Source organism: Streptomyces sp. NPDC045846 (genome assembly GCF_056431605.1).
The window spans coordinates 1-115,343 of the sequence record NZ_JBWKKJ010000011.1 but is presented as its reverse complement, the minus strand read 5'-3'; the positions used below and the strand labels follow the sequence as shown (position 1 = coordinate 115,343).

Annotated in this window: 90 protein-coding genes, 1 tRNA gene and 1 riboswitch (1 of these 92 running past the window's edge); of the genes, 58 read left to right on the top strand and 33 right to left on the bottom strand. The window is 72.5% G+C overall.

The features are described 5' to 3' along the window. Window positions 1-1,144: the 3' portion of a serine/threonine-protein kinase gene (locus AC07F3_RS29515; protein WP_479117459.1), read on the top strand. Its footprint begins 380 nt before the window's first position; the window shows 1,144 of its 1,524 coding nt (coding positions 381-1,524); its start codon lies beyond the left edge, outside the window; it ends in the stop codon at window positions 1,142-1,144. A gap of 320 nt (window positions 1,145-1,464) precedes the next feature. Here the strand turns inward: AC07F3_RS29515 and AC07F3_RS29510 are convergent, their stop codons facing one another. Further along, window positions 1,465-3,948, bottom strand: coding sequence for a YfhO family protein (locus AC07F3_RS29510; RefSeq protein ID WP_479117458.1), 2,484 nt, complete (start codon window positions 3,946-3,948; stop codon window positions 1,465-1,467). Between the two features lie 248 nt (window positions 3,949-4,196). On the opposite strand from AC07F3_RS29510, the gene AC07F3_RS29505 reads away from it, so the two are divergent. From AC07F3_RS29505 to AC07F3_RS29455, 11 genes are all read left to right on the top strand, one after another. Then, entirely contained in the window at window positions 4,197-4,874 is a 678-nt protein-coding gene (locus tag AC07F3_RS29505) for a SurA N-terminal domain-containing protein (RefSeq protein WP_479117457.1), read from the top strand. Between the two features lie 21 nt (window positions 4,875-4,895). Continuing rightward, window positions 4,896-5,870, top strand: a complete 975-nt coding sequence (locus tag AC07F3_RS29500; protein WP_479117456.1) for a nucleoside triphosphate pyrophosphohydrolase — start codon at window positions 4,896-4,898, stop codon at window positions 5,868-5,870. Window positions 5,871-6,332: 462 nt separating this feature from the next. Beyond that, the gene (locus AC07F3_RS29495) at window positions 6,333-7,592 is read left to right on the top strand and encodes a cytochrome P450 family protein (RefSeq protein ID WP_479117455.1); all 1,260 of its coding nucleotides are present in this window, start codon (window positions 6,333-6,335) and stop codon (window positions 7,590-7,592) included. Window positions 7,593-7,735: 143 nt separating this feature from the next. Next, window positions 7,736-8,719, top strand: a complete 984-nt coding sequence (locus tag AC07F3_RS29490) for a transglycosylase family protein (RefSeq protein ID WP_479117454.1) — start codon at window positions 7,736-7,738, stop codon at window positions 8,717-8,719. 257 nt (window positions 8,720-8,976) lie between these two features. Next, window positions 8,977-9,146: riboswitch (cyclic di-AMP (ydaO/yuaA leader) on the top strand. A gap of 3 nt (window positions 9,147-9,149) precedes the next feature. Further along, on the top strand, window positions 9,150-9,845 hold the full coding sequence (locus AC07F3_RS29485; protein WP_479117453.1) for a transglycosylase family protein: 696 nt from the start codon (window positions 9,150-9,152) through the stop codon (window positions 9,843-9,845). 255 nt (window positions 9,846-10,100) lie between these two features. After that, on the top strand, window positions 10,101-11,387 hold the full coding sequence (eno, locus tag AC07F3_RS29480; protein ID WP_114039304.1) for a phosphopyruvate hydratase: 1,287 nt from the start codon (window positions 10,101-10,103) through the stop codon (window positions 11,385-11,387). Between the two features lie 103 nt (window positions 11,388-11,490). Continuing rightward, window positions 11,491-11,979, top strand: coding sequence for an FtsB family cell division protein (locus AC07F3_RS29475; RefSeq protein ID WP_479117452.1), 489 nt, complete (start codon window positions 11,491-11,493; stop codon window positions 11,977-11,979). 30 nt (window positions 11,980-12,009) lie between these two features. Next, entirely contained in the window at window positions 12,010-12,543 is a 534-nt protein-coding gene (locus tag AC07F3_RS29470; protein ID WP_114039306.1) for a DUF501 domain-containing protein, read from the top strand. Next, a complete protein-coding gene (locus tag AC07F3_RS29465; protein WP_479117451.1) occupies window positions 12,540-13,454 on the top strand; it encodes a Ppx/GppA phosphatase family protein in 915 nt (304 codons plus the stop codon). Before AC07F3_RS29470 ends, AC07F3_RS29465 begins: the two co-directional genes overlap by 4 nt. A 369-nt stretch (window positions 13,455-13,823) precedes the next feature. Next, window positions 13,824-15,221: an NAD(P)/FAD-dependent oxidoreductase gene (locus tag AC07F3_RS29460; protein WP_479117450.1), complete on the top strand. Its 1,398-nt coding sequence runs from the start codon at window positions 13,824-13,826 to the stop codon at window positions 15,219-15,221. 224 nt (window positions 15,222-15,445) lie between these two features. Continuing rightward, entirely contained in the window at window positions 15,446-16,738 is a 1,293-nt protein-coding gene (locus AC07F3_RS29455) for a class I SAM-dependent methyltransferase (RefSeq protein ID WP_479117449.1), read from the top strand. A gap of 82 nt (window positions 16,739-16,820) precedes the next feature. Here the strand turns inward: AC07F3_RS29455 and AC07F3_RS29450 are convergent, their stop codons facing one another. Further along, window positions 16,821-19,352, bottom strand: coding sequence for an ABC transporter permease (locus tag AC07F3_RS29450; RefSeq protein WP_479117448.1), 2,532 nt, complete (start codon window positions 19,350-19,352; stop codon window positions 16,821-16,823). Between the two features lie 174 nt (window positions 19,353-19,526). Beyond that, window positions 19,527-20,297 (bottom strand): ABC transporter ATP-binding protein, encoded by a 771-nt coding sequence (locus tag AC07F3_RS29445; RefSeq protein ID WP_114039311.1) that lies wholly within the window; start codon window positions 20,295-20,297, stop codon window positions 19,527-19,529. A 445-nt stretch (window positions 20,298-20,742) separates the two neighbouring features. Between AC07F3_RS29445 and AC07F3_RS29440 the strand changes: the two genes are divergently transcribed. Next, a tRNA-Leu gene (locus AC07F3_RS29440) sits at window positions 20,743-20,824 on the top strand. A gap of 156 nt (window positions 20,825-20,980) precedes the next feature. Next, the gene (locus AC07F3_RS29435; RefSeq protein ID WP_479117447.1) at window positions 20,981-21,856 is read left to right on the top strand and encodes a Bax inhibitor-1/YccA family protein; all 876 of its coding nucleotides are present in this window, start codon (window positions 20,981-20,983) and stop codon (window positions 21,854-21,856) included. A 70-nt stretch (window positions 21,857-21,926) separates the two neighbouring features. Here the strand turns inward: AC07F3_RS29435 and AC07F3_RS29430 are convergent, their stop codons facing one another. From AC07F3_RS29430 to AC07F3_RS29420, 3 genes are all read right to left on the bottom strand, one after another. Continuing rightward, on the bottom strand, window positions 21,927-23,123 hold the full coding sequence (locus tag AC07F3_RS29430; protein ID WP_479117446.1) for a glycoside hydrolase family 64 protein: 1,197 nt from the start codon (window positions 23,121-23,123) through the stop codon (window positions 21,927-21,929). A gap of 13 nt (window positions 23,124-23,136) precedes the next feature. After that, the gene (locus AC07F3_RS29425) at window positions 23,137-24,534 is read right to left on the bottom strand and encodes a glycoside hydrolase family 16 protein (RefSeq protein WP_479117445.1); all 1,398 of its coding nucleotides are present in this window, start codon (window positions 24,532-24,534) and stop codon (window positions 23,137-23,139) included. Between the two features lie 262 nt (window positions 24,535-24,796). Further along, window positions 24,797-25,027 (bottom strand): DUF4287 domain-containing protein, encoded by a 231-nt coding sequence (locus tag AC07F3_RS29420; RefSeq protein ID WP_053725101.1) that lies wholly within the window; start codon window positions 25,025-25,027, stop codon window positions 24,797-24,799. 100 nt (window positions 25,028-25,127) lie between these two features. Between AC07F3_RS29420 and AC07F3_RS29415 the strand changes: the two genes are divergently transcribed. Then, window positions 25,128-25,454 (top strand): hypothetical protein, encoded by a 327-nt coding sequence (locus AC07F3_RS29415; protein WP_479117444.1) that lies wholly within the window; start codon window positions 25,128-25,130, stop codon window positions 25,452-25,454. Between the two features lie 12 nt (window positions 25,455-25,466). Here the strand turns inward: AC07F3_RS29415 and AC07F3_RS29410 are convergent, their stop codons facing one another. The 3 genes from AC07F3_RS29410 to AC07F3_RS29400 all read right to left on the bottom strand — a co-directional run bounded on the left by AC07F3_RS29410 (window position 25,467) and on the right by AC07F3_RS29400 (window position 29,234). Then, window positions 25,467-26,267: a hypothetical protein gene (locus AC07F3_RS29410; RefSeq protein ID WP_479117635.1), complete on the bottom strand. Its 801-nt coding sequence runs from the start codon at window positions 26,265-26,267 to the stop codon at window positions 25,467-25,469. A 364-nt stretch (window positions 26,268-26,631) separates the two neighbouring features. Beyond that, complete coding sequence (locus AC07F3_RS29405) at window positions 26,632-27,852, bottom strand: acetyl-CoA C-acetyltransferase (RefSeq protein WP_479117443.1); 1,221 nt, start codon at window positions 27,850-27,852, stop codon at window positions 26,632-26,634. A 395-nt stretch (window positions 27,853-28,247) separates the two neighbouring features. After that, window positions 28,248-29,234: an SGNH/GDSL hydrolase family protein gene (locus AC07F3_RS29400; RefSeq protein WP_479117634.1), complete on the bottom strand. Its 987-nt coding sequence runs from the start codon at window positions 29,232-29,234 to the stop codon at window positions 28,248-28,250. A 164-nt stretch (window positions 29,235-29,398) separates the two neighbouring features. Between AC07F3_RS29400 and AC07F3_RS29395 the strand changes: the two genes are divergently transcribed. Beyond that, entirely contained in the window at window positions 29,399-30,787 is a 1,389-nt protein-coding gene (locus AC07F3_RS29395; RefSeq protein WP_479117442.1) for a cystathionine beta-synthase, read from the top strand. Between the two features lie 386 nt (window positions 30,788-31,173). Here the strand turns inward: AC07F3_RS29395 and AC07F3_RS29390 are convergent, their stop codons facing one another. Then, complete coding sequence (locus AC07F3_RS29390) at window positions 31,174-31,617, bottom strand: hypothetical protein (RefSeq protein WP_479117441.1); 444 nt, start codon at window positions 31,615-31,617, stop codon at window positions 31,174-31,176. Further along, window positions 31,604-33,148, bottom strand: a complete 1,545-nt coding sequence (locus AC07F3_RS29385) for a purine-cytosine permease family protein (RefSeq protein WP_479117440.1) — start codon at window positions 33,146-33,148, stop codon at window positions 31,604-31,606. Before AC07F3_RS29385 ends, AC07F3_RS29390 begins: the two co-directional genes overlap by 14 nt. Window positions 33,149-33,232: 84 nt before the next feature. Between AC07F3_RS29385 and AC07F3_RS29380 the strand changes: the two genes are divergently transcribed. From AC07F3_RS29380 to AC07F3_RS29370, 3 genes are all read left to right on the top strand, one after another. Next, a complete protein-coding gene (locus AC07F3_RS29380) occupies window positions 33,233-33,796 on the top strand; it encodes a hypothetical protein (RefSeq protein ID WP_479117439.1) in 564 nt (187 codons plus the stop codon). Between the two features lie 11 nt (window positions 33,797-33,807). Continuing rightward, window positions 33,808-34,647 carry a MurR/RpiR family transcriptional regulator gene (locus AC07F3_RS29375; protein WP_479117438.1) on the top strand — a complete coding sequence of 280 codons (840 nt, stop codon included), beginning with the start codon at window positions 33,808-33,810 and terminating at the stop codon, window positions 34,645-34,647. A gap of 80 nt (window positions 34,648-34,727) precedes the next feature. Then, a complete protein-coding gene (locus tag AC07F3_RS29370; protein WP_479117437.1) occupies window positions 34,728-35,294 on the top strand; it encodes a hypothetical protein in 567 nt (188 codons plus the stop codon). A 12-nt stretch (window positions 35,295-35,306) separates the two neighbouring features. Here the strand turns inward: AC07F3_RS29370 and AC07F3_RS29365 are convergent, their stop codons facing one another. Continuing rightward, window positions 35,307-36,662 (bottom strand): type III PLP-dependent enzyme domain-containing protein, encoded by a 1,356-nt coding sequence (locus tag AC07F3_RS29365; RefSeq protein ID WP_479117436.1) that lies wholly within the window; start codon window positions 36,660-36,662, stop codon window positions 35,307-35,309. A gap of 114 nt (window positions 36,663-36,776) precedes the next feature. Here AC07F3_RS29365 and hutU point away from each other — a divergent pair, with 114 nt between their 5' ends. The 4 genes from hutU to hutI all read left to right on the top strand — a co-directional run bounded on the left by hutU (window position 36,777) and on the right by hutI (window position 42,611). Then, window positions 36,777-38,435: a urocanate hydratase gene (gene hutU / locus AC07F3_RS29360; protein ID WP_479117435.1), complete on the top strand. Its 1,659-nt coding sequence runs from the start codon at window positions 36,777-36,779 to the stop codon at window positions 38,433-38,435. A gap of 356 nt (window positions 38,436-38,791) precedes the next feature. Beyond that, window positions 38,792-39,982 (top strand): allantoate amidohydrolase, encoded by a 1,191-nt coding sequence (locus AC07F3_RS29355; protein ID WP_479117633.1) that lies wholly within the window; start codon window positions 38,792-38,794, stop codon window positions 39,980-39,982. Continuing rightward, entirely contained in the window at window positions 39,973-41,310 is a 1,338-nt protein-coding gene (locus tag AC07F3_RS29350) for a formimidoylglutamate deiminase (RefSeq protein ID WP_479117434.1), read from the top strand. The genes AC07F3_RS29355 and AC07F3_RS29350 overlap by 10 nt, the downstream gene beginning before the upstream one ends. Before the next feature lie 134 nt (window positions 41,311-41,444). After that, on the top strand, window positions 41,445-42,611 hold the full coding sequence (gene hutI, locus AC07F3_RS29345) for an imidazolonepropionase (protein WP_479117433.1): 1,167 nt from the start codon (window positions 41,445-41,447) through the stop codon (window positions 42,609-42,611). A gap of 6 nt (window positions 42,612-42,617) precedes the next feature. Here hutI and AC07F3_RS29340 read toward each other — a convergent pair whose 3' ends face one another. Further along, window positions 42,618-44,744, bottom strand: a complete 2,127-nt coding sequence (locus AC07F3_RS29340) for an FGLLP motif-containing membrane protein (RefSeq protein ID WP_479117432.1) — start codon at window positions 44,742-44,744, stop codon at window positions 42,618-42,620. Window positions 44,745-44,897: 153 nt separating this feature from the next. Next, window positions 44,898-45,197: a hypothetical protein gene (locus AC07F3_RS29335; RefSeq protein ID WP_479117431.1), complete on the bottom strand. Its 300-nt coding sequence runs from the start codon at window positions 45,195-45,197 to the stop codon at window positions 44,898-44,900. 267 nt (window positions 45,198-45,464) lie between these two features. Between AC07F3_RS29335 and AC07F3_RS29330 the strand changes: the two genes are divergently transcribed. From AC07F3_RS29330 to AC07F3_RS29310, 5 genes are all read left to right on the top strand, one after another. Continuing rightward, complete coding sequence (locus AC07F3_RS29330) at window positions 45,465-46,544, top strand: GNAT family N-acetyltransferase (protein WP_479117632.1); 1,080 nt, start codon at window positions 45,465-45,467, stop codon at window positions 46,542-46,544. A gap of 137 nt (window positions 46,545-46,681) precedes the next feature. Next, window positions 46,682-47,929, top strand: coding sequence for a glycosyltransferase family 2 protein (locus AC07F3_RS29325; protein ID WP_479117430.1), 1,248 nt, complete (start codon window positions 46,682-46,684; stop codon window positions 47,927-47,929). Then, window positions 47,926-48,729 carry a polysaccharide deacetylase family protein gene (locus AC07F3_RS29320; RefSeq protein ID WP_479117429.1) on the top strand — a complete coding sequence of 268 codons (804 nt, stop codon included), beginning with the start codon at window positions 47,926-47,928 and terminating at the stop codon, window positions 48,727-48,729. Before AC07F3_RS29325 ends, AC07F3_RS29320 begins: the two co-directional genes overlap by 4 nt. Window positions 48,730-48,854: 125 nt before the next feature. Beyond that, a complete protein-coding gene (locus AC07F3_RS29315; protein WP_479117428.1) occupies window positions 48,855-50,771 on the top strand; it encodes a hypothetical protein in 1,917 nt (638 codons plus the stop codon). 536 nt (window positions 50,772-51,307) lie between these two features. Beyond that, the gene (locus AC07F3_RS29310; protein WP_479117427.1) at window positions 51,308-51,745 is read left to right on the top strand and encodes a hypothetical protein; all 438 of its coding nucleotides are present in this window, start codon (window positions 51,308-51,310) and stop codon (window positions 51,743-51,745) included. Window positions 51,746-51,763: 18 nt separating this feature from the next. Here the strand turns inward: AC07F3_RS29310 and AC07F3_RS29305 are convergent, their stop codons facing one another. From AC07F3_RS29305 to AC07F3_RS29295, 3 genes are all read right to left on the bottom strand, one after another. Then, window positions 51,764-53,845, bottom strand: a complete 2,082-nt coding sequence (locus AC07F3_RS29305) for a lipopolysaccharide biosynthesis protein (protein WP_479117631.1) — start codon at window positions 53,843-53,845, stop codon at window positions 51,764-51,766. Between the two features lie 91 nt (window positions 53,846-53,936). Further along, window positions 53,937-55,082: a DegT/DnrJ/EryC1/StrS family aminotransferase gene (locus AC07F3_RS29300; RefSeq protein ID WP_479117630.1), complete on the bottom strand. Its 1,146-nt coding sequence runs from the start codon at window positions 55,080-55,082 to the stop codon at window positions 53,937-53,939. A gap of 156 nt (window positions 55,083-55,238) precedes the next feature. After that, on the bottom strand, window positions 55,239-56,141 hold the full coding sequence (locus AC07F3_RS29295) for an RNA polymerase sigma factor SigF (RefSeq protein ID WP_479117426.1): 903 nt from the start codon (window positions 56,139-56,141) through the stop codon (window positions 55,239-55,241). Window positions 56,142-56,386: 245 nt separating this feature from the next. Between AC07F3_RS29295 and AC07F3_RS29290 the strand changes: the two genes are divergently transcribed. From AC07F3_RS29290 to AC07F3_RS29265, 6 genes are all read left to right on the top strand, one after another. Beyond that, window positions 56,387-56,755 (top strand): STAS domain-containing protein, encoded by a 369-nt coding sequence (locus tag AC07F3_RS29290; RefSeq protein WP_479117425.1) that lies wholly within the window; start codon window positions 56,387-56,389, stop codon window positions 56,753-56,755. A gap of 64 nt (window positions 56,756-56,819) precedes the next feature. Then, window positions 56,820-57,329 (top strand): ATP-binding protein, encoded by a 510-nt coding sequence (locus AC07F3_RS29285; protein WP_479117424.1) that lies wholly within the window; start codon window positions 56,820-56,822, stop codon window positions 57,327-57,329. A 177-nt stretch (window positions 57,330-57,506) separates the two neighbouring features. Next, window positions 57,507-58,163 (top strand): peptidase, encoded by a 657-nt coding sequence (locus tag AC07F3_RS29280; protein ID WP_479117423.1) that lies wholly within the window; start codon window positions 57,507-57,509, stop codon window positions 58,161-58,163. A gap of 55 nt (window positions 58,164-58,218) precedes the next feature. After that, on the top strand, window positions 58,219-59,157 hold the full coding sequence (locus tag AC07F3_RS29275; RefSeq protein WP_479117422.1) for a COG1470 family protein: 939 nt from the start codon (window positions 58,219-58,221) through the stop codon (window positions 59,155-59,157). A 32-nt stretch (window positions 59,158-59,189) separates the two neighbouring features. Further along, the gene (locus tag AC07F3_RS29270) at window positions 59,190-60,266 is read left to right on the top strand and encodes a hypothetical protein (protein WP_479117629.1); all 1,077 of its coding nucleotides are present in this window, start codon (window positions 59,190-59,192) and stop codon (window positions 60,264-60,266) included. Window positions 60,267-60,280: 14 nt separating this feature from the next. Continuing rightward, window positions 60,281-61,699 (top strand): hypothetical protein, encoded by a 1,419-nt coding sequence (locus AC07F3_RS29265; RefSeq protein WP_479117628.1) that lies wholly within the window; start codon window positions 60,281-60,283, stop codon window positions 61,697-61,699. A 71-nt stretch (window positions 61,700-61,770) separates the two neighbouring features. Here AC07F3_RS29265 and AC07F3_RS29260 read toward each other — a convergent pair whose 3' ends face one another. Further along, a complete protein-coding gene (locus AC07F3_RS29260) occupies window positions 61,771-63,270 on the bottom strand; it encodes a peptide MFS transporter (protein ID WP_479117421.1) in 1,500 nt (499 codons plus the stop codon). Between the two features lie 469 nt (window positions 63,271-63,739). Here AC07F3_RS29260 and AC07F3_RS29255 point away from each other — a divergent pair, with 469 nt between their 5' ends. Next, complete coding sequence (locus tag AC07F3_RS29255; protein ID WP_114039337.1) at window positions 63,740-64,417, top strand: response regulator transcription factor; 678 nt, start codon at window positions 63,740-63,742, stop codon at window positions 64,415-64,417. Between the two features lie 13 nt (window positions 64,418-64,430). Further along, window positions 64,431-65,702, top strand: a complete 1,272-nt coding sequence (locus AC07F3_RS29250) for an ATP-binding protein (RefSeq protein ID WP_479117420.1) — start codon at window positions 64,431-64,433, stop codon at window positions 65,700-65,702. Window positions 65,703-65,726: 24 nt separating this feature from the next. On the opposite strand, the gene AC07F3_RS29245 is transcribed toward AC07F3_RS29250, so the two are convergent. Next, window positions 65,727-66,230: a GtrA family protein gene (locus tag AC07F3_RS29245; RefSeq protein WP_479117419.1), complete on the bottom strand. Its 504-nt coding sequence runs from the start codon at window positions 66,228-66,230 to the stop codon at window positions 65,727-65,729. A gap of 157 nt (window positions 66,231-66,387) precedes the next feature. On the opposite strand from AC07F3_RS29245, the gene AC07F3_RS29240 reads away from it, so the two are divergent. The 4 genes from AC07F3_RS29240 to AC07F3_RS29225 all read left to right on the top strand — a co-directional run bounded on the left by AC07F3_RS29240 (window position 66,388) and on the right by AC07F3_RS29225 (window position 70,963). After that, window positions 66,388-67,539, top strand: a complete 1,152-nt coding sequence (locus AC07F3_RS29240; protein ID WP_479117418.1) for a 5-(carboxyamino)imidazole ribonucleotide synthase — start codon at window positions 66,388-66,390, stop codon at window positions 67,537-67,539. Continuing rightward, window positions 67,536-68,075 (top strand): 5-(carboxyamino)imidazole ribonucleotide mutase, encoded by a 540-nt coding sequence (purE, locus tag AC07F3_RS29235; RefSeq protein ID WP_479117417.1) that lies wholly within the window; start codon window positions 67,536-67,538, stop codon window positions 68,073-68,075. Before AC07F3_RS29240 ends, purE begins: the two co-directional genes overlap by 4 nt. Window positions 68,076-68,080: 5 nt before the next feature. Then, window positions 68,081-69,265, top strand: coding sequence for a dipeptidase (locus AC07F3_RS29230; RefSeq protein ID WP_479117416.1), 1,185 nt, complete (start codon window positions 68,081-68,083; stop codon window positions 69,263-69,265). A gap of 564 nt (window positions 69,266-69,829) precedes the next feature. Beyond that, window positions 69,830-70,963 carry a dipeptidase gene (locus AC07F3_RS29225; protein WP_479117415.1) on the top strand — a complete coding sequence of 378 codons (1,134 nt, stop codon included), beginning with the start codon at window positions 69,830-69,832 and terminating at the stop codon, window positions 70,961-70,963. 13 nt (window positions 70,964-70,976) lie between these two features. Here the strand turns inward: AC07F3_RS29225 and AC07F3_RS29220 are convergent, their stop codons facing one another. Continuing rightward, window positions 70,977-72,302 (bottom strand): UDP-glucose dehydrogenase family protein, encoded by a 1,326-nt coding sequence (locus AC07F3_RS29220; RefSeq protein WP_479117414.1) that lies wholly within the window; start codon window positions 72,300-72,302, stop codon window positions 70,977-70,979. A gap of 188 nt (window positions 72,303-72,490) precedes the next feature. Between AC07F3_RS29220 and AC07F3_RS29215 the strand changes: the two genes are divergently transcribed. After that, window positions 72,491-73,675, top strand: a complete 1,185-nt coding sequence (locus AC07F3_RS29215; protein ID WP_479117413.1) for an acyl-CoA dehydrogenase family protein — start codon at window positions 72,491-72,493, stop codon at window positions 73,673-73,675. Window positions 73,676-73,745: 70 nt separating this feature from the next. On the opposite strand, the gene AC07F3_RS29210 is transcribed toward AC07F3_RS29215, so the two are convergent. Both AC07F3_RS29210 and AC07F3_RS29205 read right to left on the bottom strand, forming a co-directional pair. Beyond that, window positions 73,746-75,080, bottom strand: coding sequence for an LPXTG cell wall anchor domain-containing protein (locus tag AC07F3_RS29210; protein ID WP_479117412.1), 1,335 nt, complete (start codon window positions 75,078-75,080; stop codon window positions 73,746-73,748). 156 nt (window positions 75,081-75,236) lie between these two features. After that, window positions 75,237-76,571 carry an LCP family protein gene (locus AC07F3_RS29205; protein ID WP_479117411.1) on the bottom strand — a complete coding sequence of 445 codons (1,335 nt, stop codon included), beginning with the start codon at window positions 76,569-76,571 and terminating at the stop codon, window positions 75,237-75,239. A 118-nt stretch (window positions 76,572-76,689) separates the two neighbouring features. On the opposite strand from AC07F3_RS29205, the gene AC07F3_RS29200 reads away from it, so the two are divergent. Beyond that, window positions 76,690-77,214 carry an acyl-CoA thioesterase gene (locus tag AC07F3_RS29200; protein WP_388494648.1) on the top strand — a complete coding sequence of 175 codons (525 nt, stop codon included), beginning with the start codon at window positions 76,690-76,692 and terminating at the stop codon, window positions 77,212-77,214. Window positions 77,215-77,251: 37 nt separating this feature from the next. On the opposite strand, the gene AC07F3_RS29195 is transcribed toward AC07F3_RS29200, so the two are convergent. Further along, the gene (locus tag AC07F3_RS29195; protein ID WP_479117410.1) at window positions 77,252-78,742 is read right to left on the bottom strand and encodes an LCP family protein; all 1,491 of its coding nucleotides are present in this window, start codon (window positions 78,740-78,742) and stop codon (window positions 77,252-77,254) included. 120 nt (window positions 78,743-78,862) lie between these two features. Here AC07F3_RS29195 and AC07F3_RS29190 point away from each other — a divergent pair, with 120 nt between their 5' ends. Then, the gene (locus tag AC07F3_RS29190) at window positions 78,863-79,879 is read left to right on the top strand and encodes a glycosyltransferase family 2 protein (protein WP_479117409.1); all 1,017 of its coding nucleotides are present in this window, start codon (window positions 78,863-78,865) and stop codon (window positions 79,877-79,879) included. 67 nt (window positions 79,880-79,946) lie between these two features. Here the strand turns inward: AC07F3_RS29190 and AC07F3_RS29185 are convergent, their stop codons facing one another. From AC07F3_RS29185 to AC07F3_RS29170, 4 genes are all read right to left on the bottom strand, one after another. Beyond that, the gene (locus AC07F3_RS29185) at window positions 79,947-81,731 is read right to left on the bottom strand and encodes an LCP family protein (RefSeq protein ID WP_479117408.1); all 1,785 of its coding nucleotides are present in this window, start codon (window positions 81,729-81,731) and stop codon (window positions 79,947-79,949) included. 57 nt (window positions 81,732-81,788) lie between these two features. Next, window positions 81,789-83,516 (bottom strand): LCP family protein, encoded by a 1,728-nt coding sequence (locus AC07F3_RS29180; protein WP_479117407.1) that lies wholly within the window; start codon window positions 83,514-83,516, stop codon window positions 81,789-81,791. A 232-nt stretch (window positions 83,517-83,748) separates the two neighbouring features. After that, on the bottom strand, window positions 83,749-85,023 hold the full coding sequence (locus tag AC07F3_RS29175; RefSeq protein WP_479117406.1) for an LCP family protein: 1,275 nt from the start codon (window positions 85,021-85,023) through the stop codon (window positions 83,749-83,751). A gap of 181 nt (window positions 85,024-85,204) precedes the next feature. Further along, window positions 85,205-85,957: a TIGR03089 family protein gene (locus AC07F3_RS29170; protein WP_479117405.1), complete on the bottom strand. Its 753-nt coding sequence runs from the start codon at window positions 85,955-85,957 to the stop codon at window positions 85,205-85,207. A 128-nt stretch (window positions 85,958-86,085) separates the two neighbouring features. Between AC07F3_RS29170 and AC07F3_RS29165 the strand changes: the two genes are divergently transcribed. From AC07F3_RS29165 to AC07F3_RS29155, 3 genes are all read left to right on the top strand, one after another. Further along, on the top strand, window positions 86,086-87,333 hold the full coding sequence (locus tag AC07F3_RS29165) for a peptidoglycan recognition protein family protein (RefSeq protein ID WP_479117404.1): 1,248 nt from the start codon (window positions 86,086-86,088) through the stop codon (window positions 87,331-87,333). A 108-nt stretch (window positions 87,334-87,441) separates the two neighbouring features. Then, window positions 87,442-88,524, top strand: coding sequence for a mannose-1-phosphate guanylyltransferase (manB, locus tag AC07F3_RS29160; RefSeq protein WP_479117403.1), 1,083 nt, complete (start codon window positions 87,442-87,444; stop codon window positions 88,522-88,524). A 575-nt stretch (window positions 88,525-89,099) separates the two neighbouring features. Beyond that, window positions 89,100-90,068 carry a DNA-3-methyladenine glycosylase family protein gene (locus tag AC07F3_RS29155; RefSeq protein WP_479117402.1) on the top strand — a complete coding sequence of 323 codons (969 nt, stop codon included), beginning with the start codon at window positions 89,100-89,102 and terminating at the stop codon, window positions 90,066-90,068. A 21-nt stretch (window positions 90,069-90,089) separates the two neighbouring features. Here the strand turns inward: AC07F3_RS29155 and AC07F3_RS29150 are convergent, their stop codons facing one another. The 3 genes from AC07F3_RS29150 to AC07F3_RS29140 are packed head-to-tail and all read right to left on the bottom strand — an operon-like array spanning window position 90,090 to window position 92,910. Further along, window positions 90,090-91,379 (bottom strand): coenzyme F420-0:L-glutamate ligase, encoded by a 1,290-nt coding sequence (locus tag AC07F3_RS29150; RefSeq protein WP_479117401.1) that lies wholly within the window; start codon window positions 91,377-91,379, stop codon window positions 90,090-90,092. Next, window positions 91,376-92,332, bottom strand: coding sequence for a 2-phospho-L-lactate transferase (cofD, locus tag AC07F3_RS29145; protein ID WP_479117400.1), 957 nt, complete (start codon window positions 92,330-92,332; stop codon window positions 91,376-91,378). Before cofD ends, AC07F3_RS29150 begins: the two co-directional genes overlap by 4 nt. A 32-nt stretch (window positions 92,333-92,364) precedes the next feature. Beyond that, on the bottom strand, window positions 92,365-92,910 hold the full coding sequence (locus AC07F3_RS29140; RefSeq protein ID WP_479117399.1) for a cysteine dioxygenase: 546 nt from the start codon (window positions 92,908-92,910) through the stop codon (window positions 92,365-92,367). A 726-nt stretch (window positions 92,911-93,636) separates the two neighbouring features. On the opposite strand from AC07F3_RS29140, the gene AC07F3_RS29135 reads away from it, so the two are divergent. From AC07F3_RS29135 to AC07F3_RS29125, 3 genes are all read left to right on the top strand, one after another. Continuing rightward, on the top strand, window positions 93,637-93,900 hold the full coding sequence (locus AC07F3_RS29135; protein ID WP_053723761.1) for a WhiB family transcriptional regulator: 264 nt from the start codon (window positions 93,637-93,639) through the stop codon (window positions 93,898-93,900). Between the two features lie 265 nt (window positions 93,901-94,165). Continuing rightward, a complete protein-coding gene (locus AC07F3_RS29130) occupies window positions 94,166-97,879 on the top strand; it encodes a glycosyltransferase family 2 protein (protein WP_479117398.1) in 3,714 nt (1,237 codons plus the stop codon). Further along, a complete protein-coding gene (locus tag AC07F3_RS29125) occupies window positions 97,876-99,450 on the top strand; it encodes a DUF5719 family protein (protein WP_479117397.1) in 1,575 nt (524 codons plus the stop codon). The genes AC07F3_RS29130 and AC07F3_RS29125 overlap by 4 nt, the downstream gene beginning before the upstream one ends. Window positions 99,451-99,457: 7 nt before the next feature. On the opposite strand, the gene AC07F3_RS29120 is transcribed toward AC07F3_RS29125, so the two are convergent. Beyond that, window positions 99,458-100,000 carry a metallopeptidase family protein gene (locus tag AC07F3_RS29120; protein ID WP_479117396.1) on the bottom strand — a complete coding sequence of 181 codons (543 nt, stop codon included), beginning with the start codon at window positions 99,998-100,000 and terminating at the stop codon, window positions 99,458-99,460. Window positions 100,001-100,221: 221 nt separating this feature from the next. Between AC07F3_RS29120 and AC07F3_RS29115 the strand changes: the two genes are divergently transcribed. The 6 genes from AC07F3_RS29115 (at window position 100,222) to AC07F3_RS29090 (ending at window position 106,599) form a co-directional block, all read left to right on the top strand. Beyond that, on the top strand, window positions 100,222-100,641 hold the full coding sequence (locus tag AC07F3_RS29115; protein ID WP_100574220.1) for a DUF3499 domain-containing protein: 420 nt from the start codon (window positions 100,222-100,224) through the stop codon (window positions 100,639-100,641). 169 nt (window positions 100,642-100,810) lie between these two features. Then, entirely contained in the window at window positions 100,811-102,172 is a 1,362-nt protein-coding gene (locus tag AC07F3_RS29110; protein ID WP_479117395.1) for a phosphomannomutase/phosphoglucomutase, read from the top strand. A 702-nt stretch (window positions 102,173-102,874) separates the two neighbouring features. Continuing rightward, window positions 102,875-103,057, top strand: a complete 183-nt coding sequence (locus AC07F3_RS29105; protein WP_053723767.1) for a Trm112 family protein — start codon at window positions 102,875-102,877, stop codon at window positions 103,055-103,057. A 66-nt stretch (window positions 103,058-103,123) separates the two neighbouring features. Next, complete coding sequence (locus AC07F3_RS29100; RefSeq protein ID WP_479117394.1) at window positions 103,124-104,251, top strand: SIS domain-containing protein; 1,128 nt, start codon at window positions 103,124-103,126, stop codon at window positions 104,249-104,251. A 142-nt stretch (window positions 104,252-104,393) separates the two neighbouring features. Continuing rightward, window positions 104,394-105,560, top strand: coding sequence for a mannose-6-phosphate isomerase, class I (manA, locus tag AC07F3_RS29095; protein WP_479117393.1), 1,167 nt, complete (start codon window positions 104,394-104,396; stop codon window positions 105,558-105,560). A gap of 79 nt (window positions 105,561-105,639) precedes the next feature. Then, window positions 105,640-106,599, top strand: a complete 960-nt coding sequence (locus AC07F3_RS29090) for a cation diffusion facilitator family transporter (protein ID WP_469838209.1) — start codon at window positions 105,640-105,642, stop codon at window positions 106,597-106,599. Between the two features lie 726 nt (window positions 106,600-107,325). On the opposite strand, the gene AC07F3_RS29085 is transcribed toward AC07F3_RS29090, so the two are convergent. After that, entirely contained in the window at window positions 107,326-109,470 is a 2,145-nt protein-coding gene (locus tag AC07F3_RS29085) for a fructose-specific PTS transporter subunit EIIC (protein WP_479117627.1), read from the bottom strand. Between the two features lie 440 nt (window positions 109,471-109,910). On the opposite strand from AC07F3_RS29085, the gene ahcY reads away from it, so the two are divergent. Together ahcY and AC07F3_RS29075 are read left to right on the top strand one after the other, a co-directional pair. Continuing rightward, the gene (ahcY, locus tag AC07F3_RS29080) at window positions 109,911-111,374 is read left to right on the top strand and encodes an adenosylhomocysteinase (RefSeq protein ID WP_479117392.1); all 1,464 of its coding nucleotides are present in this window, start codon (window positions 109,911-109,913) and stop codon (window positions 111,372-111,374) included. A 458-nt stretch (window positions 111,375-111,832) separates the two neighbouring features. Continuing rightward, entirely contained in the window at window positions 111,833-112,453 is a 621-nt protein-coding gene (locus AC07F3_RS29075) for a hypothetical protein (RefSeq protein WP_479117391.1), read from the top strand. Window positions 112,454-112,570: 117 nt separating this feature from the next. Here the strand turns inward: AC07F3_RS29075 and AC07F3_RS29070 are convergent, their stop codons facing one another. Next, window positions 112,571-113,761 carry an RDD family protein gene (locus tag AC07F3_RS29070; RefSeq protein WP_479117390.1) on the bottom strand — a complete coding sequence of 397 codons (1,191 nt, stop codon included), beginning with the start codon at window positions 113,759-113,761 and terminating at the stop codon, window positions 112,571-112,573. Window positions 113,762-113,887: 126 nt separating this feature from the next. On the opposite strand from AC07F3_RS29070, the gene AC07F3_RS29065 reads away from it, so the two are divergent. Next, complete coding sequence (locus AC07F3_RS29065; RefSeq protein ID WP_479117389.1) at window positions 113,888-114,895, top strand: stage II sporulation protein M; 1,008 nt, start codon at window positions 113,888-113,890, stop codon at window positions 114,893-114,895. Window positions 114,896-115,343: the final 448 nt, after the last annotated feature.

The window sequence follows — 115,343 nt, the reverse complement described above, 5'->3', positions numbered from 1 at the left end:
GGTGCTCTCGGCGGTGCACGCGGTGCCGATCGTCCACCGCGACCTCAAGCCGCGCAACGTCATGGTGCGGCCGGACGGCACGGTGACGGTGCTCGACCTGGGCGTCGCCTCCGTCCTGGACTCCGACACGACGCGGCTCACGCACACCGGCTCGCCCATCGGATCGCCCGCCTACATGGCGCCCGAGCAGGCGATGGGCGGGACGGTCGGCCCGTACACCGACCTGTACGCGCTCGGCGTGCTGCTGCACGAACTGCTCAGCGGCGACGTGCCGTTCGCGGGTTCCACCGCGCTGGGGGTCCTGCACCGCCATCTGTACGAGCCGCCGGTCCCCGTGCGCCGGCTGCGCCCCGAGGTGCCCGAGCCCCTCGAAGCGCTGGTCCTGCGGCTGCTCGCCAAGGACCCGCAGGACAGGCCGAGTTGTGCGCAGGAGGTGTACGAGACGCTCGCGCCGCTGCTTCCCGGCCGGGGCGGGCCCGGACCCGCGGGGCCGCTCGACCCGACCCGGCCGTTCCTGCGCCCGCACGCGCCCTGGCCGGACCGCGCGGCGGCCCCGGCGGTCGCGCCCGTTTCGCCGCGCCCGGACGTGGCGGGGGCGGTCGACGAGGTCAAGCGGCTGCTCGGCGAGGGCCGGATCACCCAGGCCGTCGACATCCTCGGCTCGATCCTGCCCGCCGCCGCGGCCGAGCACGGCGAACGCTCGCCGGTGGTACGCGTCCTGCGCAAGCAGTACGCGGCGACGCTGATGGACGACGGCCAGTACCGGCGGGCCCTGCCGGAGCTGCGCCGGCTCGCCGAGGAGCGCGCGGCCGAGGCGGGCCCCGCGGACGCGCAGGCGCTGGAGTTCCGGCACGACGCGGCGCAGTGCCTGGAGCAGCTCGGCGACGCGGCGGCGGCCCTCGCGGAGTACCGGGCGGTGCTGCCCGGCTTCGAGGCGCTGTACGCGGCCGCCGACCCGTCCCGCCCCTTCGCCGTCCGGCACCGGATCGGCCACCTGCTGCTCGCCGTGGGCGACCATGCGGCGGGGCAGCGGCAGCTCCAGGGGCTGCTGTGGGATGCGGAGCGGGTGTACGGGGTGCAGCACGCCTACCCTGGCGAGCTGCGGCGGGCGCTGGCTCGCCAGCGGGAGGTTCGGGGGGTGTAGCTCGCCCCGCCCGGGCGCGGCCTGCCCCTGCGGGGGGCCGGGCGTCTTCTTCGGCCTGCGGCCGGGGCGGCCGTCGTTCGTCCGCGGCCGCACCGGGTTGCTCGCGCAGTTCCCCGCGCCCCTGGGTACGTCGCACCTCGCGGGGTGCCCGCGCGGGCCCCCGCTCCCGGGCCCCTTCGGTCTGCGGGCCGTGCTCGCTTCTCGCGCAGTTCCCCGCGCCCCTAACAGCACCGGTGCTGGTCGGCATGGGCATCTTCAGCCCGTCATGGGGGTCCCCCCTGGCCCTTAAGGCCTTGGGGGAGTTTGAGGACGAGCGCCGTTCAGGCGCGGGCGGAGGCCCGGGAAGGTTTCGCCTTGTTGGGGAGAGTGCGGCGGAGGCGGGGCCAGGCTGCCAGGGGGAGCAGGGCGAGCAGGGCCGCGGCTCCTACCAGCGTCCCCGACCGCAACCCCGGTGGCCGGAAGTCGCAGGCGACCGACCGCGCCCCGGAGGGCAGCGGAACCGCCACCAGACCCAAGTAGTCCCCGGCGGGAGCCGACGCCGCGCCGTCGACCCGGCACGACCACCCCGCGATCCGGGGCATCGCGAACACCGCCGTCCCCCGCGCCCCGGCAGGCAGTTCGGCCCGTATCGAGGAGTCCGAGACCGCGACCCGGGTCGCACCCGTCGCGCGCAGACGGCTCACCGCGCGGTCGAGGGCCGCCCGGTCCAGGCAGCCCAGTTCGGCGTGCGGGTCCGCGGGGGTCAGGGTGATGTGCGAGGCGCGGCCCGGCCCGGCCGACGTACCGAACGGGATGAGCGGGGCCCGCCGGCTGGGCGCGCCGCCGCGCATCTCGACGGCCGGGCCGTCGCCGAGCCGCGCGGAACCGAAGTGTTCGGGCGCCCACAGGAAGATGTCGGTCCCCGCGGGGCAGCCCTGCGTGAGGGTGCGGGTCGTGTAGACCCGGGCGCCGAGCAGGAGTTCCTGGTTGCGGAACGGATTGGAGCCGTACGCCGGTTCCGGCGCGGGCGGCCGGAGCGTGACCAGCGGCGGGGTGGCGGCCGCCCGGATCAGCACCGGGTCGCCGCCCTTCTCGGCGACCCGCACACGCGCGCCCACCGAGAAGATCGCGTCGGTCACCGGGTTGTCCAGGCTCTGCACCGCCCGCCCCCGCGAGGTCCAGCCGCCGCCGAGCGCGGTCATGGTCCGGTTGAGGACCTCGGGGGTGAGGCTGGAGTAGTAGGCGCCGCCCTCGCCGCCGAGCAGCAGCGGGTCGTTGTTGGTGATCTGCCGCTGCCCGGGGTCGGTGCGGTAGCCGGGCCAGCCGGAGGCGTCCGATGCCAGGGCGGCGCGCGCCGAATGCGCGGCGCCCCAGGCGGGATAGCCGTCCATCCGGGCCGCCCGCTGCTGGTCGCCGTACGCCGCGGTCACCCCCGCCTGCGCGATCTGCGCCCCGGCCAGCAGGGCGAGCGCCACGAGGGTGGGCCCGCGCCTGCCCCGGCGGGCCAGGAACAGCCCGCCGGCCACGGCCGCGAGGCCCGCCGCGAACAGCGGGTACGTCCACGCCGAGATCAGCTCGCTGAAGGCCGCGCCCGCCGCGATCAGGGCGAGCACGCCGGCCCCGCCGAGCAGCGCGCGGCGCTCCGGGACGCCGTACGACAGGGAGATCCAGGCGGCGATCACGAGGATGCCGCAGAGCACGAAGGTCTGCCGGTAGGGGCTGCCGTTGGGGGTGACGAAGGCGTGCCAGGCCAGATGGGTGGGCTTCCACTGGAAGGAGAGCGCGACGGCGAGCGCGAGGCCGCTCCAGGCGTACCGCTCGCGGCGCGGGACCGCCCGGTGGAAGGCGAGGGTGCAGGCGAGCAGCAGCGCGCCGGTGCCGAGGAAGACGGCGGGGGAGGAGAAGGAGTACGTGCCGGGCAGGGTGCGGGCCAGGTAGTCGGGCCAGGACACCGGCGCGAACTCCCGCACCCAGCCCGGGTGCGCGTGCTTCGTGCCCAGATAGACGGTGAACAGGACGGGCGCCGAGAGCCCGATGCCGATCGCGACCGAGCGCGCGGCGAGCAGCACGGCCCGCACCCGGCCCCGCGCGTCGGTGCCGCGGTCCGTGAACAGCAGCAGGAGCAGGACCAGAGCGGCGCCGATGGTCGCCATGTACGCGGTGTAGAAGTTGGCGATCCAGGCGAGCGCCACGACCAGCGGGCCGAGGACCGGCCGCCGCCCGGACCTCGCCCAGTGGCCGACCAGGCAGAGCAGCGGGAAGGCGATCAGGCCGTCCAGCCACATCGGGTTGTACGTCGACTCCAGGATCGACCAGCCGCACAGCGCGTACGAGGCGCCGAGCACCCCCGCCATCCAGCGGCGGGGGGCCGCCGGGCGCAGCGCGAGCAGCAGCACCGTCATGGCGGAGGCTGCCGCCGCCATCTTGAGGACGGTGATCGTGTACACGGCGAGGTCGATCCGGTCGCGCGGGAAGAGACCGACGAGCAGGGCGAACGGGCTGCTGAGGTAGGTACCGAGGTCGGGCAGGAACGAAGTCCCGTATCCGGACTGCCAGTTGAGGAGCAGCCCGCCCTCGGCGCGGCCGTGCAGCAGGTCCCACAGGTGCTCGTGGAAGGGGACGAACTGGTTGCCCAGGTCGTTGATGCTGCGGGTGTGCCGCTGGAGCGGGCCGAGCGGGACGACCCCGGCGACGGCGTCCGCGCCGCACACCGCGAGCAGGGTGATCAGTGCGGACAGGGCGGCGGCGCGGGTGGCCGGGCGGCGGGCGGCCGCGATCCGCACCGGGGCCACCGGCGGGGCGGGGGCGGCTTCGAGGGTCGGCATCGAGGTCCTTTGCTGTGCGCTGCCGTCGAATATGCCGGACCCCCGGCGGCAACACAGCGGGCCGGGAACTCAGTTCACGCAATGGACGGCACGGCTTCATCCGGCTTCACCCCCGCGACCGACGGGGGTCGCGAATCGTTGGGCGAATCAGTGGCCCCGGCCACGCCGACTGCCTAACATCGATCACCGCAAGGTCTTAGCAAGGTTCGTCGCCACGCCGCACGTATCTGCTCCGCCGGGAGGCTCCTTTGCACCGCCGCCGTCGCACCGCGCTCTCCGTCTCCGTCGCCCTCCTCGCCGCGGGCCCACTCCTCACGGCCTGCGGCAGCACGGCCCACCCGGGGGCCGCGGCCGTCGTCGGGGGCGAGCGGATCGAGGTCTCCGCGCTCCAGGCCGAGGTCAAGGACGTACGGACGGCCCAGCAGAAGTCCCCGCGGTCCGCCCAGCTGATCAAGGACTCGGGGCAGCTCGGCAAGGTGAAGCTCAGCAACATGATCTTCGACCGGGTCCTCGCGCACGCCGCCGAGAAGGCCGGGGTGAGCGTGAGCCCGAAGGAGGTCCAGGACGCGCGGGCCGCGATGGTCCAGCAGGCCGGCGGCGAGGACCAGCTGCGCGAGCAGGCCCTGACCAACGGCGGGCTCGCCCCCGACCAGATCGACGCGTACGTCCAGCGGCAGGTCACCGAGCAGAAGCTGGCCACCGCGATCGGCGCCCGCACCCAGCAGGATCTGCTGCCCGCCCTGGTCAAGGCGTCCAAGGACCTCGGGGTGGACGTGAACCCCCGCTACGGTGCCTGGAACGCGAGCCAGATCCAGCTCGCCGACTACCAGGCGCCCTGGATCGCCAGGACCAAGCAGGCCGCGGCACCCCAACCCGCCCCCGAGGAGCAGCAGAGCGACCCGGGGGACTCCGCGTCGACCGGCTGAGCAGGGAGGTAGGTTCGACGGGTGACTGCTGCTCAAGAGCCCGGCCGAATCGTTCTTCTCACCGCGAGCCACCGGGTCGCCCCCGGACTCCTGTCCTGGCCCGCGTGGCAGACCCTGCGCGCCGCCGACCTCGTGCTCTGCCCCGACGCCGGGCACCCGCAGCTGCCGTACCTGCGCGAGGCCGGTGTGGCGGTCGAGCTGTCCGCGCCGGACGCGCAGGAACTGGTCGAGGCCTGCGCGGGGGGCCGCACCGTCGTCGTGCTGCCCAGCGGCGAGGGTGACCGCCGCCTCACGGACGGACTGGCCCGCCTCGCCGGATCCGGGCGGGTCCAGATGCCCGACCTGGAGCTGCTCCCCGGCTCCTACGATCTGCCGGGCGCGCGCCTGCTCGACCTCGTCCAGGTCATGGACCGCATCCGGCGCGAATGCCCCTGGTCCTCGCAGCAGACCCACAAGGGGCTCGCCAAGTACGCCCTGGAGGAGGCGTACGAGCTCGTCGAGGCGGTCGAGGACGGGGACCGCGACGAGCTGCGCGAGGAGCTCGGCGACGTGCTGCTCCAGGTCGTCTTCCACGCCCGGATCGCCGAGGAGGGCGGGGCCGGGGAGGGGGAGGAGCCGTTCTCCATCGACGACGTGGCGGGCGGGATCGTGGAGAAGCTGATCCACCGCCATCCGCACGTCTTCGGCTCCGAGACCGCCGAGACGCCGGAGGAGGTCAAGGCGCACTGGCTGGCGATGAAGGCGGTGGAGAAGCGGCGGGCGTCCGTGACGGACGGGGTGCCGTTGGGGCAGCCCGCGCTCGCGCTGGCCGCGAAGCTGTCCTCGCGGGTGCGTTCCGCGGGCCTTGAGGTCCCGCTCCCCTCCGGGGAGGGCGTGGGCTACCGCCTTCTCGCGCTGGCGGCGGAGGCGGAGGCGGCGGGGGTGGACCCCGAGAGCGCGCTGCGGGCTGCCGCCCGCGCCTACCGGGCGTCGATCCGCGCAGCAGAATCCCCCTGACCCAGGGCTCCGCCCCAGACCCCGGTAGGCCCCCACCCCGCTCCTGGGGGCTCCGCCCCCAGACCCCCGTTCGCGCCTAAAGGGCGCTCGTCCTCAATCGCCGGACGGGCTAAAGATGCCAGCACTGGCCCGCACCAGCACTGATAGGGGCGCGGGGAACTGCGCGACGAGCCACGCACGGCCCGCAGGCCGAAGGGCTCCGAGGGCCGGGGCCCCGCGTGGGCACCCTGCGAGGCCCGACATACCCAGGGGCGCGGGGAACTGCGCGAGAAGCGGGCACGGTCCGCAGACCGCAGGGGGGCGCGGGGAACTGCGCGGGCGACCGGGCACGGTGGACGGAAGGAAGTGGGTTCGGCGGCGGAACCCCCAGCCCCTCCGGCGATTGAGGAGCGGGCCGGGATCAGGGGGTGGCCGCGCGGCACCGGCTCGGCAGCGCTTCCCTCCCCCGGATACGGTCGAGGGGTGCAGGACAACGACCCCCTTCCGCCCGCCCCGCCCGCCCCCGAACTCTTCACCTGGGAGTTCGCCACCGACCCGTACCCGGCCTACGCCTGGCTGCGCGAGCACGCCCCCGTGCACCGCACCCGGCTGCCGAGCGGTGTCGAGGCGTGGCTGGTGACGCGGTACGGGGACGCCAGGCAGGCCCTCGCCGACCAGCGGCTCTCCAAGAACCCCGCGCACCACGACGAGCCCGCCCACGCCCGGGGCAGGACCGGCATCCCGGGCGAGCGCAAGGCCGAGCTGATGACGCACCTGCTGAACATCGACCCGCCGGACCACACCCGGCTGCGGCGCCTGGTGTCCAAGGCGTTCACCCCGCGTACGGTCGCCCGATTCGCGCCCCGCGTGCAGGAGTTGACCGACCAGCTCATCGACGCGTTCGAGGCGCGGGGCGAGGCCGACCTCATCCACGAGTTCGCCTTCCCGCTCCCCATCTACGCCATCTGCGACCTGCTCGGCGTGCCGCGCGAGGACCAGGACGACTTCCGGGACTGGGCGGGCATGATGATCCGCCACGGCGGCGGGCCGCGCGGCGGCGTCGCCCGCTCGGTGAAGAAGATGCGCGACTACCTCGCCGAGCTCATCCACAAGAAGCGCGAGAACCCCGGCGACGACCTCATCTCGCGGCTCATCGAGGCCAGCGACCACGGCGAGCACCTGACGGAGAACGAGGCCGCCGCGATGGCCTTCATCCTGCTCTTCGCCGGGTTCGAGACCACCGTCAACCTGATCGGCAACGGGGTGTACGCGCTGCTGCGCAACCCCGGACAGCGGGGGCGGCTCCAGGACTCGCTCGCCGCCGGGCGGAGCGACCTCCTCGAAACCGGCGTCGAGGAGCTGCTGCGGTACGACGGGCCCGTGGAGCTGGCGACCTGGCGGTTCGCCACCGAGCCGCTGACGATCGGCGGCCAGGACATCGCCTCGGGCGACCCGGTGCTCGTGGTGCTCGCCGCCGCCGACCGCGACCCCGAGCGCTTCGCCGCCCCGGACGTCCTCGACCTCGGCCGCAGGGACAACCAGCACCTCGGGTACGGCCACGGCATCCATTACTGCCTCGGCGCCCCGCTCGCCCGGCTCGAAGGGCAGACCGCGCTCGCGACGCTGCTGCGGCGCCTTCCTGACCTGCGGCTGGGGGCGGAACCTGACGATTTGCGCTGGCGCGGCGGGCTCATCATGCGCGGACTGCGCACCCTGCCGGTCCAGTTCACGCCGCCCCGCTGACCGGCCGGGACCGGGCCGGAACTGACGGACCGTCAAGACTGTGACTTTTATGTGATCTCTGGTGCATCGACTTGTGACAGGCGTTCGAGTACGGCTACGTTCACCGTTCATTCGGCTCAGCAGTCACACGGAAGGCCTTATTCATGCGCTCCGGGAATGGACGGCATCGTCGACCCCGCCAGGCACCCGCTCTCGTCGTCGCGGCGGGAGTGACCGGCTCGGCCATCGCCCTTCCCCTGCTCGCCGCGACCGGCGCGAACGCCGCGGACGCGAGCACCTGGAACCAGGTCGCGGCCTGTGAGTCGGGCGGGCTGTGGAGCGCCGACCTCGGCAACGGCCTGTACGGCGGCCTCCAGTTCTCGCAGCCCACATGGGAGGCGTACGGCGGCACGGAGTACGCCCAGCGCGCCGACCTGGCCAGCCGCGCCCAGCAGATAGCCGTGGCCGAGAAGGTGCTCGCGGCCAAGGGCCCGGGGGCCTTCGCGAACTGCGGCAGCGGCGCCGGGCTCGCCAAGGGCGGCGGCTCGGCCAACGTCGACCCGGGCGTGCCCGACACCTCGGACGGCACGACCGCGCCCCTCCCCGCGACCCCCGGCACCCCGCCGGCCAAGACGCCGGGCGCCACCCCGGCGCCGGGCGGCTCCGCGCCCGCCACGCCCGCGCCGGGCGCCCCCAAGCCGAGCGACCCGCCCAAGTCCCCGGCGCCGTCCGCCTCCACCCCCGCGGCCCCCGGCAAGCACCGCGGGGCGCCCTCGCCCGAGGAGAGCGCGGGCACGGCTCCGGGCGGCACCCCCTCGGGCGCGCCGGCCGGCCGGACCGAGCCGGGCGCTCCGGGCAGTCCGGCCGACGGCCGCGACGCGGGGCAGCACCCCTCGCGAGGTGACGGTGCCTCACGTGAGACCGGTAACACCCTTCCCGCGAGCGGCGACTACACCGTGCGCCCCGGCGACAATCTCTCGGCCATCGCCGACGCGAACAAGATCGAGGGCGGCTGGCCCGCGCTCTACCACGCCAACGAGCACCTCATCGGCACCGACCCGAACCTCATCCTGCCTGGCCAGAGCCTGGACCTGAAGGCCACGGCGGCCGCCGCCGCGACCCCGAACTCGGCGCCGAAGCAGGGTTAGTTCGCGGGCCTATGTCCGTTCTGCGCAAGTGAGACATGGGTCTCTTCGCCCCAACTGGCGTGTCCCGTCTGCCCGGTCCGTCCGTCCCGCCCCTCACCTGCGGAAACATCCCTTGTGTCGCCGCAAGTAGGGGGGATTTCTCCGCGATGTGCGTCTTTGAACATTGGCGGGGCGTGTGTTTTCGTCGTTCTCGCTCGTCACCGCGAGCCCCTTCGACCGAGCACGCCGAATCCTGCCGTCGGCCGGAGGGAACAGTCGACGCTTATGCGCCGTAGGCAGGAGCGGGGGACCCAAGGTAGGCGCCGGGCCCAGCAGTTCACATGACTGCCGGAACCGGCTTGGGGTGAAGACGGGCGCACCGACGCTCGGCCGGGCAGCTCACGCCCGAACCCGACAGCTCACCTCGCAGGCGTCGGTGAGGAGAACCTCCATGCTGCTTTCCGGCAAGGGCAAGCACCGCCGCCCGTCCAAGGCCGTCCGTGTCGCCACGCTGGCCGGTGTCACCGGCGCCGCCGTGGCCGCCCCGCTGATGGCGGCGGGCAACGCCTCCGCCGCCTCCGTCCAGACCTGGGACGCCGTCGCCCAGTGCGAGTCCGGCGGCAACTGGTCCATCAACACCGGCAACGGCTACTACGGCGGCCTGCAGTTCTCGCAGTCCTCCTGGGCCGCCGCCGGCGGCACCCAGTACGCCTCGCGCGCCGACCTGGCCACCAAGGGCCAGCAGATAGCCACCGCCGAGAAGCTGCTCGCGATGCAGGGCCCGGGTGCCTGGTCCTGCGCCGGTGCGGGCAACCTGACCTCGGGCGGCGGCAAGGCCGACGTGGACACCTCCGGTTCCTCGTCCTCGTCGAAGCCGTCGAAGCCGTCCAAGCCGAAGCAGCAGGCCCAGCCGCAGCAGAAGTCCGAGCGCGCCGAGTCGGCGCCGAAGGCCAGCCGCGACGAGCAGCGCAGCGAGCCGGTCAAGCAGGGCAACGGCGAGTACGCCGTCAAGTCCGGCGACACGCTCGGCAACATCGCCGCGGCCAACGGCGTCAAGGGCGGCTGGCAGAAGCTGTTCGACCTGAACAAGGACATCGTCAAGGACGCGAACCTGATCTTCCCGGGCCAGAAGCTGCACCTCGGCTGAGTCCCGCCCCCTTCAGGCCGCCCCGGCCCGGCGCGTTCCCCCCGTACGCGCCGGGCCGGGGCTTCGTCATTACCGGGCAGTAGTGTTGTGGTCCTTTGCCCGGGAATCAGGGTCCTTGGGCCCTTTTTCGTCCCAGGAGGCGGGCACTCGGCTGGCCGGAGCTCCAGAGCCGGTTAGGCTCTTGTCGCAAGGCGAAGCGACCCCGCATGTCCCTGCACTGCTTGCGTCACATCTAGCGTCACATCCCAGAAGGAGATGCTCGTGCCGTCCATCGACGTCGTCGTAGCCCGGGAAATCCTGGACTCCCGAGGCAACCCCACGGTCGAGGTCGAGGTCGGCCTCGACGACGGCAGCACCGGCCGTGCTGCAGTTCCGTCCGGCGCCTCCACCGGTGCCTTCGAGGCCATCGAGCTCCGCGACGGCGACCCGAACCGCTACGGCGGCAAGGGTGTCGAGAAGGCCGTCCTCGCCGTCATCGAGCAGATCGGCCCGGAGCTCGTCGGCTACGACGCCACCGAGCAGCGCCTGATCGACCAGGCCATGTTCGACCTGGACGCCACGGACAACAAGGGCTCGCTCGGCGCCAACGCCATCCTCGGCGTCTCCCTCGCCGTCGCGCACGCCGCCTCCGAGGCCAGCGACCTGCCGCTGTTCCGCTACCTGGGCGGCCCCAACGCGCACCTGCTGCCCGTCCCGATGATGAACATCCTCAACGGCGGGTCGCACGCCGACTCCAACGTGGACATCCAGGAGTTCATGATCGCCCCGATCGGCGCGGAGTCCTTCTCCGAGGCCCTTCGCTGGGGTGCCGAGGTCTACCACACGCTCAAGAGCGTCCTGAAGCGCAAGGGCCTGTCCACCGGCCTCGGTGACGAGGGCGGCTTCGCGCCGAACCTGGAGTCCAACCGCGCCGCCCTCGACCTCATCCTCGAGGCCATCAAGGAAGCCGGTTACGCCCCGGGCAAGGACATCGCGCTCGCGCTCGACGTCGCCGCGTCCGAGTTCTACAAGGACGGCAAGTACGAGTTCGAGGGCAAGTCCCGCTCGGCCGCCGAGATGACCGAGTACTACGAGGAGCTCGTCTCCGCGTACCCGCTGGTCTCCATCGAGGACCCGCTGTTCGAGGACGACTGGGCCGGCTGGAACACCATCACCTCGCGCCTGGGCTCCAAGGTCCAGATCGTCGGTGACGACCTGTTCGTGACCAACCCCGAGCGCCTGTCGCGCGGCATCGAGGAGGGCTCCGCCAACGCCCTGCTCGTCAAGGTCAACCAGATCGGTTCGCTGACCGAGACCCTGGACGCCGTCGAGATGGCCCAGCGCAACGGCTTCAAGTGCATGATGTCGCACCGCTCCGGCGAGACCGAGGACGTCACCATCGCCGACCTCGCCGTCGCGGTGAACTGCGGCCAGATCAAGACCGGCGCCCCGGCCCGCTCGGACCGCGTCGCCAAGTACAACCAGCTGCTGCGCATCGAGGAGATCCTCGACGACGCCGCCGTGTACGCGGGCCGCAGCGCGTTCCCCCGCTTCAAGGGCTGACGTCGTGAAGGGCTGACGCCCTAGCCAGTCGTACGTACGTCCCCGGCCGCGGTCCCGTACCGTGTCCGGGGACGTCCGTGTGTAACGGGGAGGCGGGAGAGCGATGGGCAAGAACGCCAAGGGCGGTGACCGCGACCGGTTCTCCACCGCGGCCCGGCTCAAGGTGCTCGGCGAGCAGACCGCCGCCCGCGTCTACCGCTCGCAGAGCAAGCGCCAGGCCCGCCGCTCCCGGCTCACCGGCCGGGCGGCCCTCCTCGCCCTGGTGCTCTGCTCCCTGATCGTGGCCCTCGCCTACCCGATGCGGCAGTACGTCTCGCAGCGCGCCGACATCTCCGACCAGCAGCGCAAGGCCGCCGACGCCCAGCAAGCGGTCGAGCGGCTGCGGGACGAGAAGGCGCGGCTCCAGGACGACGCGTACATCGAGAAGCTGGCCCGCGAGCACCTGCACATGCAGTTCCCGGGGGAGACCGGCTTCACCGTCGTCGACCCGGGCGCGGCCGACAAGCACCGCGAGGACAAGGGCGCGACCGGACGCGCCTGGCACTCCAACCTCTGGGACGGCGTCGACCGGGCCGACCGTCCCGCCAACTGACCACCGCTAGCGATAGAGACTGACCCAGGCATGGAAACGCCCCCGCCCCAGACCGACCGCACCGAGCCCACCGACGCGGACATCGCCGCCTTCAAGCAGCAGCTCGGCCGCCCGCCGCGCGGGCTGCGCGCCATCGCGCACCGCTGCCCCTGCGGCAACCCGGACGTCGTCGAGACGGCCCCGCGCCTGGAGGACGGCACGCCGTTCCCGACGACGTACTACCTCACGTGCCCGCGCGCGGCCTCCGCGATCGGCACCCTGGAGGCGAACGGCGTCATGAAGGAGATGACGGAGCGCCTCGCGAGCGACCCGGAGCTGGCCGCCGCCTACCGCGCCGCGCACGAGGACTACATCGCGCGCCGCGACGCCATCGAGGTCCTGGAGGGCTTCCCCAGCGCGGGCGGCATGCCGGACCGGGTGAAGTGCCTGCACGTGCTCGTGGGCCACTCGCTGGCGGCCGGGCCGGGCGTGAACCCGCTCGGCGACGAGGCGATCGCCCTGCTGCCCGAGTGGTGGGCCAAGGGCCCGTGCGTGACGCCGTGCGGCGGGGAGGACGACCAGTGACGCGCGTCGCCGCGATCGACTGCGGCACGAACTCGATCCGCCTCCTGGTCGCCGACGCGGACCCCGCCACCGGCGAGATCACCGACCTGGACCGGCGGATGACGATCGTCCGGCTCGGCCAGGGCGTGGACCGCACCGGACGGCTGGCCCCCGAGGCCCTGGAGCGGACGTTCGCGGCGTGCCGCGAGTACGCCGCCGTGATCAAGGAACTCGGCGCGGAGCGCATCCGCTTCGTGGCGACCTCCGCCTCGCGGGACGCCGAGAACCGGGACGACTTCGTGCGCGGGGTCCTCGACATCCTCGGCGTCGAGCCCGAGGTGATCTCCGGCGACCAGGAGGCCGAGTTCTCCTTCACCGGCGCCACCAAGGAACTGCACGCCGACGGCTCGTACCTGGTCGTCGACATCGGCGGCGGCTCCACCGAGTTCGTGGTCGGCTCCCGCAGTGTGGAGGCCGCCCGCTCGGTCGACATCGGCTGTGTGCGGATGACCGAGCGCCACCACCCCGGCGATCCGGCCACCCCCGAGCAGATCGCCGCGATCCGCGCCGACATCGAGGCCGCCCTCGACCTCGCCGAGCAGAGCGTGCCGCTGCGCGAACCGCGCACCCTGGTCGGCCTCGCGGGCTCGGTCACCACCGTCGCGGCCATCGCCCTGGGGCTCACCGCGTACGACTCGGCCGCCATCCATCATTCACGTATCCCTCACGAGGACGTGGCCGCCGTCGCCGCGCGGCTCCTCGCCTCCACCCACGAGGAGCGCGCCCGCATCCCCGTGCTGCACCCCGGGCGCATCGACGTGATCGCGGCCGGTGCGCTGGTGCTGCTCGCCGTCATGGAGCGGACCGGGGCCCGCGAGGTCGTGGTCAGCGAGCACGACATTCTGGACGGAATCGCCTGGTCGATCGCCTGATCGCGGTCCGGAGGGGGCCTTCTGGGCGCCCCGGCGGAGAAAGTTCGTGAAGTTCTTCACAAGGAAATCGGGTCCCGGGGCCGAGGTTTGTGGTCCCGGGACCGCTTTCTGAGGCACCGGGGGCTCATCCGGGCGCATTCCAGACGGTGAAGGGCGCGTAACGCCTGCGTTTCCCACGGCAGTGGTCCACCGAGTCCCGGGCGGTGCAGGCCAGTTCAGGAGGGGTGAACAACGCTCTCCCTGCTGCCGTGGTTCCCTCCGGGCGCCATGACCTCGGTCACGTGGGCCGCGCAGTGTAGCAGAGCCCCCTGCGAACCTTGTGAAGGGGCGCACGAGCGGGGGTCCACGGGCGGGTGGATACTCGATGGCATGAGCACCACGGAGCGTCCCAGGATCCTCGTAGTAGGTGGCGGGTACGTAGGCCTGTACGCAGCGCGACGCATTCTCAAGAAGATGCGTTACGCGGAAGCGACCGTCACGGTCGTCGACCCGCGCTCGTACATGACGTACCAGCCCTTCCTCCCCGAAGCCGCCGCAGGCAGCATCTCGCCGCGTCACGTCGTCGTCCCGCTGCGGCGCGTCGTGCGCGGAGCCGAGGTGCTCACCGGCCGGGTCACCAGCATCGACCAGGACCGCAAGGTCGCCACGGTCGCGCCGCTCGTCGGCGAGGCCTACGAGCTGCCCTTCGACTACCTGGTCATCGCGATGGGTGCGGTCTCCCGCACCTTCCCGATCCCCGGTCTCGCCGAGCAGGGCATCGGCATGAAGGGCGTGGAAGAGGCCATCGGCCTGCGCAACCACGTTCTGGAGCAGCTCGACAAGGCCGACTCCACCACGGACGAGGACGTCCGCCGCAAGGCGCTGACCTTCGTCTTCGTGGGTGGCGGCTTCGCCGGTGCGGAGACCATAGGCGAGGTGGAGGACATGGCCCGCGACGCGGCCAAGTACTACACCAACGTCAAGCGCGAGGACATGCGCTTCATCCTGGTCGACGCCGCCGACAAGATCCTTCCCGAGGTCGGCCCGGAGCTGGGCCGCTGGGGCAAGGAGCACCTGGAGGGCCGCGGCGTCGAGATCTACCTCTCGACCTCCATGGACTCCTGCGTCGACGGCCACGTCGTGCTGAAGAACGGCCTCGAGGTCGACTCCAACACCATCGTGTGGACCGCGGGCGTCAAGCCCAACCCGGCGCTGTCCCGCTTCGGCCTCCCGCTCGGCCCGCGCGGCCACGTGGACGCCCAGCCGACCCTCCAGGTCACCGGCACCGACTACATCTGGGCCGCCGGCGACAACGCCCAGGTCCCGGACCTCGCCGCGATCAAGGCCGGCGTCCCGGCCGAGCGCGCCTGGTGCCCGCCGAACGCCCAGCACGCGCTGCGCCAGGCCAAGGTCCTCGGCGACAACGTGGTCTCCGGCATGCGGGGCTTCCCGCAGAAGGAGTACGCGCACTCCAACAAGGGTGCGGTGGCCGGTCTCGGCCTCCACAAGGGCGTCGCGATGATCGTCATGGGCAAGATGAAGATCAAGCTCAAGGGCCGTCTCGCCTGGTACATGCACCGTGGCTACCACGGTCTGGCCGTGCCGACCTGGAACCGCAAGATCCGGGTCTTCGCCGACTGGACGCTCGCGATGTTCCTCAAGCGCGAGGTCGTCTCCCTCGGCGCGATGGAGACCCCGCGCGAGGAGTTCTACGAGGCGGCCAAGCCCGCCCCGGCTCCCGCGGCCAAGGCCGAGGAGAAGACCGAGCAGAAGGCCAAGGCCTCCTAGCTCGTCCAGCGTCACCCCCGAAGGGGCCGTCCGCCATCCGTGGTGCGGGCGGCCCCTTCGGCGTACCCGGCCGCGTCCGGCCCCGTCCGAGACCGGTTTCCGGCCAGAAGCTTGGTGTATGCAGCCACCCTGTCACTCCCGCGCGCGGTAGCGGGATTGCCGCGCGCCCGGGCAGTGTTGTCGGGGGTGCTGAGACATTTCTGCGAGGCACGGAGGTGTGCACCATGGCCGACGCGGCGCTACGGCTGACCGCTCTTGCCGAGGAATTGCTGGGGGAGGCCCTCCCGGTACGTATCCGGGCCTGGGACGGCAGTGAGGCGGGCCCGCCCGGCGCCCCGGTCCTCGTCGTACGCCACCGGCGCGCGCTGCGCCGACTGCTGTGGAAGCCGGGCGAACTCGGCCTGGCCCGCGCCTGGGTGGCCGGTGAGATCGACGTCGAGGGCGATCTGTACGCGGCGCTCGACCGGCTCGCCGGGCTGATCTGGGAGCGCGGCGGCGAACCCAAGGACGCCGTGCACCCCATCCGCGACCCGCGGCTGCGGGCCGCCGCCAAGGCCCTGGTGAAGCTGGGCGGCGCCCTGCCTCCGCCGCCCCCGCCCGCCGAGGAGATGCGGCGCCGCACCGGCCGCCTGCACACCAAGCGGCGCGACAAGGAGGCGATCAGCCACCATTACGACGTCGGCAACGACTTCTACGAGCTGGTCCTCGGCCCGTCGATGGTCTACTCGTGCGCGTACTGGGAGAGCCCCGGGGCCACCCTCGAAGAGGCCCAGCGCGACAAACTCGACCTGGTCTGCCGCAAGTTGGCCCTCAAGGAGGGCGACCGGCTGCTGGACGTCGGCTGCGGCTGGGGCTCGATGGCCATCCACGCGGCCCGCGAGTACGGCGCCCGCGTCGTCGGCATCACGCTCTCGCGCGAGCAGGCGGCGTTCGCCCGCAAGCGGATCGCCGAGGAAGGGCTCACCGACCGCATAGAGATCCGCGTGCAGGACTACCGCGACGTCAAGGACGGCCCGTTCGACGCGATCTCGTCGATCGGCATGGCCGAGCACGTGGGTTCGGTGCGGTACGCGGAGTACGCGGACACCCTGTACGCGCTGCTCAGAGACGGCGGGCGGCTGCTCAACCACCAGATCGCGCGGCGCCCCGAGCGGGACGAATCGGCGTACACCGTCGACGAGTTCATCGACAAGTACGTCTTCCCCGACGGGGAGCTCGCCCCGGTCGGCCGGACCCTGGGCATCCTGGAGGAGGCCGGTTTCGAGGCCCGCGACGTCGAACCGATCCGGGAGCACTACGCCCTGACGCTGCGTCAGTGGGTGGCGAACCTGGAGGCGGACTGGGCCCGCGCCGTGCGGTGCACCAGCCCCGGCCGGGCCCGGATCTGGCGGCTCTACATGGCGGCCTCCGCGCTCTCCTTCGAACGCAACCGGATCGGCGTCAACCAGATCCTGGCGGTGAAGACCCCCGAGTCCGGCGCCTCGGGCATGCCGCTGAGGGCCCGTACCTGGAACTGAACCGGGCGCACGACGCCGAGGGGCCCCGGGAGACGAACTCCCGGGGCCCCTTCGACTGCCTTGTGCGCAGGGCGCGTTGACGCTACTCGGTCTTGATGGCGGTCAGCATGTTGAGCTTCGCGGCGCTGCGGGCCGGCCACATCGCGGCGAGCACGCCCACCAGGGCGGCGAGCAGCAGGAAGATGCCGATCCGGTCCCACGGGATGACCAGGGCGTAGTTCGGGATCGACTTCTTGATGGTCTGGCCGATGGCCCAGGCGAGGAAGGAGCCGAGACCGACGCCGATCACCGCGCCGAAGAGCGAGATGACGACGGCTTCCAGGCGGATCATGGTCTTGACCCGGCGGCGGTCCAGGCCGATGGCGCGCAGCATGCCGATCTCCTGCTGGCGCTCGAACACCGACATCGCGAGGGTGTTGACGACGCCGAGGACCGCGATGAGCAGGGCCATCGCGAGCAGGCCGTACATGATGTTGAGCAGCGTGTTGATCATGCCGCCGAACTCGTTGCGGATGTCCTGCTGGTCCATGATGCTGATCGCCGGGTTGTCCCCGAGCGCGCTGACCAGGGCCTTCTCATGGGCGCTGGTGGCGCCGCCGTCCATCTTGACGAAGACCTGCGGGATGTAGGGCTTCGACTGGTGCGGGTCGAGCAGCGAGGTCGGGGCGATCACGGAGTCGAGGAAGTCGTTCTCCTTGTACGTCGCGCCGATCGTCACCTGGCCCTTCTTCTTGTCCTCGAACTCGACCGGGAGCCTGGAGCCGGGCTTCCACCCGTGCTTGGCGGCGGTCTTGTCGTCGACGGCTATCTGGCCCTGGCCGAGGGTGGCCAGCGAGCCGGAGACGGGCTCGATCCTAATGAGCTTCTCGATGTCGCCGGGCGTCACACCGGCCACCGACTGGCCGGTGCTGCCGAGCTTGAGGTACGAGGACTGCTTGGGGGAGACCGCCGAGACGCCGGGCGCCTTGCGCAGCGAGGAGACGACCTCCTGGTCGAGCCCGGAGCCGTTGGCCGCCATCTGGACCATGTAGTCGGCCTTGATGTTGTCCGTCGTCATCTTGTCGATGGCGGTGCCGAGCGTGACGCCGAGCACCGAGAGGCCGGTGACCAGGGTGAGGCCGATGGCGAGCGCGGAGGCGGTGGCGCCGGTGCGGCGCGGGTTGCGCACCGCGTTCTGGCTGGCGAGCTTGCCGGAGACGCCGAACACCTTGCTCAGGCCCGGGCGCACGAGGGCGATGACCGGACGGGAGAGCAGCGGGATCAGGATGATGATGCCGACCAGGGCGAGGAAGGCGCCGAGGCCGATGAGCATCTTGCCGTCCTTGCCCGCGGCGGCACCGCCCATGATCGCGGCCGCACCGGCGAGGGTGATCACGCCGCCGATGGAGTTCCGCACGACCAGGGACTTGGTGGTGGCCACGCCGTGCACGCTGTTCATCGCGGCGACCGGGGGGATCTTCGCGGCGCGCCAGGCGGGCAGCAGGGCGGCGATCAGGGTGACGAACACGCCGACGGCGAGCGCGGCGATCACCGGTGTCGCCGACACGATCAGCGGGCCGGCCGGCAGCTTGGCGCCGAACGCGCCCATGGCGGAGCGCAGTCCGGTCGCCAGGCCCAGGCCGAGGGCGAAGCCGATCACGGAGGCGACCGTGCCGACCACCAGGGCCTCGGCGAGGACCGAGCGCCGCACCTGGCCGCGCGAGGCGCCGACGGCACGCATCAGGGCGAGCTCGCGGGTGCGCTGGGCGACCAGCATGGTGAAGGTGTTGGAGATGAGGAAGATGCCGACGAACAGCGCGATGGCGGCGAAGGCGAGCAGCGTCTGGTTGAGGCCGCTGAGTCCCTGCTCGATGTCCTTGGCCTCCTGGTCGGCGAGCGCCTGACCGGTCTTGGCGTCGGCGTCCTTGGGCAGGAGCGGCTTGACCTCGGCGAGGATCTTCTGCGCGTCGGCGCCGGGGGCGGCGGCCACGCTCACGTTCCGGAAGTAGCCCGGCTTGAGGTAGAGCTGCTGGGCGACGGCGGTGTCGAACAGGACGAGGCTGCCACCGGCGTTGACCGCGCCGTCCTCGGTGGTGAAGATGCCGGTGAGCTTGTACTGCTTGACCGGCCCGTTGGTGGCGACCCGCACGGTGTCGCCGACCGCGTACTTGCCCTTGTCGGCGGTGTCCTTGTCGAGCGCGATCTGGTCGTCGCGCACCGGGCCCGAGCCCTGGGCGAAGGTGTAGGACGGGTCCTTGCCGTCCTTGCCGGGGGCGAAATTGCCGCCCTTGTTGGCCCAGCCCTGGCCGATCAGCTTGCCGTCGGTGCCGGCCACACCGGCGAAGCCGTCCACCCGGCCGGTGGCCGAGGCGACCCCGTCGAGCTTCTCGATCCTCTCCAGGGTCTGCTTGCTGACACCGGTCTCCCGCTCGGCGTCGTCACGGCTGCCGTACGTGGTGACGGCGACGGCCACCTTGTCGTAGCTCTTCGACGACTGGTTGCGGAAGGCGTTGCCGAGGGTGTCGGTGAACACGAGCGTGCCGGAGACGAAGGCGACGCCGAGCATGACGGCGAGCACCGTCATCAACAGCCGGGCCTTGTGCGCGAGCACGTTGCGCAGGGCGGTTTTGAACATGGGGTTTCTCAGTCCTGGTGATCTGGCGATCGGTGCCGGGGGCGAAGACTCAGCCCCTCCGGCGATTGAGGAGCGGGGTCCGGGGGCGGGGCCCCCGGGGACACCGGGTACGGGCGCATGGGCCCGGCGACAAGGGCTAGGGGGTTCGGGGGCAGCGCCCCCGGCGGCTCGGGGTCAGCTGGTGCGGCCCTTCGCCTCGAACGCCTTCATCCGGTCGAGCACCCCGTCCGCGCTGGGCCGGAGCATCTCGTCGACGATCCGCCCGTCGGCGAGGAATATGACCCGGTCCGCGTAGGAGGCGGCGACCGGGTCGTGGGTCACCATGACGACGGTCTGCCCGAGCTCGCGCACCGAGTTGCGCAGGAAGCCGAGGACCTCGGCGCCGGAGCGCGAGTCCAGGTTTCCGGTCGGCTCGTCACCGAAGATGATCTCGGGCTGGGAGGCGAGCGCGCGGGCCACGGCGACGCGCTGCTGCTGGCCGCCGGAGAGCTGGGTGGGGCGGTGCGAGAGCCGGTCGGAGAGGCCGACCATGGCGATGACCTGGTCCAGCCACTGCTTGTCGGGCTTGCGGCCCGCGATGTCCATGGGCAGCGTGATGTTCTCCAGGGCGGTCAGCGTGGGCAGCAGGTTGAACGCCTGGAAGATGAAGCCGATCTTGTCCCGCCGCAGCTGGGTGAGCTGCTTGTCCTTGAGGGAGCCGAGCTCGGTCTCGCCGATGCGGACCGAGCCGGAGCTGAAGGAGTCGAGCCCCGCGACGCAGTGCATCAGGGTGGACTTGCCGGAGCCCGACGGGCCCATGATCGCGGTGAACTCGCCCTGCCGGAAGTCGACCGTGACCTGGTCCAGGGCGACCACCTGGGTCTCGCCCGTGCCGTAGACCTTCGACAGCTCGATGGCGCGGGCGGCCACCGCGGTCGCGCGGTGTGCGGTGGGGATGGTGGTCACGGAGGTACTCCTGTCGAACGGCTTTCGGGGACTTCTCCATCCTCGCGGCCGCACGGCGCCACATCGTCAGTCCCTGTGCCCGTTCTCCGGCCCTCTTGAGTCGGACGGAAGGACCCCTCCCGTCCTCCTGAGGTATGACGGCACCCCTGAGACGGGCCGCCCGCTCCAGGCGGGCTCCACCACGGCTCGACCCATGGGCGGGCGGCCTGTGCCACCGTCAGGTGCGAGGCGGTCACCGGCATCGACTTTCCGTCATTCCCTGCCCCTGTACAGGGGTCGTCGGGCAGCCGTGCCAACCGCCTCCGGCATGTGCCAACACCACCCCGAGCTGTGCTGACGCACCCTCAGGCGTCAATAAAATAAGACAACATCGGGTGGTTGTTCCGCTGTTCGGGGGATGCGTCGGGCTAGGCTCGTCCCGCGAAACGCGGAGCCGCGCGCCCTTGCCCGGATGGTGGAACGCAGACACGGCGAGCTTAAACCTCGCTGGCCTTCGGGCCGTGCCGGTTCGAGTCCGGCTCCGGGCACTCGTGCAGGTTCCGGCTCCCCCGCGCGTCGGGGCGTCGGACCCTTGCACCCCCCTCTCCGCCGAGTGAAGATCCTCCCTAGGCAGTACGTCGCTTTCTTTGCGTGCCCATTACCCTTGACGGCAAGGCCGCACTCGGCGGCCACGGAGGAGTGAGATGAGGAGCAGCAACCCGGTCTTCTCGCGACGGGGGTTCAGCCGCGACAACGGCTACGCCGGTTTCAACACCGCGCAGCAGCCGCAGGCCGGGGGCAACCCGTACGCGCAGGCGCCCACGAACCCGTACGCGACCAATCCGTACGCGCAGCAGGACACGCAGTACGGCGCCCCCCAGGCGCCGGCCCGCTCCGGTGCGATGACGATCGACGATGTGGTGTCGCGGACCGCGATCACGCTCGGCACGGTCGTCGCCGGCGCGGTCGTGGCCTGGCTGGCGCTGCCGGTCGACGCGGCGAACATCGGCAAGTCGTACGGCATCGCCTTCGGCGCGGCCCTGATCGCCTTCGTCCTGGCCATGGTCCAGTCCTTCAAGCGCAGGCCGACCCCGGCGCTGATCCTCGGGTACGCGGCCTTCGAGGGCGTCTTCCTCGGTGTGATCAGCTCGGCCGTCACCACGCATGTGTCGGCGGGCGCGGTCCCGCAGGCGGTGCTCGGCACCATGGCGGTCTTCGGCGGTGTGCTCATCGCGTACAAGACCCGGCTGATCAGGGTCAACCGCCGCTTCACCGGCTTCGTCATGGCGGCCGCCATCGGCTTCCTGCTGCTGATGCTCGCGAACACGCTGTTCGCGGTCTTCGGCGGAGGTGACGGCCTCGGCTTCCGCAGCGGCGGCCTCGGCATCCTCTTCGGGATCATCGGCATCATCCTCGGCGCCTGCTTCCTGGCCATCGACTTCAAGCAGGTCGAGGACGGGATCACCTACGGCGCCCCGCGCGAGGAGTCCTGGCTGGCGGCCTTCGGCCTCACCATGACCCTGGTGTGGATCTACCTGGAGGCGCTGCGGCTGATCTCCATCCTCCAGGGCAACGACTGACCCCACCGCTGACGACCAGGGGCCCCGCCCGGCACACCGCCGGACGGGGCCCCTTCGCCTTTCCCGCCGCTCACCAGCCGATCGACAGCGTCAGCTCCGTGGGCGGGTTCGCGTTGCCCAGGATCTGGACCGAGGACTGGTCGTCGATGTCGTCGTACGGGAAGCCGTACGCGCGACCGGCCAGGCCGACCGTGTGGAAGAAGGCCGCGTAGTCGTTCTTCGGGGCCGCGCCCTTGTAGTACGCGGACGGGGTGTGCCACCGCGAGGTGTCCTCGGCCACACCCCGGTTGAAGGCGGCGCAGAACTCCGCGCCGAGCCGCTTCTCCACGTCGCCGCCCGAGGCGAGCGCGCCCGAGCAGGCCATGACCTCGCGCGAGGTCGGCTTGCGCAGGGTGAAGGGGCCGGCGCCGTTCCTGGTGAACGTCAGGGTGTCGCCCGCGACGCGCCCGGCGAACGTCTCGCCCGGCAGGCTCAGGGTGAACGGGTGGGAGGCGTAGTGGCTCCAGGTCCGGTCCACCGTCGCGGTCAGGTAGTCGGCCGGGAACCCGGCGGCCGAGCGCGGGGCCACGATCCGGTGGGCGGATCGCAGCGGCCTGAAGGCCGGGCCCACCGCGGCCGCGTACGCCGACATCACCTGGGCGCGGCTCTGGGTGATGCCCCGGGTCGTGTCGTAGCCGCTGGACGTCTGGCGCACCCGGGCGGTCATCGGGAAGCCGAACTGGTCGACCTGGGTGGTGTTCCCGCCGTACGCCGCCTGCCCGTTGACGAAGGTGTACTCGTACCAGTCGTAGAAGACGTCGTTGTTGGGGTCGGAGGGGTTGTTCGGGTCGGGGCCGCCCCAGCCCCGGTCGTCGGGCGAGACCGGGATGTACAGCGGCGAGCCGAGCGAGAGGTAGACGCGGCCGCCGCGGATCGAGGACGGGGAGGGGACCCGGCCGCCCGCCCGGGCCACGGTGAACGACATGTTCGGGTAGTTCACGCCGTTCTTGGTCAGGTGGCCCGGCGCGTTCGCGTCGAGGTGATTGATGTGGGCCGTGCCGCCGTCGGGCAGGAGGTACGACCACTGGCCGGGCGTGATCTGGCCGAGCACGGTCACGTAGATCTGTGTGTCGGCGTAGGCCCCGTGGGTGTTGTTCTGGAAAGCGATCGGGAAGCCCGCCGCCGTGGCCCGCGGGGTGCCTGCGGCCGTGGCGGTGCCGCCGGCCGCGGTGAGGAACAGCAGGGCGCTGGTGGCCGCGGCCGCGAGGAGGAGCCGTACGGTCTTCATGGCTGCCCCTTCGTCAGTGGCCGAAGCCGAACCAGTTGACGTTCACGAAGTCGGCACCCTGGCCGCTGGTGAAGGTCAGATAGACGTCGTGGGTGCCGGTGACGTCGCTGATGTTGGCCGGAATCGTGCGCCAGCTCTGCCAGCCGCCCGTGTTGGCGACGGCGAAGCTTCCCACGGGGGCGTTGTTCCGGCTGTCGAGGCGGACCTCCACCAGACCGCTGACCCCGCCCGCGGCGCCACTGGCGACCCTGGCGGAGAACTGCCTGGCCGGTGTCGTACCGAAGTTCACGCCCTTGTAGAGGGCCCAGTCACCGTTGGCGATCGAGCCGATGTCCTGGCCGCCGCCGCTGTCGGTGGTGGCCTCCTGGACGACTCCGGACTGCTGGTCGTAGGACTCGGCCTGCACGGTGCCGTAGGCGTCCCGGCTCCCGGGGGGCGGAGTGGTGGGCGGGGTGGTGCCCGAGCCCCCGGCCTGCCGCACGGTGACGTAGTCGACGACCAGGGCGTGGCCCGGCTGGGTGCCCGCGTCGGGGCCGCCGCCGAACGCGTCGGGGAAGCCGCCGCCCATGGCGACGTTCAGGATGACGAAGTAGCCGTGGTTGGTGGCGTTCGCCCAGGTCGTCGCGTCGACCTGACTCTGGTTCACGGTATGGAAGTTGACGCCGTCCAGGTAGAAGCGCATCTGCTCGCTGGGGCCCGAGCGGTCCCATTCGACGGCGTACGTGTGGAAGCCGCCCTGGCAGGTCGTTCCGTCGCAGGCCTTCTGGCCGCCGATGCCGGTCGTCTCGTTGCAGGGGCCGCCGGGGCTGGTGCCGCAGTGCATGGTGGACCAGTTGTTGTTGAGGCCCTGCACGTTCTCCATGATGTCGAGCTCGCCGATGCCCGGCCAGTTCCACCAGTTGCCGCGGAAGGGCGCGCCGAGCGCCCAGAACGCCGGCCAGTAGCCCTTGGCGGCGGCGCCCGTCACGTCCGGCATCTGAAGGCGGGCCTCGATGCGGAGCTTGCCGCCGGCCGGGGGCTGGAAGTCGGTGCGCCGGGTCTCGATGCGGCCCGAGGTCCAGTTGCCCGCGGCGTCGCGCTGCGGGGTGATGCGCAGGTTCCCGGCGCCGTCGAGCGCCACGTTGCTGGTGGACGAGGTCATCGTCTCGACCTCGCCGGTGCCGAAGTGGGCGGGGCCGCCGGGATAGCTGGTGCCCGTCGTGTACTGCCAGTTCGCCGGGTCCACCCCCGACCCGGCCGGCCCGTTGAAGTCGTCGGAGAACACCGTGGTCCAGCCCGCCGGGGGCGGCGGGGCGGAGGCGCTGGCGGGCAGGGCGACCACGGCGGCGGAGGCCGCGGCGAGGCCGAGGGTGGAGAGCACGGCGATCAGGGCTCGCCGGGCGGGGCCGCGTCTGTGGGGTGTCGGGCGCATGTGGGGGGTGCCTCTCTCGGAAAGAGAGCGCTCTGAGAGCGCTCTCAGCGGCAGGCTGCGCGGTCACTGTGCTCCCCGTCGTCCGGAGCGTCAAGAGGTAAAGCGGTGAAACGCCTTGCGGGGAAGGGGAGTTCACCTACTGAAGGCGGCCTGCGTGGAGGCGGGCGGGCAGCACTTCGCCCCGTCGGCCGGGGACCGACGGGGCGAAGGGGCGGTGCGCCTCCGGCGCGGGAGCGCGGGGGCCGGACAGTTCCTCCCGGAGCTAGAGCAGGCGGCGCGCGGCCCGCCTCAGGTCGTACTCATGGATGATCGCCTTGGCGTGTCCGTAGGCGAGATCGTGCTCGCTCCGGAGCCAGCTGACCTTCTCCTCGAAGCGGAAGAGGGAGGGGCCTTCCTCGACGGTGCGGAGCCAGTCGGACACTTCACGACCGGTGCAATGGGGGATGCGGGAGAGCAGGTTGCGATGGGTCTCTTCGGAGAAGACTTGGGACATCGGCGCCTCCGGAGGCATTGCGCTTACTGGTCCTTCACTGCACCGTGCCTGAGGGTTCGCGTATTGGCAACAGTGCGGGGCGGGCGCGTAGGGTCGCGGCGTGCTCGATGTGAACCCGTTGATCTTGGCCGTGGACCGATTCGCCGACCGGTTGCGGTCGGCCCCCGAGAGCCGCCTCAGGCGCGGCGCGGCGGCCGAAGGCCTGGCGCTGGCCCGGGAGTTGGCCGTCCGCGCGCAGCGCGTCGAGGACCCCGAACGCGAGCCGCTGGTCATGCCGGACGCCGGGGTGTTCGCGGTCGCGGACCAAGTGCTGGTCGCCGGAAGGGATTTGGCGCAGGCGCTGAGCACGGCGAAGACCCCGCCCGGCGGGGAGCCGGACGGGGCCGTGGAGCTGGTGGAAGCCGCGCTGGCGCGGGCCTTCGGCTGAGCCGGGAGCGGCTCAGAGCGAGGCGATGACGCGGTCCGCGAGGATGTAGACGCTCTCCTCGCCGCAGGAGAAGGTCAGCGCGTACGCGCCGGACACGCCGGAGCCGCCGAGCAGCACCGGGGCCTCGCCGTCGCGCAGGGCGTCCGCGAGGCGCTCCGCGGTCTCGCGGTGGCCCGGGGTCATGCACAGCGTGGTGCCGTCGGCGAAGACGTACACGTCGAGCGTGCCCAGCGGGCCGGGGCGCACGTCCGCGAGGGCGGTACGCGACTCGGCGAGCTCCTCCAGGCGGGAGACGGTGGACTCGTGGTCGGCGACGACGGGCGTCTGGACCGGCACGAAGTCGGGGTGCGAGGGGTGGCGGCGGCGGGCCGCGGCGAGCTCGGGGGAGTCCTCGGGGAACTCCTCCGCGATCTCCAGGGCCTCGGCCTCCAGGCCCACGAAGTCCGCCTGGCGGGGCAGGAAGAACGCGGCGTCCTCGCCGAGCCCCGCGAGCCCGCCCAGCATCGGGGAGGGCGCGTCGGCGGCGTCCCTGGCCTCCTGGGCGGCCCAGAAGGCACGCGCCTCGGCCAGCTCCCGCTCCCGCTCCTCGGCGAGGGCCTCGGCGACGGCGGCGCGTATTTCGGCGGCCGGGGTCGCGCTGGAGCGGGCCTGCTGGGGCAGGGAGACGCTGTGGTCGGCGCGGTGTTCGGCACGGGCGGCTGCCAGGTCTTCGCGCAGAGCCACCACCTGCTTGCGCAGCCCGTGGGCAGCGTGCAGGGCAGCGGCGCCCACGGCCGTGGCAGCGGCCGTGGTCAGCAGCAGGGCAAGAGGCATGGCGCTCACTGACTTACTCCCGGATTCAAACGATTCCCCGACTTCCTACATCAGCTTGTCGTGAGCCCGCTCCCGGTGTCAGTGCATTACGTCACGAAATGGACAGGTCTTTGGGCCCGGGGTTTACCGGCGCAACTGCTCTGACCTGCGAAGTTACTCTTCCCGCAGGAGATACGTCACATCCTGGGGGAGATTCGGTCACGGTTGGGACGCGGTGGGGTTGGCTGTGTGCGGGCTGTGGGACGCGGGAGGCCAGGTCAGCGGGGTCGGCGTCGCGCTGTGCGTTCAACCTGTGGCGGCCGGGGCGTCAACACCGCGTCGACCGGCGGTCAACGCAGTGTTCCGGCCGCCCGGGGGCCGCTTGCTAGCTGAGGCGCTCGATGACCATCGCCATGCCCTGGCCGCCGCCGACGCACATGGTCTCCAGACCGAACTGCTTGTCGTGGAACTGGAGGCTGTTGATCAGGGTGCCGGTGATGCGGGCGCCGGTCATGCCGAAGGGGTGGCCGACCGCGATGGCGCCGCCGTTCACGTTCAGCTTGTCCAGCGGGATGCCGAGGTCCTGGTAGGACGGGATCACCTGGGCGGCGAAGGCCTCGTTGATCTCGAAGAGGTCGATGTCGTCGACGGTGAGCCCGGCGCGCCTCAGCGCCTGGCGGGACGCCTCGACCGGGCCGAGGCCCATGATCTCGGGCGACAGGCCCGTGACGCCGGTGGAGACGATGCGGGCCAGCGGGGTCAGGCCGAGCTCGCGCGCCTTGGTGTCGCTCATGATCACGAGCGCGGCGGCGCCGTCGTTCAGCGGACAGCAGTTGCCGGCGGTGACCAGTCCGTCGGGGCGGAAGACGGGCTTGAGGCCCGACACGCCCTCGACGGTGACGCCCGCGCGCGGGCCGTCGTCCTTGCTGACCACGGTGCCGTCCGGGGTCGTCACCGGGGTGATCTCGCGCTCCCAGAAGCCGTTCTTGATGGCTTCCTCGGCGAGGTTCTGCGACCGCACGCCGAACTCGTCCATCTCCTGGCGCGAGATGCCCTTGAGGCGGGCGAGGTTCTCGGCGGTCTGGCCCATCGCGATGTAGGCGTCCGGGACCAGGCCGTCCTCGCGCGGGTCGTGCCAGTCGGCGCCCTCGGACTGCGCGACGGCGGCGGTGCGCGCCTCGGCGTCCGCGAAGAACGGGTTGTGGGTGTCGGGAAGGCCGTCGCTGCTGCCCTTGACGGAGCGGGAGACCATCTCGACACCGGCCGAGATGAACACGTCGCCCTCGCCCGCCTTGATGGCGTGCAGGGCCATCCGGGAGGTCTGGAGCGAGGACGAGCAGTACCGGGTGATCGTGCAGCCCGGCAGGTGGTCCATGCCCATCTGCACGGCCACGATGCGGCCGAGGTTGTGGCCCTGCTCGCCGCCGGGGAGGCCGCAGCCGAGCATCAGGTCGTCGATGTCGCGCGGGTCGAGGCCCGGCACCTTGGCCAGCGCGGCCTCGATGATCGTGGCGGTCAGGTCGTCCGGGCGCAGGTCCTTGAGGGAACCCTTGAAGGCGCGGCCGATGGGGGAACGGGCGGCAGAGACGATCACGGCTTCGGGCATCACGGCTCCAGGGGATGGGAAGGCAGGACTCCCTGGGAAGTTACCCGCACGTACCGGATTGGTCATCCGGGGTGGCGTGTGATGCGGGACTCTTTTCTAAGCGGTCGCTCAGTGGCGGTCAGGGGGGTCCCCGGGCGGCGGCTCCGGCGGCGCCCCGTGCGCGGGCGGAGGCCTGCCCTTGCGGGCTGTCTGGTGGTGGCCGACAGGGGTGCTCGGACGGGCTGTCCGGGGGCGGGTGGCGGTTCCAGGGGTCGGTGCCCCTCCCGTGTGGTGCCGGTGGCCTCCGCCGGGGGCGATCCAGGCGTCGCTGGCCCCCGCCGGGTGGGCGGTTCCAGGGGCCGGTGGCCCCCGTCGGGGCGGACCAGGGGCCGGTGGGGCTCCCCGGGGTGCCACCGTCACCGTCTTGTGTGGGAGCCGTTGCGGGTCGGTTCGACCGGGGCGGGCAGCCGCCGGCGGCGGCGGTGCTTGAGCAGGGCCCAGGGCGCGCGGGCCGCCGTGACCTCGGTGCCCGCCTGCGCCGCCGCGGCCGAGGCCGCCTTCGCCACCGGCAGGATGTCCTCGTCGCGCGAGGCGTCGGGGTGGTCGGACTCCGGCCACAGGCCGAGCGCGGCGCAGAGCGTGGGCAGCACCGCCATCGCGGCGGTCGCGTACCCCTCGGCCGAGGGGTGGTAGTTGTCCGGCCCGAACAGCTCCCGGGGGTTCGCCTCGAACTCGGGGCCCAGCAGATGGCCGAGCGAGACCGTGCGGCCGCCCTGCTCCACCACCACGATCGTCTGCGCCGCCGCGAGCTGGCGCGAGACCCGCCGGGCCAGCCAGCGCAGCGGCTGGTAGACGGGCTCGATGGTGCCGAGGTCGGGGCAGGTGCCGACGACCACCTCGGCGCCCGCGGCCCGCAGGCGGCGGACGGCGGTGGACAGGTAGCGCACCGAGGTGGTGGGTGCCATCCGGGTGGTGACGTCGTTCGCGCCGATCATGATCACGCAGACGTCGGGCAGCCGGGCCGGGTCGTCGAGCAGCAAGGACACCTGACGTTCGAGGTCGTCCGAGCGGGCCCCGGGCAGTGCCACGTTCCGCAGCGTGACCATGCGCTCGGCGACCGCCGCGAGCCCGGAGGCCAGCAGCGCGGCCGGGGTCTGGCCCGCCCTGCGCACCCCCTGCCCGGCCGCCGTGGAGTCGCCCAGCATGCCGAGCCGGAGCGGCGGCGTGCCGTCGGCGAACGCCGTTCCGTACAGGCCGTCCGCGTTGGGGGCCTGGGCGGAGCCGCCGCCCACCGAGCGTTTGGCGAGGGCCACCTCGGCCAGGACCACGCCGACCGCCGCCCCGGCGAGCAGCCCGATGCCGCCACCGCCGAACGCCGCGCCCGTCGCGATCCGCCGTGCCACCCTGGCCCTGGACAGAGTCCCCGCCACCGCCACCTCCCTGGAGCTCGCAGTCGTACAACAGCTAACTGCCCGGTAGCGGGTGTCGCTCAATCCAGTGCAAAGGTGAACACCCCGTCGTGATCCGCATACGCTGGCGGTACCTAATCGGAGACCCGGAGACAACGGTGCGATTCCACGACTCGATGATCAGCCTCGTAGGCAACACCCCGCTGGTGAGGCTCAACAGTGTGACCCAGGGCATTCAGGCGACAGTCCTGGCCAAGGTCGAGTACTTCAACCCGGGCGGCTCGGTGAAGGACCGCATCGCCGTCCGCATGATCGAGGCGGCCGAGCAGTCCGGCGCGCTCAAGCCCGGCGGCACCATCGTGGAGCCGACCAGCGGCAACACGGGTGTGGGCCTGGCCATCGTGGCCCAGCAGAAGGGCTACAAGTGCATCTTCGTCTGCCCTGACAAGGTCTCCACGGACAAGATCAACGTGCTGCGGGCGTACGGCGCCGAGGTCGTGGTCTGCCCGACCGCCGTCGATCCGGAGCACCCGGACTCGTACTACAACGTCTCGGACCGCCTGGTGCGCGAGACGCCCGGGGCCTGGAAGCCGGACCAGTACAGCAACCCCAACAACCCCCGTTCGCACTACGAGACCACCGGTCCCGAGCTGTGGGAGCAGACCGAGGGGAAGATCACCCACTTCGTCGCGGGCGTCGGCACCGGCGGCACCATCTCCGGCACCGGCCGCTACCTCAAGGAGGCCAGCGAGGGCCGGGTGCGGATCGTCGGCGCGGACCCCGAGGGCTCCGTCTACAGCGGCGGCTCCGGCCGGCCGTACCTGGTGGAGGGCGTCGGCGAGGACTTCTGGCCGACCGCCTACGACCAGGACGTGACCGACGAGATCGTCGCCGTGTCCGACAAGGACTCCTTCCAGATGACCCGGCGCCTGGCCAAGGAGGAGGGCCTGCTCGTCGGCGGCTCCTGCGGCATGGCCGTGGTGGCCGCGCTGAAGGTCGCCGAGGGCCTCGGCCCGGACGACGTGGTGGTCGTGCTGCTCCCGGACTCCGGGCGCGGCTACCTCTCGAAGATCTTCAACGACGAGTGGATGGCGGACTACGGCTTCCTGGAGGAGGCCGGACCCTCGGCCCGCGTCTCCGACGTGCTCGGCTACAAGGAGGCCGGTCACCTGCCCTCGCTCGTGCACATGCACCCCGAGGAGACCGTCGGCGAGGCCATCGAGGTGCTGCGCGAGTACGGCGTCTCGCAGATGCCCATCGTGAAGCCGGGCGCGGGACACCCCGACGTGATGGCCGCCGAGGTCATCGGCTCGGTCGTCGAACGCGAGCTGCTCGACGCCCTGTTCACCCAGCGAGCCTCGCTGGACGACGCGCTGGAGAAGCACATGAGCGCGCCGCTGCCGCAGGTCGGCTCGGGCGAGCCGGTCGGCGACCTGATGTCCGTGCTCGGCAAGGCCGACGCGGCGATCGTGGTCGTCGAGGGCAAGCCGACCGGTGTGGTCAGCCGCCAGGACCTGCTGGCCTTCCTGGCCCGCACCCCGCAGTAGGCCCCCGGGCCGCCGCTACTCCCGCAACTCGCCCGCGAGGTGCGGGAGTCGGCGAACCAGCCGAAGTCGCGCAACCGGTACGAGCGCGACATGTGCGCGCAGCACCCGCTTAACACGGCTCGTGCACAGTGGTGGATGTCGGCGGGGGACCCCGGGCAGGGGCCCCGGCCGGCACACCAGCGGCGTCGAGGAACCTCCGGAGCGGCTCCCGGACCTCCCCGATCGCCCAGGACGCGGAGACCGGCCCTGACCCGGGACCGTGTCCCTCGCGGGGACCGCCGTCGTCCCGCCCCCCGGGCGACCGGGGGTGCGGCGGTCCCCGCGATCACCTCTTCCCGCTTCGTCGGCGTCGGGCCAACCCGGCCTGCCCGTCGGGCGGTTGGGGCTCAGTCGTCCTCGCGGGACCGCCGCGGGCGCAGCCACGGCCAGCGGTGCGCCGCGTGCACGGCGTTCACCGCCACGATGCCGAGCCAGGTGGTGAGCAGTCCGCTGTACCCGGCGTGCGCCGCGCCGATCGCGGAGAGCGGTATCGCGAGGATCAGCGAGATCATGGCGAAGCCGAAGCGCTCGCCGAAATGGTTCTCCTGGTCGCTCCGGGGCGGGCGGCCGCCGCGGGCCACCACCATCTGCTGCTCCGCCAGTTGCCTGCGCACGCGCCGGTCGACCGAGCCGTCGACCCGCTGCTCGACCTTCTCCAGGAAGGAGTCGACGAGCGCGGACTCGTACTCGGGGCCGAGCTCCCTGCGGGCGTTCAGGGTGGCGTCGAGTTCCTTCTTGAGCTCAGCGTCCTTCACGAGACTGGGCCTGGGCTCGGTGTCACGGGCATCCATGCATGTCACGGTACGGATCCGACGCCGTCTCCACACGGGGGCTACCCCCCGTATTCCTCGCTCGTGCCAGCACGAAGAAGAGCGCCGCCGGGACCGCGAGCCCCACGATCCAGGAGACGTCGGCGCCGCCGAGCCGCTCGACCAGCGGGCCGGTGTAGAAGCTCGTGGCCAGGAAAGGGAGTTGGGCGAGCACCCCGAGGACGTAGACCGACAGCGCGTCCCAGCGCCAGGCGCCGTAGCGGCCGCGCGGGTCGAACAGAGCCGGGATGTCGTAGCGCTCGCGGGAGATCAGGTAGTAGTCGACCAGGTTGATCGCGGACCACGGCGTGAAGGAGGTCAGCAGGAACAGCAGGAAGTCCTTGAACGAGGTCAGGAACGAGTCCTTGCCCGCGAGCGCCACCGCCGTGCCGGCCACCATGATGCCGCCGATGTAGAGGGCGCGGGCGCGCGGCCCGATGGTCTTCTGGGCGCGGAAGCCGCTGACGCTGGTCACCATCGACATGAAGCCGCCGTAGGTGTTGAGCACGTTGATGGTGAGCTTGCCCAGCGCGATCGTGAAGTACAGGAACGAGGCGATCAGGCCGGTGCCGCCGAGCCCGACCACGTAGCCGACCTGGTGGGCGAGGAAGGCGTCGCCCGCCGTCGCGGCGACCAGCACGCCGAAGGTCATCGACCACTGCGAGCCGAGCGCCGAGCCCGCCAGCGTCCACCAGAAGGTGGCGCGGGCGCTGGTGGTGCGGGGCAGATAGCGCGAGTAGTCCGCGACGTACGGGCCGAACGCCAGCTGCCAGGACGCCGAGAGGGAGACGGCGAGCAGGAACATCGGCAGGTGGAAGGCGCGGTCGTGCAGGACCGCCGTCAGGTCGATCCGCTCCAGCAGGCGTATGCCCAGGTAGACGAAGGCCAGCGCGCAGACCGCGCTCGCCACCCGGCCGAGCGCGTGGATCACCCGGTAGCCGATCGTGGCCGTCACGGCCGTGACCAGGGCGAAGACGACGATGCCGGGGGTCTCGCCGAGGTGGGTGAGCTCGCCGACCGCCTGGCCCGCGAGCACGCTGCCGCTGGCGAAGAAGCCGACGTACATCACGATCACCAGGAGCAGCGGCACCACCGCGCCCCGCACGCCGAACTGGGCCCGCGAGGAGATCATCTGCGGCAGGCCGAGGCGCGGGCCCTGCGCCGAGTGCAGCGCCATCACGGCGCCGCCGAGCAGGTTGCCCACGACGAGGCCGATCAGGGACCAGAACGCGCCGCCGCCGAAGACCACCGCGAGGGCGCCGGTCACGACGGCGGTGATCTGGAGGTTGGCGCCGAGCCAGAGCGTGAACTGGCTGAAGGCGCTGCCGTGGCGCTCGTCGTCCGGGACGACGTCGATGGAGCGGCGCTCCACGAGCAGGGCGCCCAGTGCTGCGGGCTGGAGGGGCTGAACGGGCTGGTCGGGCTGGGCTGGTTCGGCTGCTTCGGCCATGGAGGGGGTGTGCTCCTTCGCGACGAGGAGGCGGTGCGGGCTTGCCCGGCTGTATATGGTCATGCAGAGTTCTGGGTGTCTGAATAACTTGTCAATGGTTCGCGCCCGGACCGTTGGCCCCGCGCCCGGAAAAGGTGGTGTTCGCGCATGTTGTCGTCCCACGTCGTGGACGCCCCGCAGGGTGCGACGCAGGCGATCGACGAGGAACTGCCCGGCCGCGAAGTGGGCGGGATGCTCGTGGTGCGGGCCGGCCAACTGCTGGCGACCGGTGCGGGGCTCGGGCCCGCCGTCGTCACCGCGCCGTGCGAGGTCCCGGCGGCCGGGGCGCGGCCGGTGGCCAAGGAGTTCGGCCCGGTCGGCACCGGCGACCACGCCGCCCTCGGTGAGCTGCGGGCCTTCACCGCCCCGGCCCCGCTCGGCCACGCTGTACTCTCTCGGGGCGTCGAGGAGCGGGCCGGCTCCGCCTCGCTCGCGGCCCGTCGGAGCACGCGGCCCGGCGGGGCGCCGCGGCTGGTGGCGGGGTGCGAACGGGGCGCCGTGGCAGGGGTGTTGTGCCACCGCGAGCTGCGGCCGGACCCGCAGCCGCCGGTCGGGCGGGCGTGCGCGCTCGCCGACTCCGTACCCGGCGAGGACGCCACCGACCGCCCGCCGACCGCGGACGTCGACCGGGCGGCCGCGCCGCTCGACCGGTTCAAGGAGCTGAACGTATGAAGGGGGACGGCATGAGCGAGGGCCCTGCCGCACGGCTGCAACAGCTCTTCGAGGGGCGCAGGCTGACCCCGACGCAGCGGCGCATCGCCCACTGCATGGTGCGCCGCGCCGCCGACGTCCCCTTCCTGTCGAGCGTCGAACTCGCCGAACTCGCCGGGGTGAGCCAGCCGTCGGTCACCCGGTTCGCGGTCGCCCTCGGCTTCGACGGCTACCCGGCGCTGCGCCGGCACCTGCGCGAGGTGGCCCCCGCGGTGACCGGCGAGGCGGCCGAGACCTCGTACAACGAGTACCAGCAGGCCGTGCAGGCCGAGATCGAGAACCTCCAGCACCTGGCCGGGCTGCTGGCCGACCCGGGGCCGGTCGAGGACGCGGGCCGGCTGCTCGCGGCCTCCCGGCCGCTGCCCGTGCTCGGCCTGCGCGCGGCCTCCTCGCAGGCCCGCGGTTTCGCCTACTTCGCGGCCAAGGTCCACCCGGACGTGCGCCTGCTCGACGAGGGCGGCACCATGCTGGCCGATCGGATCGACGCGGCGCTGCGGGCCGGGGCCTCGGCCCTGCTGTGCTTCGCGCTGCCGCGCCATCCCCGGGAGGTCGTCGAGGCGCTGGCGTACGCGCAGTCCGCCGGGCTCACCGTGGTCACGGTCGCCGACTCGGCGTTCGCGCCGGTCGCCAAGTACAGCGACCTGCTGATCCCGGCGGCCGTCGGCACCGGGCTCGCCTTCGACACGGCGTGCGCGCCGATGCTGCTCGGCCGGGTCCTGCTCGAAGCCATGTGTGACGACCTGCCGGACGCGCAGGCCCGCCTGGAGGAGTTCGACGCGAAGGCGGCCGCGCGCGGCCTGTTCGTGGAGTAGCCGACTCGCGCGCCTCTCACGAACCGCTCATCTTGTTTGGCTACCCTCCGCGCCAGGATTTCGAGGCACGGAGGTGTGACGTGGGGCGCGGAGGGCAGGCGCTGGCGCGCGTGGCGGTGATCGTACGGGCCGGGGCGGCTCCGCTGTGGTGGTTCGGCCTGCTGGCCGCGGGCCTGGGGGCGGCGCTCCCGGTGAGCGTGACCGGGCGCCGGATCGGTCTGCTCGCGGGGGCCGCGCTGTTCCTCGTCGCCGCGGCCGCCGTGCTGGTGACCCGGCGCCGCCGCTACACCCACTTCGCCGGGGCCGCCTCCCGCGCCGCCAAGGCGGACTTCCTCCAGGACCGCTCCGTCACCGTGCGCACCTGGCGGCGGGCCTGGCGCTGGTGGCTGCTGCTCGGCTTCGCCGCGGCCGCCGGGTCCGCCTTCGCGCTGCCCGGCGCGGGCGGACTGCTGATGGCGGGGGCGGGCGCGGGCCTGTGGCTGAAGGCCGCCTGGCTCGGCCGGGTCGAGCGGGCCGCCGACGCGCTGCTCTGGGTCCGCACCGACTGGGTGCCGCGGGGTGCGCCGGTGGGCAAGCGGGTGCGCGGCTTCCGGACGACCGGCCTCGGCGCGGGCGACGCCGCGCCCGGCGGGGCCCGGCGCCGCTGAACGCTCGGGGCGTCAGAGCAGGGCGTCCGCGTGGGCGCCGCCCGCCTCCGCGACGAGGTCGGCGATCGGCTGCGGGCTGCGCACGGTCGCGAACTCCACTCCCTCGGCCGTGGCCGTGAAGCCGTGGATCCCGGGCCGGGCAAGGGAGTTGTAGGAGTAGTGGTGGGCGAAGTAGTACGCCCCCGTGTCCAGCACCGCCACGTGGTCGCCCTGTTCGAGCAGCGGCAGCGGGCGGTTCTCGGCGAGCAGGTCCCCGGCGAAACAGGCGGGCCCGGCGATGTCCTGCGCGACGGGCGGGCCCGGCTTGGGGCGGCCCTTCGCGTCGTACGCCTCGATCCGCAGCGGCCAGGACGCGGGCGCGTACACGGTGCGGGCCGCGATCTGCACCCCGGCGTGGGTGACCGCGATGGGACGGCCGCCCGAGCTCTTCGCGTACTCCACCCGGGCGAGGACCGTGCCGTGCTTGGCGAGCAGGGAGCGGCCGAACTCCGTCACCAGGCCGTACCGCCCGTCGAACAGGCCCGGCACCTCCTCCTTGAGAAGGCGGGCGTAGGCGGCGTACGTCGGCGTCTCCTCGTCGGAGCCGAAGTTGACCGGCAGCCCGCCGCCGATGTCGAGGGTGTCGACCTGCTGCCGGCCGACCGCCGCGTTGATCTCCTCGGCGAGCTCGTAGGCGGCCCTGACGCCCTGGGCCATGAGGGCGAGTGCCACGCCCTGCGAGCCGGAGTGCGTGTGCAGCCGGGTCAGCCAGGGGCGTTCCGCGTACGCCCGCACCACCGACTCCCGGGCGCCGTCGTCGAGCAGCGCCACCCCGAACTTGGACGTGGCCGTCGCCGTGGACAGCGCGTCGATGGACCCGGCGCCGAGCTGCGGATTGACCCGCAGTCCGATCGGTGAGGCGCCCGGGCGGCCCTCGTGGGAAGGGACCAGCGCGTCCAGGCGGGCCAGCTCCTGCGGGTTGTCCGCGTTGACGGCGATGCCGAGGGCGAGCGCCTCGCGCAGCTCGGCCGGGGTCTTGGCGGGGGAGTCGAGCACCGTGTCGGCGGGGCTGATCCCGGCGGCTCCGGCCAGGGCCAGCTCGCCCGGGCTCGCGACCTCCGCGCCCAGACCCTCGGCGCACAGCAGCCGCAGCACCGGCACCAGCGGGCAGGCCTTCACGGCGAAGGCGTGCAGCACGGGCGCGTCGGTGACGGCGGCGAAGGCGGCCCGCAGCGCGGCCGCGCCCGCGCGGATGCCGGTGGTGTCCAGGAGGGCGACGATGGGGGCGTCGGGCCCGGCCAGGCCCTGCTCCACCGCGGCCCGCACGGCCTGTTCGCGGCGCTGGGCGGCGGCGGTCCCGGCCGCCGGGGACGTTGCCTGGGGAGTCATGGGATCAAGCCAATCACCGGGCGGCCGGACGTGCAGGGGGACCGGTCTATTGACTAGTTCTATTCAGTGACACAGGATGTGAATATCTGGATCAGGTCACGAGGAGGCATCGCCATGTCAGGACCCCGCCCCGTACGGGCACCGCGCGGTACGGAACTGAGCGCCCTGGGATGGCAGCAGGAAGCCGCGCTGCGCATGCTCCAGAACAACCTCGACCCCGAGGTCGCCGAACACCCCGACAAGCTCGTCGTCTACGGCGGCACGGGCAAGGCCGCCCGCGACTGGCGCTCCTTCGACGCCATGGTGCGTACGCTGCGCACCCTCAAGCAGGACGAGACGATGCTCGTCCAGTCCGGCCGCCCCGTCGGCGTCATGCAGACCCACGAGTGGGCGCCGCGCGTCCTGATCGCCAACTCCAACCTGGTCGGCGACTGGGCCAACTGGGAGGAGTTCCGCCGCCTTGAGCAGCTGGGCCTGACCATGTACGGCCAGATGACGGCCGGCTCCTGGATCTACATCGGCACCCAGGGCATCCTCCAGGGCACGTACGAGACCTTCGCCGCGGTCGCCGCCAAGAAGTTCAACGGCACGCTCGCCGGGACGATCACGCTGACCGCGGGCCTCGGCGGCATGGGCGGCGCCCAGCCGCTCGCCGTCACCATGAACGACGGCGTCGCGATCTGCATCGACGTCGACCCGCGCGCCATCGAGCGCCGCATCGAGCACCGCTACCTCGACGTGAAGGCCGACTCCCTGGAGCACGCGCTCCAGCTGGCCGTCGAGGCCCGCGACGCCCGCAGGCCGCTCTCCATCGGCCTGCTCGGCAACGCGGCGGAGCTGCTGCCCCGGATGCTCGCCGAGGGTGCCCCCATCGACATCGTGACGGACCAGACCTCCGCCCACGACCCGCTCTCCTACCTCCCCGTCGGCGTGGACTTCGACGACATGGCGGCGTACGCGGCCAAGGACCCGGCGGGCTTCACCACCCGCGCCCGCGAGTCGATGGCCCGGCACGTCGAGGCCATGGTCGGCTTCATGGACGCCGGGTCCGAGGTCTTCGACTACGGCAACTCCATCCGCGGCGAGGCCCAACTCGCCGGTTATGAGCGGGCGTTCGCCTTCCCCGGCTTCGTGCCCGCCTACATCCGGCCGCTGTTCTGCGAGGGCAAGGGCCCCTTCCGCTGGGCCGCCCTGTCCGGCGAGGCGTCCGACATCCACAAGACGGACAAGGCGATGCTCGAACTCTTCCCGGAGAACGAGTCCCTGCACCGCTGGATCAAGATGGCCGGGGAGCGGGTCCACTTCCAGGGTCTGCCCGCGCGCATCTGCTGGCTCGGCTACGGCGAGCGCGACAGGGCGGGCGAGCGCTTCAACGACATGGTGGCCTCCGGCGAGCTGGCCGCCCCGCTGGCCATCGGCCGCGACCACCTCGACTGCGGCTCCGTCGCCTCCCCCTACCGCGAGACCGAGGCCATGCTGGACGGCTCCGACGCGATCGCCGACTGGCCGCTCCTGAACGCGATGGTCAACGTGGCCTCCGGCGCGTCCTGGGTCTCCATCCACCACGGCGGCGGGGTCGGCATGGGCCGCTCCATCCACGCCGGGCAGGTGTCGGTGGCCGACGGCACGAAGCTGGCGGGCGAGAAGATCCGCCGCGTCCTCACCAACGACCCGGGCATGGGTGTCATCCGGCATGTCGACGCCGGGTACGACATCGCGGAGTCGGTGGCGGACGAGCGCGGGGTCCGCATCCCGATGCGGGAGGGCGAGTGACCCCGCCCGGCCCCACCCCGGCGACTCCGCCCCCGAACCCCCGCCCGCCCCTGCCCGGCATCGACCCCGCCAGGGGCCCGGGGGTGCCCGGCACCGACCCTGTTGGGGGCGCGGGGAACGGCGCGAGCGGCCACGCACGGCCCGCGGTCGAAGACGCGTCGTCCTCCGGTGCCGCGGGGGCCACGGGGGTGCCCGGCACCGACCCTGTTGGGGGCGCGGGGAACGGCGCGAGCATCCACGCACGGCCCGCGGTCGAACGAGAGCCGCAGGCCCCCGGCCCGGCCGAGGGCGCGGGGGTGCCCGGTGTCGATCCTGCCGGGGACGCGGGGGTGCCCGGGGTCGCCTCCTTCCAGGAGATGTGGCGCGAGCTCGCGCCCATCGGCCGTCACGCCGACACCCACGGCTACCGCCGCCACGCGTGGACCGGAGCCGACCAGGAGTGCCGGGACTGGTTCCGCGCCCAGGCGGAGTCCCGAGGCCTCACCTACGAGCTCGACCGCAACGGCAACCAGTGGGCCTGGGCGGGTGACCCGGCAGCCGGGGACGCCGTCGTCACGGGGTCGCACCTCGACTCCGTACCCGACGGCGGCGCCTTCGACGGCCCCCTCGGCGTCGTGTCGTCGTTCGCCGCCCTCGACGAACTCCGCCGCAGGGGAGCGGAGTTCAGCCGCCCGCTCGCCATCACCAACTTCGGCGACGAGGAAGGCGCCCGCTTCGGCCTGGCCTGTGTGGGCTCGCGGCTCACCGCCGGACAGCTCACCGTCGAGGCCGCGCACCGCCTGCGCGACCAGGACGGCGTCAGCCTGCCGCAGGCCATGGAGCGGGCCGGGTACGACCCGGACGCCATCGGCCCCGACCCCCAACGCCTCGCCCGCATCGGCGCGTTCGTGGAGCTCCACGTCGAACAGGGCCGGGCGCTCGACCTGAGCGGGAACGCCGTCGGCATCGCCTCGGCGATCTGGCCGCACGGCCGCTGGCGGTTCGACTTCGCGGGCGAGGCCAACCACGCGGGCACCACCCGCCTGGTGGACCGCCGCGACCCGATGCTGACGTACGCCGAGACCGTCCTGGCGGCCCGCCGCGAGGCCCAACTCGCGGGCGCCGTCGCCACGTTCGGCAAGATCTCCTGCGAGCCCAACGGCGTCAACGCCATCCCCTCGCTCGTGCGCGGCTGGCTGGACTCGCGGGCCGCCGACCAGTCCACCCTGGACACGGTCGTCGCCGCGATCGAGCAGGCCGCCCGGGAGCGGGCCGAGCGCGACGGGGTGGACCTCAGCGTCGTGCGCGAGTCCTTCACGCCCGTCGTGGAGTTCGAGCACGCGCTGCGGGACGAGATCGCCAAGATCCTCGGCGGTGACACCCCGGTCCTCGGGACCGGGGCCGGACACGACGCCGGAATCCTCTCCGGCTCGATCCCGACCGCCATGCTGTTCGTACGCAACCCCACCGGCGTCTCGCACTCCCCGGCCGAGTTCGCCGGTGAGGACGACTGCGTGGCCGGGGTGCTCGCACTCGCCGATGTACTGGAGGGCCTGGCGTGCAGGTGACGTACTGGCTGGAGCACGCCTGGCTCGACCCCGTGGTCGAGCCGGGCGTGGTCGTGGAGGTGGCCGACGACGGCCGGATCTCCGCCGTCCGCACGGGGATCGAGGCGCCGCCGCCCGGCGCCGTCGTGCTGCGCGGGTTCACCGTGCCGGGCCTCGCCAACGCCCACTCGCACGCCTTCCACCGCGCCCTGCGCTCCACCGTGCAGGTCGGCTCCGGGACCTTCTGGACCTGGCGCGAGGTCATGTACCAGGTGGCCTCCCGGCTCACCCCGGACTCGTACCACGCGCTCGCCCGCGCGGTGTACGCGGAGATGGCGCTGGCCGGGATCACCGCGGTCGGCGAGTTCCACTACCTCCACCACGCGCCGGGCGGCACCCCCTACGACGACCCCAACGCGATGGGCGAGGCGCTGATCGCCGCGGCCGCCGAGGCGGGGATCCGGATCACCCTGCTGGACACGGCGTACCTGTCCTCGGGGTTCGGCGCCGCGCCCGACCGGCACCAGCAGCGCTTCTCCGACGGCACGGCCGAGGCCTGGGCGGAGCGCTGCTCGGCCCTCAAGGAGCGGCCGCACGCCAGGATCGGCGCGGCCGTCCACTCCGTACGGGCCGTTCCCGCACGGGAGTTGGGCACGGTCGCGCGGTGGGCGCAGGAGCGGCGGGCGCCGCTCCACGTGCACCTGTCCGAGCAGACGGCCGAGAACGACGCCTGCCTGGACGCGTACGGGATGACGCCGACCCGGCTGCTCTCCGAGCACGGGGTGCTCGGGGAGCGCACCACCGGCGTGCACAACACCCACCTCACCGACGCGGACATCGCGCTGCTCGGCACCACGCGCACCGGCACCTGCATGTGCCCCACCACCGAACGCGACCTCGCCGACGGCATCGGCCCCGCGCCCGCCCTCCAGCGGGCGGGCTCCCCGCTCTCGTTGGGCAGCGACAGCCACGCCGTCATCGACATCCTCGAAGAGGCGCGGGCGATGGAGCTCGACGAGCGCCTGCGCACCCGGACGCGGGGGCACTGGACGGCGGCAGCCCTCCTCCGCGCGGCCACGGCCGACGGGCACGCGGCGCTCGGGTGGGACGAGGCGGGGCGGATCGAGGCGGGCGCGCTCGCCGACCTCGCCACGATCGCGCTGGACTCCGTCCGTACGGCGGGGGCGGTGCCCCGGCTCGCCGCCGAGACGGCCGTCTTCGCCGCGTCCGCGGCGGACGTGCGGCACGTGGTGGTGGGCGGCCGTCAGGTGGTGCGGGACGGCTCCCACACCCTGGTCCCCGACGTCCCGTCCGCCCTGTCCAAGGCCCTGACCACCCTGCGAACCTGACCCCGCGCCCCTGCCGGGAACAGCCCTGCCGGGGGGCGCGGGGAACCGCGCGACCCCGCCCCCACCGGGCCGCACCCGACGCACTCCGCCGGAGGCTTTCGGGAAGGGGCGGGGCGGGGGACAGAAAGGAACCCATGAGCACCACCCTCGTACGGAACATCGCCACCCTCGTCACCAACGACCCCGAGGGGGGAGACGGCCCCCTCGGCCTCGTCCACGACGCCGCCCTCGTCGTCGAGGGCGACCGGGTCGCCTGGGTGGGCCGCACGGCCGACGCGCCCCCGGCCGACGAGGCCGTCGACGCGCGGGGCCGCGCCGTGATCCCCGGCTTCGTCGACTCCCACAGCCACCTCGTCTTCGCGGGCGACCGGACCCAGGAGTTCAACGCCCGCATGTCCGGCCAGGCGTACGCGGCCGGCGGCATCCGGACGACCGTCGCCGCCACCCGCGAGGCGAGCGACGAGGAGCTGGGGGCCAACGTCGCCCGCTACCTCGCCGAGGCGCTGCGGCAGGGCACCACCACCCTGGAGACCAAGTCCGGGTACGGGCTCACCGTCGAGGACGAGGCCCGCGCGCTGCGCGTCGCGGCCGAGCACACCGACGAGGTCACCTACCTCGGCGCGCACATCGTGGCCCCCGAGTACGCCGACGACCCCGCCGGATACGTCGAGCTGGTCACCGGCGAGATGCTCAACGCCTGTGCCCCGTACGCCCGTTGGATCGACGTCTTCTGCGAGAAGGGCGCCTTCGACGGGGACCAGGCGCGCGCGATCCTCACCGCGGGCAAGGCCGCCGGGCTGCTGCCGCGCGTCCACGCCAACCAGCTGACGTACGGGCCCGGGGTGCAGCTCGCCGTCGAGCTGGAGGCCGCGTCCGCCGACCACTGCACCCACCTCACCGACGCCGACGTGGACGCGCTCGCGGGCAGCGCGACGGTCGCGACCCTGCTGCCCGGCGCCGAGTTCTCCACCCGTGCTCAATGGCCGGACGCCAGGCGGCTGTTGGACGCCGGGGCCACCGTGGCGCTGTCGACCGACTGCAACCCGGGGTCGTCCTTCACGTCCTCGATGCCGTTCTGCATCGCGCTCGCCGTACGCGACATGAAGATGACGCCCGACGAGGCGGTGTGGTCGGCGACCGCGGGCGGCGCGGCCGCGCTGCGCCGCACCGACATCGGCCGGCTCGCCCGCGGCGCCCGTGCCGACCTGGCGTTCCTGGACGCGCCCTCGCACGTCCACCTCGCCTACCGGCCCGGCGTCCCGCTGGTGAGCGAGGTCTGGCGGGCCGGGCGCAGGGTCTGAGCGGCCTCACGCCGCCACGGCCCGCCGCTCCCGGCGGGCCACCCAGCCGCGCAGCGCCAGCGAGAACGCCGCGGCCAGGACGAACAGGCCGGTGGCGACGAGCACGGTGGTCCAGCGCAGGTCCTTCGAGACCAGCAGCCCGGTGCCCACGCCCGGGTGCAGCTGGTTGAGCAGCACGTGGAAGAAGAGGACGAGGGCGACCAGGTAGATGCCGTACCAGGCGGCCCTGTTCCACCGCTTCAGGGTGCGGCCGTCCATGCCGGACAGCGGCAGCATCCCGAACACCACCACCTCGACCCCGCCCACCACGATCAGGGCGACCGTGTAGGCGAGCACGTACGGCAGGGTGCCGGGTCCGGCGCCGCGCCCGGCCTCCAGGAGCGGCGCGCCCAGCGTCCAGACGAGCAGCGAGGCCGCCAGGGTGCAGATCCCGGCGATCAGGACGGTCTGGCCCTTGGGCATGGCGCGCGAGCCGGGCGGCGGAGTGCCCAGCACCAGGTACACCGCGACGAGCCCGTAGACGTACGGCACCGGGGACGCCAGCCAGCGCGAGAGCGCGGCCATGAGGACCGCGAGCACCAACCCGGCCGGAACCACCCGCAGTTCGGACCGCAGCCCGAGCTGCCCGGACCGCGCCAGGCAGTCCTTCGTCTTCTCGTACGTCATGAGGACGAGCAGCATTCCGGCCGTGGCGCCCAGGACCTTGACGACGGTTCCCGCGCCCCAGTGGGTGGTCGCGTCGGCCCACACCACGAGCGTGCCGCCGCCGAGCGCGTAGCCGCCGAGCCGCAGCCAGGCCGGCACGCGGACATCGCGCCGCCGCACCGTGCGCCACCAGCGGGCCAGCGCGTTCTCGGCGGGCTGGGAGGGGAACGCCTTCTCCAGGAGCAGCACCAGCAGCAGGAACCAGACGGCGAGGAGGCCCGAGCCCGCCAGGTCCTTGAGCGCCCAGGACACCTCGGCGGGGGTCCGCAGACTCCCGACGAGTCCGGCTCCGTGCCCGCCCCCGGACGGTGGCAAAGGGGCCGGGGGGACGGGGCCGGGTACGGAGCCCGAGGCCCCGGGCGAGGGCGCCGGGGGCCCGCCCCGGCCGGTGTCCGAGGGGGTGGGATGCGCTGCCGCGCGCCGCGTGGCCCGGCCGGTGGGCGTGTCGTCCGGGGTGGCGCCGGGGGGCGAGGATGTGCGGTCGTCCTGGTCGCGGTCCTGGGGGGACGGCGTGATCGCGGAGCCCCTGCCGTCCCCCGACGGCGTCGGGGGAACCGGGGAGGCCGGTGTCGTCGGCGGGACGACCACCGCGGGCGCTTCGACCGTGTAGCCCGCCGTCGCCAAGAGGTCCGCGCCCTGCGTGGTGCGGCCGCCGTCGACGCCGTTGGCGAGGCCGCGACAGGTCACCGCCACCCGGTGCGGGCCCGCCGCGGCGCCGTCCGGCACCTTCAGCGTGGTTTTGATCGTTCCCGTCCGCGCCGCGGTGGCGGATCCGACGGCGCTCCCGTCCCACAGGACACGGGCGCTCTGGGCGCACGAGAAGCCCGTGCCCAGGACGCTCACCGGGCTGCCGGGCCGGCCGGACCCGGGTGTGAGGGTGAGCGCGGGCGGCGGCAGGTCCGGCGCGCTGACCCGGAAGGTTCCGCTGCGGCTCACCGCGTGGGGCGAGGCGCAGGCCGCGGTGACCGTGTGCGTCGAGCCCGGGACGGCGTTGGCGGGGACGACGTACCGGTGGGTGAAGGCTCCGGACGCGTCGGTCCACCCCGTGACCGGCGGGAAGAGATCGCTGGTCAGCGTGAGCGGCCCGGCGGATCCGGTGCCGCGCCCGGCGCAGTCGAAGCCGCTTCCGTTCACATGGAGCGGCCCGTCCGGCTCGGCCGTCGGGTACACGCTGAACACCGGGTTCGCGGACGGCAGCCGCGTGGTGGGCGACGGCTTCGGCGCGGCGTGAGTGGGCCCGGCCAGTGGCGTGGAAGGGCCGGGCCCCGGCGTGGACCGCGCGGGTGCGGAGCCGACCGCGGCGGCCGTCGCCGCCGTGGTCACCATGCGCGCGGGCGCCGCCGGATCCGGCCCCCCGGCGACGGCCGGCAGCGCTGCCGCCGTGCACGCCGCCACGCACACACCCCGTTTCCACAGCCTCTTCTCCACAGGCTGTGCCCCCTTGGTCCGCGCGGCCCTCCCCGGACCGCTCCGCCTCCGGTTACCTGTCCTAGGACGCCACGGTCCCCGGCAGAGGGTTCCGGTGCGGAGGCGGCGCACTGGAGCGCGATTGCCCGGCGGATATGCGCCGTGCGCCCCGGGTCAGGAACCGGCCAGGCGCTCGATCTCCGCCGTGTCACCCCGCGCGAGCAGCCCGAAGAGCCGCAGCACCTCGTCCTTGGACACGCCGGACAGCTGGCGCGGGGGCGCGTCCGGCTCGTCCAGGTTCTCCCACAGGAGCCAGAGCAGCTCGCCGCTCGGGAAGGCGCTCATGGACCAGCCGTTCTCGTGGGTCAGGGAGACGTCGGGGTGCTCGTCGTCGGCGTCGGCCAGGCCGTCGAGGATCGTGCGCATCGTCGCCTCGTCGGGTTCGTCGACGGAGGTGCCCGACAGATCGGTCATGAAGTAGCTCATACCGTGCATTAGCTCACGCCGGGCGCCCCCTCCGTGCGCCGGGCCCGCCCGCCCCGCCCGCCGCCCGGCCCGCGGGGGCCGGAACGACGACGCCGTACCAACCTTCACCGTACGGTCACAAACCACGTGGGAGTACCTACCGTCGGGTGAAATCGACCGGTACCGTCCAGGTTCAGCGTGGCTCAGGGGGAGACCGGGGGGTCGAGGGTGAGCAGTCTGCGCGGGAGCGGCGCCGCCGAGGGCGCACGGGGCCGGATACGAGTGGTGCGGCCCGGCGATCTGAGCGCCGGGGAGCTGGAGGTCTGGCGCGAACTGCGGGCCAAGTCGCAGGCGCCGGAGAACCCTTTCCTGGAGCCGGAGTTCACCCTGGCCGTGGGCCGGGTGCGGTCCTCGGCCCGGGTCGCCGTGGTGCACGACGACGACGGCGAGCCGGCCGCCTTCTTCCCGTACGAGAAGGGGAAGGTGGGCCGGGGGCGGGCCATCGGGTTCGGCGTCTCGGACTGCCAGGGCCTCGTGTCCCGGCCCGAACTCGCCCTGGAGCGCGACGCGTTGATGCGCGCCTGCGGGCTGTCCTCCTGGGAGTTCGACAACCTGGAGGCGGGCCAGCCGCTGTTCGCGGCGGACGCGGCCGCCGAGTACGCCTCCTATGTGATCGACGTGGGGGCCGGTTACGCCGCGTACGAAACGATCCTGCGGCGGCACTCCCCGAAGTTCTTCAGGACCACCGCCGCCAAGGAGCGCAGGCTGGGGCGGCAGGCGGGGGAGGTCCGGTTCGTCTTCGACGAGCGGGACCCGGCGGCGCTGGCCCGGCTCATGGAGTGGAAGTCCGCGCAGTACCGCCGCACCGGGCGGCGCGACCGGTTCGCCCAGGAGTGGATCAGCACCCTGGTGCACCAGCTCGCCCACACCCGCGCGCCCGGCTGCTCGGGGGTGCTCTCCGTCCTGTACGCGGGCGGCAGGCCGGTCGCCGCGCACTTCGGGCTGCGCTCGCGCACCGTGCTGGCCTGCTGGTTCCCGGCGTACGACCCGGAGTTCGCCAAGTACTCGCCCGGTCTCGTGCTGCATCTGCGGATGGCCGAGGCGGCGGCGGCCGAGGGCATCGGGATGCTGGACCTCGGGCGGGGCGCCGCCGAGTACAAGGACGCGCTGAAGACCGGCGAGATACCGGTGTACGAGGGGGCGTCGACCCGCCCCGGCGCGGGGGCGGTGCTGCACTGGATCGGCCGGGAGCCCGCCCGCAGGGCGCACGGGTTCGTCCGGGAGCGGCCGAGGCTCGCCGAGTTCGCGCAGCGCAGCCTCAAGCGGGCCGGGCGGTTGCGCGGCGCCGGAAAGTAGCCCCGGACGGGGCACGGCCATCAACGGCCATCAAAGGACCCGGAGTTACGGGGGGAAGCACAGTGTCGGACAGGTCGTCGCACGGGCCGGAGGCCCAGGGCCTCGTGAGACCGCGGGGCATGGGTGGGGGGATCAGCGTGGGGGAGCTGGATCTCGACGGACTGGACGGGGACGTGCTGTCCCTGACCCCCGCGCCGGGCGGGCCGCCGATCGGCCCCGGCGAGGTGTACGTCCTGGTCAGGCTGCGGGGGCGGCCGGTCGGGACCGTGCTCGGCCAGGTCGGGCGGGGCGACGACGCGGCCGAGGTGCTGGCCACGGCGGCCCGCAAGCAGCTCACCGGGTTCGTGCCCGAGGAGCCGCCCGCGCCCACGCGGCGACCGCCGCGCGCCAGCGTCATCGTCGCCACCCGCGAGCGGTCCGGCCAACTCGCCCGCGCGCTCGACTCGTTGCTGGACCAGGACCATCCCGACCACGAGATCCTCGTCGTCGACAACAACCCCGCCACCGATCAGACCCGCGAACTCGTCGAGGGCCACTACGCCGCGCTCGGGGTGCGCTACGTCGTGGAGCCCGTGCCGGGCCTGGCCGCCGCGCACAACCGGGGCGTCGCGGCCGCGCACGGCGAGGTCCTCGCGTTCACCGACGACGACGTGATCGCCGACCGGCGCTGGCTGTCCTCGCTCGCCGCGCCCTTCGCGGACGATCCCCGGCTCGGCTGCGCCACCGGCCTCATCCTGCCCGCCCGCCTCACCACGCCCGCGCAGATCCTGCTCGAAAGCCACGGCGGCTTCACCAAGGGCTTCGCACCCCGCCACTTCGACCCGCGCAGGCCCCCGGCCGACGAGCCGCTGTTCCCGTTCACGGCCGGCCGGTTCGGCTCCGGCGCCAACATGGCCTTCCGGGCCGGCGTGCTGCGCTCGGTCGGCGGCTTCGACCCGGCGACCGGCACCGGAACCCCGGCCCGCGGCGGCGACGACCTGTACGCCTTCGCCCGGGTCGTGGTCGCGGGCCACCGGCTCAGCTACACGCCCGAGGCGCTGGTGTGGCACCACCACCGCGAGACCTGGCAGGACCTGGAGAACCAGGCGTACGGCTACGGCGCCGGGCTCACCGCCTACCTCACCGCGATCATCGTGCGCCGCCCGGCGCTGCTGCCCGCGCTGCTCGCCCGGGTGCCGCGCGGCCTCGCGCACGCGCTCGCGATCAGCGCCCACCGCGACGCGGGCGAGCAGTCGGTGCCCGGCGAGCACGGCGCGCAGAGCTACCCGTGGCCGCGCTCGCTGTCCCGCCTGGAGCGCAGGGGCATGCTGTACGGGCCGCTCGGCTATCTGCGCGCCCGGTGCCGGGTGCGCGGCCACCGGCGGCCCTGGGAGACGGGCCGATGAGCACCGGCGCGGCCCCCGTGCCGGTGCTGCTCTACCACGCGGTGATGGACGACCCGCCCGGCTGGATCGCCGAATTCACCGTCGCGCCACGGCAGTTCGCGGCCCAGCTCGACGTCATCCGCGCCAGCGGACGTACGCCGGTGACCATCGGGGCGCTCGCCGCCCACCTCGCCGGACGCGCCCCGCTGCCGCCCCGGCCCGTCGTGCTCACCTTCGACGACGGCTTCGCCGACCTGCCGGGCCGCACCGCCGAGGCGCTCGCCGAGCGCGCCCTGCCCGCCACGGCCTACCTCACCACCGGCGCGATCACCCCCGGCGGCCGGAGCCTGCTGCCGCCCGCGCCGATGATGAGGCTCGACCAGGCGAGGGAGCTGGAGGAGTACGGCCTGGAGGTCGGCGCCCACACCGTCTCGCACCCCCAGCTCGACACCCTCCGGGCGACCGCGCTCCAGCGCGAACTCGCCGACTCCAAGGCCGCGTTGGAGGACGTGCTGGGCCACCGCATCGCCCACCTCGCCTACCCGCACGGCTACAACAGCCGCGCCGTGCGCAGGGCCGCGCGGGCCGCGGGGTACGAGACGGCCGTCGCGGTGCGGCACGCGCTCAGCTCGGAGCACGACGAGGCCTACCGCATCGCCCGGCTCATCCTGCGCCGCACCCACACCCTCGCCGACATCGAGGCGTGGATGCGCGGCGAGGGGGCACGGGTCGCCCCGTACAACGACTCGCCGCGCACCGTGGGTTGGCGCTTCTACCGGCGGACCAGAGCCGCCGTGAAGGGGCCCGTCTTCGCGGGATGACGGCGGCGGGAGGCGATGACGGTGTAGCCACACAAACGCGAAGAGTGTTCCTATACTTCGCTCAAGGGACAGCCAGGGGACAGCGGCGTGACGGCCGCGACCACATCTGTGGGGGGAGTCGCACTGTGCAGCAGCGTGTGCCCACGCCGGTCCAGGGGAGCAAACGGCAGCCCTCCGGCGATCCGGCCATGGAACAGATGGCCGACGCGCCGGGCAGGGGCTCCCGGCGCTGGTCGAGACCCGCTCCCCTCCAGCTCCAAACGCTGCTCACCTGGCTCCCGTTGGCGGCGGCCACCGCCTTGTGGGTGTACTCGCTGCCGCACATCGACTACCGGCACATGGGCGACTGGGGCCTGCTCGACCAGCTGCCCGCCGCCTTCTACCTCTCCCTCGCCGTCCTCACCGGCGGCTTCGTCGTCAGCCTGCGCCGGGCGGGCACCGCGCCCTGGTGGCCCGGGCTCTACAGCGTCGCCCTGCTCTTCGCCCTGAAGGCGCCGACCGCGATCCTGTACGACTCGGTGCGCTACCCCTGGTCCTCCAAGCACGACGCGGTGGTCAACCACCTCCTGGCCAACCAGGAGCTGCGGCCGGGCGTGCCGCTCTCGGGCAACATGGCGGCGTACGACCAGTGGCCCGGCTTCTTCACCCTCAACGCGGGCCTGGTGCGCGCCTTCGGCGTGGACACCGCGGCCTCGTACCTCAACTGGGCCTCGCTCTTCTACGGCGTCGTCCTCATCCCCGTCCTCGTCCTGATCTACCGCACCTTCGCCGAGGACTGGCGCCTCGTGTGGACCGGTGTGTGGATCTTCGAGGTCGCCAACTGGGTCGGCCAGGACTACTTCTCGCCCCAGGGCATGGCGCTGATCCTGGACCTGTCCGTACTGGCCGTGGTCTTCCGGCACTTCGTACGCCCCGGCGCGGCGGGCGAGCTGCGCTCACGGGCCAACCTCGACCCCGCAGCGGCCAGCGTGCCGCCGCCCACCACGGGCCGCCAGCGCGCGGTCTGCGTGGCGATCCTGGCCCCGCTGATCGCCGCCATCAACTTCACCCACCAGCTCACCCCGGTGATGCTGTGCGTCGCCCTGGTCGCCCTCAACCTGACCCGGCGCTACCGCAACCCCGGGCTGCTCGTCGTCACGGCCGTGATCATGCTGATCTGGGACGTCACGATGGGCCGCCCGCTGTTCGTGGAGACGCTGGCCTCCCTCAAGGAGTCCGTGGGCAACCTCCTCAACAACTCGCGGGCGGGGTACGCCGGTCAACTCACCGGCCCGGGGCCGGTGTTGCAGGGCCGGGCCGACGTCGTCATGGTCCTGGTGATCGCCGCCCTCGCCGTGGTGGCCGTCGTCCTGCGCCGCAAACTGGTCAAGAGCGCGCTTCCGCTGCTCCTGGTCTCCGTCGCGCCGGTGCCGCTGTTCGCCGTCAACGACTACGGCGGCGAAATGCTCTTCCGCGTCTACCTGTTCGGGCTGCCCGGGGCGGCGTTCTTCGCGGCGGCCGCCCTGGTGCCGGCGGCGGCCGGGCAGGACACCGGGAGGATCAGCCCCGTGGTGCGCCGACGGGTCGCGGCCGTCGCCCTGCCGCTGGTGCTCGTCCTGCTGGTGGCCGGGTTCGTCCCCGCGTACTACGGCAAGGAGCGCATGTACTACACGCCGCCCGCCGAGACGGCGATGGTGACCAAGGTCCTCGACAACGCGCCCAAGGGCTCGATGATCCTCGCCGTCACCGGCTCCTTCCCGCAGGCGCTGCACCGCTACGACCAGCTGGAGCACTGGTACGTCGCGGAGCAGGAGGAGCCGCAGAACGCGATCATGCTGCGGGATCCGGTGGGGTATCTGGAGCCCCAGCTGCCCAAGGACGGGCGGCCGGTGTACTTCATCCTCACGCGTACGCAGGACGTCTACACGGCGGGGGAGGGGCTGCTTCCCGCGGGGGGCTTCCAGGAGCTGAAGTCGAAGCTCGAGGCTTCGCCGAGGTTCCGGGTGATCGACGGCAACGCGTACGGAACGGTGCTGCAGTATGTGGCCCCGCCGCGCCGCTGACCCCGCTGAGGCCGCCCACCCGGGGCTCCGCCCCAGCCCCCGTACGCGCCCGAACGGCCCTCGCCCTCAATCGCCGGACAGGCTGAGGATGTCCATGCCGGGCCCCCTACAGGGGCGCGGGGAACTGCGCGAGCAACCACGCGCGGTCGGCGGACGAAGGCGGGGTTGGGGCCCCAGGGCGCCCGCCATCGCACCCGGCCAGGGAAGACCCACTAGGGGCGCGGGGAACTGCGCGAGCAACCGTGCACGGTCGGCGGACGAAGGCGGGGTTGGGGCCCCAGGGCGCCCGCCATCGCACCCGGCCAGGAAAGACCCACCAGGGGCGCGGGGAACTGCGCGACCGGCCACGCACGGCGGGCGGACGAAGGGGAGTTGGGGGCGCGGGGAACTGCGCGAGCAACCGCGCACGGTCGGCGGACGAAGGCGGGGTTCGGGGCCCGGAGTGGCCCGCCTTCGGACCCGGGCAAGGAAGGCCCGCCAAGGGGAACCACGGGATGGACAGTCAGCCAGGCTCACCGACCGGGAGGTCGTCGCACATGCGCCTCAACCAGACGCACATCAGAACCACCGTCGCCCTCTCCGGCTGGCTCGCCCTCGCGGCCACCGCGCTCCCCGCGGCGAGCCCCCTGCGCTGGATCCCCGTGCTGCTCTTCGTCTCGCTGGGCCCCGGCTTCGCGCTGCTCTACCCGCAGCCCGACATGCTGCGGCCCGGCGCCCGCCTGGAGGCGCTCGCGCTCGCGGCGCCGCTCAGTCTGTCGTTCGGGGCGCTCGTGTCCACCTGCCTCTTCCTCGTGCACGGCTTCTCGGCGACCGCGTTCCTGATCTCCCTGGCCGCCTTCTCGACCGTGGCCTGCGCCTTCCCGGGGCTGCCGCTGCCCGCCGCGACCCGGGGCGCGGTCGAGCGTACGAGAGGCGGGAAACCCAGCAAGCGCAGCACCCCCGGCAAACCCGGCAAACCCGGTCCCGCCCGGTGAGCGGGGCGCGCGGCCGCTTCAGGCGGGCCGTTCCCGGTCGCTGAACCAGCGGTACGTCAGGGCGGCCGCCGTGGCCGCGCACAGCCCGGCGAAGACCGGCAGCGCGGCCGCGGCGAACGCGTGCTGGGCCGCCCAGCCCGCGACCGCGAGCACCCACACCACGACCGAGACGACCCGCCAGTGCGCCCGCAGCGCGCGCAGGGCCACCGTCGCCAGGGCCAGGCAGAGCAGGTGCAGCACCGCCGGCAGCCAGCGCTCGATGCCGTCGCGCGAGGCGAGCCCGGCGCTCTCGGCGAGGAACCGGACCAGGGGGGTGTGCCAGGGTCCCGACACCGGGTCGGGCGGCACCCCGAGGATGACCGGCGCGGTGTGCAGGGCCGCCACCGTCACCCACAGCCCGGCCACGAGCAGCCCCGGGCGCGGCCGGTACAGCGACACCGCCGCACTGCACACGACGATGAGCAGCACCCCCGCGGTCAGGCTCACCGGCGGCAGGTGGGGCAGGAGCCCGGTGCCGTTGAGGTCGCCGCCGGGCACGTCCGCGGCGCGCGACAGCGGCACCCAGAACAGGCCCGCCGCGAGGCCGAGCAGCAGCCACAGGGCGGTCGTCAGGAGCGACTCGTCGCTCTCGCGGGCCGCCGGGTCGGGCAGCGTGCGCAGGTGCAGGGTGGTCGCGGAGCCCGGTTCGGGGTGGATCCCGGGGACGTACACGGGGATGCCGAGCGCGGGGGTGGCGGTGTCCATGCCACCGCGCAGATACGCGGTCTGGGTGGCCCAGCGGGTGCCGTACTCGCGGGCCTCCTCGGTGCGGGCCGCCTGTGCCAACAGGGCCCAACGGGTGCCGTACTCGGCCGACTTGGGGGCGCGCGGGGCGCGGACGGCGGCGCGGCCCGCGAGCGCGGCGCGCAGCCCGGGCACACAGCACAGCGCCATCACGGTCATCGCGCACAGCTGGGCCCAGCCGGCGCCGGAGATCCCGTACACACCGAGCAGCACCGCGGCGCTGCCGAGGACCAGGGCGCACATCGCGCCTTGGAGGATCGCCAGCATGCCGGTGCGGCCCTGGACGCGCAGGACGCCGATGTACAGCTCGACGGCGACCCGCGGGATCGCGGCGGCGGCCAGCAGTTGGAGGACGAGGGTGCCGTGCTGGGCGTAGTCGTCGCCGAACGGGCGCAGGATCTGGCGCGCGAACAGGAGCAGGAACAGCACCACCGGGATCAGCAGCAGCGCCATCCGGCGCAGCGCTCCGCGCACCCCGTCGGCGAGCTTGTCCGGGCTGTGCGAGGAGTGCGCGGTCAGCGAGGAGGCCATGTTGGTGGCCATGAACTCCATGGTCCCGCCGACCGTGTACGCGATGAAGAAGAACCCGTTCTGGGCGGCCGGGAAGCGGACCGCGACCATCACCGGCAGCAGGTTGATCATGGCGAGCGAGAACAGTGCCCCGACCGAGTCCCCGGCCAGGAAGCGGCCGATCTCGCGCAGCTCGGGCACCGGCCGGTCGCGGTCGGCGGCGGCCTGCGCGGGGATCAGCCTGCGGAAGACCAGCCAGCCCAGCGGCACGATGGAGAGCACCATCGCGGAGGCCCAGGACACGAACACGCCGAGGGCGAGCGCCGAGAACACGGCGAGCAGCAGCAGCTTGCCGAGCGAGAACACGGCGTTGCCGACCGGCACCCAGATCGCCTTGCGCAGCCCGGTCAGGACGCCGTCCTGGAGGGTGAGGACCGCCCAGGCCACCGACGACACCGTGAAGACGACCCCGGCGGTGAGCCCGCTCAGCGGCGCGTACGAGGGCCCCCACAGCGGCAGGCTGCACAGGAAGACGACGCAGGCCACCGTCACCACGACGGTGCTTCCCAGGTAGGCGCGCCGCACGAGCATCCCGGTCGAGCGGCCGGCCCGGGGGACGTAGCGGACCACCGCGCCGATCATGGTGGTGGCGGTGATCGAGGCGAGCAGCTTCATCGCGGCGATGGCCGCCGAGCCCTGCCCGACCGCCTCCTCGCTGTAGTAGCGGGCCGCCACCAGCCAGAAGCCGAGGCCGAGCGCGGCCGAGACGGCCGTGGACAGCATCAGGGCGTAGGCGTTGCGGAACATCGAGTCACCGGCGTCCGCGGGCGCCGTGCCGTCCGTGACGGCCTGGTCGGACGGCACCGGGGTGATGTCCTCGATCTCGGTCCTGGCCGTGTCAGCCACCGGCGGGGCCGCCCCTCGCGGGCCGGACGCCCGCCGCGCGCAGCACCTCGATGGTGCGCCCGGCCTTCAGCGGGTCGGCGGGCAGGGCGTGCCGGGCGAACCAGCGGCCCGGCCCGGGCGCGGGCGAGGGGTCGGTGAAGGCCTCGCCCGCGTAGTCGTCGAGCGGCGGGTCGTACAGATAGCCCACGGTGATCCGGGCGCGGGCGAGCGCCGCGCGGGCCGCGTCGCGGTCCTCGACGAGCAGCGGCACCCGGAACAGGGGCTGCGCGGGCCCCGGCCCCGGCCGCGCCCACTCGGTGGCGAGCAGCTCCTCGGCGCCCCGGCGGTGCGCGTCGAGCACGGCGTCGAGCCCGTCCAGCTTCCGCCGGATGCGGGCGGTCCGGGCCCGGCCCGGTGTCGCCCGGTAGTCGTGCATGTCGACGCGGGCCCAGGAGTGGAAGGCGGCGAGGTCCGGCGCGGCCCGCAGGGCGCGGCTCAGGTCGGAGGGGCGCAGCGGCATCCGGATGTCCTCGCGCTCCTGCCGCCCCAGCATCCGCAGCACCGACCACGCGGCGGGCGCGAGGCGCAGCCCGCGGACGGTCGCCTCGGCGTACGGCCGGGCCCAGTAGGCGAGTTCGGCGCCCGCGCGGACCGGCTCCAGGAGGGTGTCGCGGGTCTTGGCGAGCGCCTCGCGCAGGCCCGGGTCGGCGATCGCGAGGAAGCCGCCCGCCTTGGCCGCGGTGTGCTTGGAGAGGCTGAAGACGGAGGCCTGGCCGAAGGTGCCGACCCCGCGCCCGGCGACGGTGCTGCCGATGGCGTGGGCCGCGTCCTCGATGAGCGGGATGCCCAACCGGCCGCACCGGTCGGCCAGTTCGGGCGCGGGGTCGGGGTTGCCGTACAGGTTGGTGGTCAGCACGGCGGACAGCCGGGGCCAGAGCGCGTCCGGTACGGCGGCCGGGTCGAGGGAGCCGTCGCGCGGGTCGAGCGGCGCCTGCACCGGGCGCAGTCCCGCCGCGAGCACCACGAAGAAGATGACGTCGTCGTTGACCGGCGACATCAGCACCCGGCCGCCCGGCGGGCACCAGTGTCTGAGGGCGAGGTAGAGGCCCAGCCGGCAGGACGGCACATAGAGGCACTCGCGCCCCAGCCGTGCGCGCATCGGCCCTTCGAGCTCTTCGTACGCCATGAAGTCCCCCCAGACCCCCCGCAACCCCAGCGCTCAATGTGACCCAGTCCACACCGCTTCGTCAACAATGCGGAAGGGCCCGTACCTTGACGGTACGGGCCCTTCCGCACAGGGTGACGCGGCAGTGCGTCACTCCTCGACGGTCAGCCCCTTGCGCAGCTTGCGCAAGGTGCGCGAGAGCAGCCGGGAGACGTGCATCTGGGAGATGCCGAGCTCCTCGCCGATCTCGGACTGCGTCATGTTGGCCACGAAGCGCAGCGAGAGGATCTTCCGGTCCCTGGCGGGGAGTTCGGCGATCAGCGGCTTCAGCGACTCGACGTACTCGACGCCTTCGAGGTCGTGGTCCTCGTAGCCGATGCGGTCGGTCAGCGCGCCTTCGGAGTCGTCCTCCTCGGGCTGGGCGTCGAGGGAGCTCGCGGTGTACGCGTTGCTCGCCGCCATGCCCTCGACGACTTCTTCCTTGGTGATGCCGAGGCGCTCGGCGAGCTCGCCCACCGTGGCCGAACGGTCCAGCTGCTGGGCGAGTTCGTCGCCCGCCTTGGCGAGGTCCAGGCGGAGCTCCTGGAGCCTGCGCGGGACCCGCACCGACCAGGAGGTGTCGCGGAAGAAGCGCTTGATCTCGCCGACGATGGTCGGCATCGCGAAGGTGGGGAACTCCACGCCGCGCTCGAACTCGAACCGGTCGATGGCCTTGATCAGGCCGATGGTGCCGACCTGGATGATGTCCTCCATCGGCTCGCTGCGGGAGCGGAAGCGCGATGCGGCGAACTTGACCAGGGCCAGGTTCAGTTCGACGAGCGTGTTGCGCACGTAGGCGTACTCGTGCGTGCCCTCTTCGAGCGTGTCCAGGCGGGCGAAGAGCGTCTTCGACAGCGCCCGGGCGTCGACGGGGCCGACCTCGGTGTAGGGCGGGATCTCGGGAAGTCCCTCAAGTCCCTCTGCTGTGTGCGATCGTGCGAGTGGGGGGCGGATGTCCTGCGGGTCCTGCTTGATCGACGTATCCGCTTGCGATTCGTCGAGCCGGGGTGACATGGGTCTCCTCCATCGTTCTCGGCATATGGCTGCCGATGCCCATACGTGTTGTCCGCGGTGTGCGGCGCCTCCGTGGCCGGTCGTGTTGAATAGCTGTCCCTACTACCCCTACCCGCTTTGAGCACGCTCTCGCAAGGCTTCTTTGTCCTTGTATGTCCGGTTTGTTGGGATGTTCGGGTTCCGAATGGCGTGGGGAAGGCGTAGTGTTCTTGGGAAGTTACGACGAATCGGCGAAGAGGGACGGCATGGACCGCGGCACGGTCGGCAGCACGAATCGGGGCCGGCTCCGGGTCGGAGTCCGCACCGCGGGTCGCAGTGAGGTTCTGACACCCGCGGGTGAGCTTGATCACCACACCGCGGATCTGCTCAGGGAGCCTCTGGAAGCGGCCATCGATCAGGGGCGCACGCGACTCGTCGTCGACTGCTCGCAGCTGGAGTTCTGCGACTCCACCGGACTGAACGTGCTGCTCGGCGCCCGCCTCAAGGCGGAGGAGCTCGGCGGCGGGGTCCACCTGGTGGCGATGCAGCCCGTCGTGGCGCGAGTATTCGAGATCACGGGGGCGGAGGCCGTCTTCACCGTGCATGATTCGCTCGATACCGCTCTGTGTGACTGACCCCGATTCGTCCGGGCAGGAGAGCAGACTGAAGACATTGGCGAATCGGTGAGGTGAAGCGCTGATGAGCACCACCCGGGAGCAGGCTCCGGGCGACCGTGGGCCCGAGCCCCAGGGAGCCCGGCCCGACACCGTGCCGTTGGAGCCCGACGGCACGGGCGCCGTCGCGTCCTCGCGCGTTCTCGCGCTGGCCGGCGCGAGCGGCATCGTCCCGATGGCCCGGGACTTCACCCGGCAGGCCCTCTACGACTGGGGCTGGATGCCGGCGGCGACGGCGGAGGGCCGCGCCGCGTGCGAGGACGTGCTGCTCGTCGTCTCCGAACTGGTCACCAACGCCTGTCTGCACGCCGAGGGCCCCGAAGGGCTGAGGGTCTCGCGCACCGCGAAGGTGCTGCGTCTGGAGGTCAGCGACCTCGGTGCGGGGCAGCCCGCGCCCCGCACCCCGCACCGCGCGGGGCGGCCCGGCGGCCACGGCATGTTCATCGTGCAGCGGCTGTGCCTCGACTGGGGCGTGGTGCGCACGCCGGGCGTCACCGGCAAGACGGTCTGGGCGGAACTCGCGGCACCCGCGTAACTCCTGTTCACGGTTACCGGCGGTTCGGACCGCCGGTCCACAGCCGTGCCCGGACCTCGATCCCACCCTGCTCTTTGTCTTCCCTCGACAAGGTCCCCGGCGTACCTTGGCCGCCCGATCTGATGTGCCGTCAGTAACTTGGCGGCCCTCGATACAACCGGCAAAGGGGAATTCGAGGTGTCGTACCAGAAGAGGACAGCGCTCGCGCTGGCGGCGGCGGTCGCGGGCCCGGTGGTGCTGATCGCCGCACCGGCGGCCCAGGCCTCCGTCGTGGACGTCAACTACAACTGCCAGACGCCGATCGGCGCGAAGAGCGCGGTCTCGCCCATCGACATCAAGGCCGTCAAGAGCGGCAGTTCCTACAACGTGACCATGTCCTTCCAGAAGGGCGTCTCCTCCAGCCCGGTCGCGCTCGGCGCGGGCGCGATGAGCCCCAGCGCGGTGATCGACCTCGGCGGCGCCGACAAGGGGACGCTCTCGGTCAAGGGCCCCGCCAACTCCGCCGAGATCCCCGCCAACTCCCCCATCAAGATCAGCGACTTGTCGGGTACCTACGTACCCAAGGCCAACGGCAAGGTCACCTTCACCGCGGGCGTCCTCACCATCAAGGCGCTCGGCACCACCACGACCTGCACGCCCGGCAACAGCCCCGGCCCCTCGCTCGAGCTGGACGTCTCCGGGGCCGGCGGCAGCGGCGGCGGCGCGGCCCCGGCCGCCCTCCCCAAGACCGGACCCCTCGACTCGGCCGTGGCCCTCGGCACCCTCGGCGGCACCGTCGTCCTGGCCGGCGCGGCCGGAGTGCTGTGGCTGACCCGCCGCAACCAGCGGGCCTGACCCCGACTTCCGCACGCCCCGACCGGGGAACCCCCTCGCACCCGAGGAGCCGCCGATGCGTCCGATCCGCCTGGCCCCGCCGGCCGCGGCCCTGCTGCTGTGCGCGCTCGCGGCGCCCGTGGCCCAGGCCGCCCCGGCGGCGAGCGGGGACTGGACCGCCGCGCCCGCAACCGGCGGCGGGACCCGCTCCAGCGCCGACGGCAGGCCCTGCTTCTACCTGGAGGGAGCCCCCGGCGCGGTCCTGGAGGACAAGGTCTCGCTGAGCAACCCGAGCGGCAGCCCGCTCACCGTGAAGCTGCGCGGAGCCGCCGCCCACAACGCCGCGGACGGGGCCTTCGCCGTGCGAGGGGAGCCTGACCCCTGGATCGCACTCGCCGCCCCCGAGGTGCGCGTTCCGCCGCGCACCCGCGCCGACGTGCCGTTCGCGGTCACCGTCCCGGCCGGCGCCCGGCCCGGCGACCACCCCGCGGCCGTGCTCGCCTCGGCGGGCGGCCGCGAGATCGGCGTCCTCGTCCAACTCCGCGTCGCGGGGCCCACGTTGAGCGCGCTGACCGTCGAGTCCGTACGCGTCGACAAGGCCCACGGTCTCATCCGGTACGCCCTGGTCAACCGCGGCAACACCGCCCTGGTCCCGCGTCTCGCGCTGCACGCGGACGGTGTGTTCGGCCGCGCCCTGGACCGCCCGGCCCGCACCCTGCCGCTCGAACTCCTGCCGGGGCAGCGCGTCGAGCTGACCGAGCCCTGGCCGCACCCGCCCGCCCTCGACCGGGTCACCGTCCGCCTCGACGTCACCGCGGACGGCGGCGCCCGCGCCGACGCCCGGGCGAGCGTCGCCTTCGTGCCGTGGGGCGCGGTCGCCGGGGCGGTCCTCGTGCTGCTCGGGTGCGCGGCCACCGCCCTGCGACTCGTCCGGCGCAGCCGGTCGCGGCCCGTGCCGAGCGGTGAAACACCCGTACCAGAACGCGAGTTGGCGCAGACGGGAGCCCTTCAGTGACGCCACGCCCGAGGGGCGCGACCCTCGCCCTGATGCTGCTCGGCCTCCTCGGCGCGGTGACGGCCCCGCTCGCGTACGCCGACACCGGCAAGCCCGCCCCCGCCGTCGCGCTCTCCCGGGCCGAGGCCGCCAAGGGCGCCGACATCACCGTCACCGGCACGGGCTGGCGGCCCGGCGCGCTCCTCATGCTGCTCGTGTGCGGACAGTCCTCGCCCGACCGGGGCGTCATCGGCGGCACCAACTCCTGCTCCAACGCCGACGGCCAGGCCGTCACCACCGACGCCAAGGGCGCCTTCAGCAAGGTCCTGCCGGCCGTCCCGCCGCCCAAGCCCTGCCCCTGCGTCGTCCACGTGGCCACCGTGCAGGGCGAACAGGCCGTCGTGGACACCGAGTTGAAGATCACCGGGCAGCCGGTGGCGCCGCTGCCCGACGAGAGTGGCGACGGCAAGCTCGCGGTGCTCGCCGAGCCCCGGCTCGACGGCGGCAGCACCCTGCTGACCTGGTTCGGTGCCCCGCCCGCCCGCACCCTGGTCTTCACCGTCGGCAACCTGGGCTCGGCCCCCGTCAAGGACCCCGTCTTCCAACTCGGCACCGCCCACGGCGTGTTCGCGCCGCAGTGGGAGGACCGGCAGTGGAAGGGCACCGTCCAGCCCGGCCAGAAGGCCGAGATCAAGCTGGACTTCGAGCTGTCGGCCGGCGCCCACGGCGACTACCAGGTCTCGCTCCAGTACGCGCACAAGCTGCTCGCCACCGAGCCGTGGGGCGTGGACCGCCCCTGGGGCGTGACCCTCTTCTGGATCCTGCTCTGCCTGGTGGTGCCCGCAGCGGTCTTCCGCATCGGCATGGCCGTCGTCGACCGGCTGCGCCCGCGCGAGGGCGGCCGGGCCCGGCCCGCCCGGCACCGCGGCGTACGGCTGCCCGGCCTCACCCTCCGGCCGATGCGGGACCCGGGCCCGGCCGGGCCCGGGAAGCCCCCGGCCGCTCCGGGGCCCGACCAGGGCGCCCCGCCCCGCGCCACGGCCCCGCTGCCGTGGTTCACCCCCGACTCCGCACCGTCCGAGAACCACCCCACCCGTTCACGACGTTCCACGACGAAGGGAAATCCGTGACCACGCAACGGAGGATGAGCGCGGCCGGTCTCGCGCTGATGCTCGGCGGCGCGGGGATCATGCTGGCCGCAGGCCCCGCACAAGCAGCCGAAGTCTCGTACGCCACCGAGTGCATACCGCCGTCCATCTCCGGCCTGCCACCGGTCGAGGGAACGACGAAGGTGCAGATCACCGCCCCCGCCACGGCCAAGGTGGGCGACGTGGTGGACGTCGTCTGGAAGTTCACCCAGGCCGCGTCGAACAACCCGGGCGTCCTCGACCTCAACAAGGACGTCGTCCAGCCGACCGGCACCCTGAAGGCGGGCGGCGCGCAGAGCGCCGACATCCCGATGAAGGGCCCCCGGCAGAACCCGCCGATCCCCAAGAACAGCCCGATGATCCTGCCGGACATGACGGCCAAGCTGAAGCTGACCAAGGCGGGCGACGTCACCCTGACGCCCGACGCGTACAACATCAACGTCAACCAGATCATGTCGACGGACACCAAGTGCACGCCGAAGGCGGCGGTCGGGGTCGGTGCCACCATCAAGGTGGCGGACGGCGGGGGGACCACCGGCGGCACCACCGGAGGCTCGACGACCGGCGGCACCACGGGCGCCACCACGGGCGGCTCCGCGTCCGGCGGCAGCACGGCGTCCGGCGGCACGACCGGCGGCTCCGCCTCGGGCGGCACGACCGCGGGCGGCGCCTCCGGCGGGTCCACCACGGGCGGCACGGCCACCGGCGGCTCGGACTCCGGTGGCACGACCGGCGGCAGCGGTGGCCAGAGCGACTTCCCCGGCAAGGAAGTGGCCGTCAGCTTCGCCTGCCAGTCGCCCGGGCCCGCCGCCATCCAGTCCAAGGTGACCATCAACGCCAAGAAGAACGGCGGGAGTTACGACCTCACCGTCAAGACCGCCAAGGGCGTCATGAACAGCCCCGCCGACCTTCCCGCGGGTGCCCTCAAGCCGTCCATGCAGGTCGCCGTCGGCGGCGCCGACAAGGGCTCGGTGGCCGTCACCGGGCCCGCCAACCCCGACCCGATCAAGTCGGGGGCGCCGGTGAGCCTCACCGACATGACGGGCACCTACAAGCCGGGCGCCTCCGGCAAGTCCACGCTCAGCCCGGGCGACCTGTCCATCGACGTCACCCTGGGCGGTGCGCCGATCCACATCCCGTGCAAGGTCTCCGGCTCGGCGCCGGTCTCCCTGGAGCTGGACACGGCGGCCCAGCCCGGCGGCGCGGCCGGGGGCAGCGGCTCCGCGGGCACCACGGGGGGCACGGCGGGCTCCAGCGGCACCGCGGGCGCCTCGTCCTCCGGCGGCCTGGCCCAGACCGGGGCGAGCGACGCCGGCGCCCTGCGCGCGCTCGGCCTGGTCGCGGGCACCGTGATCCTGCTCGGCGGCGCGATCTTCACCTTCACCCCCTGGAAGCGGCTGCGCGGCACGCGCTGACGCCCCCGGGAAAGCGAAGAGCCGCCGCACCCGAACGGTGCGGCGGCTCTTTCACGTACGGCGGGGGCGGGTCAGTGCACGCCGCCCATGAGGGGCTTGACCTTCTTGCGGAACATGAAGATCGAGACGCCCGCGACCACGGCGAGCGCGCCCTGGCTGGCGAACCAGTACGTGGAGTCGGTCGGCGCGCCGACCAGCTGGAGCAGCGCGATGACCGAGTCGCCGGCCGTGACGGCCAGGAACCAGACGCCCATCATCTGCGAGGCGTACTTCTCCGGCGCCAGCTTGGTGGTCAGCGAGAGGCCGACCGGGGAGAGCGTGAGCTCGCCGACGGTCTGGATCAGGTAGACCATGCACAGCCACAGCGGGGTGACCTTGACGTCGCCGGACGCGGCGGCCTGGGCCAGCATCATCACGAAGAACGAGAGGCCGATGAGCGTGAGGCCGAAGGCGAACTTCGACAGCGTGCTCGGCTCCTTGCGCCGCTTGTTCATGTACACCCAGAGCCAGGCGAAGACCGGCGCGAGGGCCATCACGTACAGCGGGTTCAGGGACTGGAACCAGCTGGACGGGAAGTTGAGCCCGAACAGGTTGTTGGCGGTCTTGTCCTGCGCGAAGACGCTCAGGGTCGAACCGGTCTGGTCGTAGATGCCCCAGAAGACGGCCGCGGCGACGAAGAACCAGACGTACGCCGACATCCGCGACTGCGAGACCTCGTCGAGGTCCTTGTCCCGCTTGATGCGCAGCAGGCACCAGGCCGGGATCACGAGACCGGCGATGGTCAGCGGCCACATGGCCCAGTCCACCGTGAAGTGGCCCGAGACGGCGAGGGCGCCGTAGGCGACGACCGCCACGCCCAGCCACATCAGGACCTTCTTGATGATCGAGGCGCGCTCGGCCTCGGACATCGGGGTGGGGACGACGTCGCTCTCCGCCGACATGTGGCGGGTACCGAGGAAGAAGAACAGCAGACCCAGCGCCATGCCCACGCCCGCGAGGGCGAAGCCGAAGTGCCAGTTGACCTTCTGGCCGACGGTGCCGATGGTCAGCGGGGCGGCGAAGGCACCGAGGTTGATGCCCATGTAGAAGACCGTGAAGCCGCCGTCGCGACGCGGGTCGTTCTTGTCCGGGTACAGGTGGCCGACCATCGTGGAGATGTTGGCCTTGAGGAGACCGGAACCGAGCGCGATGGCCGCGAGACCGATGAAGAACGAGATCTCCATCGGCACGGCCAGCAGGAAGTGGCCGATCATGATGATCGTGCCGCCGATGGCCACGGTCCTGCGGGCACCCCAGGCGCGGTCGGCGAGCCAGCCGCCCGGCAGGGCGAGCAGGTACACCATCGCGTTGTACACGGAGTAGATCGCGGTGGCCGTGGCCATGTTGAACCCGAGCCCGCCCGAGGACGCCGGGGCGACCAGGTAGAGCACGAGCAGGGCCCGCATGCCGTAGAAGCTGTAGCGCTCCCACATCTCCGTCATGAAGAGGTTGGCCAGGCCGCGGGGGTGGCCGAGGAAGGTCTTCTCGGTGCCAGTGGTACTGGCCGAGTCCTTCGTCAGGCTGGACGCCATGGTCGATCCTTGCTTGCTCGGGACGCGCGCTTCGTGAGCGTTGAGTCGCGCCCGGTGGGGGAGGGCCGGCACCGGCATGGGGGCTGTCCCCCCAACGCCTTTGGGGTCCGGCTCCGTGGGGGAGCGCGGGAAGGACAGACCACACCGGGATCCACGCCCGTGCGCTTCTTCGCGCTGGGGCCCGGCCCGTAGGTCATTCACTGAATCTCAAGACTGGCTGAGCCCGTCTTGTGCAGAAAAGAGACCCTTGGCGCGCCAAGCAGGCCAAAGGTCCTTGAGTAGTGCTATAGGCGTTGGGACACCATACGTCACCAGAGTGCGGCATATGGAAGGACTTGAGACATGGATCACAGGCGTCCCTGGAACCACTGACCCTGATTCGAAGGTGTTAAACAAGATCGCTTCATAGACCCGCAGGGTGGGTGGATCACCTGACGCATTGTCGCCGCCGCGGACTACCATCACCCCCATGACCCGTGTACTGCTCGCCGAGGACGACGCCTCCATCTCGGAGCCACTGGCCCGCGCCCTGCGCAGGGAGGGTTACGAGGTCGAGGTCCGCGAGGACGGCCCGACCGCCCTCGACGCCGGACTGCAGGGGGGCGCCGACCTGGTCGTGCTCGACCTGGGGCTTCCCGGCATGGACGGCCTCGAAGTCGCCCGGAGGCTGCGCTCCGAGGGACACACCGTCCCGATCCTCGTGCTCACCGCCCGCGCCGACGAGGTGGACACCGTCGTCGGCCTGGACGCCGGCGCCGACGACTACGTGACCAAGCCCTTCCGGCTGGCCGAACTGCTCGCGCGGGTCCGGGCGCTGCTGCGGCGCGGCGCCACCGAGCCGGTGGCCCAGCCCGCCACCCACGGCGTGCGGATCGATGTCGAGTCGCACCGCGCCTGGATGGGCGACGAGGAGCTCCAGCTCACCGCCAAGGAGTTCGACCTGCTCAGGGTCCTGGTGCGGGACGCCGGCCGGGTCGTGACCCGCGACCAGCTGATGCGCGAGGTCTGGGACACCACGTGGTGGTCCTCGACCAAGACGCTCGACATGCACATCTCGTGGCTGCGCAAGAAGCTCGGCGACGACGCGGCCAACCCGCGCTACATCGCCACCGTCCGCGGAGTCGGCTTCCGCTTCGAGAAGAGCTAGAGCACCGGGGCACATGCGCCGTCGACTGATCAACTCCACACTCGCGGTCGTTCTCGTGGTGATCGCGGTCTTCGGCGTCTCCCTCGTCATCGTCGAGACACGGACCATCAGCAGCAGCGCCCAGGAGAGCGTGGACTCCGAGGCGCTGCGGCTGGTCTCCGTCGTCGACAGCCGCACCCTGGCGAACGAGACGATCAACGCCCAGGTCCTGAACGAGCAGATCGACCCCAAGCGGTACGCCCGCATCTCCATCCCGGGCCGCCCGGTGATGGAGATCGGCCGCAAGCCCGAGGGCACCGTCATCAAGGGCACCGCCCAGGGCGAGCGCGGCGAGGCCGTCCTGGTCGAGGAGTCCCGCTCCACGGTCACCAAGGAGGTCGGCCGCACCCTGCTGATCATCGGCGCGGTGGCCCTGCTCGCCATCGTGTCCGCGGTGCTCCTGGCCGTACGCCAGGCGAACAAGCTGGCCTCCCCGCTCACCGACCTCGCCGAGACCGCCGAACGGCTCGGCTCGGGCGACCCGCGCCCGCGGCACAAGCGGTACGGGGTGCCCGAGCTCGACCGGGTCGCCGACGTGCTCGACTCCTCGGCGGACCGGATCGGCCGCATGCTCACCGCCGAGCGCCGGCTCGCCGCGGACGCCTCGCACCAGCTGCGCACGCCGCTGACCGCGCTCTCCATGCGCCTGGAGGAGATCGCCCTCACCGACGACCTCGACACGGTCAAGGAGGAGGCCACCATCGCGCTCACCCAGGTCGAGCGGCTGACCGACGTGGTGGAGCGGCTGCTCACCAACAGCCGTGATCCGCGCACCGGTTCGGCCGTGGTCTTCTCGCTCGACGAGGTCGTCAAGCAGCAGCTGGAGGAGTGGCGCCCGGCCTACCGCAGCGCGGGCCGCGCGATCGTGCGCTCGGGCAAGACCGGTCTGAAGGCGGTCGGCACCCCGGGCGCGGTCGCCCAGGTGCTGGCCGCGCTGATCGAGAACTCGCTGATGCACGGCGGCGGCACCGTCGCGGTGCGGACCCGGGTCACCGGCAACCAGGCCGTGGTCGAGGTCACCGACGAGGGCCCCGGGGTGCGTCCGGACCTCGGCGCGCGGATCTTCGAGCGGACCATCAGCGGCCGCAACTCCACCGGCATCGGCCTCGCGGTCGCCCGCGACCTCGCGGAGGCCGACGGCGGGCGGCTCGAAATGCTCCAGCAGCAGCCCGCGGTGTTCGCGCTGTTCCTCAGCCGGGAGGCACGGGGGCGCCGGGAGCCGGAGCCCCCGGAGACGATCCGCTGAACCGAAACGGTTCGGCGGGCGCGGTCAGTGCTTCGCGGGCGTGACCGGCCGGGGGTCGTCGAGAAACGATTCCGCCGTCTGCAGGGCCTCCCGGACGGGCAGCGCCCGGAACACCCAGGTGCGGTAGGACCAGAACCGGAACAGCGTGCCGAGGCCGATGCCGAGGAACTTGAAGAAGTTGTTCTGCCACGGGCTGTTCCAGCCGAAGCCGTACGTCGCCGCGTACAGGATGCCGTTCTCGATCACCGCGCCCACCACGCTGAACAGCAGGAACAGCGTGAGCTCGCGGGCCCGGCCGCTCTTCTCGCGGTCGCGGTAGGTGAAGTAGCGGAACCCCACGTAGTTGAAGGCGATCGCGATCGCGGTGGCCAGCAGGCTGGCCCGCACCACCTGGAGCTCGGTCGTGTGCCGCAGCAGGTTGAAGGCGCCCATGTTCACGAGCACCCCGAGACCGCCGACAGCGCCGAACTTGGCGACCTCGCGTACGAGCAGTCGCAGTCGCGCAGGCGACGCGCCCTGTGCACTCATGGTGATCGCCCAGCCCCGTCCGAGTAGGTGTGCTTTTCGTGCCAGTCAACCCGCCCATGCTAACCACCCCCTCTGTGCAACGCCTGTGGGCACTGGCAAAACGGCCCGCGCAACCCGGCCCTGCGGGTGCCGCGGGGGCGCCGGATACCCTGGAGGCGTGACGTTCCCGGTAGTCGGCATGGTCGGCGGCGGTCAGCTCGCCCGCATGACCCACGAGGCGGGCATCCCCCTCGGCATCAGATTCAAGCTCCTCAGTGACACCCCGCAGGACTCGGCGGCCCAGGTGGTGAGCGACGTCGTCATCGGCGACTATCGCGACCTGGACACGCTGCGTGACTTCGCGCGCGGCTGTGACGTGATCACCTTCGACCACGAGCACGTGCCCACCGAACACCTGCGGGCCCTGGAAGCGGACGGCATCGTCGTCCGCCCGGGGCCCGACGCGTTGGTGCACGCCCACGACAAGGGGGTGATGCGCGCCCGGCTCCGCGAGATCGGCGCGCCCTGCCCCCGCCACCGCATCGTGTCGGATCCGTCCGACGTCTCGGCGTTCGCCGCCGAGGGCGACGGCTTCCCCGTCATCCTCAAGACGGTCGTCGGCGGCTACGACGGCAAGGGCGTGTGGTTCGTGCGCTCCGAGGCGGACGCGGCCGACGCCTTCAAGGCGGGCGTCGCGGTCCTCGCCGAGGAGAAGGTGGACTTCGTGCGCGAGCTGGCGGCCAACGTCGTGCGCTCGCCCAGCGACCAGGCCGTGGCCTACCCGGTCGTCGAGTCGATCCAGGTCGACGGGGTCTGCGACACGGTGATCGCCCCCGCGCCCGACCTCGACGACGAGCTGGCGGGCGAGGCCCAGCAGCTCGCGCTGCGCATCGCCTCCGAGCTCGGCGTCGTCGGCCACCTCGCGGTCGAGCTCTTCGAGACCCGCGACGCCGACGGCGTGCCGCGCATCCTCGTCAACGAGCTCGCGATGCGCCCGCACAACTCGGGCCACTGGACCCAGGACGGCGCGATCACCTCGCAGTTCGCCAACCACCTGCGGGCCGTCCTCGACCTCCCCCTGGGCGACCCGCGCCCGCGGTCGAAGTGGACCGTGATGGGCAACGTCCTGGGTGGCGACTACCCGGACATGTACTACGCGTACCTGCACTGCATGGCCCGCGACCCGCAGCTCAAGATCCACATGTACGGAAAGGACGTGAAGCCCGGCCGCAAGGTGGGCCACGTCAACACCTACGGCGACGACCTCGCGGACGTCCGCGAGCGGGCCCGCCACGCAGCCGACTACCTCAGAGGAACGATCACCGAATGAGCAGCGCTTTCGCCCAGGGTCCCGTCGTCGGCATCGTCATGGGCTCGGACTCCGACTGGCCGGTCATGGAGGCCGCCGCCAAGGCGCTGGACGAGTTCGAGATCCCGTACGAGGTCGGCGTCGTCTCCGCGCACCGGATGCCGCACGAGATGATCGCGTACGGCGAGGACGCCGCGGGCCGCGGCCTGAAGGCGATCATCGCCGGCGCGGGCGGCGCCGCCCACCTGCCCGGCATGCTGGCCTCGGTGACCCCGCTGCCCGTCATCGGCGTGCCGGTGCCGCTCAAGTACCTCGACGGCATGGACTCGCTGCTCTCCATCGTGCAGATGCCCGCGGGCGTGCCGGTGGCCACCGTCTCGGTCGGCGGCGCGCGCAACGCGGGCCTGCTCGCGGCCCGCATCCTGGCCGCGCACGACGGTGAACTCCTGGGCCGCATGCGGGAGTTCCAGCAGGAGCTGAACCACCAGGCCACCGAGAAGGGCAAGCGGCTGCGGGCGAAGGTCGAGGGTTCGGGCGCCTTCGGATTCGGAAAGTGAGTGCCATGACCCCTCTCGACGAAGCCCGCGCGCTGCTCGCCCGCCACCCCGTGGTCGACGGCCACAACGACCTGCCCTGGGCGCTGCGCGCGAAGGTGCGCTACGACCTCGAACGCTGCGACATCGCCACCGATCTGACCGGCCGCACCCACACCGACATCCCCCGGCTGCGGGCGGGCGGGGTCGGCGCGCAGTTCTGGTCCGTGTACGTGCGCACCGACCTGGCGGGTGACGAGGCGGTCTCGGCGACCCTGGAGCAGATCGACTGCGTCGACCAGATGCTGGCCCGCTACCCCGGGGACCTGGCGCCCGCGCTCACCGCGGACGACATGGAGGCGGCGCGCGCGGCGGGCCGCATCGCCTCCCTGAAGGGCGCCGAGGGCGGCCACTCGATCAACAACTCCCTCGCCACGCTGCGGGCGTTGTACGCGCTCGGCGTCCGCTACATGACGCTGACCCACAACGACAACCTCCCGTGGGCGGACTCGGCGACGGACGAGCCGGGCGTGGGCGGGCTCTCGCCGTTCGGCCACGAGGTCGTCCGCGAGATGAACCGCCTCGGCATGCTCGTCGACCTCTCGCACGTGGCGGCGACGACGATGCGGGACGCGCTGGCCACGACGGCGGCCCCCGTGATCTTCTCCCACTCCTCCGCGCGGGCGATCTGCGACCACCCGCGCAACATCCCGGACGACGTGCTCGCCCAGCTGCCCGGCAACGGCGGGGTGGCGATGGCGACCTTCGTCCCGAAGTTCATCCTCCCGGCGGCCGTGGCGTGGACGCAGGCGGCCGACGAGAACCTGCGCGCGCACGGGCTCCACCACCTGGACACCTCGCCGGAGGCCATGAAGCTCCACGAGGCCTTCGAGGCGGCGAACCCGCGGCCCATCGCGACCGCCGCGACGGTCGCGGACCACCTCGACCACATGCGTGAGGTGGCGGGCGTCGACCACATCGGCATCGGCGGCGACTTCGACGGCACCGCCTTCACGCCGTCCGGCCTGGACGACGTGGCGGGCTACCCGAACCTGGTGGCCGAGCTGTTGTCGCGGGGGTGGTCGTCGGCGGACCTGGCGAAGCTGACGTGGGGGAACGCGGTGCGGGTGGTGCGGGACGCGGAGGCCGTCTCGCGCGAGCTCCGGGCGTCGCGGGGGCCCTCCAACGCGACCCTCCCCGCCCTGGACGCCTGACCCCGCGGCGGGGCGAAGGGGCTCGCCCCTTTCGCCCCGCCGCCGCCCGCGGCCGTCCCCCTCGTCCGCGTCGCCGGCCCGCGCCCCGTGCCCGTCCGCAGCTCGTGCCGACCGCGCAGTTCCCCGCGCCCCTTGTTCTGTCTGCGGATCGTGCCCACTTCTCGCGCAGTTCCCCGCGCCCCTCAACCCGTTCTCGTCTGCGGATCGTGCTCGCTTTTCGCGCAGTTCCTCGCGCCCCTGGCGGTACTGGGGCGGGCCGGTGCTGGCATCTTTAGCCCGTCCGGCGTTTGAGGACGAGCGCCGTTCAGGCGCGACACGGGGTCTGGGGCGGAGCCCCAGGGGTGGGGGCGCCTCCAAAGCACCGGTGCTGGCCCGCAGGGGCGACCTCAGCCCGTCCGGCGATTGAGGACGAGCGGCCTCAAGGCGCGAGCGGGGTCTGGGGCGGAGCCCCAGGGGGCGGGCCAGGATGGGCACGTAGCCCGAACGCTTCGTTCGCCGCGACCCCGCCGCCCCACCATGACACCGTGTCGGTACTGCCGTCACCGCCGATACCGGGAGCCCGTCATGGCAGATCTGCAGGACGACCCCCAGGACACCTCGGCGGTCGGAGAGCTCGACGCGCCGACCTCCGCCGTGCCGGACCCCATACCCGTACCCGTACCGGAAGACGGCGACGAGTGCCTCGAACGGGCCCGTTCGCTGCTCGCCGCGCACCCCGTGGCCGACGGGTACAACACCCTGGCGAAGACGCTCGCGCAGGCCCCCTGGCACGATCTGGAGGTCGGCGAGAGTTCGCTCGACACGGACATCCCCCGGCTGCGGGCCGGCGGGGTCGGCGCGCAGTTCTGGGCGCTGACCGCCGACCCGGAGTGCCCCGACCCGGCCGGCGCCACCCTGGAACGGCTCGACCGGATCCGCTCGCTGATCGCCTGCTGCCCGGAGTGGCTGCGCCTCGCGCTGACCTCCGGGGACCTCGCGGACGCCCGCAACCGCGGCCGCATCGCCTCGTTCCTCGGCCCGGTGGCCGCGCGCGCGATGGGCGACTCGCTGGGCACCCTGCGGTCCTACCACGTCCTCGGGGTGCGGGCCCTCGCGCTGACCCCGGGCACCCGGTGGACCGAGCCGGGGCTCACCCGCTTCGGCCTGGAGGTGGTGCGCGAGGCGAACCGGCTCGGGATACTGCTCGACCTCTCGGGAGCGACGTCCGCCACCTGGCGCCGCACCCTCGACTCGGCCAAGGCCCCGGCGCTGCTCTCCCGCTCGGCGGCGGCCTCCCTCACCAAGCACCCGCTGAACGCCTCCGACGAACTGCTCGACGCGATCGGCGCGAACGGCGGGGTGTGCCTGGTGAGCTTCGCCCCCGAACAGATCCAGCAGAGCGGTCCGGGCACGTCCGTGAGCGACGTGGCCGACCACATCGAGCGGGTGCGCGACGTGGCCGGGCCCTCGCACGTGGGCCTTTCGGGAACGTACGGGCTGATCACGGGCGCACCGCGCACCCCCGGCCTCGAAGACGCCTCCTGCTATCCGAGGCTGATCGCCGAGCTCCTCGACCGGGGCTGGACCGAAGCCGAGATCGCGGCGCTGACCTGGGAGAACCTCACCCGCGTCGTGCGGGACGCGGAATTCGCGGCCCGCGCCACGGCCCCGCGCAGATCCCCGTCGAACGCCACCATCGAGGACCTCGACGGGCCCTGACCCGGCCGGGCCGTCAGGCGCGCGGGCGGCCCATCGCGCGGTAGGTCCAGCCCGCCTCGCGCCACTTGACCGGGTCCAGCGCGTTGCGCCCGTCCAGGATGATCCGGGTGGCCGCGGCCTTCGCGAGCTCGGCGGGGTCGAGGTCGCGGAACTCGCGCCACTCGGTCAGGTGCAGCACGACATCGGCGCCGCGCACCGCGTCGTGGGCGGAGTCGGCGTAGCCGAGCGTGGGGAAGACGCGGCGGGCGTTGTCCATGCCCTTCGGGTCGTACACCGTGACCTGGCCGCCCTGGAGGTGGATCTGCCCGGCGACGTTGAGCGCGGGGGAGTCGCGCACGTCGTCGGAGTCGGGCTTGAAGGTGGCGCCGAGCACGGCGACCCGCTTGCCGAGGAAGGTCTCGCCGCCCACCGCCTCGCGGGCCAGCTCCACCATGTGGCCGCGGCGGCGCATGTTGACCGAGTCGACCTCGCGCAGGAAGGTGAGCGCCTGGTCGGCGCCGAGCTCGCCGGCCCGCGCCATGAACGCGCGGATGTCCTTGGGCAGGCAGCCGCCGCCGAAGCCGATGCCGGCCCGCAGGAACTTCTTCCCGATGCGCTCGTCGTGGCCGATGGCCTCGGCCAGCTTCACCACGTCGCCGTCGGCGGCCTCGCACACCTCGGCCATGGCGTTGATGAAGGAGATCTTGGTGGCGAGGAAGGAGTTCGCCGCGGTCTTCACCAGCTCGGCGGTCGGGAAGTCGGTCACGACGAACGGCGACCCCTCGCCGACGGGCCCGGCGTACACCTCGCGGAGCAGCTTCTCGGCGCGCTCGCTCTCGACGCCGACCACGATCCGGTCCGGGTGCAGGGTGTCGTCGACGGCGAAGCCCTCGCGCAGGAACTCCGGGTTCCACGCCAGCTCCACGCCCTGGGGCAGCGCCGCCGCGAGCCGGGCCGCCGAGCCGACCGGCACCGTGGACTTGCCCACGACCAGCGCGCCGTCCGCCAGGTGCGGGGCGAGCGAGCCGAAGGCGGCGTCGACGAAGCTCATGTCGCAGGCGTACTCACCGTGCTTCTGCGGGGTGTTCACGCACACGAAGTGCACATCGCCGAAGGCCCCGACCTCTTCCCAGGAGGTGGTGAAGCGCAGCCGCCCGCTGGAGCCCTCGATGCCCGCGACGTGCTTGCGCAGCAGCTCTTCCAGCCCGGGCTCGTACATGGGGACGCGCCCCTGCGCCAGCATCTCGATCTTCTCGGGGACCACGTCGAGGCCCAGCACCTCGAACCCCAGCTCCGCCATGGCCGCGGCATGGGTGGCGCCGAGGTATCCGGTGCCGATCACAGTGATCTTGAGGGCCATGCGGTGCTCCTGAAGTGCGGGCTCGGGGAGACGGGCGTACGGACGGCAAACGCGCTGACCGAGCATAGTCGGGCCCTGACAGGCCCCTTTTGCGGGCTGTCGCCAAGCTCACGTATGCCTGCGGAGGTCCTGGCCCCTAAAATTAGGTTACTTAACGGTAGTTAGCGTCCCTTGGGGAGTGAGAGACCTTGGCCGGAACGGCTGGAAACGCAGGACACACGGGCAACTCGGAGTTCGACCTGTACCGCCCGTCCGAGGAGCACGACATGCTCCGCGACGCCATCCGCTCGCTCTCCGAGGCCAAGATCGGCCCGTACGCGGCGGAGGTCGACGAGCAGGCCCGCTTCCCCCGCGAGGCGCTGGAGGCGCTGGTCGCCAACGACCTGCACGCCGTGCACGTGCCGGAGGAGTACGGCGGCGCGGGCGCCGACGCGCTGGCCACCGTCATCGTGATCGAGGAGGTCGCCCGGGTCTGCGCCTCCTCCTCCCTGATCCCGGCCGTGAACAAGCTCGGCTCGCTCCCGGTGATCCTCTCCGGCTCCGAGGAGCTGAAGAAGAAGTACCTGGGCCCGCTGGCCAAGGGCGAGGGCATGTTCTCGTACTGCCTCTCCGAGCCGGACGCGGGCTCGGACGCGGCCGGCATGAAGACCAGGGCCGTCCGCGACGGGGACTTCTGGGTCCTCAACGGCGTGAAGCGCTGGATCACCAACGCCGGTGAGAGCGAGTACTACACGGTCATGGCCGTGACCGACCCGGAGAAGCGCTCGAAGGGCATCAGCGCCTTCGTCGTCGAGAAGTCGGACGAGGGCGTCTCCTTCGGCGCTCCGGAGAAGAAGCTCGGCATCAAGGGCTCGCCGACCCGCGAGGTCTACCTCGACAACGTCCGCATCCCCCTCGACCGCATGATCGGCGAGGAGGGCACGGGCTTCGCGACCGCCATGAAGACCCTGGACCACACCCGCATCACCATCGCGGCCCAGGCCCTCGGCATCGCGCAGGGCGCCCTCGACTACGCCAAGGGCTACGTCCAGGAGCGCAAGCAGTTCGGCAAGGCGATCGCCGACTTCCAGGGCATCCAGTTCATGCTGGCCGACATGGCCATGAAGCTGGAGGCCGCCCGTCAGCTCACCTACTCGGCCGCCGCCAAGTCCGAGCGCCTCGACTCGGACCTGACGTTCTTCGGCGCCGCCGCCAAGTGCTTCGCCTCCGACGTCGCCATGGAGATCACCACGGACGCCGTCCAGCTCCTCGGCGGCTACGGCTACACCCGCGACTACCCGGTCGAGCGCATGATGCGCGACGCGAAGATCACCCAGATCTACGAGGGCACGAACCAGGTCCAGCGGATCGTGATGTCCCGCAACCTGCCGTAACCACACGGGAGTCGACGAAGGGCCCGCATCCTCGCCCGAGGACGCGGGCCCTTCGTGGTGCCGCGGGGCGTCAGTCCTGGGCGGACCTGCGGCGGCGTACGAGCACGAGCGCCCCGGCGCCCAGGACGACCGCAGCGCCGCCCGCGAGGGCGAGCTGGGGGGCGGCCGAGGAGCCGGTCTCGGCGAGGGCGCCGTCCGCCTTGGCGGCGGTGGCGGACAGCGGGGTCGCCGCCGCGCCGCCCTGGGGGCGGGGCGCCGTGGTCGGCTGCGACTCGCCCGTCTTGCTGGGCTTGCCCCCGACGGCCAGGACGTCGAACTCGTACCGGGCCTGGCTCGGGGTCCCGCCGCAGGTGCCGTCCGCGTTGCGGTAGTCGGCGGCCACGAACAGGTCGGCCCGGCCCACCGGCGTCGCGCCGTCGACCTTGAGGCGCAGCTTCAGCTCGGCCGTCTTGCCCGCGGCCAGGTTGGTGACCGGGCCCGCCTGGTTGAGCGGCAGCTCCTGCCAGCCGTTCGAGCCCGCGGCGGACCACTGGAGGTGCACCAGCTTGTCGATGTCCTTGCCGCCGCCCTTGCCGTCGACGTAGGCGAAGACGAACGGCCAGAGCCGGTCCAGACTCCTGCCGGTGCCGTTGGTCACCCGGACCGAGAAGTCGGCGCCGGTGCCCGCGGCGATCTGCGACGGGAAGCCGCTCAGGGCCGTCGTGAGGGAGGCGTCCTGCGTGCACTTGGTGCTCGGGCCGGGGTCCGCCGCCTTGGCGTCGGCCAGCGCCTTGTCGGCGGCCTTCTTGTCGGCGAGGGCCCTGGCGGTGGCGCCCTTGGCCCGGTCGAGCGCGTCCTTCGCCGCGTCCCGGACCTTGTCCGCCGCCGCCTGGGCCGTGGCGAGCCTGCCGGCCGCCTCGGTCTTCGCCGTCCCGGCGCCCTTCACGGCCTCCTCGGCCTTGGCGACGCGCTGCGCCGCGAGGTCCTTGTCGACCGGGCTCGCGGTGGCGGGCAGGGCGTTCTGCCAGGTCTTCGCGTCGGCGAGCTCCTGGTCGGCGGCGGCCTTGGCGCGGGTGGCCTCGTCGGCGTCCTTCTGAGCCCTGGCCAGCGCCACCAGGGCCGGGGAGGTGTCCAGGGCGTCGAGCGCCTTGCGCGCGTCGTTCTCGTCGGCGGACGCCTTTTCGTACGCCTTCTGCGCGTCGGCCGCGGCCTTTTCGAGCTCGGCGATCGTGGGCTTCTTCGCGGTGAGCGCCGCCGGTTTTCCGTCGGCGAATGCCGGGGTGGCGGAAAGCAGCAGTGCGGGGGTCGTGACGGCGGCGGCGACGGCCGTCGCGAGAGTACGGCTTATCTTCGCGTGAGCCCTTTGTTGAGTCTGCCGAGTCCCAAAGAATGGAAAAGAAACAGGCCGTGATCGTAGGGCCGCCATGTGCCGCGGGGGAAGCGGATAAAAGGCCGCCGCCGGGCGTCTCGCGGACGCCCGGCGGCGGGCAAATCACGGCAACCCGGGGCAGTTGCCCACGGTTGCTGTGGTTTCTCTGTGACTCATGTCATGCGGGAGGGGTCAACGCCCTTGCCCCGGTGGCTACTTGACCGTGACCTTGTCGTCGTTCTTCAGCTCGTTCACCAGCTGCGTGACCTTCGGCTTGTCCCACAGCAGCGAGGTCTGCGGGCCGTCACCGGCGACCGGCATGTTCATCGAGATGCCGTCGCCGCTCGTGATGCCCTTCATCGCCCAGAACATGGAGCCCAGGTCGAACAGGCTCATGTCCTTGTCCACGATGAGGGTGTCCAGGCCCGCGCCCATCACCGGGTACAGCTTGAACGGGTTGAGGACGGTCGTCGGCGTGGCCGTCTGGCTGGCGAGCGCGGACAGGAACTTCTGCTGGTTCTTGGTGCGCTCCAGGTCGCCGGCGGCATAACCGTGCCGGTTGCGGACGAACGCCAGGGCCTGCTGGCCGTTGAGGGTCTGCTTGCCCTTCTTGAAGTCCGCGCCGGAATCCTTGTCCTTGATGTCCTGCGGAATATCGAGTTCCACGCCGCCGACCGCGTCCACGATGTTCGCGAATCCCGCGAACCCGATCTCCGCGTAATGGTCGATGTGCAGTCCGGTATTCGCCTCGACGGTACGGACCAGCAGTTCGGGACCGTCGATCGAGAACGCCGCGTTCAGCTTGTCCTTGCCCTTGGACGGGAACGCCTTTCCGGTCTGCGAGCCCTTGAAGCTGGGGATCGTCACCCAGGAGTCGCGCGGCAGCGACACCATCGTGTTCCCGTTGTCGCCGGTGTGCAGCAGGATCATCGAGTCGGTCCGCTTGCCCTCGGCCGAGCCGGTGTGCAGCTTCTTCTTCTCCGCGTCGGACAGGCCGTCGCGGGAGTCGGAGCCGACGATCAGGTAGTTGGTGCCCTTGCCCTCGCCGGGCCGGTCGATGACCTTGGAGAGGTCGACCTCGCGGCGCACCTTGCCGTCCGCCCAGAAGTACGTGGCCACCGAGGTGACCAGGAGCACGACGACCAGGCTCAGCACCCCGATGGTGATGCGCCTGCGCCAGTTCGGCGCCGCCCCCGGCCGCCGTCCGCCGCCGCGCCGCGGACCGCCCGGGCCACCGGGCCCGCCAGGACCCGAGGGGCCCCGCCCCGCCGGGCTGCCGTAGACGTGGCCCTCGCTGTAGCCGTCGTACGCGCCGGGCTGACCGGGCACCCCCGGGGCGCCCTGGGCGTACTGCTGCTGTCCGTAGCCGCCGTCGTACCCGGGCTGCTGCCGCGGTACCGGACGCTGCGAGGGGGGTACGGATGCGGGCCGCTGGACGTGCCGCATCCGGCGGGCGCCCTCCGGCTGAGCGGCGGAGCTGCCGCGGCCGTAGGCGTCGTCACCGTTTCCGCGGGCGCTGCCACCCCGGTCGTCGGGCCATTCGTTCATGCCGTCCAGCATGCACGGCCCTCCCGTGCGCCTGACAGGGCAGGGTGGAATTCGGGGCAGGGCTGTTGCAAGGCTGATGCAATGAGCCCCGGCGCACGCGCCGCATAAAGTGGAACGCATGACTGATCTTCCGGGCAAGCCGACCTCGGCCTCCCGAACCACCCTGAGCCACATCATGACCACCCATGACACCAACCTCCTGGGCACGGTGCACGGCGGAGTGATCATGAAGCTGGTGGACGACGCCGCGGGCGCGGTGGCCGGGCGCCACTCGGGCGGCCCGGCCGTCACCGCCTCGATGGACGAGATGGCGTTCCTGATGCCGGTCAGGGTCGGCGACCTGGTGCATGTGAAGGCGCAGGTCAACTGGACGGGGCGGTCCTCGATGGAGGTCGGCGTGCGGGTGCTCGCCGAGCGCTGGAACGAGTCGACCCCGGCCCAGCAGGTGGGCTCGGCCTACCTCGTCTTCGCCGCCGTCGACGCCGACGGCAAGCCCCGCCGGGTGCCGCCGGTGGTTCCGGAGACCGAGCGCGACGAGCGCCGCTACCAGGAGGCCCAGATCCGCCGCACCCACCGGCTCGCCCGGCGCCGCGCGATCATGGACCTGCGCGAGAAGCGGGCCGCGGAGGGCCTGGACGACTGAGCGGTCCGCGGCGTCCCCTCCGTCGTCTCGCCGCCCCTCAGGGGCAGACCACCTGGTCGCCGGTGACCGTGCCGAAGTCGCCCTGCGGCTGCTCCTCGACCCGGACCGGGACCACGTCCTTGAAGTCGGCGCCCGCCGTCACCTTCATCGTGGCGCCGAGCCCCTTGACCGGGCGCAGCTCGCTGCCCGGCAGGGCGATGGCGAGCGACTTCGCCGAGCGGTCCCAGCGCGGGTCGTACTCGATCAAGGTGCGGCGCATGTCGAGGTTGGCGCTCGCCTGGGGAACGCCGCTGGTCTTGAAGCCCGTGGCGTGCAGGGCGTCGTCCACGCGGCGGCCGAGCCCGTCGGTGCGGGTCCCGTTGTAGACCTGCACCCTGATCTGCCCGGGGGCGACCTCGACGATCGCGCCGGGGCCCCTGCGCGGGGGCTTGGCGTCCTTGGCGGCCGGCTGCGGCGCGGGCTTCGGCGGGGCGTGCGGGGCCAGCGGCTTGTCCTCGCGCAGCAGCTGGAACAGCTTCTTCGCCTTGGCGTCGTCCCACTTCACGGTCGAGCCGATGCCCTTGACGGGGAAGCTCAGCTGCCCCAGCGGCACCGTCGTGAAGTCCGACGACGAGGGGGAGAACCCCTTCATCGCGGAGCTGAAGCTCAGCATCTCCTCGACCCCGAAGCCCTCGTCGGCGCGGACCGAGGACAGCAGCGACGAGGCGACCTCGCGGAACTTCACCGGGTTCAGGAGCACCCCGTTGCTCGTCGCCTTCGCGACCAGGGCGGCCAGGAAGCGCTGCTGGCGCTGCATCCGTCCGAGGTCGGCGGAGCCGTCGGTGTGCCGGGAGCGCACGTACTGGAGCGCCTCGCCGCCGTTGAGCTGGTGGGTGCCCGCGGCGAGGTCGAGACCGGTGTAGGAGTCCTTCATGGGGCGGGCCGTGCAGATCTGCACGCCGCCGACCACGTCGACCGTCTTCATGAAGCTAGTGAAGTCGACCTCCAGATAGTGGTCGATCTTCAGGCCGGTCATGTTCTCGATGGTGCGCACGCTGAGCGCGGGGCCGCCCTCCGCGTACGCCGCGTTGAGCTTCACCGGATGACCGGGATGACGCTGCCCGGTGTCCTCGTCGGTGTGCTCGGGGACCTCGGCGTAGGAGTCGCGCGGCAGGCTCACCACGCTCACCCGGTCCCGCTCCGCCGAGACGTGCACCATCATGATCGTGTCCGTGCAGTGGCAGGGCGCCCCGCCGAGCCGGTACTTCTGCTTCTCCTCCGGCGTGATCTTGTCCCGCCCGTCGGTGCCGACGAGCAGGATGTTGGTGCCCCGGCTGCCCTGCGGCCGGTTCTTCATGTCCCGGAACGGGTCCACCCGGCCGATCCCGCCGTCCAGGCTGGTCACCACCGCGTGCCCGACCCCGCCCGCGCCGAGCACCAGGACGGACAGCGTGGTCGCGAGCCGCATGCCCCAGCGGGGGCGCTCGTCCTGCTGTCTCGCGCGCGGGTGACCGGGTCGTACGGGGCGCGGACGGGGCGGCGTGGGCACGGGGACCTCCGCGGGTGACAGGGGGATCTTGAGCACCGTAGGCCCATACGATCAGCTACCCCGGGCGCCGCCCCGGCCGCCGCGCGACCGTGTCCCCCATTCGCGGTAACGTGACCACCGATGAACGCCACGCCTGCTGTTTCCGTGATCATGCCGGTCCTCAATGAGGAGCGGCATCTGCGCAACTCGGTCCGTCACATCCTGGAGCAGGAGTACGCGGGCGAGCTGGAGGTGGTGATCGCGCTCGGCCCGTCCACGGACCGTACCGACGAGATCGCCGCCGAGCTGGTCGCCGAGGACCCGCGGGTCCACACGGTCCCCAATCCCACCGGGCGCACGCCCGCGGCCCTGAACGCCGCCATCAAGGCCTCCCGCCACCCGATCGTGGTACGCGTCGACGGCCACGGCATGCTGTCGCCGAACTACATCGCCACCGCCGTACGCCTCCTGGAGGAGACCGGCGCGCAGAACGTCGGCGGCATCATGCACGCCGAGGGCGAGAACGCCTGGGAGGACGCGGTCGCGGCCGCGATGACCTCGAAGATCGGCGTCGGCAACGCGGCCTTCCACACGGGCGGCGCGGCCGGGCCCGCCGAGACCGTGTACCTGGGTGTCTTCCGCCGCGAGGCGCTCGAGCAACAGGGCGGCTACAACGAGGAGTTCATCCGCGCCCAGGACTGGGAGCTGAACTTCAGGATCAGGGAGGCCGGCGGTCTCATCTGGTTCTCGCCCGAGCTCAAGGTCCAGTACCGGCCCCGGCCTTCGGTGAAGGCGCTGGCCAAGCAGTACAAGGACTACGGGCGTTGGCGGCATGTGGTGGCCCGCTACCACGAGGGCTCCATCAACCTGCGCTACCTGGCGCCGCCGACCGCCGTCTGCGCGATCGCCGCGGGCGTCGTGGTGGGCGCGCTGGTGACGCCGTGGGGCTTCGTGGTCCCGGCCGGCTACCTCGCCGCCATCACCGCGGGCTCGCTGCCCGCGGGCAGGGGCCTCTCGCTCAAGGCCCGCGCGCGGATCCCGGTGGCGCTCGCCACCATGCACATGTCCTGGGGCTACGGCTTCCTCACCAGCCCGAAGGCGCTGGCGAAGCGGGTCATCGCCAGCCGTCGCCCGGCGGTGCGTACCACGTCGGTCTGAACGCGACGCGGCAAGGGGCGCCCGGTGCCGATGGCACCGGGCGCCCCTGTCGTGTTCCCCGGGCGCGCTAGAAGCGGTAGGGCGCGTACACGTCCATGCAGGCCCCCTTGTCGGCGCCGTTGACCGACTCGGTGTCCTTGAGGGGGTCGTTCGCCTTCGGGTCCTGCTTCGGGTAGGTGTCGCCGCTGCGCCAGTCGGCGCCGACCACCAGGGTCAGGCCCTTCACGTCGGACGCCTTGACCGCGCTCGCGGGCAGGCCGAGCGCCGTGGCGACCGACTCCGCGTCCGCCTTGCCCTGGGCGCCCGCGGCCGTGGGGTAGTCGACCTCGCTGGTCGCGGCGGAGCCGCCGGAACCGGTCACGGCCTTCTTGAAGCCCTTCGCCCTGAGCGCGTCGACCACCGCACCGGCCCGGCCCTTGGCGGGCCCGCGGCTGTCGGTGCCGGTGCCGTTGACCACGCTCACCGCGAGCGCGTCGGGGGCCGCGGCGGCCGGACCCTTGGAGGCCTCGGGGGCGGCGGGCTTGGGGTCGTCCTTGCGGTCCAGCGGCTTGTCGTCCCGGAGCATCGCCCACAGCGCGTCGGCCTTGGCCGTGTCCGGCACCACGTGGGCGTCCGGGTCCTTGGGGTCGGGCAGGCGCGGCATGGTCAGCATGTTGATGCGGTCCATGGGGATGTCCTTGAGCTCCATGCCCAGGTCGAACAGCTTCTTGACGGTGCCGAGTTCCGAGGAGACCTGGAGCGACTTGGTCGCGGTCTCGGCTATGTCCATGAGGCGGCCCGTGTCGGTGAACGCGTTCTGGTCCTTGAGGTTGCGGATCACCGAGTTCATGTACATGTGCTGGGCCTCGGAGCGGCCGATGTCGCTGCCGAAGGCGTGCCGGGTGCGCAGCCACTGCAGGGCCTGCTCGCCCTTCACGGTGTGGTTGCCCGCGGTCAGGTGCAGGTGCGAGCCGCCGGGCTGCTGCTTGGTGGGGTGGTCGTCGATGTTCTGCTTCACACAGACGTCGGCGCCGCCCACGGCGTCCGAGATGGCCACGACACCGGCGAAGTCGACCATCATCCAGTGGTCGATGTAGATGCCGGTGAGCTTCTCCCAGGTGTCCAGGACGCAGCCGGCCCCGCCGCGGCCGAGCGCCTCGTTGATCACGGTGTTGGTGGGCGCGAAGTCCTTCTTCTTCTCCGTGTCCTTGCACGCGGGGATGTTCACCCGGGTGTCGCGCGGGATGCTCACGACCGAGGCGTTCTTGCGGTCGGCGGACACGTGCAGCAGCATCTGGACGTCCGCGTGCGGGTCGCTGCCGCGGCTGTCCTTGGCGCCGCCGAGCTTGACGTTCTCGTCGGAGTTCCGGCTGTCGGAGCCGATCAGCAGGATGTTCAGCGGCGTCTGGCCCTGGGCGTTGGGCGCGGTCTTCTTGGCGTCGCTGCCGCCCGCGCTGCGGTCGCCCTTGCGGATGTTGCCGTTGAGGTGCTGGTAGTACAGGTAACCGGCGGTGGCCGTCCCGAGTATGAGCACCGCGAGGGTGATCGCGGACCATCTGAGGACGCGGTGCTTGCGTCTGCCGCGTGTGCGGCGGCCGCCCCTGCGGTGCCCGCTGCCCGCCGCGGCGGGTTCCTCGGGCGTGCCGGGGCCGCCCGACGCCCCGGCGCCGCTCGCGGCCCCGGAGCCACCGGACGCGCCGGAGCCGTCCGGCGCTCGGGAGGCCCCGCTCTCGCCGGGCTCCCCGGTCTTCTTCTCGTCCGCCGCGGACCCGCCGGGCGCGCCGTTCTCGTACAGGCTCTCGTCCCAGCCGAGTTCGCCCGCATGCTCGACGCGTCCGTGCGTCCCCTCCCCGCGCACGCTGTTTTTGCCCACCCCTGTACCCCCCTGTCGTTCGGACTCCCCCTGGGCCCGGACGGGCCCGTGAGTCCGCTACTTGGCGCACACCGACTTGTCGGCTTCGACCTTCTGAATGCCCTCCGGTGCCTTGGCCGGAGCGGCGATGGGCGTTCCCGCCTGCTTGAAGTCGGGGCCGAGGGTCAGCACCATGGGCTCCTTGCCGACGGCGTCCTTCGTGCCCGGCTTCAGTGCGGAGGCGGCGAGGCCGAGCAGATCCGCGAGCTTGCGGGCCTGGTCGGCCTGGTTCGGCGCGTAGGCCAGGACCGTGGCGGGCACCTTCGCGGGCGCGTTCGAGCCGTTGCTCGACTTGAGCACGCCCTGCTGGTTCTGCATCCAGGTGACCATGTCGCCCGCCGAGCCCGCCGCCGCGCCGCCGTTGAGCACGGTGACCCGTACGTCGGAGGCCTGCGCGCGGGGGCCGTTGAGGCGGGCGGCCTCCTCGGCGGCGGCCGCGCTCTTGGCGTCCGCCTCCTTCTTCTTCACCTCGGTGAGCGAGGTGTCGGACCGCATCATCGCGAACAGCGCGTCGGCCTTGGTCGGGTCGGGCACCACCGTGATGTGCTTCTTGCCCTCGGCCGGGTTGTCGATGACCGGCAGCGTGGTGAAGGTGATGTTCTTCGCGTCGATCTTGCCGAGCACCTGGGCGAGGTCGGTCAGCTTCTTGATGCTTCCTATCCCCGAGTCGACCGTCAGCGCCTTGGTCGCCGCGTCCGCGAGCCCGTACATCTTGGTCGGGCTGCCCAGGGTGTCGTCCGACTTCATCTGCCGGATCATCGAACTCAGGAACTGCTGCTGCTGCTTGATCCGGGAGAGGTCGCTCTCGTCGCCGAAGCTGTGCCGCGTCCGTACGAACGCGAGGGCCTGCTCGCCCTTGACGACGCTCTCGCCGGCCGGGAGCCTCAGATGCGACTTGGGGTCGTTCACCGGCTTGGCGAGGCAGACCTTGACGCCGCCGACGGCCGTGGACAGCTCCTTGACGGCGTTGAAGTCGGCCATCATGAAGTGGTCGACGGTGAGCCCGGTGAGCTGTTTGACGGTACGCATCGTGCAGCCCGGGTCGCGGCCCTCCTGGCCCAGGCTGGTGTTGAACCGCACCTTCTTCTCGCCCCGCACCGTCTTGGTGCTGCCGTCCTTTTGCTTGGTCGGGCAGGCGGGGATGTCGATCACCATGTCGCGCGGGATGGACATCGCGGTCGCGTTGGTCCGGTCCGCCGAGACGTGGAAGAGGATGTTGGTGTCGGCGTGGCCCTCGCTGCCGGCGTCGCCGTACCCCTCGTTGCCCTTGCCGGTGCGCTTGTCCGTGCCGATGACGAGGATGTTGAACGCCCCGTCCGGCACCGTGCTCTTGCTGCCCGCGTCACCGACGTCGACGGTGTTGAGGTTGCCGTTGAAGTGCTGGTAGAGCCAGTAGGCGCCGCCCGCGCCGACGACGAGGACGAAGCCCATCACGCCGCCCGTCCACAGCAGCGCCTTCTTCTTGCGCGCCGCCTTGGGCTTCCGCTTGCGGCGGCCGTCGGGGGACTCGTCGGGGGACCGGTTGGCCCGGCGGTCGCGCTGCCCGGGCACCTCGCGGCGCCCGGAGTGTCCGGACCCGCCCGGCTCCTTGCCGGACGCGGTACCGGTCGACGATCGCGGTGGACCGGAATTCGACTGCGTTCCGGAAGGACTCAGTCGCAATTCGTAAGTGCCGGTGTCCGGGTTGAGGACCCACTGGTCTGCGGGGTCGACGTCATCGGCCCGCCCACGGCTCTGCGCATCCACGGTTGCTTCTGTCCTCCGTCGGTGCCGAGTCGCTTCCCCCAAAGCGCTCAATCATTCGCTCCTGCGGTGCGCGGCCCGCTGTGGCCTGTCGCACCGGATCGCGTCACACTATCTGGCCAGTTCGGCCAAGAGCGACGGCCGTGACACATTGCACGCCTTTTACAAGCGGGCATTTGGCCTCAATTCACTGACGGTCACGCGCATTTCACAGCTCGTCGACACGACCGCCCGCCTAGCCGCACATGCCCGAGGCGGCATTCGTACCCGAGTAGACGGGTGGCGCGGACGGGCTCGCCGAGGGGCCCGGATCGTCCGGCTTGTCGTCCCCGGAGCCGCCTCCGTTCCTGCCGCCCTCCTTCGCCTTCGCGACGTCCGCGGCGGGCGCCACCTTGATCGGCAGGTCCTCGCGCAGCTGCTTGAAGAGCCGGTCCGCGTCCGGCTGCACCAGCTCGTCCCGGTTGCCGTCATAGGCGTACGGCTGACGGGGAACGGTCAGGAAGCGGATGTTCTCGGTCGGGATCCCGCGCACCGAGCGCACCAGGTCGTACAGGTCCCTCAGCGTGTTCAGGCCCGGGTCCGTGGTGAGGGACCTGGTCGCCGCGTCGAGGACCGGGAAGAGCCGGGTCGGGTTGAGCAGCACCCCGTTGCTCTGCACCTTCTTGACGAGCGAGCCGAGGAACTGCTGCTGGCGGTCCATGCGTTGGGTGTCGCTGCCGTCCCCGAAGCCGTGCCGGGAGCGTACGAAACCGAGCGCCTGCTCGCCGTGGAGCAGCTGGCGGCCCGCGGGAAGCTTCAGATGGGCCTGCCGGTCCTCGACGGGCTCCTTCAGGCACACCTCGACGCCGTCCACCGCGTCGACCATGTCCTTGAACCCGCTGAAGTCGACGACCATGTGGTGGTCGATCCGCACGCCGGTCATCTTCTCCACCGTACGGATCGTGCAGGCCGCGCCGCCGAACTCGAACGCCCAGTTGAACTGGGCGAATTGCTCCTTGGTCCGGGTGCCGTCCGGCGTGCCGCAGCCGGGGATGTCCACCATCAGGTCGCGCGGCAGCGAGACGGCGGTGGCGCTGAGCCGGTCGGCGGCCAGGTGCAGCAGGATCGTGGTGTCCGAGCGCTGGCTGCCGCCGTCGTCCCTGCCGTACGCGGAGTTGTTGCCCGCGCGCGAGTCCGAGCCGATGAGCAACAGGTTCTGCGCGTCGTGCACCATCGAGGCGGGCCGGTCCCGCTCGTACTTGTCCAGCTCGTGCGCGGCGGAGGTGTCCGTCTGGATGTTGCCGTCGAGCTTGCGGTAGAACCACCAGCCGGTCGCGGCGGCCGCGAGCACCACCACGGAGACGCCGAGCGCGGTCCAACGCAGCCAGCGGCGGCCGCCCTTGGCGGCGGGCTCGGCGGCCGCGGACGGCGCGCCCGTTCCGCCGCCGGTGGCCGGCGGTGACTGCCCGGCCCCGGCCCGGTCCTCCGGTTCGGGGGGCGTGCCAGCACTGTCGGTCACGTCGGCGTCCATCCTCACGGGCCATCACGGATCGGCGGGCGCGCCGCGCCGCCGGGCACCTCGGTAGACGGCCGAATCGCGCGCAGGGTTGTGCGTACGGTCGATCATGTACCGGGGGCGCCGCCGGGGCCCGGGGGCCGGGCCCCGACTGGGCCACAAGGGTGGAGACCGGCGGATCGCCGGTGGCGGCCGCTCAGAGCGCGCGGTGCGTGACCCGCTCGCTCTCGGCCCGCTTCTCCAGCCCGCCGTCGGCCAGTTGGGCCAGGTTGCGGCACAGGACGACCGAACCGCCCGAGGCGAGCGGGGCGTACAGGCCGCTCGCGAGCCCTCGCCAGCTGTCGTACCCGAGCCCGGAGAGCAGCCGCGAACCCGTACCGAGGCCGAGCTCGGCGGCCTCCGCGCGGCCCCGCGCCACGAGTTCGGCGGCGCTCAGCGCGAGCCCGTCGACGGCGAGCGCCTCGGCGTCCGGGTCGAGCGGCACGAACGGCGCGAACCGGTCGCCCTGGCTCGGCACCTCGACGGCGTAGTCCGCGAAGCCGTCCGGCGGCTGCGGGAAGCGGCCGCCGAGCGGGCGCAGCGCGAGCGCGACCCGCTCGCCGGTGCAGGCGCGGGCCTCATCGAGCGTGTCGGGGCCGCTGACCACGAGGTCGGCCGCGGCCGGGTCGCCGCCGATCTCGACGGCCACGCCCACCGAGTGGCAGGCCATCAGCCACACCGCGCTCTGCCAGTGCGCGGGAAGCAGCAGCGCGAGGCGGTCGCCGGGGGCGGCGGCGAGATCGCCCTGGAGCAGGTTCGCGGTCTTGGCCACCCAATTGGCGAAGGTGGCGACGGACAGTTCCACGCGCTCGCCGGTGGCGTCGTCGTAGAAGGTGATGAAGGGGCGGCCCGGGTCCGCGGCGAGCGCGGATCGCAGCAGGTCGGCAGGGGTGCGGTCGCTGGCGTTCACGCGGGCAAGGCTACGCGGCGCGCCCGGCGTCCACCGGCGCCGGTGGGCCGGGTGGGTCCACCGGTTGGCCGACGGACCGTCAGTTCCGCAATGGACAGATTTGTACAACTATGGCCACGATCGTCAGCATGCGTAGCTTCCTTGCGTCTTCGATCGGAGTCGCCGCCGTCGCGGCCCTCGCCCTCCCTCTCGCGGCCACGTCGCCCGTCGCGGCGTCGCCCGCGGCCCCGGCGCCCGCCGCCGGACTCGCCGGTTCCACCCAGTCGCTGCCGCTGACCCCGCTGTCCACGGACCGCTCGGCGGGCGGCGCCGCCCAAGAGGGCCTGGCCCAACGGGAGGTGCGGCCGTTCTCCCTGGTCGGCGTGGTCTGGGACGACGTCGGCGACGAACTGCACGGCAGCGTCCAGGTCCGCACCCGGGGCCGCACGGACGGCACCTGGTCCGGCTGGCAGGACCTGGAGACCCACAACCGCGACCACGCCGCCGACCCGGACACCCCCGAGGCGGCCCGCCCCCTGCACGGCTCCACCGCGCCGCTGTGGGTGGGCGACTCGGACGCCGTGGAGGCCCGCGTACGGGCCGAGGGCGACGAGGGCGACCCGCTCCCCAAGGGGCTGCGCCTGGACCTCGTCGACCCCGGCGCGGGGCCCGACGACGGCGGGGCGGTCGAGAGCGACCGCGCGCTGCGGGACCCCGACGTGCTGCCCGCCCTGGACCGGGCCGCGACCGGGACGGAGACCGCGGGGGCCGCCCTCCAGGCCCGCCCGTACGTCGGGGCGCGGCCGCGCATCATCACGCGCCGGGGCTGGGGCGCCGACGAGCGGCTGCGCGAGAGCGGCTTCGTCTACACCGGCAGCGTCAAGGTCGCCTTCGTCCACCACACCGCGTCCGGCAACGGATACAGCTGCGCCCAGGCCCCCTCCGTCCTGCGCAGTATCTACCGCTACCACGTGAAGAGCAGCGGCTGGCGGGACATCGGCTACAACTTCGCCGTCGACAAGTGCGGAAACATCTACGAGGGCCGCGCCGGGGGCGTGGCCAAGGCCGTCATGGGCGCGCACACCCTCGGTTTCAACACCAACAGCATGGGCATCGCGGTCCTTGGCACGTACACCAACACCAATCCGTCGGCCGCCGCCCTCAAGGCCGTCGAACAGCTCGCGGCCTGGAAGCTCGGTCTGTACGGAGTGAACCCGGCCGGCAAGAGCACCCTCGTCTCGGGCGGCGGCAACCGCTACAAGAAGGGGCGCAGCGTCAGGTTCAACGCCATCTCCGGTCACCGCGACGGCTTCGCCACCGAGTGCCCGGGGGCGCGGCTGTACAGCAGGCTCGGCGCGGCCCGGGTCTCCGCGGCCCACTACCAGGGCCGGCGCTGACCGGGGGACATGAGCACCGGGACAGTCTGCATACACTGGCCGGCCGGGAGTTCCGCCCCAAGGCGACGGAATCCGAAGGCCGGCCCCAGCAGGAAGCAGAGACGACAGGTGACAGAAGCGATCCTCCTGGTCGGCGGCAAGGGCACGAGGCTGCGCCCGCTCACGGTGAACACGCCCAAGCCGATGGTTCCGGCGGCCGGCGTCCCCTTCCTCACCCACCAGCTGGCCCGGGCCCACGCGGCGGGCGTCGACCACATCGTCCTGGCCACCTCCTACCTGGCCGAGGTGTTCGAGCCGTACTTCGGCGACGGATCCGCGCTCGGCCTCAGCATCGAGTACGTCACGGAGGACGAGCCGCTGGGCACCGGCGGCGCCATCCGCAACGTGGCCTCCCGGCTGCGGTCGGGCCCCGACGAGCCGGTCCTGATCTTCAACGGCGACATCCTGACGGGGCTGGACATCGGGGCGCTGGTGTCGACCCACACGTCCTCGGGGGCGGACGTCTCCCTCCATCTGACCCGGGTGGACGACCCGAGGGCGTTCGGCCTGGTCCCCACCGACCCGACCGGCCGGGTCACGGCCTTCCTGGAGAAGCCGCAGACCCCCGAGGAGATCGTCACCGACCAGATCAACGCGGGGGCGTACGTGTTCCGCCGCTCGGTCATCGACGAGATCCCGGCGGGGCGCCCGGTCTCGGTGGAGCGGGAGACCTTCCCCGGCCTGCTGGCGCGGGGCGCCCACCTCCAGGGCATGGTCGACTCCACGTACTGGCTGGACCTCGGCACCCCGCAGGCCTTCGTCCGCGGCTCGGCCGACCTGGTGCTCGGCCGCGCCCCGTCCCCGGCCGTCCCCGGCCGCTGCGGCGACCGCCTCGTCCTGCCGACGGCCCAGGTCGCCCCGGACGCGAAGCTCACCGGCGGCACGGTGGTGGGCCACGGGGCGGTGGTGGGCGAGGGCGCGCGGATCACGGGCAGCACGATCCTGTCGGACGCGGTCGTCGAGCCCGGCGCGGTGATCACGGACTCGATGGTCGGAGCGGGTGCGCGCATCGGCGCGCGGACGGTCCTCGGCGGGGCGGTGATCGGGGACGGGGCGGACGTCGGGGCGGACAACGAGCTTCGGGAGGGGGTGCGGATCTGGTGCGGTGCGCGTGTCCCGGCGGCCACGATCCGCTTCTCCTCCGACCAGTAGCCCCGCCCCTGACCGGGCGGCCCCGGCCCCGCCCCTGGCCGGGCGGCCCCGGACCCCCGGCGCCCCTTGTCCACAGGTGGACGGCTGGGTCGCGCAGTTCCTCGCGCCCCTGGGGCCTGTTGTCGTCCGCGGGCCGTGCTTGGTTCTCGCGCAGTTCCCCGCGCCCCTGGCTGGGCGGGCTTGCTTCCGCCGCTTGCTGGGTGGCCCTGGCCCTCCGCCCCCTGCCGGGCGGGTCCGGCTTCCGCCCTTTGTCTGCGGGCGGTGGACGGCTGATCGCGCAGTTCCCCGCGCCCCTAACCCCTCCTTCGTGTGCGGGCCGTGCTCGCTTCTCGCGCAGTTCCCCGCGCCCCTGGCGGTACTGGTGCTGGCCTGCATGGGCATCTTTAGCCCGTCATGGGGGTCCCCCCTGGCCCTTAAGGCCTTGGGGGAGATTGAGGACGAGCGCCGTTCAGGCGCGAACGGGGTCTGGGGCGGAGCCCCAGGGTCCTTCAACCCCCGGAGGGTCTCGGGGAGGGGCGGGGCGGGGAGGCAAAAGCCGCGTACCCTCGAAGGGCACCCCACCCCCAAGGACCACCGTGGCAGGACGATTCACCCCCCGCACCACCGGCCCCCGCATCCCCACCCCCCGCGCGGCCGCCGGCACAACGCGGACATGGACCCCCCGCAAGGGCCCGGTGGACCTCGGCCTGACCCTGGGCCCCCTCCGGCGCGGCCCCGCCGACCCCACCTACCGCACTACCCCCGACGGCACGGTCTGGCGCACGTCGAGGACCCCCGAGGGCCCCGCCACCCTCAGCGTGCGGGCCCGCCAGGGCACCGCGTACGCCGAGGCGTGGGGCGCGGGCGCGGAGTGGATGCTGGAGCAACTCCCGGCGATGCTGGGGGAGTTGGACGAGCCGGAGGCCTTCACGCCGCGCCACCGACTCGTCGCGCAGGCCCACCGCGACCGCCCCGGCCTGCGCCTGACCCGCACCGGCCTGGTGCTGGAATCGCTGATCCCGTCGGTCCTGGAGCAGAAGGTCACCACGATCGAGGCGTACCGCGCCTGGCGGCTCCTGGTCCGCAGGCACGGCGAGCCCGCCCCGGGCGCCCCCGAGGGCATGTACGTCATGCCCGACGCCCGGGCCTGGGCGCTGATCCCGTCCTGGGAGTGGCACCGCGCCGGGGTCGACGCCAAGCGCTCGGACACCGTCATGCGCGCGGTGCGGGTGGCCCGCCGCATGGAGGAGGCGGCCAGCATGGACGCCGTGAAGGCCGCCGAGCGGCTCCAGCTCATCCCGGGCATCGGCCCGTGGACGGCCGCCGAAACCCTCCAACGGGCCATCGGCGCGGCCGACTTGGTGACGGTCGGCGACCTCCACCTGCCCGGCATCATCGGTCACGCGCTCGCGGGCAACCGCAACGCCGACGACGCCGAGATGCTGGCCCTGCTCGAACCGTACGCGGGCCAGCGCCACCGGGCCGCCCGGCTGATCCTGCTCAGCGGGCACACCCCGCCGCGCCGGGCCCCGCGCATGCAGCCACGCGACATCGCGCCGCTGTAGGCGGGACCGGCCGGAGCGGGGTCAGCGCACCTCGATGAACGCGGACGCCTCGCGCGCCGGGCGCTCCTTGGGCGGCTCGGCCGCGTGCCCGACGGCCACCGCCCCCATCGGGTCCCAGTGCGCGGGCAGGTCGAGCACCTCGCGCACGACCTCGCGGCAGAACATCGTCGAGGACACCCAGGCCGAGCCGAGGCGCTCGCCCGCGAGGGCCACCAGGAAGTTCTGCACGCCCGCGCCCGCCGCCACCACGAACATCTCGCGCTCGGCGCCGTCGCGGCGGGCGTCGCCGTAGCTGTGCGAGCCGTCCATCACCAGGCAGGGCACCACCAAGTACGGCGCGGCGCGCAGGACTTCACCGCGCGCCACCCGCTTGGCGATGGACTCCTCGGACTTGCCGTCGCGGCGCAGGTCGGCGATCCAGGCGTCCCGCATCGCGTCGAGCAGCCGGGTGCGGGACCCGGCGGATTCGAGCAGTACGAAGCGCCAAGGCGTCGTGTGGTGCGGGGCCGGGGCGGTGACCGCCGCCGCCACCGCGCGCCGCACCGCGCCCGGGTCGACGGGCTCGGCCGTGAAGGCCCGTACCGTACGCCGCTGGGTGACCGCCTCCCGTACCGCCTCGGAGGTGCCCAGGCGGAACATGTCGTCCACGGAGGCGCGCACCATCTCGCGGGCCGAGCCCTCGCCCGCGAGGTGGCCGAGCCCGCGGACCACCGCGACCGGAAGGCCACCGGCCTTGCCCTTCACCAGGTCGCCCGCGGCGGCCAGTTCGTCGGCGAGCGAGATCACGGTCGCGCTCAGCGGATTGCCGTGCGCGTCGGTGCCGCCCCGCAGGTCGTCGAGGACGCGCACGCCGCTGGCACCGATCGCCACGTCGGTCAGGCCGTTGCGCCACGGCCGCCCGAAGGTGTCGGTGACGATCACGCCGACCTCCACGCCGAGCGCGTCGCGCAGCCCGGCGCGGATCGCGGCAGCCGAGGCGTCCGGGTCCTCGGGCAGCAACAGCACGGTCCCGGCAGGGGTGTTGGAGGCGTCCACGCCCGCGGCGGCCATGATCAGGCCCTGCCGGTTCTCGACGATGCGCAGGGTGCCGCGCCGCGCCACCACCCGTACCGTCTCGGCGTCTATCGCCGCCTCGCGGTCGGCGGCCTCGGTGATCCGGCCCTCCGCCTTGGAGACGATCTTCGAGGTGACGAGCAGGATGTCGCCGTCGGCGAGGCCGGGCTCGGCCGCCGCGATCAGCTTCGCGAGGTCGTCACCGGCCCGCACCTCCGGCAGCCCCGGCAGCGCCCAGACCCGGAAGGAGGAGCTCACGCGCGGACCTCCTCGGCCAGCGTGAGGGCCTCGCGGGCCATGGCCGCCGTCGCGTCCAGGTCCGTCATCATCAGCGGCACGGCGCGGCAGCGGATGCCCGCCTCCTCGACGCGGGCGACCGCGCCGGCGTCCACGGTGTCGACGAGCCAGCCGTCGAGCAGCCCCGAGCCGTAGTGCTCGGCGACGGCCGCCGCGGTGGACTCCACGCCGACGGCCGCGAGGACCTTGTCGGCCATGCCGCGCACCGGGGCGTCGCCGACGATGGGGGAGAGGCCGACCACCGGCACGCCCGCCTCGGCGATCGCCTCGCGGATGCCGGGCACGGCCAGGATGGTGCCGACCGAGACGACCGGATTGGACGGCGGGAAGAGGATGACGTCGGCCGAGGCGATCGCTTCGAGGACGCCGGGCGCGGGCTTGGCCTGCTCGGCGCCGACCGGCACCACGGCCTGCGCCTCCGCGGAGGCCCGCAGCTTCACCCAGTACTCCTGGAAGTGGACGGCCTTGCGCTCGCCGTCCACGTCGATCGCCACATGGGTCTCGACGCGGTCGTCGGACATCGGGATGAGGCGGACGCCCGGCTGCCAGCGGGCACACAGCGCCTCGGTGACGGCGCTCAGCGGATAGCCCGCGCCGAGCATCTGCGTACGGACGATGTGGGTCGCGAAGTCGCGGTCGCCGAGCCCGAACCACTCGGGCCCGACCCCGTACGCGGCGAGCTCCTCCTTCACGGCGAAGGACTCGTCCGTACGCCCCCAGCCCTGCTCCTCGTTGATGCCACCGCCCAGGGTGTACATCACGGTGTCGAGGTCGGGGCAGACCTTGAGGCCGAAGAGATGGATGTCGTCACCGGTGTTGCCGATGACGGTGATGTCCGCGTCGGGGGCGGCGGACTTCAGACCACGGAGGAAGCGGGCACCACCGATGCCGCCTGCCAGAACCACAATGCGCATGCGGACAGTCTGTCAGGGGTGGCGGGCGGGCCTCAGGCGGGGACGGCGTCCTGGGTCGCCGGGGTGGAGCTCTGGGTGGGGTGCATCGGCATGTCGGTCAGGCCCGGGTAGTAGACGTGCAGGCTCACGGCCGGTTCGAGGGAGTCGTTGACGACGTCGTGGACGTAGCCCGGCGCGAAGACCCGCTGGGACCCGGCGGTCAGGGTCCGGGTGCCGCGCTCGGTGCGCTCGGTCAACTTGCCCTCCAGGACCGTCAGTACGCCCGACGAGGCGCCGTGGTCGTGGGCGCCGCTGCCCTGGCCGGGCACCCACGAGAGCAGCCAGACCTCGTAGCCGATGGGGGACTCCCCTGCTCCGGCGGAGCCGAGAGCCTGGGGAACTGCGCGCAGGCGGTGGTACCAGCGGGAGACCGCGTCGTACTGGACGAGGTGGGCCCACTGGGAGCGGTCGGCGGCGATGGCGCGGGCGAGTCCGGCGAACTCGGCGACGGTGCCGGGGTGCTCGCGGGCGGGCTGCAGGAGGTGCTGGACCTCGAGGATGTCACCGGCGATCTGGAGGTCGCTGTGGCTGCTGTTCATGGTGCGGGGGTTCCTCGGCAGAAGTGCTGGGGTGTCGCAGAAGAGGTGTCTCGCGAGACGGCGGCCGCCCGGAGCGGACGCTCTCGCAGGAGGCGGCGTCTCAGGGGAGGCGAGGGGAGAAGCTGGATCGCACGTGGGGCAGGAGGTGCGGGATCAACAGCTGGAACAGCAGCAGCGCGCCTGGACAGCGCTGCGGAACCCACGGACGTGGGTCGCTCGGTGCGCTGCGGTCACTGACATGAGATCCAGGAGACCGGCACGGTGGCCCCCTTGTCAACCCAATGCCCGATTTGGCGGCAATTTTTCACCTCATCCGGTTACTGGGGCGGGAGAAAGGTTTGTGCAGTCGTGGGGCGGGAGATGTGGCGCAGCAACCGCGCAACCAAACGCCGTTGCCTTCTCGTGATCCGAATGTGATCCGGACCGCTTTCCGGGTACGGGTGCAACAAGATCAACACTCGCCTCGTCCTCCTCTGTAGTCGCAGTCGAGCGGGAGATGGGTGGCCGCTACGGAGAGGCGTCGACGTGAGCCAGTGGCATCTGTCACCTTTTTGGTGATTTGAACACTTTCCGCATAGCCTTGGTTCCGCAGAGTGAATACGGAGCCCAATAGCAGATCTCGGCTTGACTCGCCCGGATCCGCACACTTGTAATTTCACTCGTGTCGTTCGGCCGGATTCGGTAACGGCAACATCACGGGGCAGCAAAGACAGACGAGGGGCGCACATGACCGAGCTGTTTCAGGAACTGCTGGTCGACGAGGCCGAAGAGGAGCTCGGCTGGCAGGAACGGGCTCTCTGCGCCCAGACCGACCCCGAATCCTTCTTCCCCGAAAAGGGCGGCTCCACCAGAGAGGCCAAAAAGGTCTGCCTCGCCTGCGAAGTGCGCTCCGAATGCCTTGAGTACGCCCTCGCCAACGACGAGCGCTTCGGTATTTGGGGCGGCCTGTCCGAGCGTGAGCGCCGCCGCCTGAAGAAGGCCGCGGTCTGAGAGGTCCGAGTCCGCTTCCGGACCGCACCAGGTCGCCGTCCGACCCCCGGCGACCACCCCGGGCGCCCAAACCGCCCAACTCCGTACACAACCAACGGTCCGTCCCCTGCGCCCCGTCCGCAGTCGGCGGACCGTTCGTGTGGCAGCCGTTAGTGTGGGGCGCTGTCCACGGCACTCCGGTCACGTCAGAGCCCGTCTCACACCGCCGGCCGCGCCGACCGCAGTCAGCACAGCAGCCTTCCGGGGCGGAGGGGCCCGTACCTCGATGTCCGTGCACAGCCAGTCGACGGCCCCGTACGAGGCGGCCGCGACCCCCGAGTTCCCCCGACACGTCGTCACCGCCGTGGTCGTCTCGCACGACGGCGCCCGCTGGCTCCCCGACGTCCTGTCCGGACTGCTCGGCCAGGAACGCCCCGTACAGAACGCCTACGCCGCCGACACCGGCAGCGCCGACGACTCCGCGCGCCTGGTCACCGAGGCGCTCGGCGCCGACCGCGTCCTGCACCTCGCCCGCCGCACCGGCTTCGGCGCGGCCGTCGAGGAGGCCGCCCGCACCGCGCCCGTGCTCGGCCCCGAGGAACTGCCCTACCTCAAGCGCCCCAGCGGCTGGGACCCCGTCTCGCGCACCTGGCGCGACGACAGCTACGACCTGCCCGAACTCCCGCACGGCGAGCCCGTGCAGTGGCTCTGGCTGCTCCACGACGACTGCGCCCCCGAGCCCGACGCGCTCGCCGAACTGCTCCGCGTCGCCGACTCCAACCCCTACGCCGCGATCATCGGCCCCAAGCTCCGCGGCTGGTACGACCGCAAGCAGCTCCTTGAGGTCGGCGTCTCCATCGCGCACAGCGGGCGCCGCTGGACCGGGCTCGACCGGCGCGAACAGGACCAGGGCCAGCACGACCAGGTCCGCCCCGTGCTTTCGGTGTCCTCGGCGGGCATGCTGATCCGCCGCGACGTGTGGGAGGAGCTCGGCGGCTTCGACCGCAGGCTGCCCCTGATGCGCGACGACGTCGACCTGTGCTGGCGCGCCCACGCCGCCGGGCACACCGTCCTCGTCGCCCCCGACGCCGCCGTCCGGCACGCCGAGGCCGCCGCCCGCGAGCGCCGCACCGTCGACTGCGCGGGCCGCTCGGTCGTCAACCCGCACCGGGTCGACAAGGCGGGCGCCGTCTACACCATGCTCGTCAACTCCCGCCCCGCGCTGCTCCCTTACGTGCTGCTCCGCATCGTGGTCGGCACCCTGCTGCGCACCTTCGCCTATCTGGTGGGCAAGGTCCCCGGGCAGGCCGTCGACGAGGTCATGGGCCTCTTCGGCACCCTGCTGCGGCCCGGCCGGATCCTCGCCGGACGCAAGAGGCGCGGCAAGAGCGGCGTCGAGGCGAGCGAACTGCGGCCGCTGTTCCCGCCGCCCGGCGCCACCATCCGCGCCACCGTCGAATCCGTGGCGGGCAGCCTCGGCGCGGGCACCGAGGACACCGGCGGTTCCCGGCACGGCGCCGTCGAGTCCGGCCCCGGCGGCGACGACGCCGACTTCCTGGAGATCGAGCAGTTCGCCCGCCTGAAGAAGATCGCCCGCAGGCCGGCCCCGGTCCTCTTCGCGCTCCTCCTGCTCGTCTCCCTGGTCGCCTGCCGCGACCTGCTCGGCGGCGGCACCCTCATGGGCGGCGCCCTGCTGCCCGCCCCCGGCGACGTCGGGGCGCTGTGGGGCCGGTACGCGGACGCCTGGCACCCCATCGGCACGGGCGGCACCCAGACCGCGCCGCCCTACCTCGCGATCATCGCCGTGCTGTCCGCGCTCTGCTTCGGCTCGACCGGCTTCGCGCTCACCCTGCTCCTCGTCTGCTCGGTCCCGCTGGCCGGGCTCACCGCCTACTTCGCCGCCCGCCCCCTGACCGCGTCCCGCCAACTGCGCGCCTGGGCGGCCATCGCCTACGCCTTCCTGCCCGCCTCCACCGGCGCGCTCGCCGCGGGTCGGCTCGGCACCGCAGTCCTCGCGATCCTGCTGCCGCTGATCGCCCGGGCCGGGGTCGCGGCCGCCGGGTTCCGCGGCGACGGAGCCCGCGGCAGCTGGCGCGCCACCTGGACGTACGCGCTGCTCCTCACCATCGCGACCGCCTTCACGCCCGTCGTGTGGCCCATCGCGGTGCTGCTCGGCCTCGGCGTGCTCGCCCTGCGCCGGGGCGACATCACGGCGTACGGGCTGCGCTTCCTGGCCGCCGTCGGCACCCCGCTCCTGATGCTCGCGCCCTGGTCGCTCACCCTGCTCACCGGCCCCTCCGGCTTCCTCAAGGAGGCGGGCCTCGCGTACGGGAACGGCTCGGCCGGCGCGCTCGACCTGCTCGGGGCCAGCCCCGGCGGGCCGAAGACGGTCCAAGGGCTGCTGCTCATCGGCTTCGTCGGGGCCGCCCTCGCGGCGCTGCTCCGCACGGAGCGCACCTTCGCGATCCGCGCCGCCTGGGCGGTCGCGCTCACCGGCTTCCTCTTCGCGGTCCTGTCGAACCGCGGCGCCTGGGCCGGGCCCGCGACCCTCGTGTACGGGCTCGCGCTGCTCGCCGCGGGCGTGCTCGGCGCCGAGGGCGGCCGGACCCGGGTGGCCGGGCACGGCTTCGGCTGGCGTCAGCCGGTCGCCGCGCTCATCGCGCTCGCGGCCGCCGTCGGCCCCGTCTACTCCGCCGCGAACTGGATGATCGGCGGCGCCGCGGGACCGCTGGAGCGCCGCGACCCGGTGCAGGTGCCGGCCTTCGTCGCCGAGGAGAGCGGCACCCGCGACCAGGCCCGCACCCTGGTCCTCGGCGGCACCTCGCCCGCCAAGGTCGCGTACACGCTGGTCCGGGGCTCGGGCGGACAGCTCGGCGACGCCGAACTCGCCGCGTCCGCGAGCGGTGACGCCGGGCTCGGCAAGGTCGTCTCCAACCTCGTCGCGGGCTCCGGCGCCGACCAGTCGAGCCAGCTCAGCGCCTACGCCGTGCGCTATGTGCTGGTCCGCGACGGCGCGCCCCGCTCCTTCGCCCGCACCCTGGACTCGACGCCCGGGCTCAGCAGGCTCAGCCAGCTCGACGGCAGCGCCCTGTGGCGGGTGGACCGCCAGGTCGCCCGCGCCGTGATCGTGCCGGCCAAGGGCGGCGAGACGCTGCCGGTCGCCGCGGACCCCGTCGACATCCACACCAGGATCCCGGCCGGTGAAGCGGGCCGCGTCCTGCGCATCGCCGACCGGAGCGCCCCCGGCTGGACCGCCACCCTCGACGGCAAGGCGCTCAAGAAGACCACCGTTGACGGCTGGGCCCAGGGCTTCGAACTGCCCGCCGACGCGGGCCGGCTCGACGTCACCTACGACGGCCCCTTCACGCACACCGCCTGGATCTGGGCCCAGGCCGCGCTCGCCGTCGTCCTGCTCGTGCTCGCCCTGCCGGGCCGCCGCCGCGAGATCGACGACGACCTGCCCGAACCGGAGGCCGCGGTGGCCGCCGTCCCCGCCCAGCCGGTCGCGGGCGAGGGCCGCCGGGCCCGCCGGCTCCGCGCGCAGGCCGAGGCGGAGGCCGTCGGCGACGAGCCCTCCGAGCAGCAGCCCGGGATCCCGCAGCAGCCCGCGTACGAGGAGTGGGACGCGGCGCAGTACGCCACCACCTCCCCGGCCGCCGACGCGGCGCACCACGATCAGCAGGACCAGCAGCAGTACGACCCGTACCAGCAGCAGTACCCCGGCTACCAGCAGTACCCCGACGGCCAGTACGCCCAGGTCCCGTACCCCGAGCAGCACTACCCCGAGGCGCCGTACCCCCAAGTGCCGGGTGACGGCGGGCAGTTCGGCGAGGGCCAGTACGCGGACGGGCAGGGGCAGCAGCAATACGACCCCTACCAGCAGCCGCAGGGGCAGCCGCAGTCGCTGCCGCCGGACGGAACGTACGACCCGTACGGCTACGGATACCCGCCCGAGCAGCCCGAGCAGCAGCCGCACCGCCCCGACGGGAGCCAGCAGTGAAGCGCACCACCCTCTCCCTCGCCGCGGGGGCCGTCGCCCTCGCCGCGCTGACCGGCTTCGCCTCGCTTACCACGCCCGGCGGCACGGCCGACACCGGCGCCACGTCACCGGCCCGGCTGCCCGTCGAACGCTCCAGCCTGCTGTGCCCGGCGCCCAGCAACTCCGACCTCGCCCAGACCACGTACACGGCCTTCACGCCCAAGGGCACCGGGCAGGGCAAGCCGGGCACGGCGGCGCTGACCCCGGCGGTACCGCCGCCCGCCGACTCGGGCGGCTCCTCGCCCGCTCCCTCGGCCTCGACGGGCAAGACCAAAGACGGCAAGGACGGCAAGGGCAAGGACAAGAAGGCGTCCGACAAGCCGGCGTCCGACAAGCCGGTCGTCTCCCTGAGCGCGCCCGGCAAGCCGGGCGCCGCCACCGTGTCCGGCGCCGACGCGCCCGCGCTCACCGGCTCCGCCGACGGACTGCTCGCTCCGGGCTGGGCCGCCCAGGAGGTCACCCAGATCACCGGCGGCGCGAACCGCGCGCTGCTCGGCACCAGCTGCACCGCGCCGGACGCCGACTTCTGGTTCCCCGGCGCGTCCACGGCCAAGGACCGTCAGGACTACGTCCACTTGACCAACCCCGACAACACCGCGGCCGTCGCCGACATCGAGCTCTTCGGCAAGGACGGTCCGATCAAGGCCGACATCGGCGAGGGCATCACGGTCCCCGCCAGGTCGAGCGTTCCCGTTCTCCTCTCCACGCTGACCGGCACGGTGGCCGACGATCTGACGGTGCATGTCGCCACCCGGGCGGGCCGGGTCGGCGCGGTGGTGCAGGCCACCGACGCGAAGGCGGGCGCGGACTGGCTGCCCGCGTCGGCGGACGCGGCCGCCTCCCAGGTGCTTCCGGGCATCCCGGGCGACGCCACCGACGTACGCCTCGTCGTGTACGCGAAGGGCGCGGACGACGCCGACTTGAAGGTGAAGCTGCTGGGCAAAGGGGGCGGCTTCGCACCGGCGGGGCTGGACACCGTCCACGTGAAATCGGGGATGACAGCGTCCTTCGATCTGAAGAACGTCACGAGGGGCGAGGCGGGTTCCCTTCTGCTCACCCCGGTTTCGGACGGCGGCACTCCGGTCGTCGCGGCGCTGCGCGTGGTCCGCGGCACCGGCGACAAGCAGGAGATCGGCTTCATCCCGGCGGCCGCCCAGGTGGGCGCCCGCGCGACGGTGACCGACAACCGCGACAAGGCGTCCTCGCTCGCCCTGACGGCCCCCGGCACCAAGGACGCCACGGTGAAGGTCACCTCCTCCGCGGGCACCGAGGGCGGCGAGCCGCAGTCCAGGACGTACACCGTGAAGGCGGGCACCACCCTCGCCGTCGACCCGCCGGCCCCCTCGGGCCTCAAGGGCTCGTACGCGCTGACCGTCGAGCCCGACCCCGCCGGCGGACCCGTCTACGCGGCGCGCACGCTGGCGATCACGCAGGACGGGGTCCCGATGTTCACGGTGCAGACGCTGGCCGACGACAAGGGCACGGTCGCCGTCCCGGCGGCTGCCCAGGACCTCACGGTTTTGGAGAAGTAGGGCGCGCTCAGTCCTGGCCGTACCGCGGGTCGACCGACTCCGGGGCCAGGCCCAGGAGTTCGGCGACCTGCTCGACCACGACCTCGTGGACGAGCAGGGCGCGCTCGTCCCGGTTCTTGGTGCGGATCTCGACCGGCCTGCGGTAGACCAGGATCCGGGCGGGCCGGTCCTTGCCGGCCGGCAGCGCGCGGCCCAGCGGCACCGCCTCGTCGCTCCAGGCCGCCGATTCCCCGTCGTCGTCCCCGGCGCCGGGGGCCTCCCGGAACGGGACGTCGGTGACCAGGAACTCGACCTCCGCCAGCTGGGGCCAGCGCCGCTCCAGGCGCTCCACCGAGTCGAGCACGAGATCGCGGAAGGTCTCCGCCCTGCTGGCCGACAGGGGCACCTGGGGAGGGGCCACGGGCCCGCGCATGCCACGGCCGTGCCGGTCGCGGCGCCGGGGCCCCGAACGGGAGCCAGTACCTTCGGCTGAGCTGGAGCTGTCCATCACTGACGCAGCGTAGCCCTCCGGGGCCGGTGGCGATCGCGGCGACGGCCCGGGAGTCCGCATGTCGCGGGCATGTCGCGGGATGACCATTTCGGCCACGCATGAGAGCGGTTACCGGCCCGTCCAAGACCTAGGATTTCGCGCCGTTTGACCGAATAATTCCCAAGTGGCGGTCGGCAGAAGGCCGGTAACAGCCCGTGGTCCTCTGTTCCCGTGCAGGTCAGCGCAGTTGCTCCGGCACCCCCTGTGCCCGAGCTCACACCGCGACACGGTGGAGTGACGTGGTGGAGAGTCGTCGCGGCCCGGTCAAGAGTGCGGTACCGTCCAACGTCGTGAGCCCTGTACGTCGCTGTTCGCGCACCGCGTGCGGCCGCCCTGCCGTCGCGACACTGACGTACGTCTACGCGGACTCGACCGCAGTTCTCGGTCCGCTCGCCACCTACGCCGAACCCCACTGCTACGACCTGTGCGCCGAGCACAGCGAGCGCCTGACCGCGCCCCGCGGCTGGGAGGTCGTCCGCCTGACCGACGCCTCCGCCCCGGCCCGCCCCAGCGGCGACGACCTGGAAGCGCTCGCCAACGCCGTGCGCGAGGCCGCCCGCCCCCAGGAGCGGGCCGCCGAGGCCGGCGGGGCGCGGGCGGCGGACCCGGTCGAGGTCGGGCGCCGGGGCCATCTGCGCGTCCTGCGCTCGCCCGAGTCCTGACGCGCCTCCCGCCGCCGTTCCCAACCCCGCAGGTATCGCCGCCGAGTTGGCACAGTCGCGTCCTGGTCCACCGAAGCTGTGGCCGGCGCCCAGGCGGCGGCGGGTAGTTTGGTGGCCCGGTCGGTGCCCCGCGGAGGGCGCCGTCGACGACATCAGGGAAGGTTGGGCCGTGGCTGCTGATCTGTCGCAGATCGTGAAGGCGTACGACGTCCGCGGAGTGGTGCCGGATCAGTGGGACGAGTCCCTTGCCGAGCTCTTCGGCGCCGCTTTCGTCACCGTGACGGGGGCCGACGCCATCGTCGTGGGCCACGACATGCGGCCCTCCTCGCCCGGCCTCTCCGCCGCCTTCGCGCGCGGCGCGGCCGCCCTGGGCGCGGACGTCACCCTCATCGGCCTGTGCTCCACCGACCAGCTGTACTACGCCTCCGGAGCCCTGGACCTGCCGGGTGCGATGTTCACCGCCTCGCACAACCCGGCGCGCTACAACGGCATCAAGATGTGCCGGGCGGGCGCGGCCCCGGTCGGCCAGGACACCGGCCTCGCCGACATCCGCGCGCTGGTCGAGCGGTGGTCCGAGCAGGGCGCCCCGGGCCCGGCGGCCGAGCCGGGCACCATCGGCGAGCGCGAGACGTTGACGGACTACGCGACCCATCTCAAGTCGCTCGTCGACCTCTCGGCCATCCGCCCCCTGAAGGTCGTGGTCGACGCGGGCAACGGCATGGGCGGGCACACCGTGCCCACCGTGTTCGAAGGCCTGCCCCTCGACCTGGTCCCGATGTACTTCGAGCTCGACGGCACCTTCCCCAACCACGAGGCCAACCCGCTCGACCCGGCGAACATCGTCGACCTCCAGGCCCGCGTCCGCGCCGAGGGGGCCGACCTCGGCCTGGCCTTCGACGGCGACGCGGACCGCTGCTTCGTCGTCGACGAGCGGGGCGAGCCGGTCTCGCCCTCCGCGATCACCGCCCTGGTCGCGGCCCGCGAGCTCGCCCGGCACCCCGGCGGCACCGTGATCCACAACCTGATCACCTCCTGGTCCGTGCCGGAGGTGGTCCGCGAGAACGGCGGCACCCCCGTCCGCACCCGCGTCGGCCACTCCTTCATCAAGCAGGAGATGGCGGCCACCGGAGCGATCTTCGGCGGCGAGCACTCCGCGCACTACTACTTCGCCGACTTCTGGAACGCGGACACCGGCATGCTGGCCGCGCTCCACGTCCTGGCCGCGCTCGGCGGCCAGGAGGGCAGCCTCTCCGACCTCGTCGCCCAGTACGACCGCTACACGGGCTCGGGCGAGATCAACTCCACCGTCGACGACCAGGCGGCCCGCGCAGCCGCCGTCCGGGCCGCCTACGAGGGCCACGAGGGCCTCACCCTGGACGAGCTCGACGGCCTCACCGTCACCGCCCAGGACTGGTGGTTCAACCTGCGCGCCTCCAACACCGAGCCGCTGCTCCGCCTGAACGTCGAGGCACGCGACGAGCCGACGATGGCGAAGGTACGCGACGAGGTCCTGGCGATCGTCCGAGCCTGAGGCACGTCCCGCGCCCGCGGTGCGGGTGAGACCCGGCGGGGCGGGGGTGCTGGCCCGGCTCCGGCCGCGCCGCACACGAGCGGTCCGCCGGGCGGGGCCGACGAGGCGCGGGTTGATCAGCCCCGCCCAGTACTCGGGAGCGGTCCGCCGGGCGGGGTGTCGGCTGGCGAGCCCCGGCCGCATGGTGTGCGAGCGTCGCCCGTGCCGGGACGAGGAGGCACAGGCTGGTCAGCCCCGCCCGCCACGCCGGTTGACGCGCGCCGCGACCTCACCCACCGGCGCCACCGCCACCAACGCCGAGATCGCGGGCGGGCTGTACGTGTCGCCCGCTTCTCGCGGGCCGGACCCCCGGCGGTGCTCTACGTAGAGAGCGGTGCGTCGGCAGGCCGGATTGCGCGTGAGCGGCCCCGCTGGGCGGTGGCGGCGCGGTGTCGGTCGGCCGGCCTTGGCCTGCCTGCGCGCGAGCGGTCCGCCGGGCGATGCGATGGGGGGCGAGCGGCCAACCCCGCCGCACGTGAGCGGCTGCGGCCACGGCCCGGGCTTCCACTGGCTCGCCGGGAGTTCGAGCGGGCCCCCGCCCGGGCCTTCGGCGGGATCTTCGCGGGGCACGCGCCCCGCTCACCCCGGCGGTAGGCTGACCTGGCCCGACCCCCGCGCGCGTTCCGTACGCGTACGGAACGAAGAATCGCCGAAGGGAACCCCATGCCGCTCGAAGCCGGCCTCCTCGAGATCCTCGCCTGCCCGGCCTGCCACGCCCCGCTCAGCGACGCGACCTCGGCGGACGAGCCCGAGCTGATCTGCACCGGCAAGGACTGCGGACTGGCCTACCCGGTGCGCGACGGCATCCCGGTCCTCCTCGTGGACGAGGCCCGCCGCCCCGCGTAACCAGGGTGCGGGCCCCGCCCGCGCACCGTCCCGGTAACCGCCAAGTAGAGCCGGAGGCCGACCCCCATGCTCGACGAGTCGCTGCTCGACGCACCGGAAGCCCTCGCCAGGGCCGACCGCCGAGGGCTGCTGCGCGGCGCGGCGGAGGCGGGCGCCCGCGTCCGCACCGCGGCCCGGCACGCGGTGGAGGCCGGCATCGCCGAGCTGAAGCCGGAGGGCCGCCCCCGCTCCGTACTGATCGCGGGCCCCGGCACCGCGGCGATGAACGTGGCCGATTTGATCAGGGCGCTGGCGGGGTCCTCGGCCCCGGTCACCCGCCTGGAGTCCACCGGGGTGGCCCCCGCGGCGGGCGCCCTGCGCTGGAGCCTGCCGGGCTGGGCGGGCTCCGTCGACCTGCTGCTCATCACCACCACCGACGGCACCGAACCTGGTCTCGCCCTCCTCGCCGAGCAGGCGTACCGCAGGGGCTGCAACGTCGTGGCCGTCGCCCCGCAGCGCTCCCCGCTCGCGGAGGCCGTGGACGGCGTGCACGGCCTGGTCGTCCCGATGGCGGCGGCCCCCTTCGAGCCCGACGAGGCTGAGATGTCCGCCGCGAGCCCGGGCGCCCTGTGGTCGCTGTTCACGCCGCTGCTCGCGCTGCTCGACCGCGTCGGCCTGCTCAGCGCGCCGCCCGAGACCGTCGAGAAGATCGCCGCCCGCCTGGACCGCACCGCCGAACGCTGCGGCCCGGCCATCGCGACGTACAGCAACCCCGCCAAGACGCTCGCCTCCGAGCTCGCCGAGTCGCTCCCGCTGATCTGGACCGAGGGCCTGGCCGCGGCACCGGTCGGCCGCCGGTTCGCCGCGGTGCTCAGCGAGCTGTCCGGCCACCCGGCGCTCGCCGCGGAACTGCCCGAGGCGCTGCCCGCGCACGGCGTGCTGCTCGCGGGCTCGCTCGCGGCCGGCGCGGACCCCGACGACTTCTTCCGCGACCGCGTCGACGAGCCGGAGCGGCTGCACGCCCGGGTCTTCCTGCTGCGCGACCGCCCCACCGGCGGCCTCTCCGCCGCTCCCGCTGCCCGCGAGCTCGCGCTGAGCCACGACGCCCCGGTCAGCGAGCTCGAACCCGAGGAAGGCTCCGAGCTCGAATGCCTCGCCGAGCTCCTCGCCATCACCGACTTCGCGACCGTGTACCTGACGATCGCGTCGACCTGACCCCGCCCGCGCCGCGCGGCCGGGGTCTGCCCAGGGACAGGGCGCCTGCCACAGCCAGTCCACGCCTCGGAGAGCCGGAAGCCTTCGGCAAGTCCGAAGGTGGAACGTCTTCCGGAAGCCGAAAGAGAACACAGGACGACCCATGGACCGTCTCACCAACACCATCCGTCCCTACGCCTGGGGCTCCACCACCCTCATCCCGGAACTTTTCGGCACCGCCCCCACCGGCGAACCGCAGGCCGAGATGTGGATGGGCGCCCACCCCGGCGCCCCGTCCCGGCTCGACCGGGGCGCGGGGCCGACATCGTTGTCAGACGTGATCGCGGCGGACCCGGCGGCCGAGCTGGGCCGCGCCGCCGTGGCCCGCTTCGGTCCGCGCCTGCCCTTCCTCCTCAAGGTCCTCGCGGCGGGCGCCCCGCTCTCCCTCCAGGTCCACCCCGACCTCGCGCAGGCACACGAGGGGTACGAGGCCGAGGAGCGCGCGGGGATTCCGGTCGACGCACCGCACCGCAACTACAAGGACGCCAACCACAAGCCCGAACTGATCTGCGCGCTCACGCCCTTCGAGGGCGTGTGCGGCTTCAGCGCGCCCGAGGACGCCGCCGAGACCCTGGCCGCCCTGGAGGTCGACTCGCTCAAGCCGTACGTCGACCTGCTGCGCGCCCACCCCGCCGAGGCGGCCCTGCGCGAGGTCCTCACGGCCGTACTGACCGCCGACCGCGCCGAGATGGCGGCCACGGTGACCGAGACGGCCGCCGCGTGCGCACGCCTGGGCGGCGCGCGGTACACCGCGTACGCCACCCTCGCGCACCACTACCCCGGCGACCCCGGCGTGATCGCGGCGATGCTCCTGAACTACGTCCAACTCCAGCCCGGGGAGGCCCTGTTCCTCGGCGCCGGGGTGCCGCACGCCTACCTCGGTGGCATGGGCGTGGAGATCATGGCCAACTCCGACAACGTGCTGCGCTGCGGCCTGACCCCGAAACACGTCGACGTCCCCGAACTGCTCCGGGTCGTACGCTTCGAGCCCACCGACCCGGGCGTCCTGCGCCCCGAGGCGTCGGAGGCGGGGGAGGAGCTGTACGAGACCCCGATCGACGAGTTCCGCCTCTCCCGTTTCGTACGCGCGGAGGGCGCGGCCCCGACCCGGCTCACCGCGCCGACCCCGCAGATCGTCCTCTGCACCGCGGGCCGCCCCGCGGTCGGGGGACTGGCCCTGACCCCGGGCGCGTCCGTCTTCGTACCGGCGGAGGAGGAGACCGAACTGTCCGGTACGGGAACGGTGTTCCGCGCCACAGTGGTTGCCTGATGTAACAATGTGCCGCCGCGGGGTCCGGCACCGGCCGGCCCCCGCACGGGGCAACCGACGAAGGGAAGACGGCAACTCCATGAGCGCGTCAGGCGGAACCAGGGCGATCGTGGCGGCGCTCAGCGCCAACCTCGCCATCGCGGTAGCGAAGTTCGTGGCGTTCCTGTTCAGCGGCTCGTCGTCGATGCTGGCGGAGAGCGTCCACTCGCTGGCCGACTCCGGCAACCAGGGCCTGCTGCTGCTCGGCGGCAAGAAGGCCCAGCGCGAGGCGACGCCCCAACACCCCTTCGGCTACGGCCGCGAGCGCTACATCTACGCGTTCCTGGTCTCGATCGTGCTGTTCTCGGTCGGTGGCATGTTCGCGGTCTACGAGGGCTACGAGAAGATCAGGAACCCGCACGCGATCGAGGCCTGGTACTGGCCGGTCGGCGTCCTCGTCTTCGCCATCGCCGCGGAGGGCTTCTCCTTCCGTACGGCGATCAAGGAGTCGAACACCACCCGGGGCAGCCTCTCCTGGAGGGAGTTCATCCGCCGCGCCAAGGCACCCGAGCTCCCCGTCGTCCTGCTGGAGGACTTCGGTGCCCTGGTCGGCCTCGTCCTCGCCCTCGCGGGCGTCGGCCTCGCCCTGGCCACGGGCGACGGCGTCTGGGACGGCATCGGCACGCTGTGCATCGGCGTCCTGCTGATCCTCATCGCCCTCATCCTGGCGGCGGAGACCAAGTCGCTGCTGCTCGGGGAGGCGGCGGGCACGGCCGAGGTGGAGAAGATCAAGGCGGCCATCGTCGACGGCGACACGGTCACCTCGGTGATCCACATGCGCACGCTCCACCTGGGCCCGGAGGAACTCCTGGTGGCCGCCAAGATCGCCGTCCAGCACGACGACACGGCCCAGGAAGTGGCCACCGCGATCAACGCGGCCGAGTCCCGCATCCGCGAGGCGGTCCCGATCGCCAGGGTCATCTACCTGGAACCGGACATCTACAGCGCAGAAGAAGCAGCAGCGGGCCCCGACCCGAAGGCAACCCCGGGAGGCCGCTGAGCGCGGGGGCCCGTCGGGCTCCCGCTGGAGCGAGCGCTGCGGGCCGTTGGGGCCGGGCGCTGTGGGCGGGCGGGCTCTCGTTGGGGGCGGGCGTCAGGCGGGGGTCGGGTGGGCGGCGGGTGGCGCGGCTGAACGCGGGTGCTGGGGGGCCGGGTGTTGGGCGCATGTCGCAGACGCCCGTTGCGAGTGGGCGTTGAGGCGGCTTCTGAATGCGGGCGCCAAGGGCGAGCCTTGGGGCGCACGCTGGGGAGGACGTTGGGCGGGGGCTGCCTTTCGGGGCCAAGTTGGTAGGGCGCCTGAGAAACGGAGCTTGCCCGATTGCCTTGCGGGTGGAGCTGGCTCCGTAGATCTCTTGCGTGGCGGTTTCCATCTGGTTGGCCCGCCTGGGCATGGCTCGTGCACGACGGTTGTGCTTGGAGACCTTCGCGCACACCGGCCCCGTCCCGCAGACCCGGGACGCGCTGCCTCCGATGGCCTTGCCTTGGATGGCCTAGCTCGGCAGCCGACCCGGACCTGGCCTCGCTGCGGATTGCCAACGCTTCCGCCCAAGCGGGCACCTCTCGACGCCGGGCAGGTCCAAAATCAGCCCCTCCGGCGTTTGAGGAGCGGGGGTCTGGGGGCGGAGCCCCCAGGGGCGCCCACCGGCCCCAGGCCGACGAACCATCCCCCGGAGGGTCTCGGGAAGGGGCGGGGCGGGGAGCAAAACCCCACCCAGCCCACCCCCGGCTACCGAATCTCCCCCAGCACCTCCAGCACGGCCGCCTCATCCGCGGCCCCCGCCAACCGCCCCCGGAACCCCGTGTCCATCAACTTCCGCGACAGCAACGCCAGAATCCGCAGATGCTCATCCCCCGCCGCAGCCTCCGGCACGGAGATCATGAAGATGAGCTTGGCCCGGGTCCCGTCCAACGACCCCCACTCGATGCCCTCGGCGGACCGGGCGAACCCCACGGTCGGCGCGGACACGGCGTCCGTCTTGGCATGCGGAATGGCGATCTCCTCGCCGAGCCCGGTCGTCCCCTGCGCCTCCCGCGCGAGCGCGACCCGTACGAGCTCGTCGACATCCCGTACGTTTCCGGTCGAGGCCAGCATCTCGGCCATCTCCCGGATCGCCGCCTCCTTGTCGCGTGAGGCGAGCTGAACCTTGACGGTACGAGCGGTGAGGTAGCCGGAGAGCACCTCGGGGGCAGAGACGGGCGCAGGGGAAGAAGCAGCCTCCTCCTCAGAACGCACGACACCAGCCCCAGCGCCACCACCCGCATGAGCAGCCCCGACACGACCTCCAGCATCACCGCCATCATCGGCACCACCAGCGCCGGAACCACCTGCACTGGCACCACCAGCACCGAAACCCCCACCAGCACCAAGGTCATCCCCGGCACCGAAACCACCACCGGCACCCGCTCCCTCAGCACTCCCCACAGCCACCCCAGCCAGCGCAGGCTCGGGAACCAGGGCAGTCACCTCGGCCCCGCCCCGCCGAGCCTTGCGCTCCTTGAGGTCGATCAGCGCATTGGTGGTCAGCGCCGTGACAGCCGTACCGATGGCGATGGCCAGGAAGAACATCGCCGCCCCGCCCACGGCCCCGAACAGCGACACGATCGGCCCGCCGTGCGGAACGGAGTCCGACACTCCGGCCACCCCCGCGACCGCACCGGCCACCGCGCCACCCAGCATGTTCGCCGGGATGACCTGCGCGGGCCGAGCCGCCGCGAACGGGATCGCGCCTTCCGAGATGCCGAAGAAGCCCATGAACAGCGCCGCGATACCGGTCTCGCGCTCCTGGTCGCTGTAGAGCTTGCGGCGCAGCAGCGTGGCGAGCCCCTGGCCGAGCGGCATGACCGGAATGGCCGCGGCCGCCATGCCCATGACGGCGTTGTTCGTGCCGATCAGCCCCACGGCCACGAGGAACGCCGTCTTGTTGACCGGGCCGCCCATGTCGAACGCGATCATCAGGCCGATCAGCGCGCCGAGCACGATCGCACTGGACCCGGTCATCCCGTTGAGCCAGCTGGTCAGGTGCGTGAACACCCAGGAGATGGGCTGGCCGATGACGTAGATGTAGAACAGCCCGAGCGCGAGCGTCGACACGATCGGGATCACGATGATCGGCATGATCGGCTGGACGAACTTCGGCACCTTGACCTTACGGATCCACAGCACCAGATACCCGGCGAGGAAACCGGTGGCGATCGCACCGAGGAACCCCGCGTTGGCGTCGGCCCCATAGATGTTCACGGCGTCGGCGGCGAGGAAGCCGCCGATCATGCCCGGCACGAGCGCGGGCCGGTCGCCGAGGGCGAAGGCGATGTAGCCCGAGAAGATCGGCAGCATCAGCTTGAACCCGAGCGTGCCGAGCGTGTTGACGTAGAACCAGAACGAGTCCTTGTCGAACACGATGCCCTTCGGCGTGGTGTGCCCGCCCAGCGCGATCGAGACGGCGAGCAGCAGACCGCCCACCACCACGAACGGGATCATGTGCGAGACGCCGTTCATCAGCGCCTTGTACGCGGCACTGCGCTCCTTGCCGCCGCTCACACCCCCGGTGCCACCGCCGCTCGGAGCGCCATGGCCCCCGGTGTGGACGGGGGCGCTCCGCACCTGCTCGATGAGCTGCTCGGGGCGGTGAATGCCATCGGCCACCGGAACGCTCAGCACCTTCTTGCCCACGAACCGATCGAGCACGACGTCCTTGTCGGCCGCGATGATGATGCCGTCCGCCTCATTGACATCGTTGTCAGAGAGGACGTTTTCGGCCCCGATGGAGCCCTGCGTCTCCACCTTCATCTCGATGCCGAGCGCCGCCGCGGCCTGGGCCAGCTTCTCGGCGGCCATATAGGTGTGGGCGATGCCGGTCGGACAGGCGGTCACCGCGAGCAGCTTCAACTTCCGCTGCCCCTCGCTAGCCGGACTGGTCACGTGGGGTCTCCTAACGCTTCGCGCCTCGTCGCGCAGATCGTTCGTACGGTCGGCTCGTTTCCCGAGCCGGGCCGACCCAAGCATCCTCCACCCGGCGAAGGCCGGATCAAAAGTCCCGTTCGGCCTGGTTCGCGCGGACCGTGGTCCCGATTTCCGGCACCCTTCTTTGTCCGGCCGCGCTGGGGCGCGCTCGGCCGATCGGTGTAGATTCGTGACCAGAGCCAGACGTCGCTGCTGATGGCGGTCGGTCGGTCCCGCGTGGACCCGGCCGAGGGAGAGAGGGCCTCCGACGGACTGCGCTGCGAGCGCGTTCGGGCACTCCCATGCCCATCGCCGCGCCCGCAGACCAGCCGTACCCACCCTCGCCACCAACCCACGAGGAGCAGCTCCCCATGACGACTGACGCCACCGGCGCCGGCCAGGACTTCAAGGTCGCCGACCTCTCCCTCGCCGCCTTCGGCCGCAAGGAGATCACCCTCGCCGAGCACGAGATGCCCGGCCTGATGTCGATCCGCAAGGAGTACGCCGCCACGCAGCCGCTGGCCGGCGCCCGCATCACCGGCTCCCTGCACATGACCGTGCAGACCGCCGTACTGATCGAGACCCTGGTCGCCCTGGGCGCCGAGGTCCGCTGGGCCTCCTGCAACATCTTCTCCACCCAGGACCACGCCGCGGCCGCCATCGCGGTCGGCCCGAACGGCACCCCGGACGCCCCCGCCGGCGTCCCGGTCTACGCCTGGAAGGGCGAGACCCTGGAGGAGTACTGGTGGTGCACGGAGCAGGCGCTGACCTGGCCGAACACCGCCACCGGCGGCCCGAACATGATCCTGGACGACGGCGGCGACGCCACCCTCCTGGTGCACAAGGGCGTCGAGTTCGAGAAGGCCGGCGCGGCCCCGGACCCGTCGACGGCCGACTCCGAGGAGTACGCCCACATCCTCACCCTGCTGAACCGCACCCTGGGCGAGAACCCCCAGAAGTGGACCCAGCTCGCCTCCGAGATCCGTGGTGTGACGGAGGAGACGACCACGGGTGTGCACCGTCTCTACGAGATGATGCGTGACGGCGACCTCCTCTTCCCGGCGATCAACGTGAACGACGCCGTGACGAAGTCGAAGTTCGACAACAAGTACGGCTGCCGCCACTCCCTGATCGACGGCATCAACCGCGCCACCGATGTCCTGATCGGCGGCAAGACGGCCGTGGTGTGCGGTTACGGTGACGTGGGCAAGGGCTGCGCGGAGTCGCTGCGGGGCCAGGGCGCCCGGGTGATCATCACGGAGATCGACCCGATCTGCGCGCTCCAGGCGGCGATGGACGGTTACCAGGTCACGACGCTGGACGAGGTTGTCGAGACGGCGGACATCTTCGTGACGACGACGGGCAACAAGGACATCATCATGGCCTCGGACATGGCCCGGATGAAGCACCAGGCGATCGTCGGGAACATCGGCCACTTCGACAACGAGATCGACATGGCCGGCCTGGCCCGGATCCCGGGTGTCGTCAAGGACGAGGTCAAGCCGCAGGTGCACACCTGGACCTTCCCCGACGGCAAGGTGCTGATCGTGCTGTCCGAGGGCCGTCTGCTGAACCTCGGCAACGCGACCGGTCACCCGTCCTTCGTCATGTCGAACTCGTTCGCGGACCAGACGCTCGCCCAGATCGAGCTGTTCACCAAGCCGTCCGAGTACCCGACCGACGTGTACGTGCTGCCCAAGCACCTGGACGAGAAGGTCGCCCGTCTCCACCTGGACTCGCTCGGCGTCAAGCTGACCGAGCTCCGCCCGGAGCAGGCCGCCTACATCGGCGTCGAGGTCGAAGGCCCGTACAAGCCCGACCACTACCGCTACTGACCGCTCCCGGGCGGCCGCGGGCACCGACTCCAGTCGGTACCCGCGGCCACCCGAGCGGGCAGCACCGCCCGAGGCGGCAACCCGGCAGGGCTCCGACGGGAGCGCCGCGCGGTCGCCCCCCCGGAACCGCGCGGCTCCACGGGCTCCCGCCCCGGGCGGCCGTCGCGGCAGTGCAGGCACGGCGGGAGGCAGCCGGGCACGCGGTACCCAGCCTCCCCTTCCGTAGCGCACCGCCGCCCTGGCGGCCGGTGACCGGGCCGGGTCAGCAGTCGGGCTTCATCGGTACGTCGACCGGCACATCACCGATGTGTCGGCCCACCACCGATGTGCTGGTACTCCACCGATGTGTCGGTACTCCACCGATATGCAGGCAGGCCCCCGCACCCCCGTGTCGGGGGCCTGCCGCATACCGCCCACGCACCGAGTCAGCGCACGACTCCCGAGGACTCCGAGACGCCATGCCCCGCGGCCGATATTCGCTTCACGATCCCCACGACCACACCCCTCTCGGAGAAGAACACTTCCACTGCGCCCCCGGCCCTTCCGGCTGGCGATACGTCTCCCAGCTCACCACCCCCTCCGGAGACCACTCGGGCTCCGTAGACCTCGCACTCGACGAACTCGGCCGACCGATCCGCCTCGAACTCCATGCCGCCGGCTGGCAGGTACGAGGCGCCGCGCTCGACGGCGTCACCTGGGTCCGAACGGACCCCTCCGGGGACCACGCCACCGAAGGCAATGTCCGCGCCCACGCCTTCGCCGGCAGTTCCCCCGCGTTCCTGATCGCCACCTCCCGTCTGCTCCGCCTCACCCCCCAGTCCCCGACGACGCGCGTCCGCCTCGTCACCTTCACGGACCCAGTCCTCGCCCCCCGCACGATCGACCAGTCCTGGGCCCTGATGAAGAGTGAAGCGCACGCCACTGACAACGGCCCCCTGACCGTGGACGAATACCAGGTCAGCGCCCTGGACACGGGGGAGCAGCACACCGTCCACATCGCCGGTGACGTAGTCCTCGCGGCCCCGGGGATCGAGCTCGAAGCCCTGGAATCCCCACCGTCGACGTTCCCGGCGCCGTAACCCGGAGCCTGTGACGCCGGAGCCCGAAACCGGCCCCGAGCAGCGCAGCGGCGGCCCCGGCCCAGCCCCGTACAGGCCGGACAGCTTGTGGCCCCTGCCCCGCGCGGACGAACGCGGCTAGGCGGGCGGCGCGAACCCCGTAGAGCGCACCGGCGCCTCGGCACCGTCCGTACGCCCGCCGACGGACTCGGTGGAACCATCCGGCCCAGCAGCACCGGGCGACCCGGTGCGTCCTGGCAGGCTGGAGGACGTAGCCGAATCAGAAGCCCGGTCGGCGCCCCCCTGCGCGGCTGGAGTGGCCCCCGGCGCGGCCGGGTGCGCACCCGGCGCAGCAGAACCCGAGCGCGCGGCCGGGCCAGGACCCGGCGCGGAAGCCGGATCGAACCCCGGCCCGGAGCCCCAGGCCGAAGCGGGGAAGGAAGCGCCCTCAAGCGAAGAGGGCGCAGCCGAACCGGCCACGGGCGCGGAGACGGGCCCAGGCCCACCAACCAGCCCGGGGTTCCCCGGCAGTTCAGGCCCTCCAGCCTGGCCAGGCGCCCACGCACCTGCCGCAACTCCACCCGCTCCGAACGTCCGTCGCGCATCCCGAGCCTGACGTTCGGCCACCACACCGGCCAGATACGCGGCCGGCGGCACCCCCTCCGGGAGGGGCGTCCCCGTACAGGCCGACACGTCCTCGGCCAGGCGTACCGCCATCGTCCAGCTCACCTGTGGATCGAGTTGCCGCATACGCGTCAGGTACTGGCGCACCGCGAGCCAGAGCGCGTCGGGCACCCGCGACAGGTCGAGCCCCGAGAACCTCCCGATCAGCCACCGCGGCGGAGGCGGCACGGCCGCGGCCCACCCCGACGACACCCGCTCGCGCACGACCAAGGTCCCGGCGAAGACGTCCCCGAGCCGTCGACCCCGCTCCGAGACAAGCGACGCGATACAGGCCACGACGCCGAGCGTCAGCAGGATCTCGATGACGCCCATGGCCCCGCGCACCAGCGCATGACGGAACCGGATGGGCCCGCCGTCGTCCCGCACCACCCGCAGCCCGCACGCCAGCTTGCCCAGCGACCGCCCGTGCGTGAGCGTCTCGACCGCGATGGGCACCCCGATCAGCACGAGAACGAACAGCGCCACGGCTATCGCAGCCTGGGCAGCGTCATCCATCGAGGCAGTGGCGAACAACATCACCACCGAGACCAATATGTACGTCGCCCACACCACAGCCAGGTCGACCACCAGCGCCAGCGCCCGGCTCGGCAACCGCGCGGGTCGCAGCCCCAGAACGACCGCATCCCCTGTCACCAGCGCGCTCACGGACACCCCACCCTTCGCAGACGACGGCCTTCCACACCCCTTGGACGCCCCAGTCTGCCAAGCTGACCCGCAGCGCGCCGCAGTAGGACGGACCGTACGCACCAGTGCCTGGAGCAGCAGGAGAACATGGACCTCGACGTCTTCGTGACCGCCCACCACACGGAGTGGGACCGCCTCGAACACCTCCTGCACCGCGGTCGCCGTCTCACGGGCGCCGAGGCGGACGAGCTGGTGACGCTTTACCAGCGCACGTCCACCCATCTTTCCCACATACAGTCGGCAGCCCCGGACCCGCTCCTCACGGCCCGCCTGACGCAACTGGTGGCCCGCGCCCGCTCGACCGTCACCGGCACCCGCCGCGCGACCTGGCGCGATGCCGCCCGCTTCCTTACGGAGGGTTTTCCCGCAGCCGTCTACCGCGCGCGCCGCTGGTGGATCCCCGCAGCCCTGATCTCCATCGCGCTTGCATCGGTCATCGGCTGGTGGATCGGCACCCACCCCGAGGTCCAGTCCGCGATCGCCGCCCCCGACGAGCTCCGCCAGATGACCCGGCCGGGCGGCGAATACGAGACGTACTACTCGAGCCACCCCGCCGCGTCCTTCGCGGCCCAGGTCTGGACGAACAATGCCCAGGCCACCGCGATGTGCCTGGTCCTGGGCGCGTTCCTCGGCATCCCGGTCCTGTGGATCCTCTTCCTCAACATGCTCAACCTGGGCGTAGGCATCGGCCTCATGTCCTCAGCAGGCCGCCTCGACACCTTCCTCGGCCTGGTGCTTCCCCACGGCCTCCTGGAACTGACCGCTGTGTTCGTCGCCGCTGGCACCGGCATGCGCCTCGGCTGGACAGTGGTGGACCCGGGCCCCCGCACCCGTCGAGCAGCCTTGGCAGAACAGGGCCGAGCGGCGGTGGGCATGGCGATCGGTCTGGCCCTGGTCCTGTTCGTCTCCGGCATGCTCGAGGGCTTCGTGACCCCGTCAGGCCTCCCCACCTGGGCTCGCATCGCCATTGGCATCGCCGCCGAGCTGGCCTTCCTTGTGTACGTGTACGTCCTGGGCGGCCGAGCCGCGCGCGCTGGCGAGATGGGGGACGTCGAGTGGGCAGCCCGCAGCGCCGAGCTTCCGACGGCCGCGTGATGTGCGTGCGACCCCTCTGACCTGCTACTGTCCTCCTCGCCCACAAAAACCGTTGACACGGTTCGCGTGGGGAGGTAGATTCAAACGGTTGCCACGGACTGGACAAGTCCGAGAGCACTGGCTAACATCTCTCTCGCTCTCACCGGAAATTGAATTTCTGGAGGATGAGCCATTCCGATTCACCATTCGAAGTCAAAGAAGCCGATTCGGTCGGCCAAAATTCTTCTGATAGAGTCGGAATCGCCGAAAAGGTAAAGCGCGAAAGCGAATACCGAATCGGCAGCCCGCTCCAGCGGGTGGCAGAAACAAGAAATTGGATCTGCTAGGCTGGAAACACGAAATACCGAAGGGAGGCGCCCGGAGGAAAGCCCGAGAGGGTGAGTACGAAGGAAGCGTCCGTTCCTTGAGAACTCAACAGCGTGCCAAAAGTCAACGCCAGATTGACAAC

Excerpts from the sequence above, each read along its gene's own strand:
- AC07F3_RS29510 (WP_479117458.1), bottom strand. The coding sequence starts at position 3,948 with ATGCCGACCCTCGAAGCCGCCCCCGCCCCGCCGGTGGCCCCGGTGCGG.
- AC07F3_RS29490 (WP_479117454.1), top strand. The coding sequence starts at position 7,736 with ATGCGCTCCGGGAATGGACGGCATCGTCGACCCCGCCAGGCACCCGCT.
- AC07F3_RS29485 (WP_479117453.1), top strand. The coding sequence starts at position 9,150 with ATGCTGCTTTCCGGCAAGGGCAAGCACCGCCGCCCGTCCAAGGCCGTC.
- eno (WP_114039304.1), top strand. The coding sequence starts at position 10,101 with ATGCTCGTGCCGTCCATCGACGTCGTCGTAGCCCGGGAAATCCTGGAC.
- AC07F3_RS29475 (WP_479117452.1), top strand. The coding sequence starts at position 11,491 with ATGGGCAAGAACGCCAAGGGCGGTGACCGCGACCGGTTCTCCACCGCG.
- AC07F3_RS29470 (WP_114039306.1), top strand. The coding sequence starts at position 12,010 with ATGGAAACGCCCCCGCCCCAGACCGACCGCACCGAGCCCACCGACGCG.
- AC07F3_RS29460 (WP_479117450.1), top strand. The coding sequence starts at position 13,824 with ATGAGCACCACGGAGCGTCCCAGGATCCTCGTAGTAGGTGGCGGGTAC.
- AC07F3_RS29455 (WP_479117449.1), top strand. The coding sequence starts at position 15,446 with ATGGCCGACGCGGCGCTACGGCTGACCGCTCTTGCCGAGGAATTGCTG.
- AC07F3_RS29450 (WP_479117448.1), bottom strand. The coding sequence starts at position 19,352 with ATGTTCAAAACCGCCCTGCGCAACGTGCTCGCGCACAAGGCCCGGCTG.
- AC07F3_RS29435 (WP_479117447.1), top strand. The coding sequence starts at position 20,981 with ATGAGGAGCAGCAACCCGGTCTTCTCGCGACGGGGGTTCAGCCGCGAC.
- AC07F3_RS29430 (WP_479117446.1), bottom strand. The coding sequence starts at position 23,123 with ATGAAGACCGTACGGCTCCTCCTCGCGGCCGCGGCCACCAGCGCCCTG.
- AC07F3_RS29425 (WP_479117445.1), bottom strand. The coding sequence starts at position 24,534 with ATGCGCCCGACACCCCACAGACGCGGCCCCGCCCGGCGAGCCCTGATC.
- AC07F3_RS29420 (WP_053725101.1), bottom strand. The coding sequence starts at position 25,027 with ATGTCCCAAGTCTTCTCCGAAGAGACCCATCGCAACCTGCTCTCCCGC.
- AC07F3_RS29410 (WP_479117635.1), bottom strand. The coding sequence starts at position 26,267 with ATGCCTCTTGCCCTGCTGCTGACCACGGCCGCTGCCACGGCCGTGGGC.
- AC07F3_RS29405 (WP_479117443.1), bottom strand. The coding sequence starts at position 27,852 with ATGCCCGAAGCCGTGATCGTCTCTGCCGCCCGTTCCCCCATCGGCCGC.
- AC07F3_RS29390 (WP_479117441.1), bottom strand. The coding sequence starts at position 31,617 with ATGGATGCCCGTGACACCGAGCCCAGGCCCAGTCTCGTGAAGGACGCT.
- AC07F3_RS29385 (WP_479117440.1), bottom strand. The coding sequence starts at position 33,148 with ATGACCATATACAGCCGGGCAAGCCCGCACCGCCTCCTCGTCGCGAAG.
- AC07F3_RS29380 (WP_479117439.1), top strand. The coding sequence starts at position 33,233 with ATGTTGTCGTCCCACGTCGTGGACGCCCCGCAGGGTGCGACGCAGGCG.
- AC07F3_RS29375 (WP_479117438.1), top strand. The coding sequence starts at position 33,808 with ATGAGCGAGGGCCCTGCCGCACGGCTGCAACAGCTCTTCGAGGGGCGC.
- AC07F3_RS29365 (WP_479117436.1), bottom strand. The coding sequence starts at position 36,662 with ATGACTCCCCAGGCAACGTCCCCGGCGGCCGGGACCGCCGCCGCCCAG.
- hutU (WP_479117435.1), top strand. The coding sequence starts at position 36,777 with ATGTCAGGACCCCGCCCCGTACGGGCACCGCGCGGTACGGAACTGAGC.
- AC07F3_RS29355 (WP_479117633.1), top strand. The coding sequence starts at position 38,792 with ATGTGGCGCGAGCTCGCGCCCATCGGCCGTCACGCCGACACCCACGGC.
- hutI (WP_479117433.1), top strand. The coding sequence starts at position 41,445 with ATGAGCACCACCCTCGTACGGAACATCGCCACCCTCGTCACCAACGAC.
- AC07F3_RS29335 (WP_479117431.1), bottom strand. The coding sequence starts at position 45,197 with ATGACCGATCTGTCGGGCACCTCCGTCGACGAACCCGACGAGGCGACG.
- AC07F3_RS29320 (WP_479117429.1), top strand. The coding sequence starts at position 47,926 with ATGAGCACCGGCGCGGCCCCCGTGCCGGTGCTGCTCTACCACGCGGTG.
- AC07F3_RS29310 (WP_479117427.1), top strand. The coding sequence starts at position 51,308 with ATGCGCCTCAACCAGACGCACATCAGAACCACCGTCGCCCTCTCCGGC.
- AC07F3_RS29305 (WP_479117631.1), bottom strand. The coding sequence starts at position 53,845 with ATGTTCCGCAACGCCTACGCCCTGATGCTGTCCACGGCCGTCTCGGCC.
- AC07F3_RS29300 (WP_479117630.1), bottom strand. The coding sequence starts at position 55,082 with ATGCGCGCACGGCTGGGGCGCGAGTGCCTCTATGTGCCGTCCTGCCGG.
- AC07F3_RS29295 (WP_479117426.1), bottom strand. The coding sequence starts at position 56,141 with ATGTCACCCCGGCTCGACGAATCGCAAGCGGATACGTCGATCAAGCAG.
- AC07F3_RS29290 (WP_479117425.1), top strand. The coding sequence starts at position 56,387 with ATGGACCGCGGCACGGTCGGCAGCACGAATCGGGGCCGGCTCCGGGTC.
- AC07F3_RS29285 (WP_479117424.1), top strand. The coding sequence starts at position 56,820 with ATGAGCACCACCCGGGAGCAGGCTCCGGGCGACCGTGGGCCCGAGCCC.
- AC07F3_RS29275 (WP_479117422.1), top strand. The coding sequence starts at position 58,219 with ATGCGTCCGATCCGCCTGGCCCCGCCGGCCGCGGCCCTGCTGCTGTGC.
- AC07F3_RS29270 (WP_479117629.1), top strand. The coding sequence starts at position 59,190 with ATGCTGCTCGGCCTCCTCGGCGCGGTGACGGCCCCGCTCGCGTACGCC.
- AC07F3_RS29265 (WP_479117628.1), top strand. The coding sequence starts at position 60,281 with ATGAGCGCGGCCGGTCTCGCGCTGATGCTCGGCGGCGCGGGGATCATG.
- AC07F3_RS29260 (WP_479117421.1), bottom strand. The coding sequence starts at position 63,270 with ATGGCGTCCAGCCTGACGAAGGACTCGGCCAGTACCACTGGCACCGAG.
- AC07F3_RS29255 (WP_114039337.1), top strand. The coding sequence starts at position 63,740 with ATGACCCGTGTACTGCTCGCCGAGGACGACGCCTCCATCTCGGAGCCA.
- AC07F3_RS29250 (WP_479117420.1), top strand. The coding sequence starts at position 64,431 with ATGCGCCGTCGACTGATCAACTCCACACTCGCGGTCGTTCTCGTGGTG.
- AC07F3_RS29245 (WP_479117419.1), bottom strand. The coding sequence starts at position 66,230 with ATGAGTGCACAGGGCGCGTCGCCTGCGCGACTGCGACTGCTCGTACGC.
- purE (WP_479117417.1), top strand. The coding sequence starts at position 67,536 with ATGAGCAGCGCTTTCGCCCAGGGTCCCGTCGTCGGCATCGTCATGGGC.
- AC07F3_RS29230 (WP_479117416.1), top strand. The coding sequence starts at position 68,081 with ATGACCCCTCTCGACGAAGCCCGCGCGCTGCTCGCCCGCCACCCCGTG.
- AC07F3_RS29225 (WP_479117415.1), top strand. The coding sequence starts at position 69,830 with ATGGCAGATCTGCAGGACGACCCCCAGGACACCTCGGCGGTCGGAGAG.
- AC07F3_RS29220 (WP_479117414.1), bottom strand. The coding sequence starts at position 72,302 with ATGGCCCTCAAGATCACTGTGATCGGCACCGGATACCTCGGCGCCACC.
- AC07F3_RS29210 (WP_479117412.1), bottom strand. The coding sequence starts at position 75,080 with ATGGCGGCCCTACGATCACGGCCTGTTTCTTTTCCATTCTTTGGGACT.
- AC07F3_RS29205 (WP_479117411.1), bottom strand. The coding sequence starts at position 76,571 with ATGAACGAATGGCCCGACGACCGGGGTGGCAGCGCCCGCGGAAACGGT.
- AC07F3_RS29200 (WP_388494648.1), top strand. The coding sequence starts at position 76,690 with ATGACTGATCTTCCGGGCAAGCCGACCTCGGCCTCCCGAACCACCCTG.
- AC07F3_RS29190 (WP_479117409.1), top strand. The coding sequence starts at position 78,863 with ATGAACGCCACGCCTGCTGTTTCCGTGATCATGCCGGTCCTCAATGAG.
- AC07F3_RS29175 (WP_479117406.1), bottom strand. The coding sequence starts at position 85,023 with ATGGACGCCGACGTGACCGACAGTGCTGGCACGCCCCCCGAACCGGAG.
- AC07F3_RS29165 (WP_479117404.1), top strand. The coding sequence starts at position 86,086 with ATGCGTAGCTTCCTTGCGTCTTCGATCGGAGTCGCCGCCGTCGCGGCC.
- cofD (WP_479117400.1), bottom strand. The coding sequence starts at position 92,332 with ATGCGCATTGTGGTTCTGGCAGGCGGCATCGGTGGTGCCCGCTTCCTC.
- AC07F3_RS29140 (WP_479117399.1), bottom strand. The coding sequence starts at position 92,910 with ATGAACAGCAGCCACAGCGACCTCCAGATCGCCGGTGACATCCTCGAG.
- AC07F3_RS29135 (WP_053723761.1), top strand. The coding sequence starts at position 93,637 with ATGACCGAGCTGTTTCAGGAACTGCTGGTCGACGAGGCCGAAGAGGAG.
- AC07F3_RS29130 (WP_479117398.1), top strand. The coding sequence starts at position 94,166 with ATGTCCGTGCACAGCCAGTCGACGGCCCCGTACGAGGCGGCCGCGACC.
- AC07F3_RS29120 (WP_479117396.1), bottom strand. The coding sequence starts at position 100,000 with ATGCGGACTCCCGGGCCGTCGCCGCGATCGCCACCGGCCCCGGAGGGC.
- AC07F3_RS29105 (WP_053723767.1), top strand. The coding sequence starts at position 102,875 with ATGCCGCTCGAAGCCGGCCTCCTCGAGATCCTCGCCTGCCCGGCCTGC.
- AC07F3_RS29100 (WP_479117394.1), top strand. The coding sequence starts at position 103,124 with ATGCTCGACGAGTCGCTGCTCGACGCACCGGAAGCCCTCGCCAGGGCC.
- manA (WP_479117393.1), top strand. The coding sequence starts at position 104,394 with ATGGACCGTCTCACCAACACCATCCGTCCCTACGCCTGGGGCTCCACC.
- AC07F3_RS29090 (WP_469838209.1), top strand. The coding sequence starts at position 105,640 with ATGAGCGCGTCAGGCGGAACCAGGGCGATCGTGGCGGCGCTCAGCGCC.
- ahcY (WP_479117392.1), top strand. The coding sequence starts at position 109,911 with ATGACGACTGACGCCACCGGCGCCGGCCAGGACTTCAAGGTCGCCGAC.
- AC07F3_RS29075 (WP_479117391.1), top strand. The coding sequence starts at position 111,833 with ATGCCCCGCGGCCGATATTCGCTTCACGATCCCCACGACCACACCCCT.
- AC07F3_RS29065 (WP_479117389.1), top strand. The coding sequence starts at position 113,888 with ATGGACCTCGACGTCTTCGTGACCGCCCACCACACGGAGTGGGACCGC.